The organism is Stutzerimonas decontaminans (assembly GCF_000661915.1).
In the GTDB taxonomy this organism is placed as follows: domain Bacteria; phylum Pseudomonadota; class Gammaproteobacteria; order Pseudomonadales; family Pseudomonadaceae; genus Stutzerimonas; species Stutzerimonas decontaminans.
This window is the reverse complement of record NZ_CP007509.1, coordinates 2,475,858-2,589,530: the sequence shown is the minus strand read 5'-3', so window position 1 is coordinate 2,589,530 and position 113,673 is coordinate 2,475,858. Positions and strand designations below refer to the sequence as shown.

Genomic DNA, 113,673 nt, shown 5'->3' with positions numbered 1-113,673 from the left:
GCCAACGAGGCGACTGTGCTGGGGATTCGCGTGGTGCTGGTGCGTACCGGGTTGGTACTGGCTCGCGATGGTGGTTTTCTGCAACGTCTGTTGCCTGTGTTCAAGCTTGGCCTGGGCGGGCGGCTGGGGAACGGTCGGCAGTGGATGCCCTGGATCCATATCGACGATCAAATCGCCCTGATTGATTTTCTTCTGCGGCAGCCAGCGGCCAGTGGCCCCTACAATGCCTGTGCGCCGACGCCGGTGCGCAATGCCGACTTCACCCGCAGCCTCGCGCACTGCCTGCACCGTCCTGCGCTATTGCCAGTGCCGGCAGCGGTGCTCAAGCCTCTGCTTGGCGAACTCGCCGGGCTGCTGCTTGGCGGCCAGCATGTGTTGCCGCAGCGGTCGCAGGAGGAGGGTTTCAGCTTTCGCTATACCCATCTGGATTCGGCGCTGGCCGACCTTTTGATGCACCCCTGAAGGGGTGCGCCCTGTGTGAAAATAGCGCGCCTGCCGCTTGGAGCCAGGCGCACCTCATTAAGCAGTCAGGAAAGTTGCATGACAGAGCAGGCGTTGTTGTTGGTCAATCTGGGGTCGCCAGCCTCTACGGAAGTGGCGGATGTGCGCCGTTATCTGAACCAGTTCCTGATGGATCCCTATGTGATCGATCTGCCGTGGCCGCTGCGGCGTCTGCTGGTTTCGCTGATTCTGGTCAAGCGCCCCGAACAGTCCGCTCATGCATATGCTTCGATCTGGTGGCCGGAGGGTTCGCCGCTGGTGGTTCTCAGTCGCCGGTTGCAGGAAGCGGTGCGCCCACACTGGACGCAGGGGCCGGTGGAATTGGCGATGCGCTACGGCGAGCCGTCCATCGAAACGACGCTGACCCGCCTGGCCGGGCAGGGCATCACCCAGGTGACTCTGGCGCCGCTCTATCCACAGTTCGCCGACAGCACCACCACCACTGTCATTCAGGAAGCGCGGCGGGTCATTCGCGAACGTGGGTTGAGCCTGCAGCTGTCGATCCTGCAGCCGTTCTACGACCAGCCGGAATACCTCGGAGCGCTGGCGGCCAGCGCCAGGCCTCACCTGGAGCAACCGTTCGACCACCTGCTGCTGAGCTTCCACGGTCTGCCCGAGCGCCACCTGCACAAGACCGACCCGACCGGCTCGCACTGCCTCAAGAGCGCCGACTGCTGCCAGCGGGCCGAGGGAGAAGTGCTCGCCAGTTGCTATCGCGCGCAGTGCATGCGCACCGCCGCGGGTTTCGCGGTGCAGGTGGGGTTGCGTGACGATCAGTGGTCGGTTTCCTTCCAGTCTCGACTGGGTCGGGCCAAGTGGATCGAGCCCTACACCGAAACCCGGTTGGATGAGCTGGCCCAGCAAGGCGTGAAGAAGCTGCTGGTGATGTGCCCGGCATTCGTCTCCGACTGCATCGAGACGCTGGAGGAGATCGGTGATCGCGGGCGCGAACAGTTCATCGAGGCCGGCGGCGAGGATTTGGTGCTGGTGCCTTGCCTGAACACCCATGAGGACTGGGTGCAGGCGCTGGTCAAACTCTGCAGCCGCGCACCACTGGCGATCTGACCACGGTGGGAGCCCGCGCCGAGCGGGCTTCCTCGCTCAGGAGCGGCTGGCTTGTCTCTCGGCGCGGTCGGCCATCACCATCTGCTCGAACGCCCCCAACGCCAGTGGCTTGCCGAACAGGTAGCCCTGAAAACGGTGGCAGCCGTTGGCGAGCAGCATCGCGCGCTGGGCTTCGCTTTCAACGCCCTCGGCAATGACTTCCAGATTCAGCCCCGCTGCCAGGGCGCAGGTTGCTCGGACGATGGTGAGGCTGTTGGTATCCTCGGGCAGGCCACGGACGAAGCTCTGATCGATTTTCAGCTGATCCAGCGGTAGCTGCTGCAGATAGCTCATCGACGAATAGCCGGTGCCGAAATCGTCGATGGAGAAGCGGATACCGTGGTTCTTGAGCTGCGTCATCCGGGCAATCGCTTCGGGCATGTTGTCCAGCAGCAGCGTCTCGGTCAGTTCCAGCTTGAGCCGGGCCGGATTGGCGCCGCTGCTCTCCAACAGTTCGAGCAGGCTACCGACGAAGTTGTCCTCGTATAGCAGGTTTGCGCTGAGGTTCACCGACAGGGTCAGCTGCGCCAGAGCTGGCTGCTCTGCCCACAGCGCCAGCTCGGCGCAAGCCTGTTCGAGTACACGCTGGTCGAGCGCCTGGATCAGGCCAGCGTGCTCCGCCTGGCTGATGAACGCGCCTGGCGCCAGCAGCCCACGTTGCGGATGCAGCCAGCGCACCAGTGCTTCGGCACCGACGATGCCCTGCGACTGCTCCAGCTGTGCCTGATAATGCAGGATGAACTCGCCGTTCTTCAGTCCCTGACGGATCTCGTTTTCAAGGTGCAGGCGTTCCTGCACGGCCTGTTGCATGCGCGGGTCGAAGAAGCGCAACGCGTTCTTGCCCGATACCTTGGCCTCGTACATCGACATGTCGGCGCGCTTCATCAGCTCATCGCTACTGCTGCCGTCTGCGCCGAACAGCACGACGCCGATACTGGCGCTGCTATACAGCCCCAGATCATTCAGTCGATAGGGCTTTCCGAGAGAGTTGAGCAGCTTCATGCCGATATGTTCGGCCTGCGCTGCGGCAAGCTCCGGGGCGTCACCGAGGTTCTCCAGCATGACCACGAATTCGTCGCCACCGAGACGTGCCACCGTGTCGCTGGCGCGCACTTCGTTCTGCAGGCGTTCGGCGGCGATACGCAGTACCTGATCGCCAGTCTGGTGTCCGTGCAGATCATTGATGTTCTTGAAGTTGTCCAGGTCGATGAACATCAAGGCGCCCAGCTGCTCGCTGCGGCAGCTGGCGGCCATGGCCTGTTGCAGACGATCGAGCAACAGTCGGCGGTTCGGCAGGCCGGTCAGGGGGTCGTAGAACGCCAGGTGATGAATGCGCTCCTCGGCCGCCTTGCGATCGGTGATATCGGTGAAGGCCGCGACATAGTGGGTAATCTCGCCGGCGGTGTTGCGCACCGCACTGATGGTCAGCCACTCGGGGAAGATTTCCCCGCTCTTGCGCCGGTTCCAGATCTCGCCTTCCCAAGCCCCGGTTGCCTCGATACCCGCCCACATCGTGCGATAGAAGTCCGGGCCATGCTTGCCCGAGCCGAGCAGGGCAGTGGTGTTGCCAATGGCTTCTTCGGCGCTGAAGCCGCTGATACGGGTGAAGGCGCGATTGACGCGCAGGATGCGGCTTTGCGCGTCGGTGATCAGCATGCCCTGCTGTGATTCGAAGGCGATAGCGGCGATCCGGCGCTCCAGTTCGGTGTTGACCCGTTCAGTGATGTCGCGGCTCAGCCAGACCACGGCACGCTTCTGTCCTTGCGGCTGTTCCAGCGGCAGGGCACGCCCCTCGAATACCTTGCTGCCGCCAAGGGTAGGCATGCTGTACTCGATCAACTGCGGGGTATCGCTGTCGAGGGTTTGTCGGATGAACTCGAGGAAGCGGTGTTCTTCGGCTTGCGGCATCACGTCGTGCAGGTGTCGCCCGAGCAGCAGGCTCGGATCAGCGTAGAGCATGCTGCGATCGGCGCAGATGATGTCGAGATAACAGCCATCTTCGTCGATGACCAGTAGCAGATCGGGTATTGCGTGGGTGATGGCGCGTAGCCGGGCTTCACTCAGGCGCAGTGCACGCTCGACCTGGTCGCGCTTGAGCAGATCATTGAGCAGCAGGCCCAGGGCAACGGTTGCAAGGGGTAAGGCCAGCAGCATCGGCGCCGCGGCGTCTTTCAAGGCCAGGATACGGAGATGACCGGGCATCAGCGCCGTCAGTACCAGCAGTACACCGATGTGCAGCAGCATGCCAAAAGCGAGCAATTGCCAAAAGCCGAGACGTACCAAACCTCGTTGAAGGAGAAAGCGGTAGGTGAGGCCAAGCACGATAGGAAGCAGGATGTTCCCGAGCCCGGGAATTACCCCAACGCCACCAATCCATAAACGGTAGGCCGCTGCCAGCATGCCGGCTGTCCCGGCCACCAAGGGGCCGCCGAACAGACCGGCCATGCTCAGCACCACGGTGCGTGCATCGAGGATGATGCCGCTCTGGCCGACGCTGGTGATCATCATGCCGAAGACGCAGGCACTGCCAAACCAGAGTCCGGCCAACAGTTTTGCAGAGAGCTTTGCGCTGCGGTTCCATTCGCATGTGGTGAAAGCCAGCAGCCAGCACAACGCGAGCAGTATGACTGCGTTTTCTACAACTGAATTTAGAGTCAAGACAGCATCCTAGGGCGTGCTCATGCCCACAGCAGGATTCGGTGTATGGCGGGTGGCCAGTATCCCATATCGCAGCGCGCGAGGGCACCGCACTTAGGTAGGCCTGTGGCAGGCTTGTCGGTTATTCGCGCACCAGGGCGGTGCGCAGCGGACGATCAGTTCGCGATCAGTGTCCGGTGGGAACGCGGCTCAGCCCTGGCTGCGGGCGATCTGCTCCTTGAGGTCGCGTATTTCGGCTTCTAGCGCTTCGACCCGCTGCAGGGCATCGACTTCGGCGGTGACGTTCTTCTGGATACCGATGAAGTAGGTCAGCTGATCGGCCTCGTTGAACACCGGGGTAATGGAAAGCTCGTTCCAGAACGGTGTGCCGTCCTTGCGGTAGTTGCGAATGATCTGGCGGCAGGGCTGGTTGCTCTTCACCGCCTCGCGGATCGCCTGCAGCCCAGCCTGGTCCCGGTCCTCGCCCTGCAGGAAGCGACAGTCGCGGTAGAGGATGTCGTCGACCGCGTAGCCAGTCAGGCGTTCGAAGGCCGGGTTGGCGTAGATCAGGATGTTGTCGTCGCCTTCCTGCTCGGCGACCACGATTCCATCGTTGGAGGCTTCGATAACCAGTTGCAGCAGCTTGGCATTGATCATGTCACGACATCCTGAAGGGGCATGCGGCGCATTCTAGAACAACTTGGCCTGATCAGTGCCTCGCCGTAGTGCTCGAAACATCAGCTCATTCGATGCGCTTGCGGAAAAACAGCGTGACCTGACCCACCTCGACGCCGAACTTGCTCATGAACGAACGGTTGGCCAGGGTGTGTTCGTCGATGAGATACATCCAGTCATCCAGATGCACGTCGTAGACCTTGTCATCCACCGGCAGGCTGAGCACATAGCGCCAGCGCAGCGCGTTGCCGGCCACTTCGCCATGAGCTTCGCCAACCACGTCGGCAGCGGTGCCGCGCCAGTGACCGGGGCGTTCTTCGGTGAGGGTCCAGACACGTTGCTGGGTGGTGCCATCGCTGTAGCGGAAGTGTTCGTCGAGAATCAGCTTGTCGCCATCCAGACTGCCGTCGATCTCGACGTGAAAGCGCTTCACCACCTCACCGGAACGCTTCTGGAACATGCCCCAGGCGTCGACCTTGCCAACGAAGTATTTACGCAGGTCCAGCTGCGGTTCCTCGTTGCGGTAATGCTCGACGTCGACTGCGGTGCAGCTGAGCAGGAGCAGGCAGCACGCCAGTATCAGGACCTTTTTCATGGTTTGGGTTCTCCGCAGGGAAGGGAAGTGAGCAGGCGCGCCGCCACGAGCTTCAGCAGGCAGGGCAGGCCGGCGTAGACCAGTGCGAGGTTCCAGCCGGCCGGTGTGCCCGGTTGGTAGTCGCTTAATGCCAACAGCGGCAAGGCGAGGCCGGCGATGGCCAGCGCCAGCTTGGCGAGAAAGCTCCATAGACCGAAGTAGGCGGCAGTCGAGTCGCGCTCATCCGCAGGAATGATGTCCGCCAGCAAGGCCGGTGGCAGGGCCAGGTCCGCGCCGAGGGCGAGGCCCGACATCACGCAGACGCCGGCATAGGCCCAGGCGGAGCCGGGCTCCAGTAGCACTGCCCAGATGAAGGCGGCGCAACCGGTGAGCATGCCGATCCGCCAGCTACGCCGCTTACCCAGGCGATCGGCCAGGCGCGTCCAGAACGGCAGACCAAGGGCGCCGCTAACGAAATACAGTGCCAGGAACAGTCCGGTCAGTTGCGCCAGTTGCAGCCGGTCGGCAATGAAGAACAGCGCAAGAGTGGCTGGAATCGCTACCGCCACGGCGTTGATGAAATAGACGCCCGCCAACCGCCGAAACGCCGGGTTGCGCAGCGGCAGGCGCCAGCTTCCGGCGGTGGTGCGTGCGATTCGCTGTGGCCTGGGTGCGGCCAGCAAGAGTACAGCGGCGCCGATACACAGCAGTGCGGCGAATGTGGCGGCGAAGGTCGTCAGCGCCGCGGCCATGCCGTACTGCGTCGCCAGTACGCTGGGCAGCACGCTGGCCAGAACCACGCCGAAAAGCCCCGCGCCTTCGCGCCAGGCGGCGACCCGGGTGCGGGTGTGAGGCTGATCGGAGAGGCGTGCACCCCAAGCCAGGTAGGTGATATTGACGAGGCTGTGCAGGGTGTAGGTGAGGGCGAGCAATGCACCGAGCCAGAAGGCAAGGCTGAAACTGCCAAGGCGCACCGGCGGAATCAGCAGCGCCGCCATTGCCAGGCTCAGCAGGATGGCCGAGCCGGCCAGCATGATGGTCCAGCCACGTGGCGAACGGCGGTCGATGAAGCGGCCTAGCCAGGGGTCTTGCACGGTGTCCAGCAAGCGGGCAAGAAACAGCACCGTGCCGGTCAGAGCCAGACCCAGCCCGAGGTCCGCCGCGTAGAAGTTTGGCACCAGCACGTAGATCGGCAGCATGGCCATCGCCAGCGGCAGGCCGAGCACGCCATAGGCTGCCAGCGCCGCGCTCTTCACCGTTCGCCCAGCAGGTTGCGCCGCAGCTTCTGGTCGCGACTGCGCGGGTCGAGCCAGATGGCGAAGAAGGCATCGGCGAAGGCGGGGTCGGCTACTTCATGCTGCAGTCGATCATTCACGTAGAAGCGGCAGCCGCGACCGGGCAGAAAGACACCGGTAATGCGCTCACCCGGCGTGACATCGACGAAGGCCCGCTGCATCTCTGCGCGCCACTGGCGCAGGCGCGGGGAATCGGCCGGCTCGCCGGAGAGCCGCTGGATTTCTTCGAGGCTGGTGCGCACGAAGTCTTCGCGGCTGATGGAACGGTGATACGTCAGTTCCAGCGCGAACGGCGCCTGGGCTTGCAGCGGCGCCTGTTCGCTCCACAGCCGAGCGTCATAGATGCGGAAACCGAAGAAGCGCAGCTCACCTTCACCGACCAGGCGAGCCTGGGGCACGGACTCGCGCCAGTTGGCAGCCGCAAGCATCGGCAGCAGGCATAGCAGGCTGGCGATGATGACGTTTCGGCGGCTGCTCATGGCGGCGCTCAGCGACTGCCGGCGAGCGTGATCGAAACGGAATCGGCAAAACGCAGCGCATGAGGCTTGTCGACTTCCACTTCGGCATAGCTCACCGCAGGATGCGCCATCACCAGATCGAGGATCTCCTGGGTCATGCGCTCGAGCAGGGCAAAGCGGTTCTGCTCCACATGACGAATGATCGCTTTGGTGATGGTGCGATAGTTGAGCGCCTGTCCGATGTCGTTGTCGCGCACCGCTTCCACCGCCGGGTAGAGGATGCTCAGGTTGATCAGCACATCCTGGCGATTGAGGATCTCGTCCTCGTTGATACCTATATAGGTGCGCAGGCGCAGGTCCTTTACTCGGATGCGCGCCATGCCCGGTTCCAGGCGCGGCATCACTGCCCCCTCCCGATCAGCTGAAGGAATTCCATCCGCGTATTGCAGGAGCTGCGGAAGGCGCCAAGCATCACCGAGGTGTTCATCACCGAATTCTGCTTTTCCACACCGCGCATCATCATGCACATGTGCTTGGCTTCGATGACCACCGCAACACCGGCGGCGCCGGTGACTTCCTGAATGGCTTCGGCGATCTGACGGGTCAGGTTTTCCTGGATCTGCAGGCGGCGAGCGTACATGTCGACGATCCGCGCCACCTTGGACAGCCCCAGCACGCGGCCGGTGGGGATATAGGCGACATGCGCCTTGCCGATAAAGGGCAGGATGTGGTGCTCGCACAGCGAGTACAGCTCGATGTCCTTGACGATGACCATCTCGTCATTGTCAGAGGCGAACAGTGCGCCATTGACCACTTCTTCCAGGCTGCGGTTGTAGCCGCCGCACAGGTACTGCATGGCCTTCGCCGCACGCAACGGCGTATCGCGCAGACCCTCGCGCTCCGGGTCTTCGCCTACCCCGGACAGTATTTCGCGGTAATGACCAGGCAAATCGTTCATCTCGGGACCTTTAGTGCGGCTAGCGCTGATGTATTGGAAGGAGCTGAAGACGGTCAGCGACCGTTGTGAGGTAAAGCTATACGAACAATTGATATTGTACAAGTAAATGTAAAGGAATACGCTGCCGGCATCCCGCAGCAGGCGCTACATCCAACGTTTGCAAGCTGCCAGGCCCTGGGGAGGGCTGAACTTGTACAGGTATTGGGACCTTGAACAACAAACTTTCCAAGCTTGGGCTGCGCTTCGCACTGTGCAGAGGCCGGATAGATCGGGTCGAGTTGCATGGCCTGCGCTGCTGTGGCTACAGCGCCTGGGTGGTCGAACGCAACGGTAACCGGCGGCAGTTCAGCGAGGGCCAGCGCACGGTCTGGAGTGATCAGGGCAGCTTGAAGCGAGCGCTGCAGGCCTGCGGTGTGCGTGAGGTCTACTGGCGGCAGCCAGTCAGCCATGACGAAATGATTGGTCGCCCGTCAGCGGTTGAGCCAGAGTGCGGTCTGCGCATGCCGCTGGTTGCCGAAAGCTAGGGTTGCTTGGTCGCCTGGCTGTCGGAGGCGGGCGAGGAGGGCTGCGGCGCGCTGCATTGGGTGGTGCAGCGACTCGCGCCGTCCGGGTGTGGCAGCCAGTCCAGGTGCGGACGTAATACAGCGAACAGCTGGTAGCCGAGCAGCAAGAACGGGCGCAGCGGCCGCCAGCCAAGCGGCGCGGCCCAGCGACCATGCCCGGCCAGGCGCCAGCTCCAGTAGGTGGCATCCACGCCGGTCAGCCAGGCCCCGCTGGCACTGCGCGCGTGCAGGCGACGACGTAACTGCGCTAAATCCCGGCCGAGCCCCGCGGTGGAGAAGTCGGCGGCGCTGATGTCCACCAGCAGCAGCCGTGCAGGATCAGCGCTGCGCTCCAGCCAGTGAACTTCGCGGGCACACAGCGGGCATGAGCGGTCGACGAAGAGCGTCAGCGGGAGGTCAGGAGTCATTTCATCGCATCTCGCGTTTGTACAACGTTTGTAGAGGGTATGCTGCGAAACGCTGGGTTACAATCTCGGCATTCTTTTCCAGCGAGCCGCCTCATGACCGAATCCTCCGGCGCTTCGACCCTGTCCTCGAGTGCGTTCGAGCAGCAGGAGCTTTTCCCCATTCGCGAAGTTGCCCGCCTGACTGGCGTAAACCCGGTCACCTTGCGTGCGTGGGAGCGTCGCTACGGGTTGATCCGCCCGACGCGCACCGACAGCGGCCACCGGCTCTATTCGATGGCTGATGTGGAGGCGGTTCGCAGCATCCTTTCCTGGACCGAGCGCGGCGTGGCGGTTAGCAAGGTAGGCAGCATACTCGCCCGCAGTGCGGCGACTCGCGAAGCCGAGGAGCCGGTCGCGACCGTCAGCGGCGAATGGGGTGAATGGCAGGGGCAGCTGCGCGAAGCGGTGAATGGCTTCGACGAAGTACGCCTGGAGCAGTTGTACGGCCAGGTGTTCTCCACCTATCCGCTGGCCGTGGTGTTTCAGGATGTGCTGTTGCCGGTCTGGCAGGAACTCTTGTTACGCCAGGACGAGTTCGGCGGCACCAGCGAGTGGTTGTTCCTTGATGCCTTCCTGCGCGCACGGGTGCTGCAGCGCCTGCAACTGGCCCGCATGCCAGCCTGCGAGCGGGTACTGCTCGCGGCAATGCCAGGCCAGTGCCGCGAACTGGAACTGCTGGTGGCAGGGCTGATGCTGAGTGGCGACAGTCTCGCCATCAGCGTGCTGCCGATCGGCCAACCGCTGGAAGAACTCGCGCTGGTCTGCGACAAGATGAAGCCTCAGGGGCTGGTACTGTTCTCCAACGTTCCCCATGGCGAGGTGCAGCTGCGTCAGCTCAACAGGCTTTCGCTAGGCCTTGATTGCCCGCTGGCGCTGGCCGGCGAGGCGGCCGAACTCGGGCGTGAAGCCCTGGCCGGTACGCCGATCGCCTGTCTGGGAAGTTCCGGCAAGCTGATGCAGCGCCGTCTGCGGCAGTTTCTCGCCGGTCAGCTGGATACCTGATGCAAACGGCTGTCTGGCAGCGGGAGTGCAATCCATGACGCCGGACAGCGTTGCGTCTGACCTGCTTCCAGTACGCCGGGTGCTGCCCAACGGGCTGCGACTGGGCTATATCCAGCTACCTGTGGGTAGTCAGGCCGCTGCCTTGGTTCGCGTACATGCCGGGGCGCACGACACGCCGTCTGAATATCCGGGACTTGCGCATTTTCTCGAGCATCTGTTGTTTCTCGGCAGCCAGGCCTATGCCGCGACTGACAGCCTGATGCCGTTCGTGCAGGGGCGTGGCGGTCAGCTCAATGCGTCGACCCGTGAGCGCCACACCGATTTCTTCTTTCAGGTAGCGACCGAGACGTTCGGCGAAGGACTCCGGCGCCTGCTCGATATGCTTGCCCGGCCCCTGCTCGACGAAGCAGCGCAGTTGCGCGAGCGCGAGGTTTTGCAAGCGGAGTTCCTCGCCCGAGGGCGGGACCGTGAAACGCTATGCGACGCCGCAATCGGCACGGCACTTAGCGCTGCGCATCCCTTTGCCGCTTTCCATGCGGGCAATCGCGACACCCTGCCTGTAGAGGCCGCTGCGTTCCAGCAGGCACTCAAGGGCTATCACCAGCGCTTCTATCACACCGGGCAGATGGAGCTGCTGGTCGCCGCGCCTTGCAGCATTGAGCAGCTGCTGGAACTGCTGCAATGCAGCGAATGCCAGTTGCCTGTTGCTCCTGCCGTGGCGAGGCCGCTGGCGCCGTTGCGCGCGGACGATGGGGCTGTGTTGCATCTTGAGGTCGATGGTGCGCGGCCATGCCTGAATCTGGCGTTCGCGCTGGATGGGCTGCCGGATCAGGCCTGCGTGGCGCTGGATGTTCTGGGGGCGTGGTTGGCATCGCAGGCCAGCGGCAGCCTTAGTGCGGTATTACGCGAGACCTGCTGGTGCGACGCGCTGGCGTTGCGGGTGCCGTACTGGCATGACGGGCAGGGCGTGGTCGTCATCGAGGCGCAGCTGACCGAGCAGGGCATGGCGGATCGCGCAGAGGTCGTCGCGGCGGTTCGCAGCTGGCTGCAGTTCATGACGTTGCAGGCGCCCTGGGCCGAGTTATGGGACGAGTATGTGCAGATCCGTCAGCGCGGGCTGCTGGGCAAGGAACCCCTGGCGCTGTTGCGCTACTGGATCGACCCGGCAGCCTGGGCGCCGTCGATCGCTACGGATCGGGTCCGGCAAGCACTGCAGGCGCTTGGCACCCAGATCACTGAGGCAAAGCCTATTGTCCTCACCGTGGATGGCGTGGGCGGCAATCAGTGCGCGAGCATCGCCAGCACCCAAACAGGGTTCGCATTGCGACTGGCGCCGGAGCGGTGGCCCGTGGCTGGCGACCGGGCATGGCAGTGGCGACTGGCAGCGCGCAACCGCTGGCTGAGCGCACATGCCCGGCCGCGGGTTGCGCCAGTTGCAGTGCCAGCCTTGTGCTGGTTGGAACATGACGACGATTCGCGCGGGCAGGGCGCGCTTTACCTGCGCTGGCAATTCGCAACGGATCGACCTCCGGCTGGGCTCTGGCATGCGCTCCATGCCGCGCTGCAGGTGCACATCGTTGCCGCTGTCCAGGCGGGTGTCGAACTGCGCTTCGATGACCTGGGTAGCAGCTGGAGCCTCATGCTGTTCGGCTATGCCGAGGCGTTGCCGCTCGTGTTGCAGGACCTGCTCGACGTGCTCAAAGCACCACCAATCGAGGCTTTCGATAACGGTCAGCGCCTGCTCGGCGAGGCGACGGCGCCGGGTGCGAACGAGCTGCTGATACGGCAACTCCTGCGACGCTTGCCGATGTTGGTCGAGCCAGCAGCAGTTGAGGACCATGCCGTGCCGGATCAGCCTGCTCTGGAGCGGGTATGGCAAGGTGCGCCATGGGATGCGTTGGCGGTGGGTCTTCCTGCCCATCTGAGCGGGCCGTTGCAGGACGTGCTGGCGGCAATGCCCGGCCGGAGCGAGCTGCCTGTCGAACGGCAGACGGGACATCCTCTGCGCTATCAGTGGTCTCGCTTCGGCAATCCAGGCGTCGAGACCGCACTGGTGTTGTTCTGTCCGTTACCCGTTCGTAGCGCCGCAGTCGAGGCGGCCTGGCGTCAGCTGGCACGACTGATGGAAGGTAGCTTCTTCCGTCGTCTGCGCAGTGAGCTGCAGCTTGGCTATGCGGTGTTCTGCGGCTTTCGCCAACTCGGTGAACGCAGCGGAATCATCTTTGCGGTGCAGTCGCCTAGCGCGTCGGCCGCCGAGATTCTCGGCCATATGGAAGTCTTTCTCGAATCCTTTGCAGCCAGTCTGGAAACGCCATCAGCCGACCTGTTGCAGGTCCTCTGCGCTGGTGAGTCGGCCAATGGGCTGAGCCGCGATCTTCGTCGGCGCGCCGAGGCTGTCTGGCAGGCACGCCTGGCGGGCTGTGACGCCGAACACCCGGCGGCGGTCGCGGCGGCGATTGCTACTGTCGATGTCGTCGATGTTCGCCTCCAGCTCCGGTCGCTGCGTGCGGCGGAGGGCGGCTGGCATGTCGTCGCCAATGCCGATGCACCGGATGGGCGCTGGCAGCAGCGCTGAGCGATCCAGTTCGACCTGAATGCCGGTCCTTGAGCAGCCCCATGTCGTTCAGCAGGACGGCGGTCGCTGCTTTGGGTGTACGACCTAAGCGCAGCGGCTCAGCCGCACGGATGAAATGCTTTGCATGCAAGACTGCACCCGCGGCGAAAGTACTAGCCTTTCGCCGCCATCGCAGCGTATGTCCGCTTTGATGGGCTTTCGATAATCGCTCCCGTCACGACTGCTTGTCGTCAATACCGCGGAGAGCGCCATGCACAACAACAAGAAAGCCGTATCAACCCTGTTGCCACTGGTCCTGGCCAGTGCCGTCGCCATGACAGTGAGCCAGTCGGCTGTTGCCGAAATCGTGCTTTACGATGAGAACGACACAACCTTCTCCACCGATGGTTACTTCAACACCTTCTACGTCCACAGCGACGTGGAGCGGGACGGCGAGCAGTTCGATCGCAAGCAGTCGCGGGTGAAGATGGGCTTCCTGCCCAACTGGATCGGCTTCAACTTCGGCAAGCAGGTCGGCGACCTCAAGCTGGGTGGTCGCTCGTCGTTCTGGGTCTCGATCAACGACAGCGATACCAATGGCACCGAAACCGGCATCGATGTTCGTCAGTTCTACGCCACCGTTGCCAACGATCAGTGGGGTGAGGTGCTGTTCGGTAAGGACTTTGGCCTGTTCGGTCGCTCCAACATCCTGCTCGATGAACTGCTCAGCGGTTATGGTCAGGTGAGCGACACCCTGGGTCTGGTTGATGGTGGTGGCGTGTCCTTCGGCAACATCGGTACCGGCTATCCGTACCCGTTCCCGACCTCGCAGATCACTTACCGCTCGCCGAAGATGAACGGTCTGCGCATCGCTGCCGGCGTCATGGACCCGGTTGACACTACCAGCGACACCAGCACTGCCCTGGACAAGGCCTACCAGGAAGCGCCGCGCTTCGAAACCGAAATCACCTACGAGTTCGACCTGGGCGGCACCCAGTTCTACACCTGGATCAACGGCATGCAGCAGAGCTCGGACAACACCGACAGCAGCATCGAAAAAGTCGATTCGAAGGGCCTCGGTTATGGCGTACAGGCCAAGATGGGCAACCTGTCGCTGACCGCCTCGGGCTTCCAGGCAGAAGGCATCAACCCGTTCTTCACCAATAACGCCGGCGAGGCACTGCTGCGCGAAGTGGATAGCGACGGCTACCTGCTGCAGGGCTCCTACCGTTTCGGCAAGAACCGTGTAGCGCTGTCCTACGGCAAGACCAAGGATGACGGCAATGGCCTGGGCAGTGCGGCTGATTATGAAACCCGCGGCATCGCGCTGTTCCACAGCATCAATGACAACCTGACGCTGGTTGCCGAGCTGAATCAGTTCGAGATCGAAGGTCGCGATACCCCGACGCTGGATGAGGAAACCCGCACCTTTGCAGTGGGCGCCGCGCTCAGCTTCTAAGTCGCTGGAAACAGGGCGCGGATGGCAGCCGAACCGTAGGTCGCGCCAGCCGTTGCGATGCAGTGGAGCGTACGTTGATCGTCCCCACGCCCTGACTGCAGCGACTACCGCTGCATCCTGAAAGGCTGGTACCCGTGAGGGGCCAGCCTTTTTGCTGTCTGCGCATCCCGAGAGGGATGCTGTCCGCAGCGGAACTGATCGCAGCCAGCGTTGTTTTGTCGCGATGCTACCTAGGCAGGCCTTTACCGGTACTCAAGTAGCATTTTCGTCCCATATGCCCTGCCTAAGAATGGGGTCATCCGATTCAAGTGGTGCGGGGTGCCGTGCGTGACTGATGAACAAGGCGAAGTAATACGCACGGCGATGTCCGACGCCCGGCTACCCGAAACGGTGGCACAAGACCTGGCGCGCCAACTGATGCATCCGCATCTGGGCTTCGTGCTGTTCTTCTGTTCGGCTGAATACGACCTGCCGGCGCTGGGCGATGCGCTGCGTCAATACTTCGGTGGCGTGCGTCTGGTCGGTTGCACCTCGGCGGGCGAGATTACCTCCCAGGGCTACGGTCGCAGCTGCGTGACAGCGGTTGGTTTCGACCATCGCAGCTTCTCCATTGCCTGCGAGCTGATCGACGAGATGGATCGCTTCAGCCTGATCGAGGCGCAGCAGCTGGTCGAACGTCTGGGCAGTGACTGCCGCAGCAACTCGCTGGCGCCGATCAAGGACCACAGCTTTGCGTTGACTCTGCTCGACGGGCTATCCAGTCGCGAGGAGGTGGTGCTCTCGGCACTGAGCGCCGCCTTCGGCAGCATCCCGCATTTCGGTGGCTCAGCCGGCGACGACAACCACCTCAGCGATACCTATGTGTATTACGACGGCCGTTTCTACAGTGGCGCGGCGATCGTGGTGCTGATCAACACTTGGCTGGATTTCGAGGTGTTCACCACCCATCACATCCTGCCGCTGGAAGACAAACTGGTGGTGACCCGCGCCGACAGCAACAGCCGGCGAGTCTACGAGCTGAACGCCGAGCCGGCCGCGGAGGAATATGCCCGGCTGATCGGTGTGCCGGTAAGCGATCTCGATCACCGCTTGTTCGCGGCCCATCCGCTGGCGGTGCGGATCAACGAGCACTACTACGTGCGCTCGATCCAGAAGGTCAACGAGGACATGAGCCTGACCTTCTATTGCGCCGTGGAGAACGGCATCGTGCTCACCGCCATGGAACCCGGCCCGCTGATGCCGAATCTGGAAGCCCTGTTCGAGCGGCTGGAACAGCGCCTCGGGCCGCCGCTGCTGACCATTGGTTGTGACTGCTTCTTGCGCCGGCTGGAAATCGAGGGCAACGACACCAGCGAACAGACTTCGGCTTTTCTCCGACGCCAGCAGGTGATCGGCTTCAACACCTACGGAGAGCAGTTCAATGGCATGCACATCAACCAGACCTTCACCGGTGTCGCCATTGGCCGACCCGGAGGCCGGGCAGGTCGCTGAGCTGCTGGCACGGCAGGCCGAACTCGAGCGAGAGAACCACAAACTCAAACGCATCAACGCTGCCCTGATTGAGCGCGTGGAATCCAGCGGTGCCGGACGGGATGCCTCTTACGCGGCCTTCCAGCATTCGGTGGAATTGGCCGAGCAGGTCCGCGAGCGCACCGATGCCCTGAATCAGGCAATGGCCGAACTCAAGGGCAGCAACCAGCTGCTCAGCGATGCGCGGTTGCGCGCGGAAACCGCGCACCAGCACCTGGTCGACGCCATCGAGAGCATCTCCGACGCTTTCGTGCTGTTCGACCGCGACCAGCGCATCGTCCTCTTCAATCGCCGCTTCAAGTCGCTGTGGACACGCACGCGCGCGCGCATCAACGCCGGCACGCGGCTGGCGGAGGTGCGGCGGCTGGCGGAAAGCACCGGGCTGATCGTCGAGGAACACCGCGGCAAGGGCGACGAGCCGACGGTGTATCGGCTGAACAACGGGCGCTGGGTGCAGGTCAGTGAGCGCCCGACCCGCGAAGGCGGTCTGGTCATCCTCTACACCGACATCACCGAAGTGAAGGTCAGCGAAACCATGCGCCGCGAGCAGGCGCTGGCGCAGAAGTCGCGGCTGCTGCAGCGCGCGGTGGACAACCTGTCCCAGGGCGTCGCCATGGTCAGCGCCGAAGGCGCGCTGGAACTGTGGAATCGGCGCTTTCTTGAACTCTGCGGGCTGGCGCCGATCGAGGCGCATCGGCCGTTCGAGGAGGTCATGGCCGACAGCGAGCTGACCCTGCTCACGCCCAACAGCCGCGATGCCCGCGGCCGGCCGATTCGCGAGCTGGAACAGCGGCTGTTCGACGGGCGAGTGCTGGAAATTCGCACCCACGCGCTGCCCACCGGCGGCTTCGTCAATACTTTCACCGATATCACCGAGCGCTACCGCCATGCCGAGGCGCTGCGCGAGAGCGAGCGCTGGATTCGCCTGATCACCGACCACGTGCCGGCGCTGATTGCCTATGTCTCGGCCGATCTTACCTACGAGTTCACCAACAAGGTCTACGAGGAGTGGTACCGCTGGCCCAGCGACGGCATGCTCGGCCAGTCCCTGCGCGAGGTCCACAGCGGCGAGCATTGGCGGCAACTGGAGCCTTACATCGATCGCGCACTGTCCGGCGAAAGCGTAAGTTTCGAAATGGCCGAGCGCAACCATGCCGGCCAGCAGCGCTACATGCTGCGCTCCTATGTGCCGAACCGGCAGGCCAATGGTGAGGTGGCCGGTATCTTCGTGCTGATCCAGGACATCACCGACCGCCGGCGCACCGCCGAGGCGCTGCATCAGGCCTACCAGAACCTCGAACAGCGCGTGCGAGAGCGCACTGCCGAGTTGACCAGTCTCAACGACCAGCTGTTGCGCGAGATCGACGAGCGCAGTCATGCCGAGGCGCGGCTGCGCGAGGCCAAGCGCGAAGCGGAAGTGGCCAACCTGTCCAAGACCAAGTTCCTCGCGGCGGTCAGCCACGATCTGTTGCAGCCGCTCAACGCTGCACGGTTGTTCACCAGCGCCTTGCTCGAACAGCCGGGCGCGCTCAATGGCGGGTTGATCCGCAATATCAGCAATTCGCTGGAAGACGTAGAAAACCTGCTCGGCACGCTGGTCGATATTTCCAAGCTGGATGCCGGCGTGATCAAGCCGGATATCGCCCCATTTGCCGTCAGCGAGCTGCTGGAAAACCTCGCCATGGAGTTTCGCCAGATCGCCGGGGCCGAGCAGCTGCAGCTGGATTTCATTCCCTGTTCGGCACTGGTGCGCAGCGATATCCAGCTGCTGGCGCGCATCCTGCGCAATCTGCTGACCAATGCCATTCGCTACACGCCCAAGGGGCGCGTGCTGTTGGGCTGCCGCCGGCATCGGCAGAGCCTGTCCATCGAAGTGTGGGATACCGGCGTCGGCATCGCCTCGGACAAGCTCGAGGAGATCTTCCAGGAATTCAAACGCGGGGAGGGCGTACGGCCGAATCAGGATCGCGGGCTGGGCCTAGGCCTCGCCATCGTCGAGAAGATCGCGCGCATCCTCGGTCATCGGATTCGTGTCACTTCGCAACCGGGACGTGGCTCCTGCTTCGCCATCGAGGTGCCGCTGGCCAAGCGCGCGCCCAAGGCACGCCCGGAGCCAAGCACCACGGAACTCGTACTGCAGCGCCTGCAGGGCGCCCGGGTATGGGTGCTGGATAACGATACTGCGATCTGCGCCGGCATGCGCACGTTGCTGGAAGGCTGGGGTTGCAAGGTCATCACGGCGCTGTCCGAGGAAGACCTGGCGCGGCAGGTCGACAACTTCCATGCTGAAGCCGACCTGATGATTGCCGATTACCACCTCGACAACGGCCACACCGGCATCGACGTCGTCGCCACCGTCAACGCGCGACGCGCCAGCCCGTTACCGGCGCTGATGATCACTGCCAACTACAGCAACGAACTCAAGCAGCAGGTGCGCGAGCTCGGGCATATGCTGATGCACAAACCGGTGCGGCCGATGAAGCTGAAAACCGCCATGTGCCACATGCTCGAACATGGCAGCGCCGGGTAACTACGCGATCCCGTACAGACCAGACCACGCAATCGCCCCGAGGTCGGGCGTCCCACAAAGGCACCACGTGCGGCACAAAGCTGTGGGAGGCGCGCCCTCGCGGCGATGCTCTTCAAGCTTCACGCTTGCAGCTTCACGCTCTCCCTCGTCCAAATCCCGCGTCCCGGAAGCCGCTCGCGGTCATGCGGTCGGTGCAGCCCAAGGGCTGGCCCTTTGGGAATGATGCCGTTGCCGTTGATCTGACGGTGGCTGGCGTAGTAGTGGCTCTTGATATGGGTAAAGTCCACCGTTTCGGCGATACCAGGCCACTGGTACAGCTCGCGCAGCCAGTTCGACAGGTTCGGATAGTCCTCGATTCGGCGCAGGTTGCACTTGAAATGGCCGAAGTACACCGCATCGAAGCGCACGGCCGTGGTGAACAGGCGCCAGTCGGCTTCCGTCAGATATTCCCCGGTCAGGTAACGCTGTTTGCCCAGCCGCCGCTCGACCCAATCTAGCTCGCGAAACAGCTCGTCGAATGCCTCTTCATACGCCTCCTGTGTGGTGGCGAAGCCGGCGCGGTATACGCCGTTGTTGATGGCCGGATAGATCCGCGCATTGAGCGCATCTATCTCGCCGCGTAGCGGCTCGGGGTAGAAATCCAGGTGCGAGCCGGTGAGGTCGTCGAAGGCGCTGTTGAGAATGCGGATGATCTCGGAAGATTCATTGTTGACGATGCACTGGCGCTCGCGATCCCACAGCAGCGGTACGGTGACGCGCCCGGAGTAGCCGGAATCATCGCGGGTGTAGCGCTGATGCAGAAACTCCAGATTGTCCAGCGCATCGCCGCTGGAGCCGGTGGCCTTGTCGAACGTCCAGCCATTTTCCGCCATCAGCCAGCTGACTACAGACACGTCGATCAGCTTTTCGAGGCCTTTGAGTTTGCGGTAGATCAGTGTGCGATGCGCCCAGGGACAGGCGAGAGAGACGTAGAGGTGGTAGCGGCCAGCCTCGGCTGGAGATGCCGGCTTGCCACCCGGGCCCGGCGAGCCGTCCCGGGTGATCCAGTTGTGACGCTTGGAATGCTCTCGTTCGAATCTGCCGTCGCGGCTTGCGTACCAGCGGTCATGCCACTGGCCATCTATCAGTAATCCCATTTTGTCCTCCTGTTGCGGATAGGAGGCAGTCTAGGAAGCATGGTTCGATTAATGTGACCGAACGGTGGGTTAATCCTATCGCTTAAATCGATGAGTGGCGTGCCTGCCAGTAGGTTCGAGCCTGGGCGAATGCTGCCTCGCGCTCCATCCCCAAGCCGCGCAAGGCAAGCGCCATGGTGGCGATTACCGCCAGTTCGCCGTAGGCATCTTCATGCGCGCCGCTCCAGACCGCGAACAGCTGTTGCGAGTCGAGCTGTGCGGGCTTCACATGCCGGCGCTCGGACAGTGCTGGCCACTCTTCATCCCAGGGCATTCCGCTGGTGGTGCCGTAGAGGTGGGAAATGTTGTCCGGGTTCATCTCGATCTCGCCGCCTTCGCCCTTGATGACGATGGCGTGGTCGCCGAGCAGGGTGCTGGCCTGGCGATGGGCATCCTGATAGCCGGGGTGGAAGATGCTCTGCAGGCCGCAGTGGGCACCGAGCGGATTGAGCAGGCGGGCCAGCGAATGCACCGGCGAGCGCAGGCCGAGCAGGTTGCGCATGTCGATCATGCGCTGCAGAACGGGCATCCAGGCTCCCAGCGGGATAAACGCGAGGTTGCTCTGGTCCAGCGCAGCGCTGACCTGTTGCCAATTCTCGCAGCGACGAATGCCCAGCAGTTCAAGCTGTTGTTCGGTATAGATGCGCCCAGCGGTGTGGGCGCCGCCGCCATGCAGGAGGATGCGCACGCCATTGTTGGCCAGGCATTTGGCTGCCAAGAGATACCAGGGCAGGTGACGCTTCTTGCCGGCATAGCTCGGCCAGTCGAGATCGACCGCGATAGCCGGCGCGTGCACGCGCTCGCGCACGGCCTCCGTGAAGCCGGCCAGCTCTTCGGCACTTTCTTCCTTGTGCCGCAGCAACATGAGGAAGGCACCGAGCTGAGCGTCCTCCACCTTGCCGTCGAGCAGCATGCCCATCGCCTCGCGGGCTTCTTCACGCGTCAGGTCGCGTGCGCCGCGTTTGCCCTTGCCGAGGATGCGCACATACACGGCAAAGGGATGTTCGGCTGGAGTCTCGAGGCTCATAGGCAATTGCTCGGTTTCGGCAGGCCGGCCAGCTTGGCGGCCAGCTTGGCAGGAGTGCCCTTGAACAGGCGGTTGAGGTGCAGGCTGTTGCCCTTTTCCGCGCCGAGTTTCAGGGCGGCGTACTTGATTAATGGACGCGTCGCCGGCGAGAGCTGGAATTCGGCATAGAAGGCGCGCAGCAGGTGGATGATCTCCCAGTGCTCGGCTTCCAGCTCCAGCTCTTCACGGCGCGCCAGCGCTTCGGCAACGGCCTCGTTCCAGTCGGTCAAATCGACCAGGAAGCCGTCCTTGTCCAGCGCGATCTCGCGCCCATCTACGACCAGACTGCTCATAACCAGCTATTGACCCGTTCGTAACGGCAGGTCAGCTCGACAAAGGCGGCATAGTTCAGCAACTGCACCCGCGCGGGCAGGGCATCGAGTGCACGGGCTTGCACGTCTTCCTCCAGCGCGAACACGGCGACCTGTTCCGGCAGGCGCTCCAGTTCGGCCGCAGGCTGTGTGCCTGCCGTCAGGGCGTAGGTCGCGTCGCCGGTCAGCAGCAGGGCGTCGGAATCGGCCAGAAGCGGCAGACAGCTGGCGAAGCGGCTATCGGCAAAAGGCGTGTGGGAAAGCAGATGCAGGGTTGCCATCAGATCGTGATCACATGGTCATAGCGGTTGATCAGGGCACTCAGGCCAGCGTCATCGAGCACCTCGACGGGCAGCGCCAGAGCGGATTCATTCAGGTTGCGCTCGGCCAGGCTGCGGCGTGCCGCGAACAGCGCATCGACACCAAACAACGGCAGCGCCTGCAGATTCGCGGTCAGGTCTTTCTGCTCGAGCGAAGCAGCCCGCTGTGACGCGACGAGCTGGAACACGCCGTCGTCGAGAAACAGCAGCCCCAACGGCAATTCGAACGCCCCACCAGCCAGCACGATGTCCAGCGCCTCGCGCGCCGAGGGGCCAGACCAGGGCGCCTGGCGGCTGATGATAAGCATGGAACGCGCCATCATTGGCCTCCGAAGCAGACGAGTCGATCAGCCTGTTGCGCCGCTTCATGCAGCTGGCCCAGCCCCGACAGCTCCCAGCCGGCGGCAAGATTCGCAGCGGGCCGCTGGTAGCGCTGCGCTTCGCCGGCATCCAGTACGCCGCGACGCAGGCCGGCGGCAATGCAGACCACGCCGTCCAGCTGGTTGGCGCTGACGAAGCGACTCCACTCGGCAGCCACGTCCAGCTCATCCTGGGCCGCGACTATGTTCGCTGAGGCGCTGTGCACGCCGTCCTGATAGAAGAACAAACGGGTGATCTCGTGGCCGCCGGCCAGTGCAGCTTCGGCGAAGCGCAACGCGCGGCGGGCAGCCGGCGAGTGAGGCGGGGCGAACAGAGCGATTACGAATTTCATCGGGGCACCATTGCAGAACAGCCGACATGATACGCCAGCCACGCAGATGGAGAATCCGTCGTCGTTTATTCCAGGGTTCGTTGGTCGGGCAGGCTTCGCGAATTCCCAGCCCTCGAACGGTGCTGGGTGGCGGCCAGCCGGGCGCGTCAGCATTGCTCGCATCTTTGCCGCTCCGGTAGATTGGCCGGCTTTCGGCCCATTGCCGGGCCTGGCCGTCTGGATATCCCATGTCTATTGCCGACGCATCCGCTTTGCCTGATTCCGTCTACCGTCAGCCTGGCTTCTTGCCGTTTCTGATCAGTCGCGTACTGGCCATGTTCGCCGTGCAGATTCTCGCTGTCGTGGTGGCGTGGCAGGTGTACGACATGACCCGTGATCCGCTGTCGCTGGCTTATGTCGGGCTGGCCCAGTTCATCCCGATGTTTCTGCTGCTGATGCCCGCCGGCGATCTGATCGACCGTTACGATCGCAAGCGCATCCTCGCCCTGAGCTGGGCGCTCGAGGCGATCTGTGCGGCGGCTCTGTTGTGGCTCTCGCTCAGCGACGGGGCGGTGCTCAGCTTCTATATCGTTTTGGTCTTCTACGGCTGCGCCCGTGCCTTTACCGGGCCGGCGTTGTCCAGCCTGCTGCCGCAGATCGTGCCGCGCGAGCGCCTGGCTGCGGCCATCGCCGCCAACAGCATGATCGTGCGCGGCTCTACCATCGCTGGGCCAGTGGTTGGCGGCGGCCTGTATGCGCTGGGCGGTGGCGGGTTGACCTACGCAGCCTGTCTGCTGTTCTTCCTTGCGGCGATCCTGCTATTGCAGCGCGTGCCGGTGCGCTACGGCGAGGCAATGCAGGCGCTGGAATCCACGGCCTGGCAGCGTTTCACCGCGGGCATCCACTTCATCCGCTCGCGGCCGATCATTCTCGGAACCATTTCGCTGGATCTGTTCGCCGTGCTGCTCGGTGGCGTAGTCGCGCTGCTGCCGATCTATGCCCAGGAAGTACTGGAAGTCGGCCCGACCGGCCTCGGTGCATTGCGCAGCGCCATGGCTCTCGGTGAAGTGCTGGTGGGCTTCTACCTGAGCACGCGGCCGTTCAACCGCCACGTCGGCATGACCATGTTCATTGCAGTAGCGGTATTCGGCCTGGCGAACATGGTCTTCGCGCTGTCCAGCCTGTTCTGGCTGTCGTTCGCCGCGCTGTTCGTTGCTGGCGGTGCGGATATGGTCAGCATGTACATCCGTTCATCGCTGATCCAGTTCTCTACGCCGGACGCAATGCGCGGGCGGGTCAATGCGGTGAACATGCTGTTTATTGGCTCGTCCAACGAGCTAGGTGAATTCCGAGCGGGCTTTAGCGCCTCCTGGTTTGGCGCGATGCCGGCAGCGCTGCTGGGTAGCCTCTGTACGCTGGCGGTCACCGGCGGCTGGATGCTCGGCTTCAGGAGCCTGCGCCAGGTGAACCGTTTCGAGGATGCCGCGCCCGAGGCCCAGCCCGCCCGTACTGGCTGAGGCGGACTTGCAACCTGGCGTATCGAACGCCCAAACAAAAACACCCTGCGAAAGCGTGGCCTTCGCAGGGTGTCGGGTGCCCGCCTCAGCGGGCGGGCTTACGCCTGAATCAGTCGTCGCCGCCGAAGATGCCCAGCAGCTGCAGCAGGCTGATGAACAGGTTGTACAGCGAAACGAACAGGCCGATGGTGGCCATGATGTAGTTGCGCTCACCGCCGTGGATGATGGCGCTGGTCTGGAACAGGATGCAGGCCGAGGAGAACAGGACGAAGCCGGCGCTGATCGCCAGTTGCAGCCCGGTGATCTGGAAGAAGAAGCCCGCCAGCATGGCACCGATCAGCACGAAGAAGCCCGCGGTGATGAAACCGCTGAGGAAGCTCATGTCCTTGCGGGTGATCAGCACGTAAGCCGACAGACCGAAGAACACCAGGGCGGTCATCGACAGCGCCGAGCTGATCAGCTCACCGCCGTTGGCCAACCCCAGGTACATGTTGAGGATCGGGCCAAGGGTGTAGCCCATGAAACCGGTCAGGGCGAAGGTGGAAACCAGGCCCCATACCGAATTGCGCAGTTTGGCGGTGAGGAAGAACAGGCCATAGAAGCCGATCAGCACCACGAAGATATTCGGGTAGGCGGCATTGGCCTGCATGGCCATGTAGGCGACCAGCCCGCTGAACGCGAGGGTCATGGCCAGTAGCCCGTAGGTGTTGCGCAGGACCTTGCTGACCTCACGCTGTTCGACCTGCGTGTGGCTAAGCGCGTATTCGTGTTCGTGCATGGCGACACTCCTTGGATGAATTCAAGCCTGAGACGATTTGTCCCGGATCATAGCAGAGGCAAGTTGGATGCCTAGCATCAGTGTTTGACAGTGTATTTCTATCCGGTACTATTGCGCCCGCTTTATCCGGAAGTGTGGCCGAGTGGTTGAAGGCAGCGGTCTTGAAAACCGCCGAAGGGGAGACCTTTCCCAGAGTTCGAATCTCTGCGCTTCCGCCATCTGCAAACCTGAAGGCCCCGTATTCCGGGGCCTTCAGCGTTTCTGGGGTGCGCAAATTGGGCCTGTCTGAGTTCCCGATTCGTTCCCATCGCAAGCGTTCGTAGCCACCGTGGCTGCCTCCATTTTCCAGGCCGTAGGTACCGAAGGGTTCTCTCTCTAGCGGCTGTATCTAGCACTGTTCTGGTGCGCCGTAGCCGCGCGGGCGGTGTAAGCGACAGCACTTCAACCAGAATCGATTACGCCTGTGGCGGAGTTGGCAATTGCCACCAGAGCCTGGGTGCCTACCGCTGCTAGAATCCGCCGCCTGACAGAGGGAGTTGTCATTCATGAAACGCTTCAGGCAACCGGAAGCCTTCGCGATGGTGCAGCAGTACTACGCGCCGCTGCTGTTCAGTGCGCGAATGGATTCGCCATCCACGATACGGGTGATGCTGATAGACGAGGCAGCCGGTGAGTCGTTACTGCTGACCGGCCTACCGTGTCGCATATCTCTTTCCCAGGCCGACATTACCGGCCTGATCAACACCATTGATCTGGATGCCGCTGCGCTTCGGCCTGCGTTGTTGAGCAAGCTCAAGCGCCCGCGCCTATTGGGTTGATCAATCTGTGTTAGCGGCAGGCGCTACCAGCGCCAACAGGCTGCATACCATGCAGGGCGCCTGTTCTCTGAGCGAGAACAGCTTCGGTGACAGCAGCCAGGTGTGGGTGATGCCCATCAGGCTCGAATAGAGCAGCACGGCGAGCGAGCGCGCCGATTCTTCGTTCGCTTGCACCTTTGCGATCATTTCTTCCAGCAATTGCACCATGGTCCGCGTCAGCTTGCGCTCGCGTTTCAGCGTGCTGGCCATCTGCGCGGTGAGCTCAGTCTTGTTCAGCAGGATCTCGAAGGACTGGCGATACCAGCGCTCCTCCAGCAGCAGGCGAAACCATTCCGTGATGAAGTGTTCCAGCGCGGCGCGCGGATCGGCGGCAAGTTCTCGGCTCTGTTCGATCAGCCGCTCCAGTGGCACCTGGGAATAGCCAAGGACTGCTTCGTAGAGTTCGTCCTTGCTCTTGAAATGCCAGTAGATCGGCCCGCGGCTGAAGCCGGCGGCTTCGGCGATCATTGCCAGGGTGGTATTGGAGTAGCCGTTGCGACTGAACAGCTCGAGTGCCGCGGCGATCACCTTGAGGCGGGTCTGTTCGGCGTCTTCTTTGGTACGGCGCATGGGGCTCCTCGAATGCGCAGCGGCCACGCAGCGTGCCGTTTCCGGACGCTGCGTGGCAAGGCTTTACAGCGCGCCGTCGGCGGCCATTTGCATGTAGCTGGTGTCGAAGCGCAGCTTCAGGTTGCCCTGGTCGCCGAGCGTGCCCTTGGGCATGGCAATACCGACGAAGTCCGCCGAGTCGGCACCGTCGCCCAAGAGACCATGATCGAAGGAGAATTTGCGCACGCTGTCCATGGCTTCATGGGCCTGTTCGCCGGAAATGAAGGCGATCGCTTCGGCTGGCTGGAAGAACATATGGGTGCCCTCGAGCTGCGCCTCGTAGCCGGCCTGGTCGGTACCCGATGCAGCTCCCAACTGGGCACGCAGCTCGGCGCCTTCCGGCGTATCGCTGGCCATGATTGCCATCACCTCGTACCAGGCGCCGGTGACGGCCTTGCCGAAGGCCGGATTGTCGGCCAGCGTCTCGCTGTTGACGATCAGCAGGTCCTTGACATGGCCCGGCACGCTGGCCGAGTCGAAGACCTGATGTGCATCCGGTGTGGCGGCGACTTCCTGCAGCAGCGGACTCCAGGTCGCCACGTTGCGCACGTCGGCCGTGCTGAAGGCAGCGACGATGTCGGCGTCCGAGGTGTTGACCACCTTCACGTCCTTCTCCGAAAGACCGACGCTGTCCAGCGCCTTGGCCAGTATGTAGTGCGACACCGACAGTTCGACCAGGTGCACCTGCTGGCCCTTGATCTGCTTGAGGTCGCTGGTGCCTTTCATTACCAGCCCGTCGTTGCCGTTTGAGTAACTGCCGACAATCAGTGCGGTGGTATCGACGCCACCTGCCGCCGGGATGGACAGCGCATCCATGCTGGTGGCGACCACGCCGTCGAACTGACCGGCGCTGTACTGGTTGATGGATTCGACATAGTCGTTGATCTGGCTGATGTTCACCTCGATCCCGTACTTGTCGGCCCACTTCTTCATGATTCCGGACTCGTCGGCGTACTTCCAGGGCATCCAGCCGACGTAGATGGTCCAGGCCAGGTTGAAGGTTTTCTTCTCCTCGGCCTGGGCGAACGGGGAAAGAGCGGCGAGGGCAATGGCCCCGGCGCAGAACAGTTTTTTCATGGTGCCGTGCATGGTGAGACTCCCTGTTCAGAAAAATTTCAGATAGCGCTGGATTTCCCAGTCGGAAACGTGGGTGTGGTAGGCATTCCATTCGTCGCGCTTGAAGTCGACGAAGGCCTGGTACATCGCATCGCCGAACACCTGGCGCGACAGCGGGTCGGCCTCGAAGGCGTCGATGGCTTCGCTGAGGGTGCGCGGTAGGGTTTCGATACCCATCTGCGCCACTTCCTGTTCGCTGTAGTGGTACATGTTCTCGCGGTGCGGCTGGCCCGGATCGAGCTTGTCGCGGATGCCTTCGAGACCGGCGGCGAGGATCATCGCGGCGCCGAGATAAGGGTTGCAGCCGATGTCAGCGGCGCGGCATTCGACTCGCGCGCCCTGGGACGGGATGCGCAGCATATTGGTGCGGTTGTTGTTGCCGTAGCAGCAGAACACCGGGGCCCAGGTCGAGCCGGACATGGCGCCCTTGCGGATCAGCCGCTTGTAGCTGTTGACCGTCGGCGCGATGACGGCGCAGATGGCTTTGGCGTGCTTCAGCACCCCGGCGATGAAGTGATAGGCCAGCGGGGTCACGCCGCAGCCATAGGTGTCTTCGCCATCGACTTCGAAGAGGTTCTTGCCGGTTTCGATGTCGGCCAGCGACATGTTGTAGTGCGCGCCGCTGCCGGTGCGGTTGGCCGAGGGCTTGGGCATGAAGGTGGCAAAGGCGCCGTGCTTGCGGGCGATTTCGTTGGCCATCATGCGGAAGAACACGAAACGGTCGGCCATGCCGAGGGCGTCGGTGTACTTGAAGTCGGTTTCGAACTGGCCGTTGGCGTCCTCGTGGTCGAACGAGTAGACGCCCCAGCCCATCTCGTTCATGGCCTGCACCAGTTCGTCGACGATAGGCAGGTTGTCCATCAGCAGACGCGGGTCGTAGCACGGCTTGGCCATGTCGTCGCGCTCGGAGATCGGCGCGAAGCCGCCATCCGGGGTGTCCTTGAACAGGAAGAATTCGGTCTCGATGCCGAGGTTGAAGGTGTAGCCGAGCTCGGCGGCGGCTTCGGTCTGGCGCTTGAGGATGCCGCGCGAGCAGGCTTCGAACGGTTTGCCATCGAGGTACAGATCGCTGGCGAACCAGGCCAGGTCGCGGTTCCAGCTGCACTGGGTGGCGGTGGCCGGGTCGGGCATGGCAGCCACTTCGTTGTCGCTGATCTCCTGCGGCACGCCATCCAGCGCTGCGCCGGTATAGAGCTCCGAGCCACGCAGCATCTGGCCGAGGTGGGCGAGCGGAACGAACTTGCCTTTGATCACGCCGTGGATGTCGACGTAGCTGGCCATCGCGTATTTCACGCCCTTGTCCTGCAACTGCTGCTTCAGCTCCTCGACGGAGGAGAGGGGAAAGCTGGTCATTGGCTTGTGCTCCTTGGAGTCATGAATGGCGGCCGGGGCCGCTGGCACGATTCCTTCATCCAATATACATGCCAGCGTGTATAGAAACGGGCCGCCGCTGGTTTCGCCTCGTCCCCGTTTCGTAGATGCCGGAGTCGTGTAGATGATTGAAATAAAAAGGGAAAAGAAGTTTTTCGCGCTGGGCGAAATCCGCCTCGAAAGCGGCGAGCGTCTGCGCAACGCGCAGCTTTGCTATCAGGTGGTGGGTACGCCGAACCGCTCGCGGGACAACCTGGTGCTGATTCCGAGCTACTACGGCGGCACACATTGGGGCAGCCTGCCCCTGCTTGGTGCAGATGGGCCCTTGGCGGGTGGCGATTACTGCGTCGTGCTGACCAACCTGTTCGGCGCCGGCTGGTCGACCTCGCCGAGCAACGCCGCACCCGGCCAGGGCGGAGCGGACTTCCCGCGGGTCAGCTTGCTGGACAACGTAAGAGCGCAAAAGGCGCTACTTGACCGGCTGTATGGTGAAGACTGGCAGCTCGCTCTGGTGACCGGCTGGTCCATGGGCGGCATGCAGACACTTTTCTGGGCGATGGCCTATCCCGAGCGGGTGCGCGCCATCCTGCCGTTCTGCTGCACGGCGCACTGCTGGCCGCACAACCGGGTGTTTCTCGAGGGGGTCAAGGCGGCGCTCTGCGCCGACGCCGCCTGGCTGGGTGGTCGCTACAGCGTGCCGCCGGAACGCGGCCTGCGGGCTTTCGGCCGCGCCTATGCCGGCTGGGCCTATTCGCAAGCGTTCTATCGTCACGAGCTGTGGCGCGAGCTGCGCTTCGAGAGCCTCGAGGCGCTGCTCGACTACTGGGAGCAGGATCATCTGGAACAGGACGCCAACGACCTGCTCTGCGTGCTGCATACCTGGCAGTCGGCCGACCCGGCCCGCAGCTTCGGCGATGGCTCGCTGGCCGAAGCGCTGGGGCGCATCCGCGCGCGAGCCATCCTCATGCCCGGCAGCAGCGATCTGTATTTCACCGTCGAGGATGCCCGCCACGAGGCCTCGCTGATTCCCGGTGCCGAACTGCGGGTGCTGGAATCGGACTGGGGTCATTGCGCCGGTGGGCCCGGCCGTAGCGCGGCGGCCATGCAGCAGGTGTTCGCAGCGATGGCCGAGCTACTCGGGCGCTAGCCTTCAGCCGGCCACGGCGCTGAGTTTGGCCAGCTGCTCAAGGTCGGTCTGCATGCCAGAGGTTTCGCGGATGCGGGCGAGGATCTCGCGCTTGAGTTCGGTGAATTCCGGCGCGAGCTTCATGTCCTGATGCCGCTGGGCTGGCAGCGGCACCTCGTAGATGGAATCGATACGCCCGGGACGTGGCGCCATCAGCACAATGCGGCTGCCGAGATAGATGGCTTCCTCGACATCGTGGGTGACGAACAGGATGGTGCTCTTCTCCAGCCTGTGCACGTGACGGATCAGGTCGTGCATGACCTCGCGGGTCTGCGCATCCAGCGCGCCGAACGGTTCGTCCATCAACAGCGTCGCGGGCTTGGGGAGCAGGGCGCGCGCAATGGCAACGCGCTGCTGCATGCCGCCAGAGAGCTGGCTGGGATAGGCATCGGCGAAGCGCGTTAGGCCCATCAGGTTGAGCAGGGCGTCGGCGCGGCCGGCGGCGGACTCCACGTCACCGTCATGGCGCACCGTGTCGCCGATCACCTTTAGCTGGCGGCAGAACTTGATGTTCTGCATCACCGTCAGCCAGGGGTAGAGGCTGTAGTGCTGGAAGACCATGGCGCGGTCGACGCCAGGGCCGTCGATAGGCTTGCCGTCGAGCAGGATTTCGCCGCGGCTCAGCGTTTCCAGCCCCGCGATGATGCGCAGCAGGGTGGATTTGCCGCAGCCCGAGGCGCCGACGAAGGTGACGAACTCGTTGGGCTGGATGTCCAGGTCGATCGACTGCAGCGCCTGCACCTCGCGGCGCTCGCTGACAAAGGTCTTGCCGACCTGGCGTACACGAATCTTGGCATCGGACATGGTCATTTCCTCATCCAGGGAAAGGCGCGGCGGTGCAACCAGCGGAAGGCCTGATCGGTAAGCAGGCCGATCAGGCCGATCAGCAGGATGCCGGCGAAGATCTTGTCGGTGTGCATGTAGCGCTGCGCCTTGAGGATGGCGTAGCCGAGGCCGGAGTTAGCCGCGACCAGTTCGGCCACCACCAGGTAGGTCCAGGCCCAGCCGCAGGTGATGCGCAGGGTGTCGAGCAGCGCCGGTTTGGCCGACGGCAGGATCACCAGCTTGACGATCTCGCCCCGATTGGCGCCCATGGTCTGCGCCGCCTCGATCTGCGCCATGGGCACACGGCGCACATCCTCGGCGACCATCAGCACCATCTGGAAAAAGGTGCCGATGAAGATGATCAGCACCTTGGAGCCTTCGTCGATGCCGACCCAGAGCATCACCAGCGGAATGAATGCCACTGCGGGCATGTAGCGGATGAAATCGGTGAGCGGTTCGAGAAAGGCCTGCACCGGCCGGTAGGTGCCGATGTACAGCCCCAGCGGCAGGGCGATCAGCGCCGAGGCGCCGAAGCCCGCCATGACCCGCCAGACGCTGATGCCGATGTCCCCCAGCAGCCCCTCGCTGGTCCACCAGCGGCCGATGCGTTCGAGCACTGCGCCGGGGCTGGGCATGAACATCGGGTCGGCGAGGCCAAGCGCGGTCCACAGCCACCAGATGATGAAGGGCAGGCTCAGCCCGGCGCCGGTTAGCAGCCAGGCGCTGCGCCGGGATATCTCGCCGCGAATGCGCCAGAAACTGCCTTTGCGCACCACCTGCTCCGCGGCCGGTGCAGCGGGCGCTGGCGGTTGCGTCTGCTGCGCGACGGTGGCCGTGCTGGGAATGCTGAGCTGTGCGGTCATGCGGGAACCTCCTGCATAGCGGTGGGCACATCCAGTTCGACGCGTTGCCAGCCGCCGGCCGCCGGATAGCGACCGAGGGCGGCGAGGTCTGCGGCCGGCAGGCTGGCGGGGTCGGCGAAGTTCCAGTAGCTCGACAGCAGGGCGTCGCCGACGCGGCCGGGCAGCGTCGAGTGGGTGATTTGCCAGGGTGTTGCGCCGTTGCGGTGGCGGCCGAAGGACAGCTCGCAGGCCAGCAACTGTGGCCGCAGCGCGGGGCCGACGGCGGCCAGTTGGTCACGCAGATGGCCTGTGCTGGCCGGCAGCAGAATCGGGCGCTCGGCAGCGAACAGGAAGTAGTCGCCCGCCACCAGCAGGCAGGCCTGGCGAGCTGGCTGCTCCGCCGCACACAGCCAGATGCCCCAGTTGCGCCCCTGTGATTCAGGCAGGCGCTGCCAGATTTCGTGATAGCTGCCGTCCAGCCCGTCTTCCAGCAGCCGGTCCGGGCTCTCGAAGCGCATCAGACCGATATCCGCAGGTCCGCCCGGTGGCTGGAAATCGATCAGCCTGTGCCACTGGCAGATATCGCCGTTGACCTCGGTGATGCCGGCGAAGCCAGCCTGTTCGCTCAGGGCCAGCTGCTGGGCATGGCTGCAGGTTTCCAGCGACGCCGCTGCCGGCAGGGGTTGTGGTCGCGGCAGGCGCAGGTCGGCGTGCAGGCTGGCGGTCTGCAGCCAGTACACCTCGCTGGTTTCGTCGCGCAGGCCAGCCGTGGTGGTCAGCAGGCGCCGGCGCCACACGCCGAGATAGGCATCGGGAACGCTCTTCATGCGTGGTACTCCGGGAAGCGTCTGAGGGTGCGCCAGAAGGCCATGTCGTGATTCGGCCAGATCGCGGCGTCGGTTTCGGCAGCGGTGGCCTTGAGCTTGCGGATACTGGCCAGCGCCAGGTCTTCGCGATCCTGCCAGCAGAGGCCAGGCGCGACTTCGTCGACCAGGTTCTCGCTCAGGTCCGCAGCGTCCCCGGCGAGTATCACCGGCTTGCCGTGGGGCAGTTCGATCAGCAGCGACATGTGGCCGGCGGTGTGCCCGGGTGTATTGATGGCGCGCAATCCGGGCAGCAGCTCGTATTCGTCGCGCTGCGGCTTCCAGTGATGCTCGCCGGCAAAGTCATCGGCGAAATAGGCGTCGTCCGCCTGGGCGCGGGCGGCGGCGAGTTCCGCTTCGTGTACATGCACGTCGCAGCCGCACAACTCGCACAGGCCGCCGGCGTGATCGAAATGCAGATGACTGAGGAAAACCAGGTCGATATCCGCTGGCGTAAGCCCATGCCGGGCGAAGTGGGCGGGTAGCCGCTGCTCCTCGGTCATCTCGGGCGGCCCCATGGGAAATTCCACCGGATCGAACCAGCGTGCCCGCAGTAGCGGATCGCTGAGCTTGGCATAGTCGCAGCCGACGTCGAACAGCACGCGACCCTGTCGGGTTTCGATTAGGAAGGCGAGGATCGGTGCATCGATCAGCGTGCCCTGGCCGCGATTGCGGGTGGAAATCGACTTGTCGTAGCGATGCGTGGCCGTCAGCAGCGGCCAGAGCTTCAGCACATCGGTCATGCGGCACGCTCCAGGCACCGCAGCAGGCTGGCGCCGTCGGTCACGCTGCCGAACAGCCCGCCTTCGACCTCGATCATCGCCAGTGCAGCGGCGTGCAGCTGTGGATCGGATGAGGCACAGGCATCGCTGATGCTCAAGCAGTCGAAGCCCAGATCGATTGCCTGGCGCAGCGTCGAGGACACGCAGACCTCGGTGGTGACGCCGGTCAGGATCAGTTGCTCGATGCCGCGACGGCGCAGGATCAGCTCCAGATCGGTGTGGGCAAAGGCGCTGTAGCCGGGCTTGTCTATCACCGGCTCGCCAACGCGCGGCTGCAGTTCGTCGATCAGGTCGTGACCGAATTCGCCACGCACCAGCAGGCGGCCGAGGGGGCCGGGGCTGCCGATGGGGGCGCCGGTAGCTTCGGCGCGGCGGCGTTTGGGCTCGGGCAGGTCGGAAAGATCCGGACGATGCCCCTCGCGGGTGTGCACGACCAGCATGCCGAGACTGCGAGCGCGATCCAGCAGTGCCTGGATCGCCGGGATCGGTGCGCGCAGGCGGCTGACGTCCATGCCGGCCTGGTCGGCGTAGCCGCCTAGGGCGCAGAAGTCGCGCTGCATGTCGATCACCAGCAGCGCCGTGCGCCCGGGGTGCAGGTTCGTCGTCAGGCTCACAGGGCAAACTCCTTGCACACCGCGGCGGCGATGCCGTCGACAATGTCTTCGGCCAGGCGCTGGCCTTTCGCCGCGCTGGAGCCCTTGGCCGAGGACAGCACGCCGGAAGGCGGCACCCACTCGGTCCGAGTGGGATACATGTCGTAGGGCGGGAAGTCGGCCGGGGCGTCGTCCGGAATCTTCTCCAGCGCCACCAGTTGTGGGTGGAAGTGCAGCATCAGCGAGGTCTCGATCACCGCGGCATGCTCCAGGGCGAAACCGGGGAAGCCGTCGGGGAAGACATCAGTGAGAGTCTGCTCGCGGCAGAAGTCCCAGTGCTCCAGGCGCATCACCTCCAGCCCGGCGTTCGGCCCGAGGTCGCGCAGCGCGAGCTGGATGCCCTCGGCGACGAACCACTGATTCTCGTAATGGCCGAGCACCAGCACCAGCCGGCGCACGCCGTGGCGGTGGAACTCCCGCACGGCGTCGCGCACCAGGGCACTGAGGGTCGCGCCATCCAGGCTCGTGGTGCCGCAGAAGTGCTGGCCGCCGCCGCATTTCGGTTGCGACTTGTAGCCGTATGACAGCGCCGGCGCGACCAGACCGCCGACCCGCGCTGCCACTTCGGCGCTGATGGCGCTGGCCAGTAGCGCGTCGGTGCCCAGCGGCAGGTGGGGGCCATGCTGCTCGGTGGCGCCGCAGGGCAGGAAGACCACGGCGCCTTCGCCGATGCGGCGTTCGTAATCGACCCAGCTCAGTTGATCCATGTGCACGCTCATGCGCAGGTGCTCCTAGTCGCGATGGGAAGGGGACGTTCCGGCCAGCCGGCGATCAGCGCGGCAGTGGTGATCAGGGCGGCGCCGAGCCATTCGTTCGGGCCGATGGCGTGGTTGCCAAACCAGGCGGACGACAGCACCGCGGCGATCAGTTCGAACACCACCAGCACCGCGGCGCGACCAGCCTCCAGATGGGTGAGGCCGTACTGCACGGCAGCCATGCTGATCAGCCAGCCGAGGGCGAGCAGGGCGATCTGCCAGGTCAGGGTGAAGTCCAGCGGTGGCGGCGCCTGGCGTAGCAGTAGGCAGAACAGTCCGCCGAGCAGCGCGCTGCCGATGAAACTGACCAGCGCCTTGCTCGCCAGCGGCACCCGGTCAGCAGCGCGGGTGGCGAGGTTGTTGAGGCTGAAGGCGAGGCCGGCAGAAAGTGCCAGCCAGTCGTTCGCACCTGGCGCATCCAGGGCTTCGCCGCTGATGCCGAGGGTCAGGCCGATGCCGAGCATCGCCAGCCCCAGGGCGAACAGCCGCGTGCCGCTGAAGCGTTCGCCTAGCACCAGCCAGCCGCCGACCATCGCCCACACCGGTGCCAGGTAGAACAGCAGCATCACCCGCACCACGTTACCGTCAGCCAGCGCCGTGACCAGTGCTGCGGTGGCCCAGCCGCCGCACAGGCCCATGGTGAGCACTTGGCGATATTGGCTCGCCCACTGCCGGCGCTGCTGCCAGAGCACCGGTAGCGCCAGCAGGCTGAGCAGCGAATAGGTCAGCAGCACCAGCGGCATGCCGGCCAGGCCGCGGGCGGCGAAGAACTGCAGCGGCAGCCAGCCCAGGCCCCACATGATGGCGCCGCCGATCAGCATGCCCTGCGGCATCAGGCTGTTCATGCGCCCATCCAGGAGCCGCCATTGGGCCCAAGCAGCTGTCCGGTGAAATAGCTCGCCTGTGGCGAAAGCAGGAAGACGATGGCGGCAGCAACTTCCTCCGGCGTGCCCAGGCGCGCCATGGGGATCGCGAGCTCCTTGGCCATCCACTCGTCGCTCATGTGCTCCGGGCTGACCATCGCCGTGGCGATGGGGCCGGGTGCGACGCCGTTGACGCGGATGCCGTCTGCAGCGAATTCGCGCGCCAGCGAGCGGGTCAGGCCGATCACCCCGGCCTTGGCGGTGCAATAGGCGGCGTACTGTTCGCGGCCGAGAAATCCGAGGTCCGAGGCGACATTGACGATGGCGCCGCTGCGCCGCGGCTGCATCTGCGACAGCGCATGGCGACAGCAGCGGTAGACGCCACCCAGGTCGACGCCCAGCACCATGGCCCAGTCCGCCTCGCTGGTCTCGAGAAAGGGCTTTTCCAGGATCACCCCGGCGTTGTTCACCAACAGATCCAGCGGCCCGTGCGCCTCGATGGTCTCGAACATCGCCGCGACCGCGGCCGGGTCGCTGACATCCGCCTCGATGGTCCAGGCGTCGCCGCCATTGGCGGTGATCTGCTCGACCAATTGGTTCGCCAGATCATGCTGGTCGCGATGGTTGATCCAGACCCGCGCGCCCTCGGCTGCGAGTGCGAGTGCGGTGGCGCGGCCGATACCGGTCGCCGCACCAGTGATCAGCGCGGTCTGGCCCGCAAAGAGTTTGCTGGCCATCAGTGCATTACCTCGCCATGGCTGACCGACAGCGCCTGGCCGGTCAGGGCGGCGGCCAGCGGTGAGCCGAGAAACAGGAAGGTGCCGCCCAGATCGGCCGGTGTCAGCAGCTCCGGGATGGCCTGGTTGGCGAGGATCGCCGCCAGCTCGGCGCTGTCGCTGCGGCCGTTGGCGTCCGCCATCACCTGCAGCGAGCGCATGGCCGCATCGGTGCCGATCCAGCCGGGGCAGACTGCGTTCACCCGGATGCGCCGCGGGCCCAGCTCCCAGGCCAGCGAGCGGGTCAGGCCGACCACCGCGTGCTTGCTGGCGACATAGGCGGAAAAGCCCGGCACGCCTTTCAGACCCCAGATCGAGGCCTGATTGATCACGCTGGCGCCGGCGCGTAGGCGCGGCAGCAGCGCGCGGGTCAGACGCTGCATGGAACCGACGTTGTTCTCTAGCAGGGCCGACCAGCGCTGGTCGGCATCGAGACTGCATTCGGTCAATGGTGTGGCGTACTCGACGCCGGCGTTGTTGATCAGCACATCGGCAGTCAGGCCGCGACAGGAGAGGTCATCGGCGTAGCGCTGCACCGCCTGGCGATCACCGAGGTCCAGCGCGGTGCAGTGCAGCGGCGTCTCGCCAGCGAGTTCGTCGGCGAGCCGGGCGAGGGCGTCGGCGTCACGGTCCAGCAGCTCCAGCGTCGCGCCAGCGGCGGCGAAGCTCTTTGCCAGGCCGCGGCCGATGCCCCCGGCGGCGCCGGTGATGATCACGCAGCGGCCGCGGTAATCCAGTGCCTTGTGCATGTCACACCGCCGTCAGGAAGGAGACGCCCACGGCGCCGTAGAAGTTGTCGGCCTTGTGTGGCCCTTCGCTGACCACGCCGTAGTCATCGTCCAGCACGCGGCGCACGCGGTAGCGGTGGAAGCTGCCGAGCAGCTTGCGCATGGGGATGACCTGGTTGTAGGTGCTGCCGTACAGCTCGGCGTGCAGCTGGGGCAGGCGATACCAGGGCGCCACCGGCTTCTCGTGGTGGGCGTTGTGGAAGGAGAAGTTGAGCAGCAGCAGGTTCAGCGCCGGCCAGCGCTCGGAAACCACGTTGCTGTAGGTGTTCTGCTGCTCGTAGCTGCGGTCGCGGCGCTTGTCCTCCGGCAGCTTGCCGCCATCTTCCAGCACGGCGAACGCCTCGTAGGTGTGCTGATAGGCATCGGCGAAACGCAGCACGCTGAGCATGATCATCCAGGCTACGGCGTAGAGCAGCACGGCCTTCAGCGAGAGCGCCGCGAGCCCGGCAAAAAGCAGCGTGCGAACGGCCAGCACCGCGGCGACCTTGCCACGGCGGGCGCGGTGCTTGTCGTTGTCGGTGATAAAGGGCAGGGCGATCACGTAGAAATGCATGATCAGCTCCACCGCCGGCACATAGGCCCATTCCAGCGCCAGTACCAGTTTCTGGAACCACACGGGGCGCGCCTTGAGAAAGGCCTTGCTGTCGAAGGTGATCACGTCGGCGCGGTCGACGTGGTGGCGCATGTGCTTCTTGCGCAGGTCCTGAAACTCGGCGTAGCAGCTGCCGCATAGCCAGCTGCAGACGTTGCCGGCCCATTCGTTGTGCTTGGGCACGCTGAAGATGGCGCCGTGGGCGAATTCGTGGATCAGGTAGGCGGCGATGATCATGCCGTGGGCCAGCAGCAACGTGCCCAGCGCGTTCAACCAGCCGTTGCCGGCGAACAGCAGGGCCATGCCACCGCCGTAGGCAAGCGCGGTATAGAGGATGGCCAGCGTGTTGGGCACGCGGCCATCGGCATAGCGGTACAGGGGTTTGGCAGTCATGGTCTTCTCCAGCACGGGCGGGCAACTGCCCGCCGGGCATCGGCTTACTGGGCGAGCGCTTCGGTGAACTGGGCGTCGTAGGTCTTGCTGAAGTCCGGGATGGTCGGAATCTGCCCGTTGTCCTTGAGCAGCTTGGCGATGATCGCGCCGCTGCCATGGAAGGAATGGGTGTCGTCACCTGGCGTGAAGCTCTTGCCCATCTCGGCGAGCGGTATGTTGTAGGCGCCGGCCATTTGCTCGACGGCTTCTTCGGCGCTGACGCCGAGCACCTCGCCGATGATCTCAGCCGACTCCTCGGGGTGCGCCTGCATGTAGGCCAGGCCGTCGAGATAGCCCTGCATCATTGCCTTGATGGCAGCGGGCTTCTTGGCGATCACCGCCTCGTCGAATACCAGCACGTCGGTGATCAGGCCTGGCGCGTCCTTGGACGAATAGACGACCTTGAACTTGTCGCCCCCGCCCATAGAGAGAATCTGCGAGACGTTGGGCTCGTAGGTCACGCCGACCGGCAGGTTGCCCGAGGCCATGGCGCCGGGAATGCCTTCCGGGGTCATGTTGACGGCGTTGATGTCCTTGTCGCTCATGCCGTTCTGTTGCAGCGCATAGGCGAGCAGGAAGTCCGACGGCGACAGCGGATTGAAGCCAACCTTCTTGCCCTTGAAGTCGGCGACGGACTGAATCGAGGCATCGGCGACGATGGCGTCACCGCCATTGGAAAAGTCGATGGGCATCACCACCCGATGCTTCAAGCCCTTGGCAACCGAGGCCACCACCTGGTCGTAGGTGAGCATGCCGCCGTCCAGGGCGCGGCTGAGCATGGCGGTGGGGATCAGCGCCGGGTCGTTGAAGAACTGCAGGTCCACGTCCAGGCCATGGGGCTTGAACAGGTCTTTCTTGTCGGCGACGTAGAAGGGGCCGTAGCCGGCCCAGACGACAGTGCCGATCTTCAGCTTCTCGGCGGCCTGGCTGGTCAGCGGTGAAAGCAAGGTCGCAACGGCCAAGCCGGCGGCGAGGAGGGTCTTGTTCAGCGAGCGCAGTGTGGACATGGCGTGATTTCCCTACACATTGGAATGACAGGCACGGGATGACATCGCGTCTCCCGGGCTTTTATCCCTCCGTGTAGTCCCGTCCTTGGGACCGGAGAACTCTCGGACCAGCGCCCACTCCCTGTGAGCCGGAACCCTAGTTCTCCTTGAAGTTGCTCCTGATTGTGCCAAGCGTCATGAGTGCCGGTGGCGACTCATCCCGTTCACTGTGGATAGAGCAGGTTGCGTGCCAAATGCCGCCATCTAAGAAAAAGCTCAGTTATTCAACAGCTTGCCTTTTGGGATCGCTGCGAGTCGCTTTGCCGGACGTGAAGTTCATTGCTCCGTAATGGGGAGCCTTGCTCCGCGATAGTGCGGAGCAAGGCTGTGTGGTGGGAGGTCAACGGCGGAGAAAGCACAGCATCCCCAAGGCGCTCCCACAAACGTTGATGCGGGAGTCAGGGGGGCGGGGCGAACGAATCAGGTCGGTACCGGTGCGTCCTCGCGCAGAAGGCCTTCGAGCTTGAGCGCCTGCCAGAACTCGCTGGGGATTCGGGTATTGAAGTACTCCATGTACTGCTTCGGTCGCTCGGGGTTCGCCGTGCCGGGGATGACCGAGGCGACCACCGGGTTGGCCAGGCAGAAATGCAGGGCGGCGGCCCGCAGGTCGACGCCGCAGCGCTCGGCGACGGCCTTGAGCTGCTCCCTGCGCTGGGCGACCTGTGGTGGGATCTGGTCGTACTCATAGTGATCGCCACCAGCCAGGACGCCGGAGTTGAACGGCCCGCCAACGACGACGCCAACGCCGCGTGCCTGGCAGGTCGGAAACAGGGTGTCCAGCGCCTCGTCGTGTTCGAGCAGCGAATAGCGGCCGGCCAACAGGAACACGTTCGGATCGCTCTGCTCCAGCGCCATGCGGCACGGTTCGACCAGATTGACCCCTAAGCCCCAGCCGCGAATCACACCCTCATCGCGCAATTGCGTCAGAGCCTTCGCCGCGCCGTTCATCGCTTGCTGGAAGTACTCCTTCCACTGCGGGCCCCATTGATCCTCGGAAACGTCGTGAATGAACACCACATCGAGGCGATCGACGCCCATGCGTTCCAGGCTGTCCTCGATGGAGCGCCGCGCGCCGTCGGCCGAATAGTCTGGCACACGCTTGTTGGGAAGCTCGTCGACGAAGGGTTTGGCGTTTTCCGGCTGACTGGCCGGCTGCAGCAGGCGCCCGACCTTGGTGCTCAGCACGTATTCATCGCGCGGCTTGCCGCTCAGCAGGCGGCCGAAGCGTTGTTCGGCCAGGCCCGCGCCATAGTGCGGCGATACGTCGTAATAGCGAAAACCGGCGTCCCAGGCGGCCTTGAGGGTGGCGTCGGCGGTTTCTTCGCTGAGTGGGTGGAACATGTTGCCCAGCGGTGCGCCGCCGAGGCCGATGCGTGGCAGGGTGATACGCATGGAATCCTCCTTTGGATGCAGATGGTGCCGACCGAGATCGGCATGGCTCTGCATCGGAGGTCGGCCGGAACGGGGATGTTCCGGCGATGCGACGGAATGGCTATAGCGGTTATTGCAGGGTTGGGTAAGGCGCCGGGACTGCTGGTTGCATAGCACCGCGGCGCCCCGTGTGTTGCCGCCGTTTAGCCGCGGCTTTTCAGATAGGCGCGCCAGCCGCCCAGCTCGGTGATCTCCTCTGCGCCCTGCAGGCCGTAGGGCTCGCAGATGAACCCCGTCTCCCAGCGACCATCGGCCAGCTGCACCTTGCCCAGACCGAGCGGTGCCGGAATGCCGGTGAGAAAGGAGCCGAGCTCTGCACTCGGCAGCTCCCAGACCTCCAGCTCGATGGCCGCCCCGCCTTCGGCCACCCGGACCATGCCGGGGCGGAACGGTGAGCCGCCGGCCAGGGCGTAGAGCTTGTAGTTCGGCGTGCTGCGGGTGGCTTCGAGCAGCCGGCCGCCGCGCTGCCTGAGCTGCCAGTTGAGCGGCAGCCCATCCAGGTGCGCGCCGCAGACCACCACGCGGGCGCGGTCGTTGCGCGCCGGGTTCTGCGGTGCCGGCGTGTCGAGCGCGTTGACGCCGATCAGCTTCAGCTCGGTCTGGCGCTGCAGCGCATCAGCCAGGCTCAACAGGTATTGATCGGTGAACGCCCGGCCGAACAGCGTTATGCCCCAGGGCAGGCTATTGGCCATAACGGCGGCCGGCACCGCGACCGCGGCGTAGTCCAGCATGTTCATGAAGTTGGTGTAGTAGCCCAGGTCCGAGTTGCGCTTGACCGGCTCGGCGTGCAGCTCGGCGAGTGTCACCGGGCGCGGGTAGGCGGGCGTCAGCACGCAATCGACTTCGGCCATGATCCGGTCGCAGATGGCCTTGAGCTGTTGTAGACGGTACTGAGCCTGGAACAGCTGCACGGCGGTAGTGCCGGGTGCCTTCTCCAGCACGGCCTTGATTACCGGCAGCACGGCGCCGGGCTGCCGCTCGATGAGCTCGCCCGCCACGCTGTAGCGTTCGGCCACCCAGGGGCCTTCATAGAGCAAGCGCGCGGCTTCAAGGAAAGGCGTGAAGTCCACCTCCACCGGCTCGCCGCCAATGGCTTTCAGCTGTTCGATGGTGGCGGCGAACAATACCGGGCTTTCCGCGCAGCCGAGGAATTCCAGCTGCGATGGCACGCCGAAGCGAAAGGATTTCACCTGACCAAAAGCCGAGCCGTCATTCCACAGTGGATTGGCGCGGCTGTATTCGTCACGTGGATCGAGCCTGGCGTTCAGCGCGAGCAGCTGGCTGGCTTCGGCGGCGGTGGCGGTGAAGAAGGTCACGCAATCCAGCGTGCGGCAGGCTGGCACCACCCCGGCGGTGGAGATCAGCCCCTTGCTCGCCTTCAGTCCAACCAGGTTGTTCAGCGCCGCCGGCACCCGGCCAGAGCCGGCGGTATCGGTACCCAGGGCGAAGCTCGCCAGCCCCAGCGCCACGGCCAGCGACGAGCCGGCGCTGGAGCCACCAGAGGGGTAGTCCGGGTGCACGGAGTTGCGGCACTCGCCGTAGGGCGAGCGGGTGCCGTTGAGGCCGGTGGCGAACTGGTCGAGGTTGGTCTTACCCAGCGGCACGGCACCGAGGGCGATCAGCTGCTCGACGATGGTGGCGCTGGTTTCCGGTGTATAGGCAAAGGCGGGGCAGGCAGCGGTGGTGGGGATGCCGGCCAGGTCGATGTTGTCCTTGATGGCGAAGGGGATGCCGTAGAGCGGTAGCTCGGCGGGCGTCTTGGTTTCCAGCGCGGCCAGGTAGGGCTCGAGTTCCTCGGCACTCAGCAGGTGGATAAAGGCATTGAATTCGCCGTTCAGCTTGGCAGCCTTGGCGCGCAGGTCGAGGATCAGTTGGCGCGGGGTAGTGATGCCTTCGCGGTAGGCGGCGCTCAGTGTGGCCAGGCGCAGGTCGAATGTCGTGGTCATCTCATGTCCCTCGTAGGGTGGGAAACGGCGAAGCCTTTCCCACCGCGATGTTTGTTGCCGGCCCGGTGGGCCGGTTGGTGGATACGGTTGCTTCGGGCTCACCCCTCCTCGATCACCACCACTCGCTGGCCGGCGCGCACCGGCGAGCCGGGCTGGGCGCGGACCTCTTTCACCACCCCGGCGACGGGTGCGGTGAGCGGAATCTCCATCTTCATGCTCTCGAGGATCACCAGCACGTCGCCGGCCTCGACCCGCGCGCCTTCTGCCACCGACACCTGCCAGAGATTGCCGGCGATATGGCTTTCGATGCCGTGCAGTCCGCTGCCGAGCGGCGCATCTTCGCCGAGGTCGGCAGCGACTTCCTCGCTCTCGAAATGTGCCTGGCCGGACGCGATCCAGCGCTGGCGCTCGGCGTCGAAGGCGGCGCGCTGCTGGCGGCGGAAGGCGTCGATGCCTTCGGCCTCGGCGGCGAGAAAGTCCTGGTAGTCCGACAGGCGAAGCTCGGTCTGCTCGATCTTCAGCGGGTAGCGCCCCAGCGGGAAGTCACGGCGGATCTTCAACAGCTCCTCGGCCGAGACCGGATAGAAGCGGATCTGGTCGAAGAAACGCAGCAGCCACGGCTGGCCGCCGAACGCCGCAACCGCGCGGTAGCGGTTCCACATCTGCAGGGTGCGGCCGACGAACTGGTAGCCACCTGGGCCTTCCATGCCGTAGACGCACATGTAGGCACCCCCAATACCGACCGAGTTTTCGGCCGTCCAGGTGCGCGCCGGGTTGTACTTGGTGGTGACCAGCCGATGCCGTGGGTCCAGCGGAGTGGCCACCGGCGCGCCGAGGTATACGTCACCCAGGCCCATCACCAGGTAGCTGGCCTCGAATACCGTGCGGTACACCTCGTCGAGGTCCGGCAGGTCGTTGATGCGGCGGATGAACTCCAGGTTGCTCGGGCACCAGGGCGCGTCCTTGCGCACCGTGGTCATGTACTTCTCGATTGCAAGCGTGCAGGCCGGGTCGTCCCAGGACAGCGGCAGATGGACGATGCGCGATGGCACCTTGAGATCCTGCGCGGCGCACACCGCGTCCCATTCACCGGCGACGATGTCGAGCAGCGTCTGCAGCGCCAGGGTTTCCGGCTGGTAGTGCACCTGCAGGGAGCGGATGCCGGGAGTGAGGTCGATGACGCCGTCCAACTGCTTGGCCTCCAGTGCCTGCATCAGCGCATGGCCACGGAAGCGCAGCACCAGGTCCAACTCCGGTTGGCCGATTTCCAGCAAGAGGTGGGTGTCGCCGGAGAGGCGCGCCACCAGGCGCGTATCCGCCTCGCCGATATCCAGCACGATGGGCGATTGCAGCGCCACCGGCACGCACGGCACCGGCGCGGCGGCAAGATGGGCGCACTCGATGTTGGCTGCCTGGGCCAGCTTGCGTGCGCTGGCCACGTCCACCGGCACGAAGCGCACCTTGTCGCCGGCCTTGAGCTGGCCGAGCTGCCAGAGGTCGGCTTCGATAATGGTCACCGGGCAGACGAAGCCGCCCAGGCTCGGACCGTCCGGGCCGAGGATCACCGGCATGTCGCCAGTGAAGTCCACCGCGCCGATGGCGTAGGGGTTGTCGTGGATGTTCGACGGGTGCAGACCAGCCTCGCCGCCGCTCTCGCGCACCCACTCGGGCTTGGGTCCGATCAGGCGCACGCCGGTGCGGCTGGAGTTGAAGTGCACTTCCCAGTCGGTGCCGAAGAAGGTCTGGATATAGCCCTCGGTGAAATACTCCGGCGCGCCGTGCGGGCCGTAGATCACCCGCAGCTCGCGGACCGCCGGCAGGGCGCTGCACAGCTCGACGGCCAGCGCGGCGCCGGCAGATGAATCGGTCAGCGGGGCGAGGTGCAGCACGTCGCCGGCACGCAAGGCGCGGCCGCCGTGGCCGCCGAACTGGCCGAGGGTGAAGGTGCTCTTGCTGCCCAAGTAGTCCGGCACCTGCAGACCGCCGCGCACGCACAGATACGACCGCGAGCCGGCGCCGGCGATGGTACCCATGGTCAGCGTACTGCCGGCCTTGATCAGGATCGCCGTATTCATCGGCTGTTCGACGTCATCTAGCTTGAGCGGAATCTGCGCGCCGGTAATTGCCACCACCGCCTCGGTGTTGAAGCGCAGGATCGGCCCGCTCATGGTGATTTCCAGCCCGGCGGCGTCTTCGGCGTTGCCGAGCAGGGCATTGCCCAGACGCAGGGCGCGGCTGTCCATCGGGCCGGACGGCGGCACGCCTACCGCCCAGTAGCCGAGGCGGCCGGGGAAGTCCTGTACGGTGGTCTGGGTGCCGGCGCTGATAACCTCGAAGGTACTGGCCTTGTAGCTGAGCCTCTCCAGGCAGCGGGTCCAGGGGTTGCCGCTGGCGAAGGGCGCATAGCCGAGGATCTGCCGAAGGTAAGTGCGGTTGGTTTCCACGCCGTAGAGCAGGGTGTCGCCCAGCGCGGTATCCAGCGCGACACGGGCGCTCTCCCGATCCGGCGCCCAGGTGATCAGCTTGGCGACCATCGGGTCGAAATAGGGCGGGATCTCGCAACCAGCCTCGACCCAGGTGTCGATACGCAGGGCTTTGCCGTCGCCCTTGGGAAAATCCACGGCGGTGAGCAGGCCGGGGCTGGGCTGGAAATCCCGGCCCGGGTCTTCGGCATACAGGCGCGCCTGGATCGAATGGCCCGACGGCTTCAGCGTTTTCGCCAGCTCCGCCAGCGGGGGCAGGTCGCCGGCGGCCAGCTCGATCATCCAGCGCACCAGATCGACGCCCCAGACCTGCTCGGTGACGCCATGCTCGACCTGCAGGCGGGTGTTCACCTCAAGGAAATAGAACTGCTCGGCCTCGGCGTCGTAAACGAACTCGACCGTGCCGGCGCTGCGGTAATTGACCGCCTTGGCCAGCTTGATCGCCGCTTCGCACAGCGCCTCGGCCATGCCGGTCGGCAGGTTCGGCGCCGGGGTTTCCTCCAGCACCTTCTGGTTGCGCCGTTGCACCGAGCAGTCGCGCACGCCCAGGGCGATCACGTCACCCTGGCCGTCGCCGAACACCTGTACTTCCAGGTGGCGGGCGCGCTCGATGTATTTCTCGATGAACACGCCCGAATCGCTGAAGTTGTTCTGCCCCAGGCGCTTGACCGCGTCGAAGGCATCAGTGAGCTCCGCCGCCGAGCGGCACACGCGCATGCCGATACCGCCACCGCCGGCGGTGCTTTTCAGCATCACCGGGTAGCCGACCTGCTCGGCGGCGCCGAGAGCATCGGTGAGGCTGTCGAGCAGCTCGGTGCCTTCCAGCATCGGCACTGCATGTTGCTTGGCCAGGGCGCGGGCGGTGTGCTTGAGGCCGAACACGCGCAACTGCTTCGGCGTCGGGCCGACGAAGGCGATGCCCGCCGCCTCGCAGGCCTCGGCAAAGGCGGCGTTTTCGGAGAGAAAACCGTAGCCGGGGTGGATGGCTTTCGCGCCGGTTTCCCGGGCGATGCGGAGAATCTTCTCCACCACCAGATAGGTCTGCGCTGCCGGGCCTTCGCCCAGGCTGTGAGCCTCGGCGGCCTGCTGGATATGCAGGCTGGCGGCGTCGGCCTCGGAGTAAACGGCGACGCCATTCACGTCCAGGTCACGTAGCGTACGCAGGATGCGGCAGGCTATGGCGCCGCGGTTGGCGATCAGGAGTTTGTCGAACATCTTCAGTAACCCTCGAAGGGCTGGCGGGCCGTCCCGCCTTTATTCATCTGCGCCACGGCCGTCCGTGGTTGGAGAGGGTTTCTTCGCTGCCGGCAACTCGGGCCGCTGCCCGGCGCGCGCCTGCAGCAGCGGCAGCAAGTGGCGTCGCAACAGCGGTATCAGTCCCACACCAGCACCTCGGCAGGGGTCGGGTTCCAGCCGTTGCAGGGGTTGTTCAGCTGCGGGCAGTTGGAGATCAGCATGATCACGTCCTGCTCGGCCTTGAGCTCCACGTACTTGCCCGGCGCGGAGATGCCGTCGGCGAAGGTCAGGCCGCCTTCGGGCGTCACCGGCACGTTCATGAAGAAGTTGATGTTGGCGCCGATGTCGCGCTTGGTGAGGCGGCCGTCGTTGAGGCTGGCGCGCAGGAAATTGTCGCGGCAGCTGTGCATGTAGCGCTTGTCCAGCGCATAGCGCACCACGTTGCTCTCCTGGGCGCAGGCGCCGCCGAGGGTGTCGTGGCGACCGCAGGTGTCGGCGACGATAGTCAGCAGCGGATTGCCGAGGTTCGAATAGAGCACCGTGCCGGTGGTGAGGTAGACGCGGTTCTGCTTGCGCAGGGTGCGTTGCGGGTCGTAGCGTTCGCGCGGATTCCTCGCGCTGAAGAACAGCGTGTCCACGGCCTGGTTGCCTTCCAGATCGAGCAGGCGCAGGGTCTGGCCGGCCTTCACTTCGAACAGATACGGCTCGCCAGCGGGGATTTCGTGGCGGAACACGGCGGTTTCAGGGTGCAGGTTGCTTGCAACGATCGTCATCTAGGCACTCCTCAGACGTACAGCCGTTCGGTGTTATGGAAGGCGCGGCCGTTCTCCGGCCGCGAGGTGCGGCAGAGAACACTGATGCCGTCGCTGGCGACGCTGTGCCAGCTGAGCTGCACCGGTTTCGGGGTGTAGGTTGGGTTCGGGTCCAGCGGATGCTGCAGCGCAGTGAGGATCACCAGCGTGTCCATCGGTGCGTACAGCTCGACGTAGTCGCCGGGCTGGCTGTTGCCCGGCTGATAGGCGAAAGCGCCGTCGGCATCGACATCCACCCGACTGAACAGGTTGAGCACCATCAAAAGGTCCTGCAGGTTCAGGTCCCACTTGCCCATTTCCACCAGCAGATTGTCCGTGCCGTTGCGGAAAAAGCCGTTGCGCAGTTCTTGGTAGCGTCCCTCGCCGTACTTTTCGGTCACCTCTTCGGCGTTGAGCACGCCGCCGAAGCTGTCGTGCCAGCCGCAGGTGTCCGCGGTGATGGCGGCGAGCACGCGGCCCATGTCCGAGTACAGGCAGTGGCCGGCGGTGAGTTTGGCGGTGTGCTGGCCCTTGAGCGTGTCTGGCAGGTTCAGTCGCTCACTCTTCTCGTGCGCGTTGAGCAGCATCAGGCTGACGTTGGCGCCGCCTTCGAGATCAGTCAGGCGCAGCAGCTGGCCGCGTTTGAGAACGAAGGAGGTGTGGCCGCCGCCGGGAACGGTTTCCTCGTACAGCGTGGGGCGGATCGCGAGTGAAGCACTCATGTCAGGCTCCTTGATAGGCAGTTCGAAGTGGCTCGCTGAGGGCAGCCGGAAGGCCTGTGGACGCGCCGGGTGCGTGGCGGCCCTCGTGCAGCGGAATGTCATAGGTCACCCGCGCGCCATAGGCGCCCGGGGCGTGGGGATCGATGCGCGGCTTGTCGAAGACCAGGATGCGGCTGCCGAGGGTGAAGCCTTCCGACAGGTCGTGGGTGACCATGAACACGGTCAGCCGGGTTTCCTGCCACAGCTCCAGCAGCAGCGCATGCATGTCCTTGCGGATGCCGGGATCGAGCGCGCCGAAGGGTTCGTCAAGCAGCAGCACGCGCGGCTTCATGATCAGCGCCTGGGCGATGGCCAGGCGCTGCTGCATGCCGCCGGATAGCTGCGCCGGGTATTTGTCCAGCGCATGGCCGAGGCCGACCTTGTGCAGCATCTGCGCAGCCTGCTCGCGTGCTTCGCGCTTGTGGCGCCCGAACAGGCGGCCGAGCAGCGGAGTGCGCGGCAGCTCCAGGCCGAGGGCGACGTTGTCCAGCACGGTTAGATGCGGAAACACCGAGTAGCGCTGGAAGACCACGCCACGGCTGGCATCCGGCTCGCTGGCCAGTGGCTTTCCGTCCAGCAGCAGTTCGCCGCGGCTCGGTGTTTCCTGGCCGAGCAGCAGGCGCAGGAAGGTTGACTTGCCGCAGCCGGAGGCGCCGACCAGGGTGCAGAACTCGCCTTCAGCGATGTTCAGATTCAAGCGCTCCAGCACCACTTGGTCGCCGTACTCCTGCCAGACGTTTTTGACTTGGATGAATGGTTTGGAACTGTCCGCGGTGCGATTTTCACGCGCATGGTGCTCAAGATTTGCCAAGGCCTGGCTGGTGGCGGCGACTCCGCTTTGTTTGGCGCTCATGCCTTGGCTCCTTCGTACCAGGGGAATAGCAGCTGCGTCAGGCGCCGCAGGGAGAAATCCATGGCCCAGGCCAGCAGCGTGATCCAGGCGACGTAGGGCAGGATCACGTCCATGGCCATGTAGCGACGCACGAGGAAGATGCGGTAGCCGAGTCCGTCGGTGGAGGCGATGGCCTCAGCAGCGATGAGGAAAAGCCACGCCGAGCCGAGCACCAGACGCAGGCTGATCATCAGGCGCGGCATGAGCTGTGGCAGGACCAGACGCAGGATCAGCGTCCAGGTGTTGGCGCCGAGGGTCTGCGCCTTGATCAGCAGTTCGCGGGGGATCTCGCGGGCGCGTTGTTCCAGATCGCGCGCCAGTATCGGCGTGATGCCGATGACGATCAGCATCACCTTGGACAGCTCGCCCAGCCCGAACACGATGAACAGGATCGGCAGGATCGCCAGCGGCGGCACCATGGACAGTACCGTGAGCAGCGGCGACAGCGGCGCAGCGAACAGCGGCAGCGTACCAGCGGCAACGCCCAGGCAGAGGCCGGCCATCGCAGCGATGGCGAGGCCGGTGCCGAGGCGCTTGAGGCTGGACGCGGTGTCCTGCCAGAACAGGTAGTCACCGGAGCGTTTGTCCGGGGTGAAAGCAAGGCGCTCTACCGCTGCGCTCATCTGGCTGAAGCTGGGCAGCAGTTTGTCGTTAGGGTTGAGTTCCAGGCGCTGGGTCGAGCTGGTCAGGTACAGCGCCAGTAACAGGGCAAAGGGCAGTATGGCCAGGGCGAGCCAGCCAGTGCGGCTCGGCGTGCGATTGATCAGGCGCATAGGCAGGCGCCTCGGGTTGCAGTGGCCTTGAGAATGGGCAGGGCGGTGAACGGCAGAGCCGATTCGAACGGGCACATGGCAAACCCTCCAGTATTTGGGATGGCGCAGGAGCTGCGTGCAATCACGCTGTTCTCCCGGGCTTTTATCCCGCCGTGTAACCTCACTGGAGGTCGCCAACTCTCGGACCAGCCACTCGCAGGCGAGTCGGAACCCTAGTCGGCTATTTCGAATTTTTGCAGCAGCTTGGCCTGCACCATCAGCAAAGCAAGAGCGGTGCCAACGCACGAATGACGGGCGTCAGCGGCTTGTTGTGCTGAGCAGCGGGTGGGGAGGTGCCCCTTGATGGGGCATGAAACTGGATGCTGCCTGTTTTTCGGGCAGGCAAGGCCGCGTTGTGGTGCAACGCGGCGCGGGAAGTGCCTCAGAGCCTGAGCTGGCCGATGGCGCGACTGAGGTCGGTGGAGAGGGCGGCGAGGTCGGCGCTGGTGCTGGCGGAGCTGACGGTCTGCTCCACGGTGCGCTCGGTGACGTCGCGAATGCCGGTAACCGAGCGGTTGAGCTCTTCGGCCACCTGGCTCTGCTGTTCGGCCGCCACAGCGATCTGCGTATTGCTTTCGCGCATCTGCGCGACTGCGCCGGCGATGGCCTCCAGGGCCTGCGCGGCCTCGTGGGCCTCACGTACGCAATCGTCGGCCTTGAGCGAGCTCTCCTGCATGAACTCCACGGCGTCGCGGGTCATCGATTGCAGTCCGGTGATCATCTGGGTGATCTCGTCGGTGGAGTCCTGCACGCGTTTGGCCAGGTTGCGTACCTCGTCGGCCACCACCGCGAAACCGCGACCCTGTTCACCGGCGCGGGCGGCTTCGATCGCAGCGTTGAGCGCCAGCAGGTTGGTCTGCTCGGCGATGCTGTGAATCACGCTGACCACACCGTTGATCTTCTGGCTGTCGGCAGCGAGCTGCTCGATCATCTCGCCGGTCTGCTGCACACCCTGGGACAGGCTGGAAATGGATTTCTCCACCCGCCCGACCACCCGATGGCCGTCGCCTGCGAGGCGATCGGCATTCTGCGACAGGTCGCGGGTTTCGCGGGCATGTTCGGCAATCTGATGCACCGTGGCGCTCATCTCGTTGATCGCCGTGGCTGCCTGGTCGGTTTCGCCCTGCTGGCCGCGCATGCCGCTATGCACATCGTTCATGCTTGAGGCCAGCCGGCTGGCGCCCTGATCCAGGCGCGCGGCGGCCTGGGCGACGGTGCTGACCACACGCTGATAGCCGCCCTGCATGGCGTTGAACGCACCGGCCATCTGGCCGACTTCGTCACGGCTGTCCAGCGGTACGCGGGCCTGCAGGTCGCCGCTGCGCTCGACATGCAGCATGACGTCCTTGAGCGTGTTGAGGTGGCTAAGCAGGAAGCGAATCAGCAGCTGGGAGGCGGCGAGCAGGCCAAGCATCAGTACCGCCACTGCCACGGCGTAGCTGAAAAAGTGTTGGCCCAGCACCTGCATCACGCCCGGCGTGCGCGCCAGTACGGCAAGCGTGGTGCCATCGGCGCGGGTGAGCACCTGCGCGCCTATGACAGGGTTACTGGCGAACAGGCGGTCATGGGCGAGGGCAGTCCAGCCCCTGTCGGCAAGCGGCCGCCCTTCGACCGAGGCGCGCTGGTTCGGCTGGAACAAAACCAGGTCCGGCGCTTGCGGCAGCGCGGCGGAGTCTGGCCAGGCAGCCAGCAGCGACGCGCGTGCCTGCGCGGCTAACTGGGCGTCGGCACTGCGGGCCGTTTGTTCCAGCTGCACGGCATAGAGCACCAGCAACAAGGCGATGACGAAGGTCACCATGTTGAGCGCCCAGAATTTGTACTTGAGCGACAGATCGCGAATCCAAACGGCCATGACTGCTCTTCTTCTATAGGAGGTTGCGGAAGCGCGGCAAAGCGCTCTGCGGCGCGACTAACATTTAACGGCCGCGGGGCGCAGAGCTTGAGCAGTTTTTGTGAATCAGTCGAGGTCAGGGAGGCCGAAGAATGAGCGGGCGCAGCGGGTCGTGTGTTCAGCCAGTTGTTCAGCGCTTTCGCCACGATGCTGAGCAACTTCGCGCAGAACTTCCGGCAAGTAGGCCGGTTCGTTCTGACCACTTTTAGGTTTCGGCCGCAGACTACGGGGCAACAGATACGGAGCGTCGCTCTCCAGCATCAGTCGTCCCTCCGGAATGTCCTTCATCAGCGGGTGCAGGTGTGTGCCGCGGCGCTCGTCGCAGATCCAGCCGGTGATGCCGATATGCAGATCAAGATCGAGATAGGCGTACAGCGCTGCTTTTTCTCCAGTGAAGCAGTGCACCACGGCGGCCTTCAGCTGGTCGCGAAACGGCCGGAGGATAGCGGTCAGGCGTTCGCTGGCGTCGCGTTCGTGAAGGAAAACCGGCAGCTGTAATTCGACCGCCAGCTGCAGCTGCTCTTCCAGCCCACGCTCCTGCTGCGGACGCGGCGAAAAATCGCGGTTGAAGTCCAGGCCGCATTCGCCAACGGCGCGCACTTGCGGCTCGCGCAGCAGGCCGCGCAACTGGCTGACGCTATCGGTCGACCACTGGCTGGCGTCATGCGGATGCACCCCCGCTGTGCTGAAGAGCTGCTGCCCTGACTCATCCAGTTCACGACAGAGCCCGAGCGCAGCTTCGCTTTCTGCGAGGCTGGTTCCGGTAAGCACCATCTGCACCACGCCTGCCATCCTGGCGCGCTCGACCACCGCGGACGGATTGGCGGCGAAGGACTGATGAGTCAGATTGACGCCGATGTCGATCAATTGCATGACAACCTCGAAAACTTAAAAGCCAATTAAATCAATACGATGTGAAGTATAGCTAAACCAGTTCCAGAGCCTGAACTGGCGCAAACGCGCGTCCTGTGAGAGGCTTTGCCACCTTTGCGGGCAGGGAGCACCGCGTTAGCGTTCTCTGCGTCTTTAGAGCGGTGCGTCCTGATGCCAAGATTGCTGCCACTTCTGTGCTGCCTGCTGCTGGCTTTCATGCCGGGGTTGGCGAGCGCGCGCGTGGCTGGGCCCGAGGCCTGGCAATCGACCGACAAGGTACGTGATCTGGCCGAGATTCGCCGCAGTGGCGTATTGCGCGTGTTGGTCAACCAGAGCCGTAATAGCTCCGGTGAGATCAAGGGTGAGGCAATCGGGGTCGAATACGCGCGGCTGCGCGCCTTCGAGCAACACTTGAATCGCGACGCCGCCTCCGGAAGGTCGATCACTCTCAAGATCATTCCCAAAGCCAAAGATCAATTGCTCGGCGCGCTGCAGCGCGGTGAAGGCGATCTGGTCGCGCCCGGTGAGCTGCTGCCTCTGGCTGGCATGAAAGGCGTCAGTCGCAGTCGACCGGTGGTCCGCGACGTGTCGCTGGTGCTGGTCAGTCGTCAAGGTGGACCGCGCTATCAGCGTCTGGAGCAGCTCTCCGGTCGTAGCCTTGCCTTGCCGCCGGGCAGCGCCGCGGGGCCAGCACTGGCAAAACTGAACAAGCAGCTGATGGAGCGCAAGCTGGCGCCCATCGTCGTCGAGTGGGTCGATCCCACGCTGGCGGTCGAGGATGTGCTGGAAATGGTTCAGGCTGGGGTGTACCCCGCGACCGTTGTCGAACAGACCATCGCGCAGCGCTGGGCCAAGGTCATGCCGAAGCTTCGCATCGAGCAAAACCTGAGTCTCGGCGACAAGGCCAGCATGCACTGGTTCGTGCGTAAGGATGCCAGCATGCTGCGCGCCAGCGCCGACCGGTTCCTCAAGGATTTTGCCTTGCCTGCCAATCAGGATGCGGCCTTCGAGCGCGTCTACCGGCGTTTGTACAAGGTTCAATACCCGCTCGATCGAGTCGGCCGACAGCGCCTGGAGAAGGTCCGGCCGACCCTGCAGCGTTATGCCGAACAGATCGAGCTGGACTGGCTGAACCTTGCCGCGCTGGCCTTCAAGGAATCGACGTTGAATCCTGCTGCGAAAGGCGCGGGTGGCGCGACAGGGCTGATGCAGGTGACGCCGGCCACCGCCCGCGCGATGGGTGTTAGCAATATCCACCAGCTGGAAAACAACGTGCAGGCCAGTGCGAAGTACCTGGCGAACATCCGCCGCAACTACTTCGCCAGTCCCCGGCTGAACGAGCGTGAGCGCATGGCGTTCATTCTCGCGGCATACAACCTGGGGCCGCAGCGGGTGCAGAGCATGCGCGCCGAGGCTCGTCGACGCGGCCTGAATCCGGACCAGTGGTTCTTTCAGGTCGAGCGTATCGCCATGGAGACCGTCGGCATGGGTGTGGTGGGCTACGTCAACAGCGTCAACAAGTACTACCTGGCCTACCACCGCGAGCGCTACCTGCTGGAAGCCGACCGCAAGACAGCGGCCAACTAGCGCTCGGCATTACGACCCTGAGAAACCGCGAGCAGACGCAGGCGTTCGCTGGTGTCGAAATGCTGCTCCTCCAGCCGCTCGATCGCGGCTCGGCGCTCGACGTCGTCCAGGCCGCGAGTGGACTCGATGCTCGCGCGTGCCTGCTGATAGGCCGTGACGCGCTGCTGCCATTGCTGGCGCTGCCGGTCGAGCGCATCGAGCCTGTCGGCCGCTGCGCTGCCGACCAGCTGCTGGCGTAGCTGTCGGATTTGCTCAGGTCCGGCGCCGTTTTGTAGAAGGGCGTTGGTCTGCTCGCGCAGCTCGGTCTGCAGCTGAGGTATCAACAGTTCTTGCAGGTCGGCTGGCAGACCGGCGCGCAGCTGATCAATGGCGCGGCCCTTGGCGTCACTGTCCATGCCCTGATCGAAGCGAATCGCCAGGCGCTCCAGGCTGAAACGATCATAGGTTTCATCGAGGGCAAAGAAGGCCTGGTGGACGGCGGGGTCGAGTACCCTGGCGCGCAATGCCTGCACGGCTGTGAGGCGTTGGCGCAATGCCGACACGTCTGCCGCGCGGGCATAAGATGCTTCTAATTCAAGCAGTTGCCGTTTATAGCTCAGGTATTGGTTGAGTATCGACAGCGCCTGTCCTCGAGCCGGCTCCGACAATTCTGTCGAGATGTGGCGGCGCAGACGCTCAATGCTGCTGTTGAGCGACTCCTCACCGAAGGCCGCGAGAAAGTAATCGAAAAGCTGGCGGACCTCAGCGCCGACGATCAGGTTGCCGGCAGCGTCGACACGAAGTTGGCCATCGATCTGGGTGCCCTGGAATGAAGTGGGCAACTTGGCTGAGCTCTGCGGCTGCAGTTCGGGCTTCGGCGTCTGGCTAATAGGCGCGACTGTTGCGTGGGACGATGAGGGCATCACGGAAGGCGGCACAGCAACGAAAGTCGGTTCCGTGGTGGATCGGCTCAGGATGATGGTCAGGCTTAACGCAACGGCCAGCACCAATAGAAGTATGTATCTGCTCATGGGAATGCCCAACGAAGACGGCCGGGATCATCGACCCCGGCCTTGGTACAGGGATTGATCGCGCTATAGGCCCGCGTTCTTCAACCGATTCGCGTGCTGGCGATAGACGCTGACCGGATCGGTTTCGAACAGGCTGGTCAGCCCCATGAACTGATTCACTTCGTCCAGGTGATTCATCCGGTAGTTGTCGCGGATCACCATCCCCAGGTGTGAGCTGCAGCGTCCGACCAGCCCGTCATTGGGTCCGCTGAAGGCCAGCGAACCGGCGCCCATCAGGGCGTCGCTCACGTCCAGCGGATTGGTCAGCGGACTGGTGCCGCTCCAGGAGTAGTAGTGCACGCCGTTGACCTTGTAAGCGCCTTCGCCGCATGCGGTGGTGGGTATGCCCTGGGGGAACTTGGCATTGAAGCGGGCCGCGCCCTCGCTGTTGAGCGATTCCAGTGAACCCAGCGCATCTTGCGGAGCGCTACTTGAGCTGCCGGAAAGGAAATTGATGAATGCGCCCATGGCGTTCACGAGTCCGGCAACAATCGCCTCGCCGGAGGAGCCTTCGGGAATCTTGCGAATCAGATCGGCGACGTCCGAGCCCTTGTGCGGTGCACCGACACTGGTTACCGAGGCGATCAGGTCCGGCCGAACACCGGCAACATAACGAACCGTCGGGCCCCCATGGCTGTGGCCGATCAGATTGACCTTGGGCTTGCCGCTGATCGCGACGATTTCCTCCACCTGGGCCAGCAACTCTTCACCCCGTAGTTCGGAGGTGTTGAGTTGGCTGACTTGGGTGACATAGACCTGAGCACCATCCCGACGCAATGCCTTGGGAATGCCGTACCAATAATCGACGCCGAGCAAGCTGTCGAACCCGAGCATGCCGTGGGCCAGCACGATCGGGTACTTGGTAGCGGTGTAGCCGCTGCCTGATGCAGCGTAAGCCTGACCGGTAAGCGCCAAGGCGCTACCCAGACAGAGGGCGAGCAAGGTTTTGTTCTTGTTCATGGACGCACTCTTCGAATGTGAATCGGGCTGAGGCAGTCCTTTGCCGTTCACCGCGCGGGGCGCGTACTGCATGTCGACAACCGCAGCATTCGTGCCAGAGCAGCGGCTTTACGATGCGGGTGCTCTAGCTGGCGGAATGCATAAAGAGTGATATTGCGATGAGATCAGCCCCCTGGCCAGGCGCCTGTTACCAAGCGAAACGCCGGGATGGGTTGGAAAGTGATAAAGGCAGAAGTTACCGATTTATAGTGGAAATACAGAGCATGATCGATGCAGATCGTGACTCTGTATTCGGGTTCGGACTGCATGGTCACAGATAGTCAATGGCGACCACGTACCAGAGCTTCAAGCCGGTAGGCGTCTGCACCTGAACTTCCGCATCCAGCGTTTTGCCGACTAATGCGCGGGCCAGGGGAGAATCGATGCTGATCAGGCCTTGGCGCAGATCCAGTTCGTCGGGGCCGACGATTCGATAGCGAGCCTCTTCTCCGTCCTCATCTTCCAGCGTCACCCAGGCCCCGAAATATACTTTGTTCGGATCGCTTGGCCGCTCGCCGACCACTTTGAGTTTTTCCAAACGCTTGGTCAGAAAGCGCACGCGGCTGTCGATTTCGCGCAGCATCTTCTTGCCATAGGTGTATTCGGCGTTCTCCGAGCGGTCGCCCTGTGCGGCAGCCTCACTGACCGACTGGGTCACCTGCGGACGTTTGACGTGCCAGAGCTCGTGCAGCTCGGCGCGCAGCCGGGCCTCACCTTCGGGCGTGATCAACGGCGTGCCGGCCGGGCGGGGTGGGCGGTAGCGGCTCATGGACTTCGAGACCTTGCGAAAAGCGCCGATTGTAGCGCTTCAGCTCTCACGCAGTACCGTCAGCGGGCTGGCATTGAGTGCTCGCCGTGTACCGATCAGCCCGGCACCACCCACCAGCAGCGCGCCGATCAGCGGCAATACCAGCAACCAGGGGTGCGGCTGCCAGCGCAGATCGAATGCGTAGTGGTAGAGCAGGGCGCTGACCAGTTCGCAACCGAGCGCGGCTAGCAGGCCGCTGGCTGCGCCCAGCAATCCGAACTCTGCGCGACGCGCGCGTAGCAGCAGTTGTCGCTCCGCACCGAGTGCACGCAACAGCGCGCCTTGGCGGATGCGCTCGTCCAGCGTTGCCTGCAGCCCGGCAAACAGCACGGCCAACCCGGCTGCCAGGACGAATAGCAACACGTACTCCACCGCCAGTGATACCTGCGCAAGGATGCTGCGCAGCTGAGCCAGCAGCGCCTCGACCTGCAGCAGCGTCACTGAGGGGAACGCGCGAGCCAGCTCCACCAGTTCGCGTTCCTTGCCGGGCGGCAGGTGGAAACTGGTCATATAGGTGGCCGGCATCCCCTGCAACGTGTCCGGTTCGAAGATCATGTAGAAGTTGGGCTGGAAACTGTCCCAGTTGACCTCACGCAAGCTGGTGACGCTGGCTTCGCGGGTCAGTCCGCCGATCGTGAACGACAGGCGATCGCCCAGTTTCAGCTGCAGGCTTTCGGCGAGTTCAGCCTCTACGGATACGCCGGGAACGTCCGTCCCTTTCCGCTCGGTCCACCACTGGCCGGCAACCAGGCGGTTGTCCTTCGGCAGATCGGCTGCCCAGGTCAGGCTCAGGTCTCGGCGGATCGCGCGTTCGCCCTGGGATTCCTTGCTGACCAGTTGGCGCACCGGCTCGCCGTTGATGGAAATCAGCCGGCCCGGCACCACCGGATACAGCGGCGCAGCGTGGCTCGAAAGCGCAGTGATACGCTCGGCGAAAGCATCCTTTTCGGCTGGCAGAACATTGAGCACGAAATGGTTGGGTGCGTTGTCGGGCAGCTGATCCTGCCAGGTGTCGAGCAGCTCGCCACGCAGCAGGGCGATCAACGCCATGGCCAGCAGAATCAGGCCGAAGGCCAGGGCTTGTCCGGCTGCTGCCAAGGGATGTCGCAACAGCTGGCCGAGCCCCAGGCGCCAGCTCAATGAGGCGCCCGCCAACAGGCGACGCATTGCCTTGAGCCCAAGCAGAAGCAGGCCGCCCAGCAGCAAAGTGGCGAGCAGGCCGCCGCCGAGCAGCGCCAAGGTGATCTTCAGGTCGAGGCTCAGGCGCCACATGATCAGGCCAAGGGCGAAGATTGCCGTGCCGTACACCAGCCAGGCACTCGGCGGTACCGGCAGCATGTCGCGACGCAGAACCCGTAGTGGTGGCACGCGGCCCAGCGCAGCCAGTGGCGGCAAGGCAAATCCGGCCAGCGCTACCAGACCAGTTGCAATGCCTGCCACCGCCGGCCAGACTCCGCCAGGCGGTATCTCCTGCGCCAGCAGATCGCGCAAAAGGAAGAACAATCCGTGTTGCGCCGCCCAGCCAAGCAAAGCGCCGGCAAGGCTGGCCAGCAGGCCCAGCATGGCGAGCTGCAGTGTATAGAGCAGCAGAGCATCGTTGCGCGACAGCCCTAGACAGCGCAGCAAGGCGCTGGCGTCGAAGCGGCGGCTGGCGAAGCGGGCTGCGGAGAGAGCGACCGCGACCCCGGCCAGCAGAATCGCGGCTAGGCTGGCGAGGTTCAGGTAGCGCTCGGCGCGGCCAAGCGCACCGCCGATCTGTCGGTTGCTGTCGTTGGCCGTTTCGATGCGCTGATGTGCCTGCAGCCCGGCCTGAACCGCTTGCTGGTAGGCGGCCAGCGCGGCCGTTTCGCCTCGCCAGAGTTCACGATAGCGGACGCGGCTGCCGGGCTGCACGACGCCGGTAGCTTCCAGGTCGTTTAGGTGCATCAGCACGCGCGGCGTCAGGCTGTAGAAATCGCCGACTCGATCCGGTTCGTACGTCAGTACGCGGCTAAGGCGCAGCAGCTTGTTGCCGACCTCGATGCTGTCGCCTATCTCCAGATCGAGCGCAGCGAACAGTCGCGCCTCGGCCCAGGCTTCGCCGGGGGCAGGGCCCGGGCCTGGCTGTTCGGCCTCGTAGGGTTGCGCAGCACTGCGCAGTGTGCCCCGCAGTGGATAGCTGCTGCTGGCTGCCTTTACGCTGGCGAGCTGCAGATCCTGGTCGGTGGCGATGACGCTGGAAAACTCGACGACCTGTGCGTGATCGAGGCCCAGCTGCTTGCCGGCGTCTATCTGCTCCGGCGAGGCGTGCGCACTGCCGCTCAGTACCATGTCGGCACCGAGGAATTCGCTGGCGCGCAGCAGCATTGCATCATTCAGGCGCGCACCGAAATAACCGATCGCGGTGCTCGCAGCGACGGCCACCACAAGGGCGAAGAACAGTACCCGCAACTCACCGGCGCGAGCATCACGTAGCAGCTGGCGGTAGGCCAGGGCGAACATCCGAGCCTTCGGCATGCGCGTCATGCGGCTGTCTCGGCAGCAATCTGCCGTCCGCCCTCGAGGCGAATCATTCGATGGCAGCGCTTGGCCAGGCGTTCATCGTGGGTCACCAGCACGAGCGTGGTGCCGCGCTCGCGATTGAGTTCGAAAAGCAACTCGGTGACGTGCGCACCGGTATGGGTGTCGAGGTTGCCGGTCGGCTCATCGGCAAACAGCACGTCTGGCTCGGCGGCGAACGCGCGGGCCAGCGCGACACGTTGCTGCTCACCGCCCGAGAGCTGGCGTGGGTAGTGATGTAGCCGCTCGCCCAGCCCAACCCGGCCCAGCAGTTCGGTTGCACGCTCACGCGCATCGCGCCGGCCGTCCAGCTCCAGTGGCAGCATGACGTTTTCCAGGGCGTTCAGACTGTCCAGCAGCTGGAAAGACTGGAAGACGAAACCGACATGCTCGGCACGTATGCGTGCCCGCTGATCCTCATCAAGTGCCGCCAGCGCGTGGCCTGCCAGATGCACTTCGCCAGAACTCGGCAGATCGAGCCCGGCCAGCAGGCCCAGCAGGGTGGATTTCCCCGAGCCGGAGGTGCCGACGATCGCAAGGCTGTCGCCCTTGGCGAGTTGCAGCGAGAGGTCGGCCAGAATGCTCAGCTCGCCTTCCGCGCTGGGTACCACTTTGTTAAGGTTCCGGGCGTCGAGAATGTTGCCGCTCATGAGGGGATCCGATGCGAAAGTGGCTGAAATGCGGGGTTCTGGCTTTGCTGTGCTGGACTCAGGGAGCCCTGGCCGGAACCGTACTGGTGGTCGGCGATAGTATCAGCGCGGCTTTCGGGCTGGAAACCAGCCAGGGCTGGGTGCATCTGCTGCAGGAACGACTGGTCGAGGAGGGCAAATCGGTACGCGTGGTGAATGCGTCGATCAGCGGCGACACCACGGCTGGCGGGCTTGCGCGGCTCGATCCGTTGCTCGATGAGCATGCGCCTGAGGTGGTGATTCTCGAGCTGGGGGGCAACGATGGCCTGCGCGGTCAGTCGCCGGTGCAATTGAAACAGAATCTTGCCGAGATGATCGACCGCAGTCGGCAAGCCGGCGCTGATGTGTTGCTGCTGGGCATGCGCATGCCTCCCAATCTGGGCCAGCGCTATACACGCGCCTTTGCGGATGCTTTCGACTCGGTCGCGGCCGAGAAGCGCGTTGCCTATGTGCCGTTCCTGCTGGAGGGGGTAGGTGGCGTTTCTGGGATGATGCAGGGCGACGGCGTTCACCCGACAGCGGAAGCGCAGAATCTGCTGCTCGAGACGGTCTGGCCAGCGCTCGAACCCTTGCTTTGAGACGTGTGCGCAGCTACTGTCGCGCCCTCGATTGGAGCCCCAGATGTCGCGCTCAGCCAGGACCCTTTACGCTTATCGAATCATCGTGCCGGACGAGCAGTACGACATGTTCGCCTGCCGCGAAAATCGACTGCACCTGGCGTTGCGGCAGCTCGAGCTGAGCGGTAGCGCAGACCGTACGCTGTGTGGCGGTCTGCTGCCTGCGCAGCCTCGCTGGCGAGAGCTCGAGCGCGCCACGCTGAAGGACCGACAGCTGTGCCCGAATTGCAGGCAATTGCTGGAGGCACGGCGCAAGGGCCTTCCGTCTGCCACCGCTGCCTGGTAGCTCACGTTTCGCCCGGTTCACGTACAATCGCACCATTCCCATCATCCAAATTCTCAAGGATCTCTGAATGCTTTCGCGCGCGTTTGCAGTCGCCTCCTGTTTGTCACTCGCTGCTTTGCTTTCAGCAGGCACCAGCGCGGCGCTCGAGCTGCCGTTACCGCCCGAGGGCGACGACATCGTCGGTCAGATTCAAGTCATCAAAGCCAAGTACGAAGACACCTTCGCGGCCATCGGTGAAGCTCATGATCTTGGCTATCTGGAGCTGGTAGCGGCCAATCCGGGCGTCGATCCCTGGCTGCCAGGCGAGGGCACCGACATCATCTTGCCGACCCGCTTCATACTGCCGCCGGGGCCGCGCGAAGGGATCGTGATCAATATCGCCGAGTACCGGCTGTACTACTATCCGGAAGGCAAGAGCGTCGTGCACACATTTCCGCTCGGCATTGGCCGCGAGGGTTGGGGCTCGCCGGTCGGCAATGCTCGCATTTCTGCCATGACCAGTAACCCCGCCTGGTATCCGCCGCAGTCGATCCGCGACGAGCATGCTGCCGACGGTGATCCGCTGCCGACCGTGGTTCCGCCAGGCCCGGATAACCCGTTGGGCCCGTTCAAGATGACGCTTTCGCTGCCGGGCTACCTTATTCACGGCTCCAACAAGAAGTTCGGCATCGGCATGCGAGTCAGTCATGGTTGCTTCCGCATGCTCAACCACAATGTGCTGGAGCTGGCGAAGATGGTGAAGGTGGGTACGCCGGTGCGTATCGTCGATGAGCCATACAAATTCGGCGTGAGTGAGGGCAAGGTTTATCTCGAAGCTCACGCGCCGCTGGAAGACGGCGAGGAGAAGACGCTTACGCTGATGGACAAGCATGCTGTCGTCATCAACACGTTGCTCAAGCGTGACGAGGCGGCCGGCAAGCTGCATTTGGATTGGGAGATGGTGCGCGAGATCATCGCCGGCGAGGATGGCCTGCCAATCCAGATCGCCGAGCAGCGTACGGAAGTGGCGGTCCATGAGGAGCAGTTGTTCTGACTGCTTTTATGAGTGCATAAAAAAAGCCGACCTTGTAGGTCGGCTTTTTTATTTTCTACAAGCTTACTTGCGGCTGGCACGTTCCAGCATACGCAGAGCACGCTCGTTGGCTTCGTCAGCAGTCTGCTGAGCCTTCTGAGCGGCGGCCAGAGCTTCGTCGGCCTTGCTGTACGCTTCGTCAGCACGAGCCTGGGCGCGAGCAGCGGCGTCTTCGGTCGCGGTCAGGCGAGCTTCGCTTTCTTTGGTCATGCTGTTGCTGCAACCGGTAGCCAGAACTGCGGCCAGAGCCAGAGCAGAGAATTTCAGAACGTTGTTCATCTTGTTCCCCTTAAGGTGGAAATCCATAAAGCAACTTCCGTTATGGAAAGTTTGCGCGCACATACTACCTATAACTTAGCTTAAGTAAACTGAGTGGGCGTATGCGCTACAGCTTTTTTTTCAAACTGCCTTTGCTTTGCCTCTCATCTCGACAAGTTGGATGAAAAACATCCAGTTTAGATCGGGAGTTACACCCTTCATAGTTGCCTGAGTCCTCAGCTGGACGAAAGTTCCTGTACTGGGCGGGCAAATATTGATCAACGCAAGGCTGGTCGAATGGGTTCGAAACAGGTAGAAAAGGCAGCTAAGAATTTGGGCTGCCGAGTTCTCGTCGTAGGCGCAGCCATCCAAGAACAAGAAGACAGGGCAATCCTGCTGAGGAGTCAAGATGAGCGATACGGTGCGCGTGCGCCATGACCTTGCTGGTCACCGCTTCGAAGCCGAGATCGATGGCCATTGCGCTTATCTGGTCTACATGGATCTAGGCAAGCAGACCTTGGACATATACCGGACTTTTGTTCCGGACGCATTGCGCGGTCGAGGCATTGCTGGTGTCCTGGCACAACATGCTCTCGATTACGCCGAGCGCGAGGGTTATCAGGTGATTCCTTCGTGCTCCTACGTCGAACGTTATATCGAGCGCAATCGACCCGTCGCGGGATAGGGCCGAGTCGAATCCAAAAAAAACGCCGGGAGACCGGCGTTTTTTCGTTTCAGCCGCGCTGCCGCTTGGGCAGCACGTCCTTGAGCTTGTCGTGCATGCTCAGTACAGCCTTTTCGGTGGTTTCCCAGTCGATACAGGCGTCGGTGATGGACACGCCGTACTTCAGGTCGCACAGGTCCTTCGGAATCGCCTGGTTACCCCAGCCGAGGTGGCTTTCAACCATTAGCCCGACGATGGAGCTGTTCCCTTCAAGGATCTGGTTGGCGACGTTATCCATCACCAGCGGCTGTAGCGCAGGGTCCTTGTTGGAATTGGCATGGCTGCAGTCGATCATGATGTTCGGGCTGATACCTGCCTTGTTCAGTTCCTGCTCGCACAGTGCGACGCTGACCGAATCGTAGTTGGGCTTGCCATTGCCGCCGCGCAGGACCACGTGGCCGTAATTGTTGCCCTTTGTGGTGACGATGGACACACCGCCAGACTGGTTGATGCCAAGGAAGCGGTGCGGGCTGGAAACCGACTGCAACGCGTTGATCGCGACGGTCAGGCTGCCGTCGGTACCGTTTTTGAAGCCAACCGCCGAGGACAAGCCTGAAGCCATCTCGCGGTGCGTCTGTGATTCCGTGGTGCGGGCGCCAATGGCCGACCAGCTGATCAGGTCCTGCAGATATTGCGGCGAGATGGGATCGAGCGCTTCAGTTGCAGTTGGCAGGCCCATCTCGGCAAGGTCGAGCAGCAGCTTGCGGCCGATGTGCAGGCCATCCTGGATCTTGAACGAGTCATCCATATAGGGATCGTTGATCAAGCCTTTCCAGCCGACGGTGGTGCGTGGCTTCTCGAAATACACCCGCATGATCAGAAAGAGACTGTCCGAGACCTTTTCCGCGAGCACCTTGAGCCGCTCAGCATACTCATGGGCAGCCTTCAGGTCATGGATGGAACATGGACCGATCACGATGAACAGTCGGTGGTCCTTGCCATCGAGAATGTCGCGTACTACCTGGCGCCCATGGGAGACGGTCTGCAATGCCGAGGCGGTAAGCGGGATTTCACGCTTCAGTTGCTCCGGAGTGATCAGGGTCACGTTGGAAGCAACGTTGAGGTCGTCGATTGGTAAATCAGCCATTTGTTACTCGTCAGGAATCACGGGAGCCGTCCGCCAGCGATCCCGGTGCGGCGGAACATAGCCTGAGGGCGCAGCGGGGAAACGGAACCTTAGCGCTAATGGGCGGGCTCGACAACGGGATTGATGGCCTATTGAAGCGATCGGCACACACCGCTCGATCTCGATGGGGGTGCGTACTGTGATGCGCGCTGCTGGACTGCTATCGTTTGTTTTTTCAATCGGTTGGCGCGCAGGATACGGTCATCCGCCAGAACTGGAGTGCTTATGTCAGCAGCAAGCCCACGTATAGGGATCATCGGAACCGGTGCAATCGGAGGTTTCTACGGTCTGATGCTGGCGCGCGCCGGCTTCGATGTGCATTTCCTGCTGCGCAGCGAGTACGAGGCGGTCAGCGAACGGGGGCTACAGGTAAACAGTGCCGTGCACGGCCCGCTGGCGCTCGCGCGACCGCAGATCTATCGCGACCCATCCCTCATGCCTGCATGTGATTGGTTGCTGGTCGGCGCCAAAAGCACCAGCAACGAAGCGCTGGCTCCGACCATCGCCCGGCTAGCTGCGGCTGATTGCAAGGTTGTGGTGTTGCAGAACGGTTTGGGGGTGGAAGACGTGCTTAGAGCGTCTCTGCCGGAAAACGTACATCTCCTGGGCGGGCTGTGCGCTATCTGCGCCCATCGCTCAGCTCCAGGTGTGGTGGAGCATCAGGCGCTCGGCGGGGTGAACCTCGGCTATCACTCGGGGCCCGCAGGCGGCGATGCGCAAGCACAGCTCGCGCTGCTGAATGAAATGGTCGAAATGTTCAGGCAGGCCGGAGTGGACTCTTCGCCCATGCCTAGTCTGGCGCTGGCGCGCTGGATGAAGCTGGTGTGGAACGTGCCGTTCAATGGCCTCTCGGCGTTGCTTGAGGCGGGCACCGAAGCGTTGCTGGGCAACGACGATTCGCGGGCAGAAATAAAGGCAATCATGCACGAAGTCTGCGCTGCGGCGCAGGCGCTGGGCTGCTCGTTGCCCGAGGACTTTCCAGGGAAACTGCTGATGGGTACTTCGCGCATGCCCGATTATCTGCCCAGCATGTATCACGATCGCCTCCAGAACCGACCGATGGAGCTCGAAGCCATTTACGCGGTTCCACTCGCCGCTGCGGCCGAAGTAGGTATTCAGATGCCTAGAACGCAGACGCTGTATCACCTGCTGCGCTTCTTGGAGCAGCGAGCTGCTGACTGAGGCAAAGGTCGAGCTCGCTGTTCGCCGCGCTGCTAAGCTCAATCGGCAATGGCCGGCCCGCCCAGTCGAAGGTCGCACAGCAAAAGCCCAGCGGACGATCTATCATCCGTAGGCGCACCGTTCATGTGGTTATAAGTGTTGTGGCAGGCGCGCCGGTGCCTTTGCCTGAGGGATTTCTATGAAGCTTCAACAACTGCGTTACATCTGGGAAGTGGCGCACCATGACCTCAACGTTTCGGCGACCGCCCAGAGTCTTTTCACCTCCCAGCCGGGGATCAGCAAACAGATTCGCCTGTTAGAGGATGAGCTTGGCGTCGAGGTGTTCGCTCGGAGTGGCAAGCACCTGACCCGTGTGACACCCGCCGGGGAACGTATCATCTCTACGGCCGGCGAAATCCTGCGTAAATGTGAAAGCATCAAGCAGATCGCTCAGGAGTTTTCCAACGAAAAGAAGGGAACCCTGAGCATTGCGACCACCCACACCCAGGCACGTTATGCGTTGCCTCAGGTCATCAGCAGCTTCATCAAACAATACCCCGACGTTTCCCTGCACATGCATCAGGGGACGCCCATGCAGATAGCCGAGATGGCCGCCGACGGCACTGTCGACTTCGCCATTGCCACCGAAGGTCTGGAATTGTTCGGCGATCTGATAATGATGCCCTGCTATCGCTGGAACCGTTGTGTGATCGTGCCTCAAGGCCATCCGCTGGCGAAGCTCGACAAGCTCACGCTCGAGGCGCTCGCCGAGCACCCGATCGTGACCTATGTATTCGGTTTCACCGGCCGCTCCAAACTCGACGAGGCGTTTGGTCATCGCGGACTTTCACCGAAGGTCGTGTTCACGGCCGCCGACGCCGACGTGATCAAGACCTATGTGCGGCTTGGGCTGGGGGTTGGCATCGTTGCGCGCATGGCGGTGGACTCAAAGCTGGACTCCGACCTCGTGGTGCTGGATGCCAGCGAGCTGTTCGAATCCAGCGTGACCAAGATCGGCTTTCGTCGCGGGACCTTTCTGCGCGGCTTCATGTGCGACTTCATCCAGCAATTTGCTCCGCATCTGAACCGGGACATGCTGGAAAAGGCGATTCAGTGCCGCAACAAGGCGGAGCTGGATGAGCTGTTCGACGGCATGGAATTGCCCACCTATTAATCGATGATGGACAGGCCGGGCTCCAGAATCCCGGCCTGCGGCATCGAATCTCCTGCCGGCCGCCGCGCGAGCTGACGCCTTATCAGCTCTTGGCGATCAGATTACCGGCGTGCAAACCGCATTCCTTATGCGTCGCTTCTTCCCACCACCAGCGGCCCTCGCGCTCATGCTGGTTGGGGAGTACCGCGCGTGTGCACGGTTCGCAGCCGATGCTGATGAAGCCGCGCTCGTGCAGGCTGTTGTAGGGGATCTCCAGCATGCGGATATAGCCCCAGACTTCCTCACTGGTCATCTGCGCCAGCGGGTTGAATTTGTACAAGGCATTTTCCGGCGTGGAGAAGGCCGTATCCAGCTCCAGCACCGATACCTGGCTGCGTGTGCCGGGGCTCTGATCGCGACGCTGCCCGGTAGCCCAGGCGCGGACGGTAGCGAGCTTGCGCCGCAGCGGCTCGATCTTGCGAATCCCGCAGCATTCGCCGTGACCGTCGCGGTAGAAACTGAACAGGCCTTTCTCGTTGACGAGAGGCTGCAGCAGTGCCGGGTCCGGCGTCATGATCTCAATGGCGATGCCGTAGTGCTCGCGGACCTGCTCGATGAAACGGTAGGTTTCGCTGTGTAGGCGGCCGGTGTCGAGGGTGAACACCTTGACGTTCTTGTTCAGCTTCCAAGCCATGTCCAGCAGCACCACGTCCTCGGCGCCGCTGAAGGAGATCCACAGGTCGTCGCCGAACAGATCGAAGGCGAGCTTAAGAACGTCTTGCGGCGATTTGTCGGCGTAGGCGGCAGCCAACGCGGTGACGTCAATAGATGGGATCATCAGGCGGCTTCCTTAAGGTTTGCATCGGCGCTTTGGCGCTCTGAGGCGGCGGATGGTAGCAAAAGGCGTTTATGCCGCTAAATAACGTTTAGGTACTCCGGTCAGCCGTTTCGGGTATAAGCCTTGCGTTGCTTCGGTCGCGCGCTGCGGCTAGAGTGCCGCCTTCAATTTTCTGCATTGAGGAGTGGCCCCGTGGAAATAGCCTGTCTCGACCTGGAAGGTGTGCTGGTTCCGGAAATCTGGATTGCCTTTGCCGAGGCCACCGGAATCGAATCGCTCCGGGCGACCACGCGGGACATTCCCGATTACGACGTCCTGATGAAGCAGCGCCTGCGCATTCTCGACGAGCATGGGCTGAAGCTTGCCGACATTCAGCAGGTCATTGCGACGCTGAAGCCGCTGGAAGGTGCGCCGGAATTCGTCGACTGGCTGCGCGAGCGTTTCCAGGTGGTGATTCTGTCCGATACGTTCTACGAGTTCTCCCAGCCGCTGATGCGTCAGCTGGGCTTCCCGACGTTGCTCTGCCACCGCCTCATCACCGACGAAACCGATCGCGTTGTGGACTACCAGCTGCGCCAGAAGGACCCCAAGCGTCAGTCGGTCATCGCGCTGAAAAGCCTGTACTACCGCGTTATCGCTGCTGGTGATTCGTATAACGACACCACCATGCTCAGCGAAGCCCATGCTGGCATCCTGTTCCATGCGCCGGACAATGTCATCGCCGAGTTCCCGCAGTTCCCGGCAGTGCATACCTTCGACGAGCTGAAGCACGAGTTCCTCAAGGCCTCGAACCGCAAGCTGGCGCTTTGAGCCAGTGAGATGAAGCGGCTGGCTTACGCCGGCCGCTTCAATCTGGTAGCTGCTCCAGTGTTTCCAGCAGCAGCTTCACCTTGTCGATCGATTCCTGGTACTCCGCCTGCCAGTCGGAGTCGGCGACGATGCCGCCGCCGCCCCAGCAGCTGGCCTGTCCGTTGCGGATAAGCAGCGTGCGAATAGCGATGGAGCTGTCCATCTCCCCCCTGATATCGATGTAGAGCAGCGAGCCGCAATAGATGGCGCGGCGCGTGGGCTCCAGTTCATCGATGATTTGCATTGCGCGGATCTTCGGCGCCCCGGTGATCGAGCCGCCGGGAAAGCTGCCCGCCAGAAGGTCGAGCGCATCTTGGCCGTCGGCCAGTTCGCCGGTCACGCAGCTCACCAGATGATGCACGTTGGGGTAGCTTTCCAGGGCGAAGAGCTCCGGCACGCGCACGCTGCCGACCCGACAGCTGCGGCCCAGGTCATTGCGCAACAAATCGACGATCATCAGGTTTTCGGCGCGATCCTTGTCGCTGGCGAGCAGCGCTTGCGCTTGCGCCGCATCGCTGCGCTCGTCTTTGCCGCGTGGCCGTGTGCCTTTGATCGGACGGGTTTCCACATGGCCCTGATGCAAACGTAGGAAGCGCTCAGGCGAAAGGCTGGCGATAGCGCCGTCATCCAGAGCCAGGAAGCTGGCATAAGGCGTGGGGCAAGCCTTGCGCAGTGCGCAATAGGCAGTCCAGGGGTCGCCCGAGCAATCGGCACGGAAACGCTGGGTGAAGTTGACCTGATAGCAGTCGCCGGCCTGGATATAGGCCTGGATACGCTCGATGCCGTAGCGATAGGCGTTGACGGTCAGATCGGCAGTGAAACGGCCAAGCAGCTTAAACGGAGCGCTTTCGCCAACGGCAGCCGGATCGAACAGGCTGATCAGGCGGTTGCGTTCGCTATCGGCCGCAGCTGGGTGGAACAGCAACTGGCTGGTCTGTCGCTGGTGGTCCGTGATAAGCGCCCAAGCATAGAGGCCGAAGCGTGCCAGTGGCAGACCGCTGTCATCTTCGGCGTGCTGTGGGAGGGTCTCGAGGCGCGAACCGAAGTCATAGCTCAGAAAGCCGATCAGGCCTCCAGCGAACGGTAGTTCACAGTCGCCAGGCAGTACGGCCTCTCCAAGCTCGCCGAGTGCCTGGCGCAAGCGGTGGAAGAAGTCCCGCCCGGACTCATCCTCGCCGGGCTCGAGCATCCTCACTGGCCATGCACTGAGAATGTCGAAGCGCCCGCGCTCGGCCTTCGGCCTGCCCGAATCGAGCAGGACCGCGCCCGGAGCGTGACGGATGCGTTCGAACCAGTGAGCGGGGTCCGCCTGATAGGGCAGGGCGTGCAGGGTGCAGATGGGCATGGGACAGATCGATAAGAGGGCAGCCCGTGAGGATACGCGGGCTACCCGGTTTGCGTCATTCAGGGGTGAGGCGGGACGTGTCCGAACAGCTCCTGGGAGAACTTGACGCGTTCCTCCGGCGTTTCCTGAATGCCTTTCTCCTTGAGCTCCGCCAGGCGGTTCTCAACGGCATGCGCGCGGTGCGTCAGGCCGCAATCGTTGGCAATCTGGATGTTCAGACCGGGGCGGGCGTTCAGCTCGAGAATCAGTGGGCCCTTGTCCTGATCGAGCACCATGTCGACACCGATATAGCCAAGTCCGCAGAGCTCATAGCAGCCAGCGGCCAGCTTCATGAAGCCGTCCCAGTTTGGCAGCTGCACGCCGTCCACCGCGTTGGTGGTGTCCGGGTGCTTGGTGATCTTGTTGTTCAGCCAGGTACCACGCAGGGTGATGCCGGTGGCCAGATCCACGCCCACGCCGATGGCACCCTGATGGAGGTTGGCCTTGCCGCCCGATTGCCGGGTAGGCAGACGCAGCATGGCCATGATCGGGTAGCCCATCAGCACGATGATGCGAATGTCCGGCACGCCTTCATAGCTGATGCTCTTGAAAATAGGGTCGGGCGTTACACGGTATTCGATCAGTGCGCGGTCGCGGTGACCGCCCAGGGAATAGAGCCCGGTGAGGATGTTGGAGATCTGATGTTCGATCTCCTCGTGCGTGATGATCTTGCCGGAAACGGTCTTGTAACGGCCCTCGAAACGGTCGGCGATCACCAGAATGCCGTCGCCGCCGGCCCCCTGAGCCGGCTTGACGACGAAATCGGTGTGATCCCGGACAATGTCCTTGAGCTTGTCGATGTCCTTCTCGGTCTCGATGATGCCGTACATCTCCGGCACGTGAATGCCGGCTTCGATGGCGCGCTGCTTGGTGATGATCTTGTCATCGACAATTGGGTACAGGCTGCGCTTGTTGTACTTGAGCACGTAATCCGCGTTGCGGCGGTTGATGCCCATGATCCCCTTGGCTTCCAGGGCCTTCCACGTCTTGATCAGACCGAACATGGCTCAATCCTTCAGAAAGGCTTTGAAGCGGAACAGCTCGGTCAGGCGGTAGCCGCGGTAGCGACCCATCGCCAGCATGAAGCCCACCATGATCAGCAGCACGGCCGGGAAGGTGAAGATAAAGTAGGTCAGCTCCCGGATGTTCATCAGCATGAAAGCCAGGCTGGCGGCGATCAGCGTGCCGACCGCCACCTTGAAGGCATGGCCGCCGCCACGTTCTTCCCAGGTGATGGACAGGCGTTCGATGGTCATGGTCAGGATCACCATCGGGAACAGCGATACCGACAGCCCGCGCTCGAGGCCGAGCTTGTGGCTGAGCAGGCTGATTACAGCGATTAGCACCACAACGAATGTCAGCACTACGGACAGGCGCGGCAGCATCTGTAGTTTCAAGTGCTCCAGATAGGAACGCAGGGACAGACCCAGTGCGGTGATCAGCGTGAACAGGATGATGCCGAAGCCAATCTGCGTTTCGCGGAAGGCTAGCGCGATCAGCACCGGGGTAAAGGTGCCGAGTGTCTGCAGACCGCCGAGGTTACGCAGGATCAGAATCACCAGCACGCCGATCGGGATCATGATCATGATCTGGTAGGTCTGCTGGGTCTGCAGCGGCAGGCCGTACAGCGAATACTCCAGGAAGCCCGCCTCGGTGTTCTCGTCGGTAAGTTTGGCCAGGCGGATGGCATTCATCTCGCTGTTGTTGAGCGTGAAGGTGACCTGCGGGTTGCGTCCGCCTTCCAGGCTGATCAGCGGCTCATCGCCGGTCCACCAGACCAGACGATCATTAGGCAGACCCTGCTCGCCGGTACCGGGATTGAAGAACAGCCACTTGTCGCCGTTGAAGCTGCGCAGCCAGAGCTCCGGCGTCTGGGGCTGATCGGCATTCAGGCGGATGGTGTGTACGCGCTCCATCGGCACGTGGGCGATGGACAGCAGCAGCTCGATGACCCGCGCCTTGTTCGGAATGGACGTGTCGCCACCGAGCAGCAGCTTGACGTTATCGTCGTTCGGGTTGTTGACCCGCTTGATGGCCTCGCTGATGAAGGTCTCGACGTCGGCCGAGTGCTGCCGGATCGGCGACAGCAGGGCTTCGGCAGCAATTTTCTCTGCGCCTTCGACCGGGATGCTGTCGCGGAAGATCGGGCCGTTCGCCTTGGTCTGCTCACCGCTGTAGCGCTTGGTCAGAACGAGACGGTAATAGAGGGTCTGGTTGCCGCTGGCGCGGCGTGCGGACCAGGTGACACGACGGTTGCCGTCCACCCGGTTGATGCTGACACCGTAGTTGTTGGAGATGAAGCTCTCGTTGAGGCTGACGAACTCCTGGTTCAGTGGCGGCACGTACATCTGCAGCTTCACTGGCTCGCGCGGGCTGGCCTGGAATTCGACCTTGGCGTCGATATTCCACAGATCATCGGTTTCGTCTTCGGTAACCGGAATGCCCAGTATGAAGATCTGGTAGGCAGTGATCGAAATTCCCAGAGCGACGAGGATGAAGATCAGGACTTTCAGATGCAGAGTGAGAGCGCGCATGGGGTATTACTCGTCAGCGTCAGATTCGTTGAGGCAGCCGGGCTTGCCGGCAATAAAGGTGCGACTTGGGTCTACCAGTGCGCCGAAGCGGGTGAGCGCATCGGAACCGATCAAAAGTGGGTATTGGAAAGCGGTACGGTCGGTGAGGTTCACTTCGATGGTGCGTTTTACCTTGCCCATGCACAGATCAAGCTCGATGACCGGGCGTGCGGTATAGGTTTTTTCCTCTTCCGGATCGAAGTCACCGGCCCGGCGCTTGATCCTGCTGATGCGCGCCAGCGGCCGTTCGATCGGATGCGCGTGAGCGCTATCCACCGCCAGATAGAAACGGACCCATGACTCGCCTTTGCGCTTGAAACGGGTGATGTCACGAGCGCTAAGCGATGCAGTCTGTGCACCGGTGTCGAGCTTTGCTTCCACCTCCAGACCGAAGTCAGGCAGGCCGACATTTTCGTTTAGGCCATAGATCGTCTTGTTTCCAGCCAGGCTGGTGGTGGGCAGGGTCAATACGCAGAGCAGCAGGAAGAAGGCTTTAACTCTCATGGAACCTGTTGTCGTGAGGGGGCGAATGAAATGGCTGGGTGTGCGGGCGCTGACGGGTTAGCCGAGCATCCATGGCGCGAAAGGCTGGCATTCTAGCATGCTGCTTTCAGGGCGCGGCAACGGCAGCAGCCCTGCCGGGTGGGTGGCGAGCGTGGCCTCCCGCGCTTACGACTTTAGTAAAGGTGTCGACAATCTGTCGTGGTGTTCTGTTGACTGGTTGGTGTATCGGGCGTAGTTTCGCACCATCAAAACTTGAATTGTCGACAATCATGCTGGACACCGTTGAGCTTTCACCACCGGCACACCAACTCGATAGCGGCACGCTGGCCGAGCACGTGTTCCGCCTGATACAGGCGGCTATCGTCAAGGGCGAGATCGCGCCGGGAAGCAAGATTTCCGAGCCGGAGCTGGCGCGCACCTATGGCATCAGCCGCGGCCCTTTGCGCGAAGCGATTCACCGCCTGGAAGGGCAGAAGCTGCTGGTCCGCGTGCCGCATGTTGGCGCGCGGGTGGTGTCGCTCAGTCATGCCGAGCTGATCGAGCTCTATGAGATCCGTGAGTCACTGGAAGGCATGGCCTGTCGCCTGGCCGCCGAACGCATGAGCGAGGCGGAAATCGACGACCTGCGCCGGGTTCTGAGCACCCACGAGCGCGATGAGGCGTTCCAGGCCGGTGTCGGCTACTACCAGCAGGAAGGCGACTTCGACTTCCATTACCGGATCATCCAGGGCAGCGGTAACCGCACACTGGCCAAGCTGCTCTGCGACGAGCTCTACCAGCTCGTACGCATGTACCGCATCCAGTTCTCCACCACGCCGAATCGGCCGCACCAGGCCTTCGCCGAACACCATAGGATTCTCGACGCCATCGCCGAACGCGATGGCGAGTTGGCGGAGCTGCTGATGCGCCGCCACATCGCGGCTTCCAAGCGCAATGTCGAGCGCCACTTCAAAGGTGCTCTTGAACAAACACCACACAAAAGGGGTAATGCATGACTCTTCCTTCTGCCGGTCAGCGTTTCCGTGACGCCGTGGCCAGTGAACATCCGCTGCAGGTCGTCGGTGCGATCAACGCCAACCATGCTCTGCTGGCCAAACGCGCTGGCTTCAAGGCCATTTACCTGTCCGGCGGCGGTGTCGCCGCCGGTTCGCTGGGTCTGCCTGACCTCGGCATCACCGGACTCGACGACGTGCTGACCGACGTACGCCGGATCACCGACGTCTGCGACCTGCCGCTGCTGGTGGATGTCGACACCGGCTTCGGCTCCTCGGCCTTCAACGTGGCCCGCACCGTCAAGTCGATGATCAAGTTCGGCGCGGCGGCGATCCATATCGAGGATCAAGTCGGTGCGAAGCGCTGCGGCCATCGCCCGAACAAGGAGATCGTCTCGCAGCAGGAGATGGTCGACCGCATCAAGGCGGCCGTCGATGCGCGTACCGACGACAGCTTCGTGATCATGGCGCGGACCGATGCGCTGGCGGTGGAAGGGCTGAACTCGGCGCTGGATCGTGCGGCCGCCTGCATCGAGGCCGGCGCGGACATGATCTTCCCCGAGGCGATCACCGAGCTGGACATGTACAAGGTCTTCGCCGACCGCGTGAAAGCGCCGATCCTGGCCAACATCACCGAATTCGGCGCCACGCCGCTGTACACCACAGAAGAGCTGGCGAGCGTCGACGTCTCTCTGGTGCTCTATCCGTTGTCGGCGTTCCGCGCCATGAACAAGGCTGCCGAGAACGTTTACACCGCGCTGCGCCGTGATGGCACCCAGGCGAACGTGATCGACACCATGCAGACCCGCATGGAGCTCTACGATCGCATCAACTACCACGCGTTCGAACAGCACCTCGACGCGCTGTTCGCCCAGAAGAAGAGCTGACGAGTAGCGCCCGACCGATTTGCCAGCGGGCGCTTTGCGATCCATTTTTCAACGTGATTTGCGGTATCCAGAACAAATCCAATAAGGAGATAGCAATGGCTGAAGCAAAAGTATTGAGCGGTGCGGGTCTGCGCGGACAGATCGCCGGACAGACTGCCCTGTGTACTGTCGGCAAGACCGGCGCCGGGCTGACCTACCGCGGCTACGACGTGCGCGATCTGGCGGCCGAATGCGATTTCGAGGAAGTGGCCTACCTGCTGTTCTACGGTGAGCTGCCCACCGCTCAGCAACTGGCGGATTACAAGAATCGCCTGAAGACCATGCGCGACCTGCCGCAGGCGCTGAAGGAAGTGCTCGAGCGCATCCCGGCCAGCGCACATCCGATGGACGTCATGCGTACCGGTTCGTCAGTGCTCGGCACGCTGGAGCCGGAGCTGAGCTTCGACCAGCAGCGCGATGTGGCTGAGCGTCTGATGGCGGCGTTCCCGGCGATCATGTGCTACTGGTATCGCTTCACCCACGACGGTGTCCGCATTAATTGCACCAGCGATGAAGACACTCTGGGTGGTCATTTCCTCGCGCTGCTGCACGACAAGAAGCCGAGCGACCTGCACGTCAAGGTGATGAACGTTTCGCTGATCCTCTACGCCGAGCACGAGTTCAACGCTTCGACCTTCACCGCACGGGTCTGCGCCTCGACCCTGTCCGACCTCTATTCCTGCGTGACCGGTGCCATCGGTTCGCTGCGCGGCCCGCTGCATGGCGGCGCCAACGAAGCGGCGATGGACATGATCGAGCAGTGGAAGAGTCCGGAAGAAGCCCGCGAAGCGATCCTTGGCATGCTCGAGCGCAAGGACAAGATCATGGGCTTCGGTCACGCGATCTACAGCGTTTCCGACCCGCGCAACGAGGTGATCAAGGTCTGGGCCAAGAAGCTAGCTGACGAAGTGGGCGATACCGTGCTCTACCCAGTCTCGGTGGCTGTCGACGAAACCATGTGGGAACAGAAGAAGCTTTTCCCCAACGCCGACTTCTACCATGCCTCCGCTTATCACTTCATGGGCATTCCCACCAAGCTGTTCACGCCGATCTTCGTCTGTTCGCGCGTCACCGGCTGGGCGTCCCATGTGTTCGAACAACGCAGCAACAACCGGATCATTCGGCCGAGCGCCGAATACATCGGTCCGGAACAGCGCAAGGTCGTCCCGATCGCCCAGCGTTGATCGGAGCGGGGGGCTTGTCTCACAAGCTCCCCAGACCTCGCCCCACGGAACATTACTGGATTGAGTTCTTCCGGCATGAATACACAACACCGCAAACCTTTGCCAGGCACTGGGCTTGACTACTTCGATACCCGCGAGGCGATCGAAGCCATTCAGCCGGGCGCCTACGACAAGCTGCCCTATACCTCCCGCGTACTGGCCGAACAGCTGGTGCGTCGCTGTGAGCCCGAAGCGCTGACCGATTCGCTGAAGCAGATCATCGAGCGCAAGCGCGACCTCGACTTTCCTTGGTATCCGGCGCGCGTGGTCTGCCATGACATCCTCGGCCAGACCGCGCTGGTTGACCTCGCCGGTCTGCGCGACGCGATCGCGGAGCAAGGCGGCGACCCGGCGAAGGTCAACCCGGTGGTGCCGACGCAGCTGATCGTCGACCATTCGCTGGCGGTGGAATTTGCCGGCTTCGATCCGGATGCCTTCGAGAAGAACCGTGCCGTCGAAGAGCGTCGCAACGAGGACCGCTTCCACTTCATCGAGTGGACCAAGACGGCCTTCAAGAACGTCGACGTGATTCCGGCCGGCAACGGCATCATGCACCAGATCAACCTGGAGAAGATGTCGCCGGTTATCCAGGCTCGCGGTGGCGTGGCCTTCCCAGACACCTGCGTCGGTACCGATTCGCACACCCCGCACGTCGATGCGCTGGGCGTCATCGCCATCGGCGTCGGCGGCCTGGAAGCCGAAACCGTGATGCTCGGTCTGCCGTCGATGATGCGCCTGCCCGACATCGTCGGCGTACGCCTGACCGGCAGGCGTCAGCCTGGCATCACCGCCACCGATATCGTCCTCGCGCTAACCGAGTTCCTGCGCAAGGAACGTGTGGTCGGAGCCTGGGTTGAGTTCTTCGGCGAAGGTGCCGACAGCCTGACCATCGGCGATCGCGCGACCATCTCCAACATGTGTCCGGAATACGGCGCCACCGCTTCGATGTTCTACATCGACCAGCAGACCATCGATTACCTCAAGCTGACCGGCCGCGAGCCGGAGCAGGTCGCGCTGGTCGAGCAGTACGCCAAGGAAACGGGCCTATGGGCGACGGCGCTGGAAGGTGCCGAATACGAGCGCGTGCTCGAATTCGACCTGTCCAGCGTTGTGCGTAACATGGCCGGCCCGAGCAACCCGCACAAGCGCCTGCCGACCTCCGCGCTGCATGAGCGCGGCATCGCCGACGAAGACAAGCTGGCTGCAGCGCGTGCCGAAGAGGCCGAAGGCCTGCTGCCCGATGGTGCAGTGATCATTGCTGCCATCACCAGCTGCACCAACACCTCCAACCCGCGCAACGTGGTGGCCGCCGGCTTGCTGGCGAAGAAGGCCAACGAGCTGGGTCTGGTGCGCAAGCCCTGGGTGAAGACGTCCTTCGCGCCAGGTTCCAAGGTCGCCAAGCTGTATCTGGAAGAGGCCGGCTTGCTGAGCGAGCTGGAAAAGCTCGGCTTTGGCATCGTCGCCTACGCCTGCACCACCTGTAACGGCATGTCCGGTGCGCTGGATCCGGTGATCCAGCAGGAAATCATCGAGCGTGACCTGTACGCCACCGCAGTCCTCTCCGGTAACCGCAACTTCGACGGTCGTATCCATCCGTACGCCAAGCAGGCTTTCCTTGCTTCGCCGCCCCTGGTAGTGGCCTACGCCATCGCCGGTACCGTGCGCTTCGATATCGAACAGGATGTGCTGGGCACCGACAAGAACGGCAACCCGATCACCCTGAAGGACCTCTGGCCGTCCGACGAGGAAATCGACGCCATCGTCGCGTCCTCGGTCAAGCCGGAGCAGTTCAAGCAGATCTACATCCCGATGTTCGATCTGGGCACCATCGAGGAAGCCAAGAGCCCGCTGTACGACTGGCGCCCGATGTCGACCTATATTCGCCGCCCTCCGTATTGGGAAGGCGCGCTGGCCGGCGAGCGTACGCTCAAGGGCATGCGTCCGCTGGCGATCCTGCCGGACAACATCACCACCGATCACCTGTCGCCATCTAACGCGATCCTGCTGGATTCGGCTGCCGGTGAGTACCTGGCGAAGATGGGCCTGCCGGAGGAGGACTTCAACTCCTACGCTACCCACCGCGGCGACCACCTGACCGCGCAGCGGGCGACGTTCGCCAACCCGCAGCTGGTCAACGAGATGGCCGTGGTCGGTGGCAAGGTGCAGAAGGGATCGCTGGCCCGCGTCGAGCCGGAAGGCAAGGTGATGCGCATGTGGGAAGCCATCGAAACCTATATGAACCGCAAGCAGAACCTGATCATCGTGGCCGGTGCCGACTACGGTCAGGGCAGCTCGCGTGACTGGGCGGCCAAGGGCGTGCGCCTGGCCGGTGTCGAGGTGATCGTCGCTGAAGGCTTCGAGCGTATCCATCGCACCAACCTGGTGGGCATGGGCGTGTTGCCGGTCGAGTTCAAGCCGGGCACCACGCGCCTGACCCTTGGCCTGGATGGCACCGAAACCTTCGATATCGAAGGCGAGCTGTCGCCTCGCTGCGACCTGACCTTGGTCATTCACCACAAGAATGGTGAAGAAACCCGTGTTCCGGTCACCTGCCGCCTCGATACCGCGGCGGAAGTCAGCGTGTACCAGGCCGGCGGCGTACTGCAGCGTTTCGCCAAGGACTTCCTCGGTCAGGCGTGACCGTCCGGCCTCGTAGGGTGGATGGCGCTTTTTCCATCCGCCGCATCGACCTCGCGGTAAAGCGCGATCCACCCTACGGACCATTCATTTTTCAGCCAGGAGTCACTCATGGCTCATCAGCCTCAGATCAAGATACCCGCGACCTATATGCGTGGCGGCACCAGCAAGGGCGTGTTCTTCCGCTTGCAAGACCTGCCGGAAAGCTGTCAGGTGCCCGGTGCGGCGCGCGACAAGCTGTTCATGCGCGTGATCGGCAGCCCCGACCCGTACTCGGCGCATATCGACGGCATGGGTGGCGCCACGTCCAGCACCAGCAAGTGCGTGATCCTGTCGAAGAGCACCCGACTTGATCATGACGTCGAGTACCTCTATGGCCAGGTCTCCATCGACAAGCCCTTCGTCGACTGGAGCGGCAACTGCGGCAACCTGTCCACCGGCGCAGGTGCATTCGCGCTGCATGCCGGGCTGGTGGATGCTGAGCGTATTCCGCAGAACGGCACCTGTGTGGTGCGGATCTGGCAGGCCAACATCGGCAAGACCATCATCGCCCACGTACCGGTCACCAATGGCCAAGTGCAGGAAACCGGCGACTTCGAGCTGGACGGAGTGACCTTTCCGGCTGCCGAGATCGTGCTGGAATTCCTCGATCCGTCCGACGACGGAGAGGAGGGCGGTTCGATGTTTCCAACCGGCAACCTGGTCGATGATCTCGATGTTCCCGGCATAGGTATGCTCAAGGCGACCATGATCAGCGCTGGCATCCCGACGGTTTTCGTCAATGCCGAGGACATCGGCTACCAGGGCACCGAACTGCGTGAGGATATCAACGGCAATCCGGATGCTCTGGCTCGTCTGGAGTCGATTCGTGTGGCCGGTGCACTGCGCATGGGCTTGATCAAGACCGCGGACGAGGCACTGACCCGCCAGCACACGCCAAAGGTCGCCTTCGTTTCCAAGCCGAAAAGCTATCGGGCGTCTTCCGGCAAGACCATCGAAGCCGGTGAGGTGGATTTACTCGTGCGGGCTTTATCCATGGGCAAGCTGCACCACGCGATGATGGGCACCTGCGCGGTGGCCATCGGCACCGCGGCGGCAGTGCCCGGTACGCTGGTCAATCTTGCTGCAGGCGGCGGTGAACGACAGGCCGTGCGCTTTGGCCATCCGTCCGGCACGCTGCGCGTCGGTGCCGAGGCGAAGCAGATCGACGACCAGTGGACCGTTACCAAGGCGATCATGAGCCGCAGCGCGCGCGTGCTGATGGAAGGCTGGGTGCGTGTGCCGGGCGACGCATTCTGATGCGCTTCAGCTGCCGGAAAGCGATTTTTTCTGGTTAAAAAACGCAAAAAGTCCGCACCAAGCGGACTTTTTGTTGTCTAGCGAAGCGGCGCTTATTTGAGTCGGCGCTCGACGCCTTTCTCCACCAGGATCTTGGCGGAGATTTCCTCAACCGAGAAATGCGTGGAGTTGATGTAGTTGATGTTCTCGCGGCGGAACAGGCTTTCCACCTCGCGGACTTCGAATTCGCACTGAGCGAAGCTGGCGTAACGGCTGTTGGGCTTGCGCTCGTGACGAATAGCAGCCAGACGGTCGGGGTCGATGGTGAGGCCGAACAGCTTGTCCTTGTATTCCTTGAGAACGCTGGGAAGCTGCAGGCGCTCCATATCATCCTCAGTCAGCGGATAATTGGCGGCGCGAATACCGTACTGCATCGCCATATACAGGCAGGTTGGCGTTTTGCCACAGCGGGAAACGCCGACGAGAATCAGGTCGGCCTTGTCGTAATAGCGGGTGCGGGCGCCATCATCGTTATCGAGGGCGAAGTTGACGGCCTCGATGCGCTCCATGTAGTTGGAGTTGTGGCTGATGGAGTGAGACTTCCCAACGGAATACGAGGAACGTGACATCAGCTCATGTTCCAGCGGAGCAAGGAACGAAGAAAAGATGTCGATCATGAAGCCATTGGATTCGGCCAGAATGTCACGGATTTCCTGGTTTACCAGCGTGTCGAAGATGATCGGCCGGCCACCGTCCTTCTCCGCGGCATTATTGATTTGCTGTACCATGGCACGCGCTTTTTCCGCAGTGTCTATGTACGGGCGGGTCAGCTTCGTGAAGGTTATGTTCTCGAACTGTGCCAGAAGGCTATGGCCCAGAGTTTCCGCGGTGATGCCTGTGCCGTCAGAAATGAAGAAAGCAGTTCGTTTCATGTGCCTTGGGCCTTAAGTCGAGAACGGTTCCCAGCTATAGTAGGCCCTTCGCCGAGCCCGGTTGGCGGGCATTGTTACTTATTTTGCAGGGTCGGGCCACAGTCGTGCGGCCAGGCCCCGGTTGAGTTTCCAACACTAATGTGGAGAGATCACCTTGGTAGAGTACGTAGTTTCCCTCGATAAGCTCGGCAATCATGACGTTGAGCGTGTAGGGGGCAAGAACGCCTCCCTCGGCGAGATGATCAGCAACCTCGCAGGCGCAGGTGTTTCGGTGCCTGGCGGTTTCGCCACTACGGCCCAGGCCTATCGTGATTTCATGGAGCTCAGCGGTCTCAACGAGCAGATCCATGCGCTTCTCGATGCGCTGGACGTGGATGACGTCAACGCCCTCGCCAAAGCCGGCGCGCAGATTCGCGGTTGGGTCATGGAGGCGCAATTCCCGCCGAAGCTGGATGCCGACATTCGCAGTGCATTCGCAGAAATGTCCGGTGGTAACGACCATATGGCGGTCGCGGTTCGCTCCTCGGCCACTGCAGAAGACCTGCCGGACGCTTCCTTCGCTGGTCAGCAGGAAACCTTCCTCAACATCCGTGGCGTGGACAACGTGATCCGCGCGACCAAGGAAGTGTTCGCCTCGCTGTTCAATGACCGTGCCATTGCTTACCGCGTGCATCAGGGCTTTGATCACAAACTGGTCGCCCTGTCTGCCGGTGTGCAGCGCATGGTCCGCTCGGAAACCGGCACCGCCGGCGTCATGTTCACCCTGGATACCGAATCCGGCTTCCGTGACGTGGTGTTCATCACCGGCGCCTACGGGCTGGGTGAAACTGTCGTTCAGGGCGCGGTCAATCCGGATGAATTCTATGTCCACAAGCACACGCTGGAAGCTGGTCGCCCGGCAATCCTGCGCCGCAACCTGGGCAGCAAGGCGATCAAGATGGTCTACGGCGCTGAAGCCAGCGCCGGCAAGTCGGTCAAGACCGTCGATGTCGACCAAGCCGATCGCATGCGCTTCTGCCTGACCGACGAAGAAGTGAGCAATCTGGCCAGGCAGGCCATGACCATCGAGAAGCACTACGGGCGTCCGATGGACATCGAGTGGGCCAAAGATGGCGACGACAACCAGCTGTATATCGTCCAGGCGCGTCCGGAAACCGTGAAGAGCCGCAGCAGCGCCAATGTCATGGAGCGCTATCTGCTGAAGGAAAAAGGCACCGTGCTGGTCGAAGGCCGTGCCATCGGTCAGCGAATCGGCGCAGGTCCGGTCAAGGTCATCCACAACGTCAGCGAAATGGACAAGGTCCAGCCGGGCGATGTGCTGGTTTCCGACATGACCGACCCGGATTGGGAGCCGGTTATGAAGCGCGCCAGCGCGATCGTCACCAACCGTGGCGGGCGTACCTGCCATGCGGCAATCATCGCTCGCGAGCTGGGGATTCCGGCGGTCGTTGGCTGCGGTAACGCCACCGAAATGCTGAAAGATGGTCAGCGCGTCACCGTTTCCTGTGCCGAAGGCGACACTGGCCTAATCTTCGATGGCGAACTGGGCTTCGACATTCGTCAGAACTCCATCGACGCCATGCCGGAGCTGCCGTTCAAGATCATGATGAACGTCGGTAACCCTGATCGTGCCTTTGATTTCGCGCATCTGCCGAACGAAGGTGTCGGCCTGGCCCGTCTCGAGTTCATCATCAACCGCATGATCGGCGTGCATCCCAAGGCACTGCTGAACTTCGACGGCCTGCCTGCAGATGTGAAGAGCAGTGTAGAGAAGCGCATCGCTGGCTACGACGATCCGGTCAACTTCTACGTTGAGAAGCTGGTCGAGGGCGTAAGTACCCTGGCTGCGGCGTTCTGGCCGAAGAAGGTCATCGTGCGCCTTTCGGACTTCAAGTCCAACGAGTACGCCAATCTCATCGGCGGCAAGTTGTACGAGCCGGAAGAAGAGAACCCGATGCTCGGCTTCCGCGGTGCCTCGCGTTATATCAGCGACTCGTTCCGTGATTGCTTCGAGCTCGAATGCCGTGCGATGAAGAAGGTCCGCGACGTCATGGGCCTGACCAACGTCGAGCTGATGGTGCCTTTCGTGCGCACCCTGGGTGAAGCCTCGCAGGTCATTGATCTGCTCGCCAAATACGGCCTCAAGCGCGGCGAGAATGGCCTGCGGGTCATCATGATGTGCGAACTACCATCCAATGCCCTGCTGGCTGATGAGTTCCTGGAGTTCTTCGATGGCTTCTCCATCGGCTCGAACGACATGACTCAGCTGACCCTCGGCCTGGACCGTGACTCCGGCATCATCGCCCACCTGTTCGATGAGCGTAATCCGGCGGTGAAGAAGCTTCTGGCCAACGCCATCCAGGCGTGCAACAAGGCCGGCAAGTACATCGGTATCTGTGGTCAGGGGCCTTCGGACCACCCGGATCTGGCCAAGTGGCTGATGGAGCAGGGCATCGAGAGCGTGTCCCTGAACCCGGACTCGGTCCTGGATACCTGGTTCTTCCTTGCCGATCGCGAAATCTGATCGCTGAAGTAGTAATGAAAACGGGGCGTCAGCCCCGTTTTCATTGGTGCTGATAATGTCCGACCTTGCAATCCCGTTCCGCCTCTGACACCTAGCGGCTAATATGCGCGCCTAGATGGTTGTACGCTGGATGTCGCCGTAATTTCCAAGCAGAAGGAGCTTCCCATGCAATACGTCACGCCTGATCTGTGCGACGCCTATCCGGACCTGGTGCAGGTCGTCGAGCCGCTGTTCAGCAACTTTGGTGGTCGCGACTCCTTCGGTGGAGAAATCGTGACCATCAAGTGTTTCGAGGACAATTCCCTGGTCAAGGATCAGGTCGACATCGACGGAACCGGCAAGGTGTTGGTAGTCGACGGTGGCGGGTCGCTCCGTCGTGCTCTGCTGGGCGACATGCTTGCCGAGAAAGCCGCACGCAATGGCTGGGAAGGCTTGGTCATCTACGGTTGCGTTCGTGACGTTGACGTTCTTGCGCAGACCGAGCTTGGTGTGCAGGCGCTGGCCAGCCACCCAATGAAGACCGACAAGCGCGGCATCGGTGATCTAAATGTTCCGGTGACTTTCTGCGGCGTAACGTTCCGCCCAGGTGAATATGTGTATGCCGATAACAACGGCATCATCGTGTCGCCTGAGCCGCTCTCGATGCCGGAATAACACCGGCGCTGACGAATGTGCGTGCCCTCACTCTAAGCCCGGCGATGCCGGGCTTTTCATGAGCAATGATGGAACGGATAGATGCGGGAAAATGAAAGCGAACAGAGCGGGTTGATTCACGCCTTTGTTCTGAATGGCAGCGGCGGTGCTCGGCAGATTGGCTATGGCGACCTGCATGAGCTCCAGCTTGCGGCTAACGAGAGTATCTGGCTGCACTGGGATCGCAGCCAGCCGCAGGCACAGGACTGGCTGCGCAGGCGAAGTGGCTTGACTGCATTCGCGTGCGATGTGCTGCTCGAAGAAAATACTCGGCCTCGCATGTTGGCGCTGGAGCAGGAGGAACTCCTGTTGTTTTTACGGGGAGTGAATCTGAACCCCGACGCCGAGCCGGAGGATATGGTTTCCGTGCGCGTATTCGCGGATCGGCAGCGCGTCATCTCGCTTCGGCTTCGTCCGCTGCGCTCAACCGAGGTCGTGATTCAATTGCTGTTGGAGGGTAGGGGGCCGAAATCGGCTTCTGAACTGCTGCTCTATCTGGCAGAGGCGATGACCGAGCGGGTGGATGATCTGGTCACACAGTTGGCCGAGCGTATTGATGCCGAGGAAGAGCGGATCGAGGGCGATCCGCAGTCCACCTTGGAGCACGCTTCGATGCTTTGCTTGCGACGGCAGGCCGCAAGCTTGCGGCGCTTTCTGTTGCCGCAACGAGAGCTCTACGGGCAGATGACGCGTACTCACTTCAGCTGGTTTGCCGAGGACGACACCGAATACTGGAATGAACTCAGCAACCGGCTCACCCGGTATCTGGAAGAGCTCGAGATGATACGCGAGCGAGTCAATCTGGTGGTCGAGTCGGAGCACCGTAGGCTCAATCAGCGGATGAACCGCACCATGTACCTGCTTGCTATCATCACCGGCTTTTTCCTGCCGTTGAGCTTTCTGACCGGGCTATTGGGCATAAACGTAGGCGGGATCCCGGGGGCAGAGTTTTCCTATGGTTTTGTCGTCGCCTGTTTGCTCATAGGCAGCGTCGCGCTGTTGCAATGGTGGCTCCTGCGACGGCTGCGTTGGGTGTGAATGTGACTCCTACCCAGCCGTAAGCCGTCTAGACCACATACTTTAGTGAGGTTTGCATGCGCGATCCCTTTGAAGAATCCCTGCGCGACCTGCTCAACAAACCCTCGGTTCATGACGACGATGCTTGCTTGGGCCGTGTGTTGAAAACGGCCAACCGCCAGGTTGGCGCCGGCGACCTGTTTGCGCTGATCGGTCACTGGCTGAAGGCTCTGATGATTGCCGTCAATAGCGGCTCGGGCCATGTCGCTCCGGTTTCTCGCCGAGAAACACCTAACTGTTCGTTCGATAAGGCTGATTGATCATGGAATTCGATCCCTGGACCCAAAGTCTTCTAGCGGCAATGAGTTCGCTCTGGGCATCTGTCGCGGGCTTCATCCCTCGGCTTTTCGGCGCGCTGGTCGTTGTACTGCTCGGCTTCGTTGTAGCCAAACTGCTTGATACGCTGCTATCCAAGGTTCTTGCCAAGATTGGGCTGGATCGCTTGATGGCCGGAACTGGGCTCACCAAACTCCTTAGCCGAGCAGGAATTCGAGTTCCCGTCTCCGCGCTGATCGGCAAGGTGGTGTACTGGTTCGTACTGCTCATTTTCTTGGTATCGGCCGCCGAGTCGCTTGGCCTGGAGCGGGTATCGGCAACGCTGGACATGCTGGCACTCTACGTGCCCAAGGTCTTCGGTGCGGCATTGATCCTGCTCGCCGGCGTCCTCCTGGCGCAATTGCTCAGCGGTCTGGTTCGCGGTGCGGCCGAGGGTGTAGGGCTGGATTACGCCAATGGCCTGGCGCGTATGGCCCAGGGGCTGGTGATCATCATCAGTATCTCGGTTGCGATCGGGCAACTCGAGGTGAAAACCGAGCTCCTCAACTATGTCATCGCCATCGTGCTGATTACCGTTGGCCTGGCGGTTGCGCTTGCGTTTGGCCTCGGTAGCCGCGAGCTGGTATCGCAGATACTGGCCGGCATCTATGTGCGTGAACTCTACGAGGTCGGTCAACGGGTGCGTATGGCGGATATTGAAGGGCAGATCGAGGAGATCGGAACGGTCAAGACGTTGCTGCTGACCGACGACGGCGAGTTGGTTTCCGTCGCTAACAAAGAGCTGCTCGAACAATGTGTTGGCAGCCGCTAGCCTTGCGATTCTGGTAAAATACGTCGCCTTTTTTACGGTTTCCTTAAGCAGGGGCCGTGCCTCCGACTGCCGGCTCGAAGCGTCTTGACTAAAACTTCATCGTCCGTATCGCGCTACGACCCCCGCCAGCTCACCGACGAAGAGCTGGTGCAGCACGCTCATGTCGAACTATTTCATATAACGCGTGCGTATGAAGAGTTGATGCGGCGATATCAGCGCACGCTGTTCAATGTATGTGCGCGTTACTTGGGCAACGAGCGGGACGCGGACGATGTATGTCAGGAGGTAATGCTTAAGGTTTTATATGGCTTGAAAAACTTCGAAGGCAAATCGAAGTTTAAAACATGGCTATATAGCATCACTTATAACGAATGTATTACTCAATATCGCAAGGAGCGTCGAAAAAGACGTCTGCTCGATGCGCTTAGTCTGGACCCGCTAGAGGAGGCTTCAGACGAAAAGGCTCCCAAGATCGAAGAGAAGACGGGACTCGATCGTTGGCTCGTGCATGTGAATCCTATTGATCGCGAGATATTGGTGTTGCGTTTTGTTGCCGAACTCGAGTTCCAAGAAATAGCGGATATCATGCACATGGGTCTAAGCGCAACGAAGATGCGCTACAAACGTGCGCTCGATAAGCTACGCGAAAAATTTTCCGATACAGCTGAAACTTAATCCCGGAAACTTGTCTTATACCTTGCGAACAGCTTGGGCATACAGACAGCCGGTTTCCTTAGATTGTTCTGATTCTAACCACCAGATGGGGATTTACGGATGAAACTTAAAAACACCTTAGGCGTCGTTATCGGTTCGATGGTTGCCGCCACTTCTCTCAGCGCGCTGGCCCAAGGACAGGGTGCCGTAGAGGTGGAAGCGTTCGGTAAGCACTACTTCACCGATAGCTCGCGTGACGTTCAGCGTGACGGTGAGCTCTACGGCGCTGGCGTGAGCTACTTCCTGACCGACGATGTTTCGCTGGGCCTTTCCTATGGCGAGTACCACGACCTGACCTCCAAAGATCCGGTTGGTACCGATGGCAGCCACAAGAACATCAAGGGCAGCCTGACTTCCCTCGATGCCGCTTATCACTTCGGCGCGCCGGGTGTAGGTCTGCGTCCTTACGTCTCCGCTGGTGTCGCTCACCAGAGCATCGGTCAGGCTGACCGTGGTGGTCGCGATCGCAGCACCTTCGCTAATGTTGGTACCGGTCTGAAGTATTACTTCACCGAGAACTTCTTCGCCAAGGCCAGCGTCGACGGCATGTACAACATCGATGCGGACGAAGCCGAGTGGATGGCTGGCGTTGGCGTTGGTCTGAACTTTGGCGGCGGCGCCCGCCAGGTTGCAGCTGTTGAGCCGACTCCAGAGCCGGCCCCGGCTCCGATCGTCGACAACGAGCCGGAACCTGCACCGGAGCTGGTGCGTGTCGAGCTGGACGTGAAATTCGACTTTGATAAGTCGCGCGTTCGTGAAGAGAGCTACAGCGACATCAAGAACCTCGCTGATTTCATGCAGCAGTACCCGCAGACCAGCACCACTGTTGAAGGTCACACCGACTCGGTCGGTACTGACCAGTACAACCAGCGTCTGTCCGAGCGTCGCGCCGAAGCGGTGCGCAACGTTCTGGTCAACGAGTATGGTGTTGAAGGTGGTCGCGTGAATTCCGTAGGTTACGGTGAGTCCCGTCCGGTTGCGGACAACTCCACCGAGGAAGGTCGTCAGATCAACCGTCGCGTTGAGGCTGAAGTAGAAGCTCAGGTTCAGTAACCCGAGCCAGCTGCTCCTGGAAAAGCCCGGCTAGCCCGGGCTTTTCTTTGTCCGGAAAAAAGGATTATGTCTTGTTGGGGGCGGCCTTTCGTTGCTACTGCGGCATTCATATGGGCAGATGCTTTGTCGATGAAGTGTTGGCCTATTGTTGTGACGCGAATAGTGACCGGGCCGGGACTGTTGCTTTTTGTTTTGGCGATTAAGCGGAGGCAGATCTAAAAGAGTTCCACGCATAAAAAACCCCGCCGAAGCGGGGTTTTCTTATTGCCTTACCGCGTCATCAGACTTCAACGACCTTGATCTTGGCCTTTTCCGCAGCGTCACGGAATTCGGCGATCTGGTCGAAGGACAGGTAGCGATAGATATCGGCAGCCATGCTGTCGATGTTCTTCGCGTACTCCATGTATTCCTCGACGGTCGGCAGCTTGCCGATGATGGAAGCTACTGCTGCCAGTTCGGCCGATGCCAGGTAGACGTTGGTGGCGTCGCCAAGGCGGTTCGGGAAGTTACGAGTCGAAGTGGACACGACAGTCGAACCGGTCTGAACGCGAGCTTGGTTACCCATGCACAGGGAGCAGCCCGGCATTTCCATACGCGCGCCAGCCTTCCCGTAGATGCCGTAGTAGCCTTCTTCGGTCAGCTGATGGGCGTCCATCTTGGTCGGCGGAGCCAGCCACAGACGAGTCGGAATGCCACCCTTGACCTTGTCGAGCAGCTTGCCGGCAGCGCGGAAGTGGCCGATGTTGGTCATGCAGGAACCGATGAAGACTTCGTCGATCTTCTCGCCAGCAACGGTGGACAGCAGGCGGGCATCGTCCGGGTCGTTCGGTGCGCAGAGCACGGGCTCTTTCACTTCGGCCAGGTCGATCTCGATCACTGCAGCGTATTCGGCGTCCTTGTCTGCTTCCAGCAGCTTCGGATCGGCGATCCACGCTTCCATCGCCTGAGCGCGGCGCTCCAGGGTGCGGGCATCACCGTAACCCTCGCTGATCATCCAGCGCAGCATGGTGATGTTGGACTTCAGATACTCGGCGATCGAGTCTTCCGGCAGCTTAATGGTGCAGCCGGCAGCCGAACGCTCGGCAGAGGCGTCGGACAGCTCGAATGCCTGTTCTACAGTCAGCTGGTTGAGACCTTCGATCTCGAGAATACGGCCGGAGAAGATGTTCTTCTTGCCCTTCTTCTCGACAGTCAGCAGGCCCTGCTGAATGGCGTAGTAGGGGATGGCATGAACCAGGTCACGCAGGGTGATGCCAGGCTGCATCTGACCCTTGAAGCGCACCAGTACGGATTCCGGCATGTCCAGCGGCATGACGCCAGTGGCGGCAGCGAAGGCGACCAGACCGGAACCGGCCGGGAAGGAGATGCCGATCGGGAAGCGGGTGTGCGAGTCACCACCAGTGCCGACGGTATCCGGCAGCAGCATGCGGTTCAGCCAGCTGTGGATGATGCCGTCGCCCGGACGCAGGGACACGCCGCTGCGGTTCATGATGAAGTCCGGCAGGGTGTGGTGGGTGTTGACGTCGATCGGCTTCGGGTAGGCAGCGGTATGGCAGAACGACTGCATGACCAGATCGGCGGAGAAACCCAGGCAAGCCAGGTCCTTCAGTTCGTCGCGGGTCATCGGGCCAGTGGTGTCCTGGGAGCCGACGGTGGTCATCTTCGGCTCGCAGTAGGTGCCCGGACGTACGCCCTTGCCTTCCGGCAGGCCGCAGGCGCGACCGACCATCTTCTGCGCGAGGGTGAAGCCCTTGCCGCTGTCAGCCGGCGCTTCTGGCTTCTTGAACAGGGTGGATGGTGCCAGACCCAGCTCGGCGCGGGCCTTTTCGGTCAGGCCGCGGCCGATGATCAGCGGGATACGGCCGCCAGCGCGGACTTCGTCCAGCAGGACGTCGGTTTTCAGTTCGAAGGTGGTGATGACTTCGTCGGTGCCGTGCTTGCAGACCTTGCCAGCGTAAGGATAGACATCGATCACGTCGCCCATGGCCAGGTTGCTGCAATCGAATTCGATCGGCAGGGCGCCGGCATCTTCCATGGTGTTGTAGAAGATCGGAGCGATCTTGGTGCCGAAGCAGAAGCCGCCTGCGCGCTTGTTCGGCACGTTCGGGATGTCGTCACCGAAGAACCACAGCACGGAGTTGGTGGCCGACTTGCGCGAGGAACCGGTGCCGACCACGTCGCCGACGTAAGCAACCGGGAAACCCTTGGCCTTCAGTTCTTCCATCTGCTTGATCGGGCCGACCGAGCCCGGTACGTCCGGATTGATTCCGTCGCGGGCCATTTTCAGCATGGCCAGGGCGTGTAGCGGGATGTCGGGGCGCGACCAGGCATCTGGAGCAGGCGACAGGTCGTCGGTGTTGGTTTCGCCAGTGACCTTGAATACGGACAGGGAAACTTTTTCGGCAACTGCCGGGCGGTTGGTGAACCACTCGCCATCGGCCCAGGACTGCATCACTGCCTTGGCATGCTCGTTACCGGCTTTGGCTTTCTCGGCTACGTCGTGGAAGGCGTCGAACATCAGCAGGGTGTGCTTGAGCTGCTCGGCGGCAACTGCGCCCAGTTCGGCGCTGTCCAGCAGCTCAACCAGGGTGGAGATGTTGTAGCCGCCCTGCATGGTGCCCAGCAGCTCGACGGCGCGCTGCTTGCTCAGCAGCGGCGAGGAGGTTTCACCCTTGGCCAGGGCGGACAGGAAGCCGGCCTTGACGTAGGCGGCTTCGTCGACGCCAGCAGGGACGCGGTTGGTGATCAGATCAACGAGGAATTCTTCTTCGCCGGCCGGCGGGTTCTTCAGCAGCTCGACCAGGCCTGCAGTTTGCTCGGCGTTCAGCGGCTGGGGCACGACGCCCTGGGCGGCACGCTCTTCTACGTGTTTGCGATAGGCTTCAAGCACAGTTTTTACCCTCATCATTGGTCCCTTGGGTGTTTCGGGACGCGCATCCGGAAGCTGTTTTCAAAGTTTTACGCCGGGCGGGCGAGGCCGAATGGGCAGGAGAGAGACAAATCTGCGCATCCGGCACGCAGCCGGTTCAACTGTGCTCGTGACGCTTTGAAAACAGCTTCGTATGGAATGTGGCGCCAAAAACGGCGGGCCAATACTACTGGAAACAGGCCTGAAAGTTAAGTCGACCACCGGTAACGCGCAGCGCTGGAGCCTTGGCTGGCGCACCTGGTGCGCAAGGCCACGGCCCGTCTGGGCTGGGCTTGTAGCGATGTGTTGAGTGTCCGCAGTTCTAACGTGGGTGACCATGCTAGGACAAAAGTCTAAGATGCTCGGCCCGTCACCAACCTGCTTCGCTCATGTCCATACAGCGCATCAAAACCCCCTGCATCGGCCTATGTTCTACGGTTTACGGCGATATCGTCTGCCGCGGGTGCAAGCGCTTTCATCACGAGGTGGTCAACTGGAACACCTACGATGAAGAGGAAAAGCGAGCGGTATGGCGGCGTCTGGAAATTCTGTTGGCGCAGGTCATGACTGCCAAGCTTGAGGTGTTCGACGCCCAACTATTGCGCCAGCAGCTTGAGAGCAGACAGGTGCGCTTCGTGGTGGAGCAGTCGCCGTATTGCTGGGCCTACCAGTTGATCGCTCGCGGAGCGCGAGTCATCCAGCAGCTTGAGGCGTATGGGGTTGCATTATTGCCCGAGTTTCGCGATCGACCGCTTCCAGAGCTGCGCGATGCCATCGATCAGGAGTTCTTCCTGCTTTCCGAGGCCCATTACGAGCGGTACATCGCGCCGCGCTTTCTTCTCGAAGGCCTGGATGTCAGAGTTTGAAGCGAAAGCCCGGCGGGACTTTCGCTCATGGGGTCAATGGCGGACCAGATCCTCGAGATGGTCGATGATGTCGTCGGGTTTTAGCACCAACACGTCGCTTTCCAGCGTGTCGAGCACCACTTCAGCGGTATTGCCCATCAGCGCGCCTGAGAAGCCGGTTCGCGCCACGGTGCCTATGACCGTCACCACGGCCTTGAGCTGATGGCAAACCCTTGGGATAAGGGCATCGGCTGGGCCTTCCTCGACATGTAGTTGAGCGTCCGGGATATCGAACTCTTCCTGGAATCGCTTGCAGGCCTCACGGTAGCGCGCCTCGATCGTTTCCTTGAGCTGGAATGCCGGATCTGCAGCAGAGAGCATGGCTGAGGGATGCGCACTGATAACGTGCAACTTGCCATCGGCAAGGCTGGCGATCTCATAGCCATGATTGATGATCGTTGCATGCAGGGTGCGGTGTTCCAGATCGGAATTGCCGACGTCCACCGCGGCCAGAATGTTGCCTCCCGTCCACGGATTCGCGGTTTTCACCATGAGTACCGGGCACGGGCAGTAGCGCAGCAGCTTCCAGTCCTCGGGGGTCAGCAGCGCACGCTTGAGCGGGTTATCCGGTACGTGCTGTTTGACGACCAGTCCGCAGCCTTCTGCCTGCTGCACCGTGATGATCGTTTGGTGAAGACTGTCGTGCCAGGCTTGTTGCGTGCTTACCTGGTGGCCCTCACTTTCGAGTTGTTCGCGCAGCGCTGCCAGGTGTGAGCTGTGATCATGCTTCGCATCACACGTCAGCAGATGCAGGTGGGACTGGCTGACGCTCGAGATCAGGCGTGCGCGTTTCAATGCCAGCTCTTGTGGCTGGTTCGGGTCAATTACCACGAGGATGCAGCGTATGGCTTGCATGATCGGCTCCATTTCCAGATGCGGGTTGGTCAACTATAGACAAGCCTGGGATGTCAGCCGTGATGTACGTCAAGCAAGGCTGGATGCTCCGCGCGGCATTCGTATAATGCCCGCCCGACGCGCGGCGGTGCCACGTCACCACCCGCTTATTTTGTTCCTGAATATGCAGGGTTCGACATGCTTCCTGATCTGAATGATTTCCTCGGTTGTGCCACGCCCGCTGCTTGGGTGGACGCAGCTTTGCAGAATCAGGATGTGATGCTGATTGATCATGGCAACTGTGAGAAGAAGGCGGCGGGCGCGGCGTTCCAGCTGATGTTCCGCTATGTCGACAAACCCGACCTGCAGAACAAGATGTCGCGGCTGGCGCGCGAAGAGTTGCGTCATTTCGAACAGGTGCTGGCAATAGTCCGTCGACGTGAAATTCCGCTGCGCAATGTCGGCTCCTCGCGCTATGCGGCCGGTCTGCGCGAGCTCGTGCGCAATCATGAGCCGTATCGACTGACCGATACGCTAGTGATCGGTGCCTTTATCGAGGCGCGCTCCTGCGAACGCTTCGCCATGCTGGTCCCGTACCTGGATGAAGAGCTGGGTAAGTTCTATCACGGTCTGCTCAAATCCGAGGCGCGGCACTTTCAGGACTATCTGAAGCTGGCGTACGAGTACGGCGACGCTGCCGATGTTGATGCCACGATCATCCGGGTACGTGAGCGTGAGCGCGAGCTCATCGAAAGCCCGGACGCCGAGTTTCGCTTTCACAGTGGTGTGCCGCTAGCGGCTTAGCTTAGATCGAACGGGGCTTGCTGAAAGCCTTTCTCGTCGACTTGTAACGCCCAGCCTTGGCGGTCCCAATCGCCGAGCACGATGCGCCGCGCCGGCTGGCCGTTCACTTCCAGCTCATGCATCGCCGGGCGATGGGTATGCCCGTGAATCAGCGTCTGCACGCCATGCTCGGCGAGTACGCGAGGGATAAGTTCCGGGGTGACATCGATGATGTCCGAAGCCTTCATGCGCGTCTGGGTGCGACTTTCATTGCGCAGCTTGCGCGCCAGTTTTCGGCGAGTGGACAGCGGTAGATTGCGCAGGATGAACAGGCTGAGCGGATTGCGTAGCAAGCGTCGTAGCCGCATGTAGCCTTCGTCGCGCGTGCACAGGCTGTCGCCATGCATCAGTAGGACGCGCTCACCACAGAGCTCGACCACGCTCGGGTCGCCCAGCAACGTGCAGCCTGCTGCGCGGCAGAAGCCTTTGCCCAGCATGAAGTCACGATTGCCATGCATCAGGTAGATGCGCGTGCCGCGCTCGCTCAAGGCGTGTAGGGAGTCGGCGATCGAGCGCTGGAACGGCGTCATTGCGTCGTCGCCGATCCAGACCTCGAAAAAGTCGCCGAGGATGTACAGCGCTTCGGCCTGGCCCGCGCGTGTTTCTAGAAAATGCAGAAACGCCCGGGTAATGTCCGGGCGTTCCTCTTCCAGATGCAGATCCGAGATCAGCAGGATCACTCGCGATTACTCGACGATCTCAGCCTTCTCGATCACCACGTCTTCCACCGGGACGTCCTGATGGCCGGACTTCATGGTGGTCGCAACGGCTTTGATCTTCTCGACCACGTCCATGCCGTCGGTTACTTCACCGAATACGGCATAACCCCAGCCCTGAACGGTCGGCGCGCTATGGTCGAGGAAGTCGTTGTCCTTCACGTTGATGAAGAACTGCGCGGAAGCGGAGTGCGGCTCCATGGTGCGGGCCATGGCCAGGGTGCCGGTCTTGTTCGATAGGCCGTTGTTGGCCTCGTTCTTGATCGGTGCACGGGTGGGCTTCTGCTTCATGCCAGATTCGAAACCGCCACCCTGGATCATGAAGTTGCTGATTACGCGATGGAAGATGGTGCCGTCGTAGTGGCCGCTCTTCACGTATTCCTTGAAGTTGGCAGTGGTTTCCGGAGCTTTGTCTTCGAATAGATTGACGGTGATGACGCCGTAGTTGGTGTGCAGTTTGATCATCGGGATGAGATTCCGTTTTTGATGGGGCGGGGCAGACCGCTGCAAGGGTCGTCGTTACCGACTGTCGTCATCCGCTGATGGCAGTGCCGCCTGGGCGCATTGCTCTGTCAGGGGGTTGACGGGTCCGCTATGATAGGCGCTTTGATTTGGCCGGCCTACCCTGAGCCGCACTCGCTGATCGTTAAGGACATCATGAGCAAGCCCGAGACTCCCGCCGCAAGCAACTTTCTCCGCCCGATCGTTCAGGCTGATCTGGACGCCGGCAAGCACGCCAAGATCGTCACCCGCTTTCCGCCGGAGCCCAATGGTTACCTGCATATCGGGCATGCCAAGTCGATCTGCCTGAACTTTGGCCTGGCGAAGGAGTTCGGTGGCGAGTGCAACCTGCGCTTTGATGACACCAACCCAGCCAAGGAAGACCAGGAATACATCGACGCCATCAAGAGTGACGTCGAGTGGCTGGGCTTTCAGTGGGCGGGCGAAGAGCGCTACGCCTCCAACTATTTCGATCAGTTGCACGAGTGGGCCATCCACCTGATCAAGGCTGGCAAGGCCTATGTCTGCGACCTGACGCCCGAGCAGGCACGCGAATACCGTGGCAGCCTGACCGAGCCCGGCAAGAACAGCCCGTTCCGCGAGCGTTCGGTAGAGGAAAACCTAGATCTGTTCGCGCGCATGAAGGCCGGCGAGTTCCCGGATGGTGCCCGGGCTTTGCGGGCGAAGATCGATATGGCTTCGCCGAACATGAACCTGCGTGATCCGATCCTCTATCGCATTCGTCACGCTCATCATCACCAGACCGGCGACAAGTGGTGCATCTACCCCAGCTATGACTTCACCCATGGTCAGTCGGATGCCATCGAAGGCATCACGCATTCGATCTGCACACTGGAGTTCGAGGATCACCGTCCGCTTTACGAGTGGTTCCTGGCCAACCTGCCGGTGCCGGCGCAGCCGCGTCAGTACGAATTCGCTCGTCTCAATCTGAATTACACCATCACCAGCAAGCGCAAGCTCAAGCAGCTGGTCGATGAGAAGCATGTGAGTGGTTGGGACGACCCGCGGATGTCGACGCTCTCCGGATTCCGGCGCCGCGGCTACACCCCGGCGTCGATCCGTAACTTCTGCGACATGATCGGCGTGAACCGTGCTGGTGGTGTGGTCGACATCGGCATGCTGGAGTTCGCGATTCGTGAGGACCTGGACGCCAACGCAGCGCGTGCGATGTGCGTGCTCAAGCCGCTCAAGGTGGTGATCACCAACTACCCGGAGGGCCAGGTCGAGAACCTCGAACTGCCGTGCCATCCCAAGCAGGATATGGGCGTGCGGGTGCTGCCATTTAGTCGTGAGATCTACATCGATGCGAGCGACTTTGAAGAGGTCCCGCCGGCCGGGTTCAAACGGCTGATTCCGGGCGGCGAAGTGCGTCTACGCGGTAGCTACGTGATTCGTGCCGATGAGGCGATCAAGGACGAGGCTGGCAATGTCACCGAGCTGCGCTGCAGCTATGACGAAAACACCCTGGGAAAAAACCCGGAAGGCCGCAAGGTCAAGGGTGTGATCCATTGGGTTCCGGCAGCCGATAGCGTCGAATGTGAGGTGCGCCTGTACGACCGCCTGTTCCGCTCCGCCAATCCGGAAAAGGACGAGGAGGGCGGTAGCTTCCTCGACAACATCAATCCGGAGTCGCTGGTTGTGCTCAGGGGGTGCCGTGCCGAGCCGTCGCTGGCCAATGCCGAACCTGAAGAGCGGTTCCAGTTCGAGCGCGAAGGCTATTTCTGCGCCGACCTGAAGGACAGCAAGCCGGGTGCTCCCGTGTTCAACCGCACCGTCACGCTACGTGACTCCTGGGGTCAATGATGGTGCTGGCGATCTACAACACCCTGAGCAAGACCAAGGAAGCGTTCCGCCCGCTGGAAGGCAACAAGGTGCGCATGTACGTCTGTGGCATGACGGTCTATGACTTCTGTCACATCGGCCATGCCCGGGTAATGGTCGCGTTCGACGTGGTCACCCGTTGGCTGCGCCATCGCGGCTACGACGTGACCTACGTGCGTAATATCACCGACATCGACGACAAGATCATTCGCCGTGCCAGCGAGAACGGCGAGCCGTTCCAGGCGCTGGTCGAGCGTATGATCGCTGCCATGCACGAGGACGAAACTCGCCTCAACGTACTGCGTCCGGATATCGAACCGCGTGCGACTGACCATATCGCCGGCATGCACACGATGATCCAGGCGCTGATCGACAAGGGCTTCGCCTATGCGCCGGGCAATGGTGATGTCTATTACCGGGTCGGCAAGTTCGTCGGTTATGGGAAGCTGTCGCGGCGCAAGATCGAGGACCTGAAGATCGGTGCGCGCATCGAGGTCGATGAGGCCAAGGAAGATCCGCTGGATTTCGTGCTGTGGAAGGGCGCCAAACCGGGCGAGCCTAGCTGGGATTCGCCATGGGGCGCAGGGCGTCCGGGCTGGCATATCGAGTGCTCGGTGATGTCCACCTGCTGCCTGGGCGAGACGTTCGACATTCATGGTGGCGGTCCGGATCTGGTGTTCCCGCACCACGAAAATGAGATCGCGCAGAGCGAAGCGGCCACCGGCAAGCAGTACGCCAATACCTGGATGCACGCCGGTGCGGTGCGCGTCGACGGCGAGAAGATGTCCAAGAGCCTGGGCAACTTCTTCACCATTCGCCAAGTGCTGGAAAAGTACCATCCGGAGGTGGTGCGCTATCTGCTGGTGTCCAGTCACTACCGCAGCCCGATCAACTACTCGGAAGACAGTCTGCGCGAAGCGAAGAGCGCGCTGGAACGCTTCTACAACGGCCTCAAGGGCTTGCCGAATGTAGCGCCTGCGGGTGGTGACGAGTTCGTTGCTCGCTTCGCTACGGCGATGGATGATGACTTCAACTCGCCTGAAGCCTGCGCAGTGCTGTTCGATATGATCCGTGAGGTCAATCGCCTGCGTGAGTCTGATCCGGCCGCAGCTGCGCAGCTAGCTGCGCGCCTCAAGGAATTGGCTAGCGTATTGGGCGTGCTGCAGCTCGAGGCTGAAGCCTTCCTGCAAGCTGGTGCGGCGGCGAAGGTCGATGCAGCTGAAGTCGAAGCACTGATCGCTGCGCGCCTCACGGCTCGAGCTGAAAAGAACTGGGCCGAATCCGATCGCATCCGCGACCAGCTCACCGCGATGGGTGTGGTGCTGGAGGATGGAAAGGGCGGTACGACCTGGCGTCTGGCTGAATAAGGAGCGACGTAATCAAAAACGGCACCGAAAGGTGCCGTTCTTGTTTCAGCTCTGGGTATCAGCCGTGCAGGTGTTCGGCTGCATGCAACGTATTTTCGAGTAGGCAGGCGCGGGTCATCGGACCCACGCCACCCGGGACAGGGGTGATCCAGGCGGCGCGTTCGCTGGCCGGCCCGAACTCCACATCACCCAGCAGGCGCCCATCGGCCTGGCGGTTGATGCCTACATCGATGACGATCGCGCCGGGCTTGATCCATTCGCCCTTGACCAGCCCGGTGATGCCGGTGGCGACCACGACTAGGTCGGCACGCTGGACGTGCTCGGCCAGGTTGCGGGTAAAACGATGAGTCACGGTCGTGGTGCAACCGGCGAGCAGGAGCTCCAGTGCCATCGGTCGGCCGACGATATTGGAGGCGCCCACGACTACGGCATCCAGGCCGTGCAGGTCGAACCCTGTGCTTTCCAGCAGCGTCATGATCCCCTTCGGGGTGCAAGGACGCAGCAGCGGCATGCGTTGGGCCAGGCGGCCGACGTTGTAGGGGTGGAATCCATCCACGTCCTTGTCGGGGCGGATGCGTTCGAGCAGCTGAGAGGCGTCGAGGTGCTTTGGAAGGGGCAGCTGTACCAGGATGCCGTCGATGGACGCGTCGGCGTTGAGCTGATCGATCAACGCCAGCAAATCTTCCTGGCGGGTATCGCTCGGCAGGTCATGAGCGACCGAGTTGAAGCCTACCTCCTCGCAATCCTTGCGCTTGTGCGCCACGTAAACCTGGGAGGCCGGGTCGCTCCCCACCAGAATTACCGCTAGGCCGGGAGCGCGGAGCCCTTGGGCGCGTCGTTCGGCAACACGACCGGAGATCTGTTGGCGAATGTTGGCAGCAATCGTTTTACCGTCGATCAGTTTTGCGGTCATGACGCTTGGTTAACCATAGGAGAGGACTTGGAAAGGGCGCGTATTCTCGCATGTCGCGGCGATGTGGCAAAGGCGAAGCAGCTACCAGCACCTGTAACTCCTTTATCTAACTGAAATTTTTTTAAATTTGCTGTTGACGACTGTTTGGAGCCTCTATAACATTCGCCCCGCTTGTCGAGCACAGCCTGCTGCTGGGTAAGATGGCTTTCGAAGAAGGTGATTTCTTCAATAGCCGGAGCTTCAAGTCTGCGCTCCGAACAGAATGCAGATAAAGCGCCCGTAGCTCAGCTGGATAGAGCATCCGCCTTCTAAGCGGATGGTCGCAGGTTCGAGTCCTGCCGGGTGCGCCATTACGGACTCTGGCACAAGCAAATGCAATATGGTGGGCGTAGCTCAGTTGGTAGAGCACAGGATTGTGGCTCCTGGTGTCGAGGGTTCGATCCCCTTCGTCCACCCCATATTCCCGAAAACGCCAGGCGCTGCCTGGCGTTTTCGTTTAAGCCCTGCTTGGCGGACGTGGTGAAATTGGTAGACACACCAGATTTAGGTTCTGGCGCCGTAAGGTGTGAGAGTTCGAGTCTCTCCGTCCGCACCATCACATGATTTCGAGACTCTGTAAGAAGAATCGAAAATCGCTGAAAGCCCCGTGATAGGGGCTTTTTTGTGTCTGCTGTTTTGATGCGTGAAACTACCTATCCCGCCGTCGTCTGCGTGCTCATTGGCAGAGTCAGTAGGGTGGCATGGGTTCATCCTCGCTTCCACAGGCGGCTCAGTCGATGCCATGCGGAGCGTTGCAGCTCCGGTGGTTCGGGCCAGTGGGCCTTCTTGCTTTCGCATTGCACGATACCCTTGGTGCCTAGCCTCAGGCGCCAGCGCTGGGCCGATGGAAAGTGCTCGTCGGGATTGGTATGCAACAGCAGCAGGTTATAGTCGTGCTGCTTCTCGATGGGGTGGGCCTGGACTGAAGCTTTGCTGCCATCGCTAGCGGAATCATCGTTTTCGGCCTGGACAAACAGCTTGTTGTGGCTCGCCTGAATCATCGCGCAAAGCTGTTCACAATCCAGCGTGAGCCGCTCCCGAATCTCGTCGTGCTCCAGTGCGGCCTTGTCCAGAGTCAGCAGCACGCGATAGCAGATGATCTGCCGCTCCTCGTTGGTGGCCCATTTGCCAGAGTGTTCCCGAACCACTGGCGGTAGATCGGGCAGCTTGCGGTAGTCGAGCCAGACCCGTTGCTGTGCGAGCAGCTTGCGGGTGTACGGCATCAACAGGCGAATCTTCCAGCGCGGCTTGCCTTTGCGCAGTCTGCGAGTGATGGCGGTGATCATGTCGTCGCGCAGCAGATCACGGACGGCGTAGACCAGCGCTATCCCTAGCAAAAGGGTGAGCGAGAGTTTCTCGCTGGCGTCACGCGCATTGAACAGAAAGTAGGTGAAGAGCGACATGATCAGCATCGTCGACGCCGCCTTGACCAGCTTATAGGTGCCCGCGCCCAACTGCGTAACCTTCGAACGCAACAGTACCGGGTACTCCAGCAGCCGGTGATACAGCGCCATGCGGTTCCATATGCGTGTCGGGGTTCCGTGGAAGTCGCTCAGGTACTCGCGCTCCTTGCGGTATCGGAGTTCCTGGCGCAGGAACTCCGATACCGCTTGCTTGAGCTCTTCGTCGAGGGTCGCATAGCCCGCGAGCGTCATGCTTTCCAGTAGGAATTGCTCGGCATGCCACGAAAAATAGATATCCATCTGGCGGAAGTAGCGCTGCTGGTTGCTCTGCTTCGGGTTGGACCTGCGCAGGCGTTGCGCGAAGTTTTGGCTGAGCCGCAGTGCACGCGCCACAGGCTCTGCCACAGCCTCGGAGGTGAGCATCTGCTGGCGCAACCGTTCCATTGAGGCCTGGTACTGGAAGAACCAGGATCCGTACATGATTTCGTAGTGCGGCGAGAGCAGTACGAAGGATTGGTCAGCCTTGCTGATGCGGTCCTTCGATGGCATGCCAAGCAGCCCGTAACTGTGCGTCAGGGTGGTAAAGAAAAACTGCTCCTCCGACAGGGTCCAGGCCGACAGGTTGCTCTCGTGCGGGGTGAACAGATACAGCTCGATCTTATGCCGTCCAGGTTGCTTCAGCGTGCGGGTCAGCTGCAGGCGGAAATCGCCTTTGCGCTTGAGTGAGAACACGAAACCCCCAATGACAGTAGGACGCGGTGAGAATACCAAGCTTCGCTAGCGGGTTCGCCAGGCTAGTGGGGCTTCTGCTTGAGCGTGAATGCCGTGTCGGCTTTTTCGTGCAGCTGCATTAGCCGCATTCGTAGATGATCCCCCCGGCTGCACACGTTGGAATGCAGGAGCGCGGTGCAATTTGTTGGTGGCATTTCTGAAGGTTGGGCAGGCCCGCCGTGACTTGCTGCGTTCAGTACTCCTGGTTCTGTTAATACCTCGCAACTGCCACAGCTCACAGCAGTAATTGCTGAACCTGGCGCTCAAAAACCGCCCGTTTCAACGCCTGGTTGTAGGTTGCTGTAAATTCATCCTATGATTGAAACATGGGATGAATTTGAGGGTGATGGGTAATGTCCTTGCAGCACACCGTTCGATCTTCGCTTGTAGAGCGGGTAATCGAGCAGATGCGATCGCAGATCAATGCCGGCGAATGGTCGCCGGGTATGCGAATACCTACTGAAAGCCAGCTCAGCAACTCCCTTGGTGTCGGTAGAAATACAGTCCGAGAGGCGGTGCGGGCGCTGGTCCATACCGGGGTGTTGGAGGTTCGCCAGGGGGCCGGGACGTTCGTGCTCTCCAGCCGAGACCCGTCTGGATTGCTCCAGCGCCTCGATCACGCCGCGCTGCATGATCAGCTCGAAGTTCGACGTGCGCTGGAGGTCGAAGCCGCGCGCCTGGCAGCGTCGCGGCGCACGGATGAGGACCTGCGAGCGATACGTGATGCTCTCGGAGCGCGGGGGGCTTGGAGCGATCAGGCCTCACTCGAGGCGTTCGTCGAACGAGATGCCGATTTTCATCTGAGCATCGTTCGCGCCAGCCATAACGTCACGCTGCTTGAGATGTATCAGTTCTTCTGGGAGGGCCTGCAAAACACCATTGCCAAGACGGAAGGTGAACAACAGCTCCCGGAGCCTACCTATGCAGCACATGCGGCCGTCTATGACGCCATAGCTCGGGGTTGCCCCGAGCAGGCTGCCATAGCGGCCAGCGAGCTATTGACGCCGGCGCTAGAAACGCTGGCCAGCACGCTGGAAATTGATTCTCGAAACACGGACACAAGGGAGTAGAACCTTCATGGATCATTCGATCGCGACGTGGGCAATCTTGCTGGTTGCCGCTTTTCTTGGTGGCGGATTGAACGCCATTGCCGGTGGCGGCAGTTTTTTCACGTTTCCGGCACTGGTTTATGCCGGCGTGCCTGCCGTGGCGGCGAATGCTTCAGGGACTCTCGCACTTCTGCCTGGCTATTTTGCAAGCACCTGGGGCTATCGAGAGGACCTGCGTCCGCCCGCAACGCTATCTATGGGTGCGCTCGTAGCCATAAGCCTGGGCGGCGGTGCCGCAGGGGCGGCGCTGCTGCTGACCACGCCCGATGATGTGTTCCGTGCAATCGTTCCCTGGCTACTGCTTGTCGCGACGTTGCTGTTCGCCTTCGGGCCTTGGTTGCTGCGCAGGTTCAAACGCGATTCGGGCGAGGATGAGGCGAATGCAATGGTGCAGGGTTTCACCCTGGCCGTTGTCAGCATCTATGGGGGCTATTTCAATGGCGGTCTGGGCATCGTGCTACTCGCTGCATTCAGTTTGCTTGGCCATCGAGACATCAACTCGATGCAGGGGCTCAAGAATCTGGTTTCCTCCGTACTAACCGCGATCGCAGTGTCTGTATACGCATTCGGCGGTGCGATCCTTTGGCGTGAGGCGCTGATCATGATGTTGGCGGCGACCGTCGGCGGCTATGTCATGGCTCGTGTCGGCCGACGGCTGCCTTCGAGCTTTGTACGCGCGGTTGTGATTGTTACCGGTGTTGTGATGACGGTGCTTTTTTTCCGCGCCTGATACCGGTTTTCTCTGTCAGGGCCGACTTCTCCTTCTCGCCAATCGCTGCGTTCGCTTGAGTTTGATGAGAATTGCTATTTTTAAGCGATGGGTGCATCCACCCTACGGCTTGCGGGCGGGGCGTAGTGCTACGCATAGCCTCCCTGGAGCCGGAGCCCCCCCGCTGCGACGCGGATACCCATCATGCTAGCCTGATGCACCAGCCGGCAGCCCTTCGGCTGGTGCTGTCCGATGACAACGATGGCTACGAAGGCCGCTACGGAATCGAGGAACCGCACCAGGCGGTTCTGAAAGCGGTCCTGCAGCGAATATTGCCGTTGTGCCTGCAGGCCAGCGCCTGCCTGCCACGGATTATTCGGCGCGACCCGCTACGCGCTGCCACTCCGTCCAGACTTGCCGCCTACGGTGTTGCTCGGCTGGATGAAGCGGCTGATGCAGGGGTAGCGGCTATTTCGAACCGTCGATGAGCGACATGGAATCGCCTGTATGAATACTGTATAAATAGACAGTATTCAGAGGTGAGCTCCGTGAGCAGTGCATTCATTTCTTTCCTTAATAAGGCATTTCCTGGCCGAACGCTGATAGCGAGGTTCGCCTGATGGGAACGGTCGCAGCGCTTGAAGTCCTGCTCGACCAGCGTCGCGTATGGCGGGGCCAGCCAGTCGCGCCCGCTGCCGGGGCGCAACCGACAGGCCATGCTCCATTGGATAGGCGCCTGCCTACGGGCGGCTGGCCGCAATCTGCGCTGACCGAGATCCTGATGCCCGCTGCCGGGATAGGAGAGCTGCGTTTGCTATGGCCAACGATCGCCCGTCTTACCGCTGCTGGCCAGCGCGTCGTGCTGGTGGCGCCACCCTTCATTCCCTATCCGGCAGCATGGCTGGCAGCCGGTGTCGTCTTGCAATACCTGGTGATCATCCAGGCGACCGGCAAGGAAGTGTTGTGGGCCGCGGAGCAATGCCTGCGTTCCGGATGTTGTGCAGCCGTGCTGTGCTGGCCGCAGCGTGCGGATGACCGCGGCATGCGCCGCCTGCAGGTGGCGGCCGAAAGCGGTGATAGTTTGGGTTTTGCTCTTCGTGATGCCGGCGAGGCAGTCAATCCGTCACCAGCGGCATTGCGCCTAGTGCTGGATACGCCGCCCGGATCGGTGCGGCTACTCAAATGTCGAGGCGGTGTGGTGCCGCAGACCTCGTTTGCCCTGGCTGAGGGAGCCTGACGGCAATGCGCTGGGCCTGCATTATTCTGCCGCAACTGGCACTCGACGGCGTGCTGCGTGCGCAAGAAGTTGGCGATGCGCCGCTGGCCATGATCACCGGGGGGGCGCAACGACGGTTTTTGCAGGCAGTCAACGCACCGGCACGCCAGCTTGGGCTACGTCCAGGCATGACGCTGACGGCGGCACAGGCCCTGGTGCGAGACTTCATCCGGGTTGAATACGACACTCTAGAAATAGAGCGCTCGGAGCGCTTGCTGGCTGCCTGGGCCTATCGCTTCAGTTCGCATGTCAGCCTGTTCTATCCGCGCACCCTGCTGCTGGAGGTGGAATCCAGCCTCGCACTCTTCGGTCCCTGGCCGCGATTCGAGGCCAGATTGCGTCAGGAACTCACCGATCTGGGCTTCCGCCACCGCATCGTGGTGGCACCAAACCCCGTTGCGGCACGTGTGCTGGCAAATGTTCACGATGGACTGGTGGTCGATGAGCAGGGCCTGCTCGAGACGCTCATGCCGCTTTCGCTGGAGCGACTCGGTTTACCGCGCGATTCGGCCCGAAGCTGCCAGCGCATGGGGATACGCACGTTGCGCCAGTTGCTTGCTCTGCCTCGCTCGGGGCTGGCGAAGCGTTTCCCTGCAGAAGTACTGCTGCAACTTGATCGCCTGCTGGGGCAACAACCTATAGCACTGGATTATTTCCTGCCGCCTGAGCGTTTCGAGCAGCGCCTGGAGTTTAATTTCGATGTCGAGTCGCATCAGGCATTGCTGTTTCCGTTGCGACGGTTGTGCGCGGATTTGGCGGCTTTCCTGCACGGCCGTGATTGTGGTGTGGAGCGCTTCGCGTTGCACATGGAGCATCGTTCAGCTGCGGACACTCGGCTCGACGTGGGGTTGCTGAGCCCGGAGCGCGAGAGCGAGCGGCTTTTCGAACTGGCGCGTGGACGTCTGGAGCGTTTGCAACTGTCGACGGCAACGCAGGCGCTACGGCTGGTGGCCGAAGACCTGCCCGTGTTCGTGCCTGAGCGCCGTGAGCTGTTCGATGATCGCCCGCAACGTAGCCTGGTCTGGCTGCAACTGCGGGAGCGATTGCGAGCTCGCCTTGGTGAGGGGGCGGTTCTGGCAGTGCATGCGCGGGACGATCATCGTCCGGAACATGCCTGGCGATTGGCTACCGAGGATGGCTCGGGCAGTCATGGGTCTGCGGATAAGCGCCCCGGATGGTTGCTGCCACAGGCGAAGCAGCTGAAGGAAAATGAGGTCCGCATTCTGGGCGGTCCAGAGCGCATCGAGTCCGGCTGGTGGGATGCGGACGATATTCGACGTGACTACTTCCTGATCGAAACTCGCACTGGGCAGCTGGGTTGGGCCTATCGAGCGTTCGGGGAGGCAGGCCCTCTGATGCTGCAAGGGTGGTTTGCATGAACCTGCCCGATTACGCGGAGCTGCATTGCCTGTCCAACTTCAGTTTTCAGCGCGGTGCTTCCAGCGCACTGGAGTTGTTCGAACGTGCTCGGCAGCATGGCTACAAGGCGCTGGCCATCACGGATGAGTGCTCGCTGGCGGGGATCGTGCGTGCGTGGCAGGCCGCCAGAGAGACGGGCGTTCCCTTGATCGTCGGCAGCGAGGTAAAGGTCGAGGACGGCCCAAAACTGGTGCTGTTGGTGGAGAACATCGAGGGCTACCAGAATCTGTGTCGCCTCATCACCCTGGCACGTCGGCGTGCGCAAAAAGGGCAGTACCGTTTGCTGCGTGAGGATATCGATCAGTCGGCGCAGGGGCTTCTAGCGCTCTGGCTGCCGTCACTCGATGACAACGAAGTTCATGGTCATTGGCTCAGTGAGCGCTTTGCCGATCGCCTCTGGCTGGCGGTCGAACTGCACTACGGTAGTGATGACGCACGGCGCCTCGCACATTGCCAGGCTTTGGCTCAATCGCTTGGCATCGCCTTGGTGGCAGCCGGCGATGTTCACATGCACGCCCGCGGGCGGCGTGCGCTGCAGGATTGCCTGACAGCCATCCGCCATCATTGCAGCGTTGCCGAAGCCGGGCAGCGACTTTTCCCAAATGGCGAACGTCACCTTCGTTCACGGCATCAACTGGCCGAGCTGTACCCAGCCGCGCTGCTCGATGAAACGCTGAGAATTGCCGAGCGCTGCCGATTCGACCTTGGCCAGCTGCGCTATGAGTATCCCCACGAGCTGGTACCGCCTGGGCAGACCGCTACCCACTGGCTGCGCCAGCTGACAGAGCAGGGTGCGCTTTCTCGCTGGCCCGGAGGCGCTCCCGCGGTCGCCCGTGAGCGGATCGAAAGCGAACTCCAGCTGATCGCCGAGTTGGGTTACGAAAGCTACTTTCTGACCGTGCACGACATCGTCCGCTTTGCGCGCGAACGCGGCATTCTCTGTCAGGGACGCGGGTCTGCTGCCAATTCCACCGTCTGTTACGCACTTGGCATCACCGAGCTGGATCCGTCGCAGCGGCACATGTTGTTCGCCCGTTTTCTATCGAAGGAGCGTAACGAGCCGCCGGATATAGATGTCGATTTCGAGCATGAGCGGCGCGAGGAAGTCATTCAGTACATCTTCCGTCGCTATGGTCGCGAACGTGCGGCATTGACCGCGGTGGTCAGCAGCTATCGGGGAGCTGGAGCTGTGCGAGACGTGGCTAAGGCGCTGGGTTTGCCGCCCGATCAGGTCAGTGCACTGGCTGATTGCTGCGGTCACTATAGCAGCGCGCCGCCAGCGCCCGAGCGCCTTCGCGAGGCGGGTTTCGACCCGGAGAATCCGTTGCTGCGCCGTGTGCTGGTGCTGACCGGCCAGCTGGTGGGCTTTCCCCGTCATCTGTCGCAGCATCCAGGCGGTTTCGTCATTTCCGAGCGGCCGCTGCAGACGCTGGTGCCGGTTGAAAATGCCGCGATGGCAGAACGCACCATCATTCAGTGGGACAAGGATGATCTGGACCTGATGGGGCTGCTCAAGGTCGACGTTCTGGCGCTGGGCATGCTCAGCGCGCTGCGTCGCTGCTTCGATCTAGTCGAGCGATATCGAGGCCAGCGCTGGACGCTGGCCAGCCTGCCACAGGAGGACCCGGCGACCTACGCCATGATCTCGCGCGCCGATACCGTCGGCGTGTTCCAGATCGAGTCCCGTGCGCAGATGGCCATGCTGCCCAGGCTTCGTCCGCAGACCTTCTATGACCTGGTCATTCAGGTGGCCATCGTGCGGCCAGGGCCGATCCAGGGCGATATGGTGCATCCCTATTTGCGTAGGCGTAACGGTGAGGAGCCGGAAACCTATGCGTCCGAGGAGCTTCGTACCGTGCTCGAACGAACGCTGGGTGTTCCGCTGTTTCAGGAGCAGGTCATGGAGCTGGCCATCGTCGCGGCCGACTACACGCCAGGCGAGGCAGACCAGCTGCGTCGCTCCATGGCGGCATGGAAGCGTCACGGTGGGCTCGAGCCGCACCGGCAGCGGCTGACCGAGCGGATGCTTGCCAATGGTTACCAGGCTGAATTCGCCGCGCGTCTGTTCGAGCAGATCAAAGGCTTTGGCAGCTATGGCTTCCCCGAATCCCACGCAGCCAGCTTCGCCTTGCTGACCTATGCCAGTAGCTGGTTGAAGTGTCATGAGTCGGCGGCCTTTGCCTGCGCCCTGATCAACAGCTGGCCGATGGGGTTCTACAGTCCTGACCAGATTCTTCAGGATGCGCGCCGTCACGGCATCGAAATCCGTCCGGTCGATATTCGTTTCAGTGACTGGGAGTGTTCGTTGGAGAGGGGCGAGCAGGGGCACGCGGCCATCCGACTGGGCTTGTGTCTGGTGCGCGGGTTCAAGGACGAAGACGCTCTACGCTTGGTGCGGAGTCGTCAGCAGGCAGCGTTTGCGGATGTTGAGGACGTCTGTCGACGCGCGGCGCTGGATCGTCGGTCGCGCGAGTTGCTGGCTGATGCCGGCGCATTGCGTGGCCTTGCGGGCCATCGCCACCGAGCCCGCTGGGCCATTGCCGGCGTCGAGGAACAGCTGCCTCTGTTCGCCGGACTGGTGGCGCAAGAGTCCGTGGTGACGCTGCCGCTGCCGAGCGTGGCTGAAGATATGCAGAGCGATTACGAGCTGCTGGGCACCACGCTGGGCCCGCATCCACTGCAGTTGTTGCGTGGGACCTTGCGAGCACGGCGCTGCCTGGCTTCAAGGGATCTGGCCGGCGTTGACAGCGGACGTCAGGTGCGTGTGGCAGGGCTGGTGACTGGACGGCAGAAACCGCAAACAGCCAGCGGCGTGATCTTCGTGACGCTGGAGGACGAATTCGGCATGGTCAACGTCGTGGTGTGGCATGAATTGGCCGAGCGGCAGCGGCGGGCGCTCGTCGGCTCACAACTGCTGCAGGTCGAAGGCAAGCTGGAAAGCCAGGACGGGGTCAGACATCTGATAGCCGGGCGCCTGACCGATCTGAGCATGTTGCTGAGCGGCCTAGACATACGCAGTCGTGACTTTCGCTGAATGGCTTGCCTAGCCGCCATTCGGTTCGGCGTGACAGGCAGGGTGACTTATGTCAACCGAGCCACTAGAATGCTTGCCCATTCTGGGGCCGGAACGCCCGGCTTATGTCTGTGCAACGAGGAAAATCCATGCAAGTTTCTGTTGAAAGCACCTCCGCTCTTGAGCGCCGCATGACCATCGGCGTGCCGGTCGAGCGCATCGAGACCGAAGTCAACAAGCGTCTGCAACAGACCGCCAGCCGTGCCAAGATTCCTGGTTTCCGTCCCGGCAAAGTGCCGATGAGCGTGATTCGCCAGCGTTACGAAGAAGCCGCCCGTCAGGAAGCGCTGGGCGACCTGATCCAGTCGACTTTCTATGAAGCCGTCGTTGCAGAGAAGCTGAACCCGGCCGGCGCGCCGTCCGTCGAGCCGAAAGTGTTCGAAAAGGGCAAGGACCTGGAATACGTCGCCACCTTCGAGGTGTTCCCCGAGTTCGAAGTGGCTGGTTTCGAAGCCATCGAGATCGAGCGTCTGCAAGCTGAAGTGGCCGATGCCGACGTCGACAACATGCTGGAAATCCTGCGCAAGCAGAACACCCGTTTCGAAAACGTCGAGCGTGCTGCCGAGAATGGCGACCAGCTGACCATCGACTTCGTCGGCAAGATCGACGGTGAAGCCTTCGCCGGCGGATCGGCCAAGGGCACTCAGCTGGTGCTGGGCTCGGGCCGCATGATCCCGGGCTTCGAAGATGCACTGGTCGGCGCCAAGGCGGGTGAAGAGCGCGTGATCAATCCGACCTTCCCTGAGGATTACCAAAACCTCGATCTGGCCGGCAAAACTGCCGAGTTCACCGTCACCGTGAACGCCGTTGCCGCTCCGCAGCTGCCCGAGCTGAATGACGAGTTCTTCGCCCAGTTCGGCGTGCAGGAAGGTGGTGTCGAAGGCTTCCGCGCCGAGGTGAAGAAGAACATGGAGCGCGAGCTGCGTCAGGCCATCAAGACCAAGGTGAAGAACCAGGTCATGGAAGGGCTGGTAGCTGGCAATCCGATCGAGGTGCCGAAGGCGCTGATCGACAACGAAGTGAACCGTCTGCGTGTCCAGGCTGTTCAGCAGTTCGGTGGCAACATCAAGCCTGATCAGCTGCCCGCTGAGCTCTTCCAGGAGCAGGCCAAGCGCCGCGTCGTCCTCGGTCTGATCGTTGCTGAAGTGGTGAAGCAGAAAGAACTGAAGCCTGATGAAGCCCGTGTGCGTGAGCTGATCGAAGAAATGGCATCTGCCTATCAGGAGCCCGAGCAGGTTGTCGCCTGGTACTACAAGAACGCCGAGCAATTGAACGAAGTCCGTTCGGTTGTGCTCGAAGAGCAAGTTGTAGATACTGTTCTGCAGCAAGCCAAGGTGACTGACAAGTCGGTCTCCTACGAAGAAGCTGTCAAGCCTGCGGAAGCCCCGCAAGCTGCCTGATTTCTTACATTCGAGTGCACAAACATAAGCCAGCCTCGTGCTGGCTTATGTCTTTTAAGGCATGACATAGGGAGTATCGTTGGAACATGTCCCGCAATCCTTTTATGCAAGCTCCGGACATTCAGGCCGCCGGCGGCCTGGTCCCGATGGTGATCGAGCAATCCGCACGCGGTGAGCGCGCCTATGACATCTATTCCCGCCTCCTCAAGGAGCGGGTGATCTTCATGGTAGGCCAGGTCGAAGACTATATGGCCAACCTGATCGTCGCGCAGATGCTCTTCCTCGAGGCCGAAAATCCCGAGAAGGACATTCACCTGTATATCAACTCCCCAGGTGGCTCGGTGACTGCCGGTATGTCGATTTACGACACCATGCAGTTCATCAAGCCGGACGTGTCGACCATCTGTATCGGTCAAGCCTGTTCCATGGGTGCGCTGCTTTTGACAGGTGGAACCGCTGGCAAGCGTTACTGCTTGCCGCATTCGCGGATGATGATTCATCAGCCATTGGGCGGCTTCCAAGGTCAGGCTTCGGATATCGAGATTCACGCACGTGAGATCCTGACCATCCGCGAGCGCCTGAATAAAGTCCTGGCTCACCATACCGGCCAGCCGATGGATGTGATTGCCCGCGACACCGACCGCGACAACTTCATGAGCGGTGACGATGCCGTCAAGTACGGATTGATTGACCAGGTTCTGACCCAGCGTCAACTGGCCGTTTGATCTCCGCAGCCTGCGATATGTGGCTGTGCCGTGGGCTTGAAAAAGCCCACGATTGCCTTCATCTTGTGTTTCAAGCCTTCCCGATTGGATCGATCGAATGACTGACACCCGCAACGGCGAGGACTCCGGCAAACTGCTCTATTGCTCTTTTTGCGGCAAAAGCCAGCATGAAGTACGCAAGTTGATCGCCGGGCCCTCCGTTTTCATCTGCGACGAGTGCGTCGACCTGTGCAATGACATCATCCGCGAGGAGGTGCAGGAAGCGCAGGCTGAGAGCAACGCGCACAAACTGCCTGCGCCCAAGGAGATCAGCGGCATTCTCGACCAGTACGTCATTGGTCAGGAACGCGCGAAGAAGATCCTCGCAGTGGCCGTTTACAACCACTACAAACGGCTGAACCAGCGCGATAAGAAAGAAGAAGTCGAGCTGGGCAAGAGCAATATTCTGCTGATCGGCCCTACCGGCTCCGGCAAGACGCTGCTGGCCGAAACCTTGGCACGCCTGCTCAATGTACCGTTCACCATCGCCGATGCAACCACGCTCACCGAAGCGGGCTATGTGGGCGAAGACGTTGAGAACATCATCCAGAAGCTATTGCAGAAGTGCGATTACGACGTAGAGAAGGCCCAGATGGGCATTGTCTACATCGACGAAATCGACAAGATTTCCCGCAAGTCCGATAACCCGTCGATCACTCGCGATGTATCGGGAGAAGGCGTCCAGCAGGCGCTGCTCAAGTTGATCGAAGGTACTGTCGCTTCCGTTCCGCCGCAGGGCGGTCGCAAGCACCCGCAGCAGGAATTCCTGCAGGTGGATACTCGCAATATCCTGTTCATCTGCGGTGGTGCGTTCGCCGGTCTGGAGAAGGTCATTCAGGGCAGGTCTACACAGGGCGGCATCGGTTTCAACGCCGAGGTGCGCAGCAAGGACCCGGGCAAGAAGATCGGCGAGGCACTACGGGCCGTTGAGCCGGACGACCTGGTCAAATTCGGTCTCATCCCCGAGTTCGTTGGTCGCCTACCGGTGATCGCCACACTTGACGAGCTCGACGAGGCGGCGCTGATCCAGATACTCACCGAGCCAAAAAACGCGCTTACTAAGCAATATGCCAAGTTGTTCGAACTCGAAGGCGTGGACCTGGAGTTCCGTCCGGACGCGCTGAAAGCGGTCGCTTCTCGAGCACTTGAGCGCAAGACTGGCGCGCGCGGTCTGCGTTCGATTCTGGAAGGCGTGCTGCTGGACACCATGTACGAGATTCCCTCACAGAAGGAGGTCAGCAAGGTTGTCATCGATGAAAGCGTGATCGAAGGCACATCCCAGCCTTTGTTGATTTACGAGAACACCGAGCCGCCAGCCAAGGCGGCGCCTGAGGCGTAATCGAACAAAGGGGCCTGCGGGCCCCTTTGCATTTGGTCCGCTGCCTTGTTTTTTGCGGAGCATGCCCCCATCTTTGCTGTCAGGGCATTGCCCATCCGTTTACCGCCGAATGGCCGTCGTAGAGCTGAATTATGAAGACAACCATCGAATTGCCCCTTTTGCCGCTGCGCGATGTGGTGGTTTACCCGCACATGGTGATCCCGCTTTTCGTTGGCCGTGAAAAATCCATCGAAGCGCTCGAATCCGCCATGGCCGGCGATAAGCAGATCCTCTTGCTGGCGCAGAAGAATCCCGCTGATGACGATCCGGCTGAGGACGCGTTGTACCGAGTCGGTACGGTGGCGACCGTGCTGCAGCTTCTCAAGCTGCCTGACGGCACGGTCAAGGTGCTCGTTGAGGGCGAGCAGAGAGGCGTTATCGAGCGCTTCGTCGAGGTCGACGATCACTGCCGCGCCGAGGTCTCGTTGATCGAGGAGGCCGAGGTCGACGCACGCGAATCCGAAGTCTTTACCCGCAGCCTGCTCAGTCAGTTCGAGCAGTATGTCCAGCTCGGCAAGAAGGTTCCGGCGGAGGTCTTGTCCTCGCTGAGTAGCATCGATGAGCCGGCGCGCTTGGTCGATACGATGGCTGCGCACATGGCGCTGAAGATCGAGCAGAAGCAGCAGATTCTCGAAATTACCGATCTCCCTGCGCGGGTCGAACACGTGCTGGCACTGCTCGACGCCGAGATTGACCTGCTTCAGGTAGAAAAGCGCATTCGCGGTCGCGTGAAGAAGCAGATGGAACGCAGCCAGCGCGAGTACTATCTGAATGAGCAGATGAAAGCCATTCAGAAGGAACTCGGCGACATCGATGAAGGCCACAACGAAGTCGACGAGCTGAAGAAGCGCATCGAGAATGCTGGCCTCAGCAAAGACGCCTACGCCAAGGCTCAGGCCGAGCTGAACAAGCTCAAGCAGATGTCGCCGATGTCTGCCGAAGCGACCGTGGTCCGAACCTATATCGATTGGCTGGTGAACGTGCCTTGGAAGGCTGCCAGCAAGGTGCGCTTGGATCTGGCGAAGGCTGAAGAGGTGCTCGACGCGGACCACTATGGTCTGGAAGAGGTCAAGGACCGGATACTTGAGTATCTTGCCGTGCAGAAGCGCGTGAAGAAGCTCAAGGGTCCCGTACTTTGCCTGGTTGGCCCTCCAGGCGTTGGTAAAACCTCGCTAGCCGAGTCCATCGCACGCTCGACCAATCGCAAGTTCGTCCGCATGGCGCTTGGCGGGGTGCGTGACGAAGCCGAGATTCGTGGTCACCGTCGTACCTACATTGGCTCCATGCCCGGCCGGTTGATCCAGAAGATGACCAAGGTCGGTGTCCGCAACCCGTTGTTCCTGCTCGATGAGATCGACAAGATGGGCAGCGACATGCGCGGTGACCCGGCGTCTGCGCTGCTCGAGGTGCTGGACCCGGAGCAGAATCATAACTTCAACGATCACTACCTCGAGGTCGACTATGACCTCTCGGACGTGATGTTTCTCTGCACTGCCAACTCCATGAACATTCCTGCGCCGTTGCTTGACCGCATGGAAGTCATCCGGTTGCCCGGCTACACAGAGGATGAAAAGGTCAATATTGCCACCCGCTACCTGGCGCCCAAGCAGATCGAGGCCAATGGCCTGAAGAAAACCGAGCTGGAGTTTCAGGAAGCGGCAATTCGCGACATCATCCGCTACTACACCCGCGAGGCGGGCGTTCGCAGTCTCGAACGGCAGCTGGCCAAGGTGTGCCGCAAGGTCGTCAAGGAACATGCTGCGGAGAAGCGTTTCCACGTTGTGGTGGATGCGGACTCGCTGGAGCACTTCTTGGGCGTGCGCAAGTTCCGCTATGGCCTTGCTGAGCAGCAGGACCAAGTAGGGCAGGTGACGGGTCTGGCGTGGACCCAGGTCGGTGGTGAGCTGCTCACTATCGAGGCCGCGGTGGTGCCCGGCAAGGGGCGCTTAACCAAGACCGGCTCGCTGGGCGAGGTCATGGGCGAATCGATCACGGCAGCGCTGACGGTGGTCCGCAGCCGTGCGACCAGTCTTGGTATAGCCGCCGACTTTCACGAAAAGCAGGATATTCATATCCACGTTCCCGAAGGCGCGACGCCGAAAGATGGGCCAAGCGCCGGTGTCGGTATGTGCACCGCGCTGGTTTCTGCGCTGACTCAGATTCCGGTGCGCGCAGATGTCGCAATGACCGGCGAAATAACTTTGCGTGGGCAGGTGCTTGCAATTGGCGGATTGAAGGAAAAACTTCTCGCCGCTCATCGTGGTGGGATCAAGACGGTGATCATTCCGGAAGAGAATCAGCGTGATCTGAAAGAGATTCCTGAAAATATTAAGCAGGACCTGCAGATTAAACCGGTGAAGTGGATTGACGAGGTCCTGCAAATTGCGCTGCAATACGCGCCGGAGCCCTTGCCCGATGCGGCTCCCGAGATTGTTGCAAAGGACGACAAGCGCGAGCCTGATTCCAAGGAGCGAATCAGCACGCATTAGTCTGGACGGCCACGTTGACACACTTCAGGTGCCCTTGTTTAATCGGC

Annotated in this window: 101 protein-coding genes, 4 tRNA genes and 2 riboswitches (1 of these 107 cut by a window edge); of the genes, 48 read left to right on the top strand and 57 right to left on the bottom strand. The window is 62.1% G+C overall.

Translation table 11 applies throughout. The features are described 5' to 3' along the window. Positions 1-462 carry the 3' portion of a TIGR01777 family oxidoreductase gene (locus UIB01_RS11925; protein WP_038660599.1) on the top strand. 441 nt of this gene lie to the left of the window's left edge, so 462 of the gene's 903 nt are visible here — the last part of the coding sequence; its start codon lies beyond the left edge, outside the window; its stop codon occupies positions 460-462. Positions 463-540: 78 nt separating this feature from the next. After that, positions 541-1,566 carry a ferrochelatase gene (gene hemH / locus UIB01_RS11920; protein WP_038660596.1) on the top strand — a complete coding sequence of 342 codons (1,026 nt, stop codon included), beginning with the start codon at positions 541-543 and terminating at the stop codon, positions 1,564-1,566. Between the two features lie 36 nt (positions 1,567-1,602). Here hemH and UIB01_RS11915 read toward each other — a convergent pair whose 3' ends face one another. The 7 genes from UIB01_RS11915 to folE form a co-directional block, all read right to left on the bottom strand. Beyond that, positions 1,603-4,263 (bottom strand): EAL domain-containing protein, encoded by a 2,661-nt coding sequence (locus UIB01_RS11915; RefSeq protein WP_038660593.1) that lies wholly within the window; start codon positions 4,261-4,263, stop codon positions 1,603-1,605. Positions 4,264-4,452: 189 nt separating this feature from the next. Continuing rightward, positions 4,453-4,899: a PAS sensor domain-containing protein gene (locus UIB01_RS11910; RefSeq protein ID WP_038660590.1), complete on the bottom strand. Its 447-nt coding sequence runs from the start codon at positions 4,897-4,899 to the stop codon at positions 4,453-4,455. Between the two features lie 85 nt (positions 4,900-4,984). Further along, positions 4,985-5,512, bottom strand: a complete 528-nt coding sequence (locus UIB01_RS11905; protein WP_038660587.1) for a DUF3833 domain-containing protein — start codon at positions 5,510-5,512, stop codon at positions 4,985-4,987. After that, entirely contained in the window at positions 5,509-6,747 is a 1,239-nt protein-coding gene (locus tag UIB01_RS11900; protein WP_038660584.1) for an MFS transporter, read from the bottom strand. Before UIB01_RS11900 ends, UIB01_RS11905 begins: the two co-directional genes overlap by 4 nt. Next, positions 6,744-7,265: a chalcone isomerase family protein gene (locus UIB01_RS11895; protein WP_038660582.1), complete on the bottom strand. Its 522-nt coding sequence runs from the start codon at positions 7,263-7,265 to the stop codon at positions 6,744-6,746. Before UIB01_RS11895 ends, UIB01_RS11900 begins: the two co-directional genes overlap by 4 nt. Positions 7,266-7,273: 8 nt before the next feature. Beyond that, positions 7,274-7,645 carry a dihydroneopterin triphosphate 2'-epimerase gene (folX, locus tag UIB01_RS11890; RefSeq protein WP_038660579.1) on the bottom strand — a complete coding sequence of 124 codons (372 nt, stop codon included), beginning with the start codon at positions 7,643-7,645 and terminating at the stop codon, positions 7,274-7,276. Then, complete coding sequence (gene folE, locus UIB01_RS11885) at positions 7,645-8,202, bottom strand: GTP cyclohydrolase I FolE (protein ID WP_038660577.1); 558 nt, start codon at positions 8,200-8,202, stop codon at positions 7,645-7,647. Before folE ends, folX begins: the two co-directional genes overlap by 1 nt. 209 nt (positions 8,203-8,411) lie before the next feature. On the opposite strand from folE, the gene UIB01_RS11880 reads away from it, so the two are divergent. Continuing rightward, positions 8,412-8,726 (top strand): DUF6482 family protein, encoded by a 315-nt coding sequence (locus UIB01_RS11880; protein ID WP_180983601.1) that lies wholly within the window; start codon positions 8,412-8,414, stop codon positions 8,724-8,726. Here UIB01_RS11880 and UIB01_RS11875 read toward each other — a convergent pair. Next, positions 8,723-9,172, bottom strand: a complete 450-nt coding sequence (locus UIB01_RS11875) for a thiol-disulfide oxidoreductase DCC family protein (RefSeq protein ID WP_038660574.1) — start codon at positions 9,170-9,172, stop codon at positions 8,723-8,725. The two genes, UIB01_RS11880 and UIB01_RS11875, sit on opposite strands and share 4 nt — an antisense overlap. Positions 9,173-9,265: 93 nt before the next feature. On the opposite strand from UIB01_RS11875, the gene UIB01_RS11870 reads away from it, so the two are divergent. The 5 genes from UIB01_RS11870 (at position 9,266) to nahK (ending at position 18,286) form a co-directional block, all read left to right on the top strand. Next, positions 9,266-10,213: a MerR family transcriptional regulator gene (locus UIB01_RS11870; protein ID WP_038660571.1), complete on the top strand. Its 948-nt coding sequence runs from the start codon at positions 9,266-9,268 to the stop codon at positions 10,211-10,213. Positions 10,214-10,247: 34 nt separating this feature from the next. Further along, positions 10,248-12,788 carry a pyrroloquinoline quinone biosynthesis protein PqqF gene (pqqF, locus tag UIB01_RS11865; RefSeq protein WP_038660568.1) on the top strand — a complete coding sequence of 847 codons (2,541 nt, stop codon included), beginning with the start codon at positions 10,248-10,250 and terminating at the stop codon, positions 12,786-12,788. Positions 12,789-13,038: 250 nt separating this feature from the next. Continuing rightward, on the top strand, positions 13,039-14,226 hold the full coding sequence (locus UIB01_RS11860) for a porin (RefSeq protein WP_038660565.1): 1,188 nt from the start codon (positions 13,039-13,041) through the stop codon (positions 14,224-14,226). A 327-nt stretch (positions 14,227-14,553) separates the two neighbouring features. After that, positions 14,554-15,717 (top strand): nitric oxide-sensing protein NosP, encoded by a 1,164-nt coding sequence (gene nosP / locus UIB01_RS11855; RefSeq protein WP_038660562.1) that lies wholly within the window; start codon positions 14,554-14,556, stop codon positions 15,715-15,717. Next, positions 15,686-18,286: a hybrid sensor histidine kinase/response regulator NahK/ErcS' gene (nahK, locus tag UIB01_RS11850; RefSeq protein WP_038660559.1), complete on the top strand. Its 2,601-nt coding sequence runs from the start codon at positions 15,686-15,688 to the stop codon at positions 18,284-18,286. Before nosP ends, nahK begins: the two co-directional genes overlap by 32 nt. A 119-nt stretch (positions 18,287-18,405) precedes the next feature. On the opposite strand, the gene UIB01_RS11845 is transcribed toward nahK, so the two are convergent. The 6 genes from UIB01_RS11845 to tusD form a co-directional block, all read right to left on the bottom strand. Then, a complete protein-coding gene (locus tag UIB01_RS11845) occupies positions 18,406-19,422 on the bottom strand; it encodes a glutathione S-transferase family protein (protein ID WP_038660556.1) in 1,017 nt (338 codons plus the stop codon). Positions 19,423-19,504: 82 nt separating this feature from the next. After that, a complete protein-coding gene (locus UIB01_RS11840) occupies positions 19,505-20,488 on the bottom strand; it encodes a glycosyl transferase family protein (protein ID WP_038660553.1) in 984 nt (327 codons plus the stop codon). After that, the gene (locus tag UIB01_RS11835; protein WP_038660550.1) at positions 20,485-20,820 is read right to left on the bottom strand and encodes a TusE/DsrC/DsvC family sulfur relay protein; all 336 of its coding nucleotides are present in this window, start codon (positions 20,818-20,820) and stop codon (positions 20,485-20,487) included. The genes UIB01_RS11840 and UIB01_RS11835 overlap by 4 nt, the downstream gene beginning before the upstream one ends. After that, entirely contained in the window at positions 20,817-21,119 is a 303-nt protein-coding gene (gene tusB, locus UIB01_RS11830; RefSeq protein WP_038660547.1) for a sulfurtransferase complex subunit TusB, read from the bottom strand. Before tusB ends, UIB01_RS11835 begins: the two co-directional genes overlap by 4 nt. Then, the gene (tusC, locus tag UIB01_RS11825; protein WP_038660545.1) at positions 21,119-21,478 is read right to left on the bottom strand and encodes a sulfurtransferase complex subunit TusC; all 360 of its coding nucleotides are present in this window, start codon (positions 21,476-21,478) and stop codon (positions 21,119-21,121) included. Before tusC ends, tusB begins: the two co-directional genes overlap by 1 nt. Next, complete coding sequence (tusD, locus tag UIB01_RS11820; protein ID WP_038660542.1) at positions 21,478-21,870, bottom strand: sulfurtransferase complex subunit TusD; 393 nt, start codon at positions 21,868-21,870, stop codon at positions 21,478-21,480. The genes tusC and tusD overlap by 1 nt, the downstream gene beginning before the upstream one ends. 227 nt (positions 21,871-22,097) lie before the next feature. Between tusD and UIB01_RS11815 the strand changes: the two genes are divergently transcribed. Continuing rightward, positions 22,098-23,366, top strand: coding sequence for an MFS transporter (locus tag UIB01_RS11815; protein ID WP_038660539.1), 1,269 nt, complete (start codon positions 22,098-22,100; stop codon positions 23,364-23,366). A 109-nt stretch (positions 23,367-23,475) separates the two neighbouring features. Here UIB01_RS11815 and UIB01_RS11810 read toward each other — a convergent pair whose 3' ends face one another. Further along, a complete protein-coding gene (locus UIB01_RS11810) occupies positions 23,476-24,144 on the bottom strand; it encodes a Bax inhibitor-1/YccA family protein (RefSeq protein ID WP_038660536.1) in 669 nt (222 codons plus the stop codon). 128 nt (positions 24,145-24,272) lie between these two features. On the opposite strand from UIB01_RS11810, the gene UIB01_RS11805 reads away from it, so the two are divergent. Both UIB01_RS11805 and UIB01_RS11800 read left to right on the top strand, forming a co-directional pair. Then, positions 24,273-24,362, top strand: a tRNA-Ser gene (locus UIB01_RS11805). Between the two features lie 327 nt (positions 24,363-24,689). Then, positions 24,690-24,962: a DUF1652 domain-containing protein gene (locus tag UIB01_RS11800; protein ID WP_038660533.1), complete on the top strand. Its 273-nt coding sequence runs from the start codon at positions 24,690-24,692 to the stop codon at positions 24,960-24,962. On the opposite strand, the gene UIB01_RS11795 is transcribed toward UIB01_RS11800, so the two are convergent. From UIB01_RS11795 to glnT, 3 genes are all read right to left on the bottom strand, one after another. Continuing rightward, on the bottom strand, positions 24,963-25,571 hold the full coding sequence (locus UIB01_RS11795) for a TetR family transcriptional regulator (protein ID WP_038660530.1): 609 nt from the start codon (positions 25,569-25,571) through the stop codon (positions 24,963-24,965). A gap of 63 nt (positions 25,572-25,634) precedes the next feature. Beyond that, a complete protein-coding gene (locus UIB01_RS11790; protein ID WP_038660527.1) occupies positions 25,635-26,699 on the bottom strand; it encodes a putative urea ABC transporter substrate-binding protein in 1,065 nt (354 codons plus the stop codon). Between the two features lie 15 nt (positions 26,700-26,714). Continuing rightward, entirely contained in the window at positions 26,715-28,079 is a 1,365-nt protein-coding gene (gene glnT / locus UIB01_RS11785) for a type III glutamate--ammonia ligase (RefSeq protein WP_038660524.1), read from the bottom strand. A gap of 142 nt (positions 28,080-28,221) precedes the next feature. Between glnT and UIB01_RS11780 the strand changes: the two genes are divergently transcribed. Continuing rightward, positions 28,222-29,244 (top strand): alpha/beta fold hydrolase, encoded by a 1,023-nt coding sequence (locus UIB01_RS11780; RefSeq protein WP_038660520.1) that lies wholly within the window; start codon positions 28,222-28,224, stop codon positions 29,242-29,244. 3 nt (positions 29,245-29,247) lie between these two features. On the opposite strand, the gene UIB01_RS11775 is transcribed toward UIB01_RS11780, so the two are convergent. From UIB01_RS11775 to UIB01_RS11680, 20 genes are all read right to left on the bottom strand, one after another. Beyond that, on the bottom strand, positions 29,248-30,087 hold the full coding sequence (locus UIB01_RS11775; RefSeq protein WP_180983603.1) for an ABC transporter ATP-binding protein: 840 nt from the start codon (positions 30,085-30,087) through the stop codon (positions 29,248-29,250). A 2-nt stretch (positions 30,088-30,089) separates the two neighbouring features. Continuing rightward, entirely contained in the window at positions 30,090-30,971 is an 882-nt protein-coding gene (locus UIB01_RS11770) for an ABC transporter permease (RefSeq protein WP_038660514.1), read from the bottom strand. Further along, the gene (locus UIB01_RS11765; protein WP_038660511.1) at positions 30,968-31,777 is read right to left on the bottom strand and encodes a hypothetical protein; all 810 of its coding nucleotides are present in this window, start codon (positions 31,775-31,777) and stop codon (positions 30,968-30,970) included. The genes UIB01_RS11770 and UIB01_RS11765 overlap by 4 nt, the downstream gene beginning before the upstream one ends. Continuing rightward, the gene (locus UIB01_RS11760; RefSeq protein WP_038660508.1) at positions 31,774-32,556 is read right to left on the bottom strand and encodes an N-acyl homoserine lactonase family protein; all 783 of its coding nucleotides are present in this window, start codon (positions 32,554-32,556) and stop codon (positions 31,774-31,776) included. The genes UIB01_RS11765 and UIB01_RS11760 overlap by 4 nt, the downstream gene beginning before the upstream one ends. Next, positions 32,553-33,209 carry a cysteine hydrolase family protein gene (locus UIB01_RS11755; protein ID WP_038660506.1) on the bottom strand — a complete coding sequence of 219 codons (657 nt, stop codon included), beginning with the start codon at positions 33,207-33,209 and terminating at the stop codon, positions 32,553-32,555. Before UIB01_RS11755 ends, UIB01_RS11760 begins: the two co-directional genes overlap by 4 nt. Then, positions 33,206-33,967 carry a creatininase gene (locus UIB01_RS11750; protein ID WP_038660503.1) on the bottom strand — a complete coding sequence of 254 codons (762 nt, stop codon included), beginning with the start codon at positions 33,965-33,967 and terminating at the stop codon, positions 33,206-33,208. Before UIB01_RS11750 ends, UIB01_RS11755 begins: the two co-directional genes overlap by 4 nt. Further along, the gene (locus tag UIB01_RS11745; protein ID WP_038660501.1) at positions 33,964-34,848 is read right to left on the bottom strand and encodes a DMT family transporter; all 885 of its coding nucleotides are present in this window, start codon (positions 34,846-34,848) and stop codon (positions 33,964-33,966) included. Before UIB01_RS11745 ends, UIB01_RS11750 begins: the two co-directional genes overlap by 4 nt. Continuing rightward, positions 34,845-35,603 carry an SDR family NAD(P)-dependent oxidoreductase gene (locus UIB01_RS11740; RefSeq protein ID WP_038660498.1) on the bottom strand — a complete coding sequence of 253 codons (759 nt, stop codon included), beginning with the start codon at positions 35,601-35,603 and terminating at the stop codon, positions 34,845-34,847. The genes UIB01_RS11745 and UIB01_RS11740 overlap by 4 nt, the downstream gene beginning before the upstream one ends. Continuing rightward, positions 35,603-36,391 (bottom strand): SDR family NAD(P)-dependent oxidoreductase, encoded by a 789-nt coding sequence (locus tag UIB01_RS11735; protein ID WP_038660495.1) that lies wholly within the window; start codon positions 36,389-36,391, stop codon positions 35,603-35,605. The genes UIB01_RS11740 and UIB01_RS11735 overlap by 1 nt, the downstream gene beginning before the upstream one ends. A gap of 1 nt (position 36,392) precedes the next feature. Next, entirely contained in the window at positions 36,393-37,415 is a 1,023-nt protein-coding gene (locus tag UIB01_RS11730) for a fatty acid desaturase family protein (RefSeq protein ID WP_038660492.1), read from the bottom strand. A 44-nt stretch (positions 37,416-37,459) separates the two neighbouring features. Then, positions 37,460-38,461 carry an ABC transporter substrate-binding protein gene (locus UIB01_RS11725; RefSeq protein WP_038660489.1) on the bottom strand — a complete coding sequence of 334 codons (1,002 nt, stop codon included), beginning with the start codon at positions 38,459-38,461 and terminating at the stop codon, positions 37,460-37,462. Between the two features lie 48 nt (positions 38,462-38,509). Beyond that, a riboswitch (guanidine-I (ykkC/yxkD leader) is annotated at positions 38,510-38,612 on the bottom strand. A 308-nt stretch (positions 38,613-38,920) separates the two neighbouring features. Continuing rightward, positions 38,921-39,892, bottom strand: a complete 972-nt coding sequence (locus UIB01_RS11720) for an aldo/keto reductase (protein WP_038660486.1) — start codon at positions 39,890-39,892, stop codon at positions 38,921-38,923. A gap of 182 nt (positions 39,893-40,074) precedes the next feature. Beyond that, positions 40,075-41,877 (bottom strand): allophanate hydrolase, encoded by a 1,803-nt coding sequence (atzF, locus tag UIB01_RS11715; RefSeq protein ID WP_038660483.1) that lies wholly within the window; start codon positions 41,875-41,877, stop codon positions 40,075-40,077. A gap of 98 nt (positions 41,878-41,975) precedes the next feature. Next, positions 41,976-45,575 carry an urea carboxylase gene (uca, locus tag UIB01_RS11710; RefSeq protein ID WP_038660480.1) on the bottom strand — a complete coding sequence of 1,200 codons (3,600 nt, stop codon included), beginning with the start codon at positions 45,573-45,575 and terminating at the stop codon, positions 41,976-41,978. Positions 45,576-45,733: 158 nt separating this feature from the next. Further along, positions 45,734-46,369 (bottom strand): urea amidolyase associated protein UAAP2, encoded by a 636-nt coding sequence (locus UIB01_RS11705; RefSeq protein ID WP_038660478.1) that lies wholly within the window; start codon positions 46,367-46,369, stop codon positions 45,734-45,736. 11 nt (positions 46,370-46,380) lie between these two features. Beyond that, positions 46,381-47,109 carry an urea amidolyase associated protein UAAP1 gene (locus UIB01_RS11700; protein WP_038660475.1) on the bottom strand — a complete coding sequence of 243 codons (729 nt, stop codon included), beginning with the start codon at positions 47,107-47,109 and terminating at the stop codon, positions 46,381-46,383. A 1-nt stretch (position 47,110) separates the two neighbouring features. After that, entirely contained in the window at positions 47,111-48,001 is an 891-nt protein-coding gene (locus tag UIB01_RS11695) for an ABC transporter ATP-binding protein (protein WP_230585246.1), read from the bottom strand. Then, complete coding sequence (locus tag UIB01_RS11690) at positions 47,998-48,813, bottom strand: ABC transporter permease (protein ID WP_038660472.1); 816 nt, start codon at positions 48,811-48,813, stop codon at positions 47,998-48,000. The genes UIB01_RS11695 and UIB01_RS11690 overlap by 4 nt, the downstream gene beginning before the upstream one ends. A gap of 129 nt (positions 48,814-48,942) precedes the next feature. Continuing rightward, positions 48,943-49,040, bottom strand: a riboswitch (guanidine-I (ykkC/yxkD leader). Positions 49,041-49,234: 194 nt separating this feature from the next. Next, positions 49,235-50,704 (bottom strand): methyl-accepting chemotaxis protein, encoded by a 1,470-nt coding sequence (locus UIB01_RS11685; protein ID WP_038660469.1) that lies wholly within the window; start codon positions 50,702-50,704, stop codon positions 49,235-49,237. 105 nt (positions 50,705-50,809) lie between these two features. Further along, positions 50,810-51,616, bottom strand: a complete 807-nt coding sequence (locus UIB01_RS11680) for a TatD family hydrolase (protein ID WP_038660466.1) — start codon at positions 51,614-51,616, stop codon at positions 50,810-50,812. Between the two features lie 171 nt (positions 51,617-51,787). Between UIB01_RS11680 and UIB01_RS11675 the strand changes: the two genes are divergently transcribed. Next, on the top strand, positions 51,788-53,203 hold the full coding sequence (locus UIB01_RS11675; RefSeq protein ID WP_038660463.1) for an MltF family protein: 1,416 nt from the start codon (positions 51,788-51,790) through the stop codon (positions 53,201-53,203). Here the strand turns inward: UIB01_RS11675 and UIB01_RS11670 are convergent. From UIB01_RS11670 to UIB01_RS11650, 5 genes are all read right to left on the bottom strand, one after another. Next, the gene (locus tag UIB01_RS11670) at positions 53,200-54,213 is read right to left on the bottom strand and encodes a lipase secretion chaperone (RefSeq protein WP_038660461.1); all 1,014 of its coding nucleotides are present in this window, start codon (positions 54,211-54,213) and stop codon (positions 53,200-53,202) included. The two genes, UIB01_RS11675 and UIB01_RS11670, sit on opposite strands and share 4 nt — an antisense overlap. Before the next feature lie 63 nt (positions 54,214-54,276). Continuing rightward, positions 54,277-55,212 carry a triacylglycerol lipase gene (locus tag UIB01_RS11665; protein ID WP_038660458.1) on the bottom strand — a complete coding sequence of 312 codons (936 nt, stop codon included), beginning with the start codon at positions 55,210-55,212 and terminating at the stop codon, positions 54,277-54,279. 310 nt (positions 55,213-55,522) lie between these two features. After that, positions 55,523-56,020 carry a transcription elongation factor GreB gene (gene greB / locus UIB01_RS11660; RefSeq protein ID WP_038660455.1) on the bottom strand — a complete coding sequence of 166 codons (498 nt, stop codon included), beginning with the start codon at positions 56,018-56,020 and terminating at the stop codon, positions 55,523-55,525. A gap of 39 nt (positions 56,021-56,059) precedes the next feature. Beyond that, positions 56,060-58,564, bottom strand: a complete 2,505-nt coding sequence (locus tag UIB01_RS11655; protein WP_038660452.1) for an ABC transporter permease — start codon at positions 58,562-58,564, stop codon at positions 56,060-56,062. Then, positions 58,561-59,247 carry an ABC transporter ATP-binding protein gene (locus tag UIB01_RS11650; protein WP_038660449.1) on the bottom strand — a complete coding sequence of 229 codons (687 nt, stop codon included), beginning with the start codon at positions 59,245-59,247 and terminating at the stop codon, positions 58,561-58,563. The genes UIB01_RS11655 and UIB01_RS11650 overlap by 4 nt, the downstream gene beginning before the upstream one ends. Before the next feature lie 11 nt (positions 59,248-59,258). Between UIB01_RS11650 and UIB01_RS11645 the strand changes: the two genes are divergently transcribed. The 3 genes from UIB01_RS11645 (at position 59,259) to UIB01_RS11635 (ending at position 61,222) form a co-directional block, all read left to right on the top strand. Then, positions 59,259-59,864 carry an arylesterase gene (locus tag UIB01_RS11645; RefSeq protein ID WP_038660446.1) on the top strand — a complete coding sequence of 202 codons (606 nt, stop codon included), beginning with the start codon at positions 59,259-59,261 and terminating at the stop codon, positions 59,862-59,864. Between the two features lie 43 nt (positions 59,865-59,907). Beyond that, a complete protein-coding gene (locus UIB01_RS11640) occupies positions 59,908-60,189 on the top strand; it encodes a hypothetical protein (protein WP_038660443.1) in 282 nt (93 codons plus the stop codon). Between the two features lie 67 nt (positions 60,190-60,256). Further along, positions 60,257-61,222, top strand: a complete 966-nt coding sequence (locus tag UIB01_RS11635; RefSeq protein WP_038660440.1) for a L,D-transpeptidase family protein — start codon at positions 60,257-60,259, stop codon at positions 61,220-61,222. A gap of 63 nt (positions 61,223-61,285) precedes the next feature. Here UIB01_RS11635 and UIB01_RS11630 read toward each other — a convergent pair whose 3' ends face one another. Beyond that, positions 61,286-61,540 carry an Lpp/OprI family alanine-zipper lipoprotein gene (locus UIB01_RS11630; protein WP_003294452.1) on the bottom strand — a complete coding sequence of 85 codons (255 nt, stop codon included), beginning with the start codon at positions 61,538-61,540 and terminating at the stop codon, positions 61,286-61,288. Positions 61,541-61,928: 388 nt separating this feature from the next. Between UIB01_RS11630 and UIB01_RS11620 the strand changes: the two genes are divergently transcribed. Then, positions 61,929-62,204: a GNAT family N-acetyltransferase gene (locus UIB01_RS11620; protein WP_038660435.1), complete on the top strand. Its 276-nt coding sequence runs from the start codon at positions 61,929-61,931 to the stop codon at positions 62,202-62,204. A 49-nt stretch (positions 62,205-62,253) separates the two neighbouring features. Here the strand turns inward: UIB01_RS11620 and UIB01_RS11615 are convergent, their stop codons facing one another. Next, complete coding sequence (locus UIB01_RS11615; protein ID WP_038660432.1) at positions 62,254-63,330, bottom strand: 3-deoxy-7-phosphoheptulonate synthase; 1,077 nt, start codon at positions 63,328-63,330, stop codon at positions 62,254-62,256. 264 nt (positions 63,331-63,594) lie between these two features. Here UIB01_RS11615 and UIB01_RS11610 point away from each other — a divergent pair, with 264 nt between their 5' ends. Beyond that, complete coding sequence (locus tag UIB01_RS11610; RefSeq protein ID WP_038660428.1) at positions 63,595-64,551, top strand: putative 2-dehydropantoate 2-reductase; 957 nt, start codon at positions 63,595-63,597, stop codon at positions 64,549-64,551. Positions 64,552-64,729: 178 nt separating this feature from the next. Next, a complete protein-coding gene (cysB, locus tag UIB01_RS11605) occupies positions 64,730-65,704 on the top strand; it encodes an HTH-type transcriptional regulator CysB (protein WP_038660425.1) in 975 nt (324 codons plus the stop codon). Between the two features lie 82 nt (positions 65,705-65,786). Here cysB and UIB01_RS11600 read toward each other — a convergent pair whose 3' ends face one another. Then, complete coding sequence (locus UIB01_RS11600) at positions 65,787-66,521, bottom strand: phosphoadenylyl-sulfate reductase (RefSeq protein WP_038660421.1); 735 nt, start codon at positions 66,519-66,521, stop codon at positions 65,787-65,789. Between the two features lie 192 nt (positions 66,522-66,713). Here UIB01_RS11600 and thrH point away from each other — a divergent pair, with 192 nt between their 5' ends. Next, complete coding sequence (gene thrH / locus UIB01_RS11595) at positions 66,714-67,331, top strand: bifunctional phosphoserine phosphatase/homoserine phosphotransferase ThrH (RefSeq protein WP_038660418.1); 618 nt, start codon at positions 66,714-66,716, stop codon at positions 67,329-67,331. Positions 67,332-67,368: 37 nt separating this feature from the next. On the opposite strand, the gene pabB is transcribed toward thrH, so the two are convergent. The 4 genes from pabB to rloA are packed head-to-tail and all read right to left on the bottom strand — an operon-like array spanning position 67,369 to position 71,831. Beyond that, a complete protein-coding gene (gene pabB, locus UIB01_RS11590) occupies positions 67,369-68,715 on the bottom strand; it encodes an aminodeoxychorismate synthase component I (RefSeq protein ID WP_038660415.1) in 1,347 nt (448 codons plus the stop codon). 59 nt (positions 68,716-68,774) lie between these two features. Further along, positions 68,775-69,758: an alpha-L-glutamate ligase-like protein gene (locus UIB01_RS11585; protein ID WP_038660412.1), complete on the bottom strand. Its 984-nt coding sequence runs from the start codon at positions 69,756-69,758 to the stop codon at positions 68,775-68,777. Between the two features lie 3 nt (positions 69,759-69,761). Beyond that, on the bottom strand, positions 69,762-71,288 hold the full coding sequence (rloB, locus tag UIB01_RS11580) for an osmotic stress tolerance membrane protein RloB (protein WP_038660409.1): 1,527 nt from the start codon (positions 71,286-71,288) through the stop codon (positions 69,762-69,764). Between the two features lie 6 nt (positions 71,289-71,294). Beyond that, positions 71,295-71,831, bottom strand: coding sequence for a retropepsin-like aspartic peptidase RloA (gene rloA, locus UIB01_RS11575; RefSeq protein ID WP_038660406.1), 537 nt, complete (start codon positions 71,829-71,831; stop codon positions 71,295-71,297). 269 nt (positions 71,832-72,100) lie between these two features. Here rloA and UIB01_RS11570 point away from each other — a divergent pair, with 269 nt between their 5' ends. The 5 genes from UIB01_RS11570 to prpF all read left to right on the top strand — a co-directional run bounded on the left by UIB01_RS11570 (position 72,101) and on the right by prpF (position 78,908). Then, the gene (locus tag UIB01_RS11570) at positions 72,101-72,826 is read left to right on the top strand and encodes a GntR family transcriptional regulator (RefSeq protein WP_038660403.1); all 726 of its coding nucleotides are present in this window, start codon (positions 72,101-72,103) and stop codon (positions 72,824-72,826) included. Beyond that, the gene (prpB, locus tag UIB01_RS11565; protein ID WP_038660400.1) at positions 72,823-73,710 is read left to right on the top strand and encodes a methylisocitrate lyase; all 888 of its coding nucleotides are present in this window, start codon (positions 72,823-72,825) and stop codon (positions 73,708-73,710) included. The genes UIB01_RS11570 and prpB overlap by 4 nt, the downstream gene beginning before the upstream one ends. 95 nt (positions 73,711-73,805) lie before the next feature. Beyond that, complete coding sequence (gene prpC / locus UIB01_RS11560) at positions 73,806-74,933, top strand: bifunctional 2-methylcitrate synthase/citrate synthase (protein ID WP_038660397.1); 1,128 nt, start codon at positions 73,806-73,808, stop codon at positions 74,931-74,933. Positions 74,934-75,008: 75 nt separating this feature from the next. Continuing rightward, the gene (gene acnD / locus UIB01_RS11555; protein WP_038660394.1) at positions 75,009-77,612 is read left to right on the top strand and encodes a Fe/S-dependent 2-methylisocitrate dehydratase AcnD; all 2,604 of its coding nucleotides are present in this window, start codon (positions 75,009-75,011) and stop codon (positions 77,610-77,612) included. Between the two features lie 108 nt (positions 77,613-77,720). Beyond that, positions 77,721-78,908 carry a 2-methylaconitate cis-trans isomerase PrpF gene (gene prpF / locus UIB01_RS11550; protein ID WP_038660391.1) on the top strand — a complete coding sequence of 396 codons (1,188 nt, stop codon included), beginning with the start codon at positions 77,721-77,723 and terminating at the stop codon, positions 78,906-78,908. 92 nt (positions 78,909-79,000) lie between these two features. Here prpF and ppsR read toward each other — a convergent pair whose 3' ends face one another. Then, a complete protein-coding gene (gene ppsR / locus UIB01_RS11545) occupies positions 79,001-79,819 on the bottom strand; it encodes a posphoenolpyruvate synthetase regulatory kinase/phosphorylase PpsR (protein ID WP_003284586.1) in 819 nt (272 codons plus the stop codon). A 154-nt stretch (positions 79,820-79,973) separates the two neighbouring features. On the opposite strand from ppsR, the gene ppsA reads away from it, so the two are divergent. The 7 genes from ppsA (at position 79,974) to UIB01_RS11510 (ending at position 86,967) form a co-directional block, all read left to right on the top strand. Next, entirely contained in the window at positions 79,974-82,343 is a 2,370-nt protein-coding gene (gene ppsA, locus UIB01_RS11540) for a phosphoenolpyruvate synthase (protein WP_038660387.1), read from the top strand. Between the two features lie 165 nt (positions 82,344-82,508). Then, entirely contained in the window at positions 82,509-82,997 is a 489-nt protein-coding gene (gene rraA / locus UIB01_RS11535) for a ribonuclease E activity regulator RraA (RefSeq protein WP_038660384.1), read from the top strand. 81 nt (positions 82,998-83,078) lie between these two features. Beyond that, a complete protein-coding gene (gene cmaX, locus UIB01_RS11530) occupies positions 83,079-84,074 on the top strand; it encodes a divalent cation transporter CmaX (RefSeq protein ID WP_038660381.1) in 996 nt (331 codons plus the stop codon). A gap of 56 nt (positions 84,075-84,130) precedes the next feature. After that, a complete protein-coding gene (locus tag UIB01_RS11525) occupies positions 84,131-84,373 on the top strand; it encodes a hypothetical protein (protein WP_038660378.1) in 243 nt (80 codons plus the stop codon). A gap of 2 nt (positions 84,374-84,375) precedes the next feature. Next, a complete protein-coding gene (locus UIB01_RS11520) occupies positions 84,376-85,200 on the top strand; it encodes a mechanosensitive ion channel family protein (RefSeq protein WP_038660375.1) in 825 nt (274 codons plus the stop codon). An 84-nt stretch (positions 85,201-85,284) separates the two neighbouring features. Further along, complete coding sequence (gene sigX, locus UIB01_RS11515; protein ID WP_038660372.1) at positions 85,285-85,875, top strand: RNA polymerase sigma factor SigX; 591 nt, start codon at positions 85,285-85,287, stop codon at positions 85,873-85,875. Between the two features lie 99 nt (positions 85,876-85,974). Beyond that, positions 85,975-86,967, top strand: coding sequence for an OmpA family protein (locus UIB01_RS11510; RefSeq protein WP_038660369.1), 993 nt, complete (start codon positions 85,975-85,977; stop codon positions 86,965-86,967). A 280-nt stretch (positions 86,968-87,247) separates the two neighbouring features. Here UIB01_RS11510 and acnB read toward each other — a convergent pair whose 3' ends face one another. Further along, on the bottom strand, positions 87,248-89,857 hold the full coding sequence (gene acnB / locus UIB01_RS11505; protein ID WP_038660366.1) for a bifunctional aconitate hydratase 2/2-methylisocitrate dehydratase: 2,610 nt from the start codon (positions 89,855-89,857) through the stop codon (positions 87,248-87,250). 407 nt (positions 89,858-90,264) lie between these two features. Between acnB and UIB01_RS11500 the strand changes: the two genes are divergently transcribed. After that, on the top strand, positions 90,265-90,741 hold the full coding sequence (locus UIB01_RS11500) for a DUF1289 domain-containing protein (protein ID WP_038660363.1): 477 nt from the start codon (positions 90,265-90,267) through the stop codon (positions 90,739-90,741). A 33-nt stretch (positions 90,742-90,774) separates the two neighbouring features. On the opposite strand, the gene uspL is transcribed toward UIB01_RS11500, so the two are convergent. Beyond that, positions 90,775-91,635: a universal stress protein UspL gene (gene uspL, locus UIB01_RS11495; protein ID WP_038665705.1), complete on the bottom strand. Its 861-nt coding sequence runs from the start codon at positions 91,633-91,635 to the stop codon at positions 90,775-90,777. Between the two features lie 177 nt (positions 91,636-91,812). Here uspL and UIB01_RS11490 point away from each other — a divergent pair, with 177 nt between their 5' ends. Beyond that, positions 91,813-92,418 carry a MiaE family protein gene (locus UIB01_RS11490; RefSeq protein ID WP_038660360.1) on the top strand — a complete coding sequence of 202 codons (606 nt, stop codon included), beginning with the start codon at positions 91,813-91,815 and terminating at the stop codon, positions 92,416-92,418. Here the strand turns inward: UIB01_RS11490 and lpxH are convergent. Both lpxH and UIB01_RS11480 read right to left on the bottom strand, forming a co-directional pair. Next, positions 92,415-93,137 carry a UDP-2,3-diacylglucosamine diphosphatase gene (lpxH, locus tag UIB01_RS11485; protein WP_038660357.1) on the bottom strand — a complete coding sequence of 241 codons (723 nt, stop codon included), beginning with the start codon at positions 93,135-93,137 and terminating at the stop codon, positions 92,415-92,417. The genes UIB01_RS11490 and lpxH overlap by 4 nt on opposite strands. A 6-nt stretch (positions 93,138-93,143) precedes the next feature. Continuing rightward, positions 93,144-93,638, bottom strand: coding sequence for a peptidylprolyl isomerase (locus UIB01_RS11480; protein ID WP_023444350.1), 495 nt, complete (start codon positions 93,636-93,638; stop codon positions 93,144-93,146). Positions 93,639-93,830: 192 nt separating this feature from the next. Between UIB01_RS11480 and UIB01_RS11475 the strand changes: the two genes are divergently transcribed. Both UIB01_RS11475 and cysS read left to right on the top strand, forming a co-directional pair. Beyond that, complete coding sequence (locus UIB01_RS11475; protein ID WP_038665702.1) at positions 93,831-95,498, top strand: glutamine--tRNA ligase/YqeY domain fusion protein; 1,668 nt, start codon at positions 93,831-93,833, stop codon at positions 95,496-95,498. Next, positions 95,498-96,883, top strand: a complete 1,386-nt coding sequence (cysS, locus tag UIB01_RS11470) for a cysteine--tRNA ligase (RefSeq protein ID WP_038665699.1) — start codon at positions 95,498-95,500, stop codon at positions 96,881-96,883. The genes UIB01_RS11475 and cysS overlap by 1 nt, the downstream gene beginning before the upstream one ends. A 58-nt stretch (positions 96,884-96,941) precedes the next feature. On the opposite strand, the gene folD is transcribed toward cysS, so the two are convergent. Continuing rightward, entirely contained in the window at positions 96,942-97,796 is an 855-nt protein-coding gene (gene folD / locus UIB01_RS11465) for a bifunctional methylenetetrahydrofolate dehydrogenase/methenyltetrahydrofolate cyclohydrolase FolD (protein WP_038660353.1), read from the bottom strand. Between the two features lie 273 nt (positions 97,797-98,069). Between folD and UIB01_RS11460 the strand changes: the two genes are divergently transcribed. The 3 genes from UIB01_RS11460 (at position 98,070) to UIB01_RS11450 (ending at position 98,391) form a co-directional block, all read left to right on the top strand. After that, a tRNA-Arg gene (locus UIB01_RS11460) sits at positions 98,070-98,146 on the top strand. 32 nt (positions 98,147-98,178) lie between these two features. Further along, positions 98,179-98,254, top strand: a tRNA-His gene (locus tag UIB01_RS11455). Positions 98,255-98,306: 52 nt separating this feature from the next. Next, positions 98,307-98,391 (top strand) — tRNA-Leu (locus UIB01_RS11450). 151 nt (positions 98,392-98,542) lie between these two features. On the opposite strand, the gene UIB01_RS11445 is transcribed toward UIB01_RS11450, so the two are convergent. Next, complete coding sequence (locus tag UIB01_RS11445) at positions 98,543-99,970, bottom strand: hypothetical protein (RefSeq protein WP_038660351.1); 1,428 nt, start codon at positions 99,968-99,970, stop codon at positions 98,543-98,545. Between the two features lie 392 nt (positions 99,971-100,362). On the opposite strand from UIB01_RS11445, the gene UIB01_RS11440 reads away from it, so the two are divergent. From UIB01_RS11440 to lon, 9 genes are all read left to right on the top strand, one after another. Beyond that, on the top strand, positions 100,363-101,079 hold the full coding sequence (locus UIB01_RS11440) for a FadR/GntR family transcriptional regulator (RefSeq protein ID WP_038660348.1): 717 nt from the start codon (positions 100,363-100,365) through the stop codon (positions 101,077-101,079). Positions 101,080-101,086: 7 nt separating this feature from the next. Next, positions 101,087-101,848, top strand: coding sequence for a sulfite exporter TauE/SafE family protein (locus tag UIB01_RS11435; protein WP_038660345.1), 762 nt, complete (start codon positions 101,087-101,089; stop codon positions 101,846-101,848). A gap of 598 nt (positions 101,849-102,446) precedes the next feature. Next, positions 102,447-103,064: a translesion DNA synthesis-associated protein ImuA gene (gene imuA / locus UIB01_RS11425; protein WP_038660340.1), complete on the top strand. Its 618-nt coding sequence runs from the start codon at positions 102,447-102,449 to the stop codon at positions 103,062-103,064. A gap of 5 nt (positions 103,065-103,069) precedes the next feature. Next, positions 103,070-104,482: a Y-family DNA polymerase gene (locus UIB01_RS11420; RefSeq protein WP_038660339.1), complete on the top strand. Its 1,413-nt coding sequence runs from the start codon at positions 103,070-103,072 to the stop codon at positions 104,480-104,482. Continuing rightward, positions 104,479-107,556 carry an error-prone DNA polymerase gene (locus UIB01_RS11415; RefSeq protein WP_038660336.1) on the top strand — a complete coding sequence of 1,026 codons (3,078 nt, stop codon included), beginning with the start codon at positions 104,479-104,481 and terminating at the stop codon, positions 107,554-107,556. The genes UIB01_RS11420 and UIB01_RS11415 overlap by 4 nt, the downstream gene beginning before the upstream one ends. Positions 107,557-107,684: 128 nt before the next feature. Continuing rightward, positions 107,685-108,995 carry a trigger factor gene (gene tig / locus UIB01_RS11410; RefSeq protein ID WP_038660334.1) on the top strand — a complete coding sequence of 437 codons (1,311 nt, stop codon included), beginning with the start codon at positions 107,685-107,687 and terminating at the stop codon, positions 108,993-108,995. An 86-nt stretch (positions 108,996-109,081) separates the two neighbouring features. Further along, a complete protein-coding gene (gene clpP, locus UIB01_RS11405) occupies positions 109,082-109,720 on the top strand; it encodes an ATP-dependent Clp endopeptidase proteolytic subunit ClpP (protein WP_038660331.1) in 639 nt (212 codons plus the stop codon). A gap of 97 nt (positions 109,721-109,817) precedes the next feature. Beyond that, on the top strand, positions 109,818-111,098 hold the full coding sequence (gene clpX, locus UIB01_RS11400) for an ATP-dependent Clp protease ATP-binding subunit ClpX (RefSeq protein WP_038660328.1): 1,281 nt from the start codon (positions 109,818-109,820) through the stop codon (positions 111,096-111,098). Between the two features lie 131 nt (positions 111,099-111,229). Further along, positions 111,230-113,626, top strand: a complete 2,397-nt coding sequence (gene lon / locus UIB01_RS11395; RefSeq protein WP_038660324.1) for an endopeptidase La — start codon at positions 111,230-111,232, stop codon at positions 113,624-113,626. Positions 113,627-113,673 lie beyond the last annotated feature (47 nt).

Bases quoted from the DNA above. Each gene is read 5' to 3' on its own strand.
- hemH (WP_038660596.1), top strand. From the start codon at position 541: ATGACAGAGCAGGCGTTGTTGTTGGTCAATCTGGGGTCGCCAGCCTCT.
- UIB01_RS11910 (WP_038660590.1), bottom strand. From the start codon at position 4,899: ATGATCAATGCCAAGCTGCTGCAACTGGTTATCGAAGCCTCCAACGAT.
- UIB01_RS11905 (WP_038660587.1), bottom strand. From the start codon at position 5,512: ATGAAAAAGGTCCTGATACTGGCGTGCTGCCTGCTCCTGCTCAGCTGC.
- UIB01_RS11895 (WP_038660582.1), bottom strand. From the start codon at position 7,265: ATGAGCAGCCGCCGAAACGTCATCATCGCCAGCCTGCTATGCCTGCTG.
- folX (WP_038660579.1), bottom strand. From the start codon at position 7,645: ATGCCGCGCCTGGAACCGGGCATGGCGCGCATCCGAGTAAAGGACCTG.
- folE (WP_038660577.1), bottom strand. From the start codon at position 8,202: ATGAACGATTTGCCTGGTCATTACCGCGAAATACTGTCCGGGGTAGGC.
- UIB01_RS11875 (WP_038660574.1), bottom strand. From the start codon at position 9,172: ATGACTCCTGACCTCCCGCTGACGCTCTTCGTCGACCGCTCATGCCCG.
- UIB01_RS11870 (WP_038660571.1), top strand. From the start codon at position 9,266: ATGACCGAATCCTCCGGCGCTTCGACCCTGTCCTCGAGTGCGTTCGAG.
- pqqF (WP_038660568.1), top strand. From the start codon at position 10,248: ATGACGCCGGACAGCGTTGCGTCTGACCTGCTTCCAGTACGCCGGGTG.
- UIB01_RS11860 (WP_038660565.1), top strand. From the start codon at position 13,039: ATGCACAACAACAAGAAAGCCGTATCAACCCTGTTGCCACTGGTCCTG.
- UIB01_RS11845 (WP_038660556.1), bottom strand. From the start codon at position 19,422: ATGGGATTACTGATAGATGGCCAGTGGCATGACCGCTGGTACGCAAGC.
- UIB01_RS11840 (WP_038660553.1), bottom strand. From the start codon at position 20,488: ATGAGCCTCGAGACTCCAGCCGAACATCCCTTTGCCGTGTATGTGCGC.
- UIB01_RS11835 (WP_038660550.1), bottom strand. From the start codon at position 20,820: ATGAGCAGTCTGGTCGTAGATGGGCGCGAGATCGCGCTGGACAAGGAC.
- tusB (WP_038660547.1), bottom strand. From the start codon at position 21,119: ATGGCAACCCTGCATCTGCTTTCCCACACGCCTTTTGCCGATAGCCGC.
- tusC (WP_038660545.1), bottom strand. From the start codon at position 21,478: ATGGCGCGTTCCATGCTTATCATCAGCCGCCAGGCGCCCTGGTCTGGC.
- tusD (WP_038660542.1), bottom strand. From the start codon at position 21,870: ATGAAATTCGTAATCGCTCTGTTCGCCCCGCCTCACTCGCCGGCTGCC.
- UIB01_RS11815 (WP_038660539.1), top strand. From the start codon at position 22,098: ATGTCTATTGCCGACGCATCCGCTTTGCCTGATTCCGTCTACCGTCAG.
- UIB01_RS11810 (WP_038660536.1), bottom strand. From the start codon at position 24,144: ATGCACGAACACGAATACGCGCTTAGCCACACGCAGGTCGAACAGCGT.
- UIB01_RS11800 (WP_038660533.1), top strand. From the start codon at position 24,690: ATGAAACGCTTCAGGCAACCGGAAGCCTTCGCGATGGTGCAGCAGTAC.
- UIB01_RS11795 (WP_038660530.1), bottom strand. From the start codon at position 25,571: ATGCGCCGTACCAAAGAAGACGCCGAACAGACCCGCCTCAAGGTGATC.
- UIB01_RS11790 (WP_038660527.1), bottom strand. From the start codon at position 26,699: ATGCACGGCACCATGAAAAAACTGTTCTGCGCCGGGGCCATTGCCCTC.
- glnT (WP_038660524.1), bottom strand. From the start codon at position 28,079: ATGACCAGCTTTCCCCTCTCCTCCGTCGAGGAGCTGAAGCAGCAGTTG.
- UIB01_RS11780 (WP_038660520.1), top strand. From the start codon at position 28,222: ATGATTGAAATAAAAAGGGAAAAGAAGTTTTTCGCGCTGGGCGAAATC.
- UIB01_RS11775 (WP_180983603.1), bottom strand. From the start codon at position 30,087: ATGTCCGATGCCAAGATTCGTGTACGCCAGGTCGGCAAGACCTTTGTC.
- UIB01_RS11770 (WP_038660514.1), bottom strand. From the start codon at position 30,971: ATGACCGCACAGCTCAGCATTCCCAGCACGGCCACCGTCGCGCAGCAG.
- UIB01_RS11765 (WP_038660511.1), bottom strand. From the start codon at position 31,777: ATGAAGAGCGTTCCCGATGCCTATCTCGGCGTGTGGCGCCGGCGCCTG.
- UIB01_RS11760 (WP_038660508.1), bottom strand. From the start codon at position 32,556: ATGACCGATGTGCTGAAGCTCTGGCCGCTGCTGACGGCCACGCATCGC.
- UIB01_RS11750 (WP_038660503.1), bottom strand. From the start codon at position 33,967: ATGAGCGTGCACATGGATCAACTGAGCTGGGTCGATTACGAACGCCGC.
- UIB01_RS11745 (WP_038660501.1), bottom strand. From the start codon at position 34,848: ATGAACAGCCTGATGCCGCAGGGCATGCTGATCGGCGGCGCCATCATG.
- UIB01_RS11740 (WP_038660498.1), bottom strand. From the start codon at position 35,603: ATGGCCAGCAAACTCTTTGCGGGCCAGACCGCGCTGATCACTGGTGCG.
- UIB01_RS11735 (WP_038660495.1), bottom strand. From the start codon at position 36,391: ATGCACAAGGCACTGGATTACCGCGGCCGCTGCGTGATCATCACCGGC.
- UIB01_RS11730 (WP_038660492.1), bottom strand. From the start codon at position 37,415: ATGACTGCCAAACCCCTGTACCGCTATGCCGATGGCCGCGTGCCCAAC.
- UIB01_RS11725 (WP_038660489.1), bottom strand. From the start codon at position 38,461: ATGTCCACACTGCGCTCGCTGAACAAGACCCTCCTCGCCGCCGGCTTG.
- UIB01_RS11720 (WP_038660486.1), bottom strand. From the start codon at position 39,892: ATGCGTATCACCCTGCCACGCATCGGCCTCGGCGGCGCACCGCTGGGC.
- atzF (WP_038660483.1), bottom strand. From the start codon at position 41,877: ATGACCACGACATTCGACCTGCGCCTGGCCACACTGAGCGCCGCCTAC.
- uca (WP_038660480.1), bottom strand. From the start codon at position 45,575: ATGTTCGACAAACTCCTGATCGCCAACCGCGGCGCCATAGCCTGCCGC.
- UIB01_RS11705 (WP_038660478.1), bottom strand. From the start codon at position 46,369: ATGACGATCGTTGCAAGCAACCTGCACCCTGAAACCGCCGTGTTCCGC.
- UIB01_RS11700 (WP_038660475.1), bottom strand. From the start codon at position 47,109: ATGAGTGCTTCACTCGCGATCCGCCCCACGCTGTACGAGGAAACCGTT.
- UIB01_RS11695 (WP_230585246.1), bottom strand. From the start codon at position 48,001: ATGAGCGCCAAACAAAGCGGAGTCGCCGCCACCAGCCAGGCCTTGGCA.
- UIB01_RS11690 (WP_038660472.1), bottom strand. From the start codon at position 48,813: ATGCGCCTGATCAATCGCACGCCGAGCCGCACTGGCTGGCTCGCCCTG.
- UIB01_RS11685 (WP_038660469.1), bottom strand. From the start codon at position 50,704: ATGGCCGTTTGGATTCGCGATCTGTCGCTCAAGTACAAATTCTGGGCG.
- UIB01_RS11680 (WP_038660466.1), bottom strand. From the start codon at position 51,616: ATGCAATTGATCGACATCGGCGTCAATCTGACTCATCAGTCCTTCGCC.
- UIB01_RS11675 (WP_038660463.1), top strand. From the start codon at position 51,788: ATGCCAAGATTGCTGCCACTTCTGTGCTGCCTGCTGCTGGCTTTCATG.
- UIB01_RS11670 (WP_038660461.1), bottom strand. From the start codon at position 54,213: ATGAGCAGATACATACTTCTATTGGTGCTGGCCGTTGCGTTAAGCCTG.
- UIB01_RS11665 (WP_038660458.1), bottom strand. From the start codon at position 55,212: ATGAACAAGAACAAAACCTTGCTCGCCCTCTGTCTGGGTAGCGCCTTG.
- greB (WP_038660455.1), bottom strand. From the start codon at position 56,020: ATGAGCCGCTACCGCCCACCCCGCCCGGCCGGCACGCCGTTGATCACG.
- UIB01_RS11655 (WP_038660452.1), bottom strand. From the start codon at position 58,564: ATGACGCGCATGCCGAAGGCTCGGATGTTCGCCCTGGCCTACCGCCAG.
- UIB01_RS11650 (WP_038660449.1), bottom strand. From the start codon at position 59,247: ATGAGCGGCAACATTCTCGACGCCCGGAACCTTAACAAAGTGGTACCC.
- UIB01_RS11645 (WP_038660446.1), top strand. From the start codon at position 59,259: ATGCGAAAGTGGCTGAAATGCGGGGTTCTGGCTTTGCTGTGCTGGACT.
- UIB01_RS11640 (WP_038660443.1), top strand. From the start codon at position 59,908: ATGTCGCGCTCAGCCAGGACCCTTTACGCTTATCGAATCATCGTGCCG.
- UIB01_RS11635 (WP_038660440.1), top strand. From the start codon at position 60,257: ATGCTTTCGCGCGCGTTTGCAGTCGCCTCCTGTTTGTCACTCGCTGCT.
- UIB01_RS11630 (WP_003294452.1), bottom strand. From the start codon at position 61,540: ATGAACAACGTTCTGAAATTCTCTGCTCTGGCTCTGGCCGCAGTTCTG.
- UIB01_RS11620 (WP_038660435.1), top strand. From the start codon at position 61,929: ATGAGCGATACGGTGCGCGTGCGCCATGACCTTGCTGGTCACCGCTTC.
- UIB01_RS11615 (WP_038660432.1), bottom strand. From the start codon at position 63,330: ATGGCTGATTTACCAATCGACGACCTCAACGTTGCTTCCAACGTGACC.
- UIB01_RS11610 (WP_038660428.1), top strand. From the start codon at position 63,595: ATGTCAGCAGCAAGCCCACGTATAGGGATCATCGGAACCGGTGCAATC.
- cysB (WP_038660425.1), top strand. From the start codon at position 64,730: ATGAAGCTTCAACAACTGCGTTACATCTGGGAAGTGGCGCACCATGAC.
- UIB01_RS11600 (WP_038660421.1), bottom strand. From the start codon at position 66,521: ATGATCCCATCTATTGACGTCACCGCGTTGGCTGCCGCCTACGCCGAC.
- pabB (WP_038660415.1), bottom strand. From the start codon at position 68,715: ATGCCCATCTGCACCCTGCACGCCCTGCCCTATCAGGCGGACCCCGCT.
- UIB01_RS11585 (WP_038660412.1), bottom strand. From the start codon at position 69,758: ATGTTCGGTCTGATCAAGACGTGGAAGGCCCTGGAAGCCAAGGGGATC.
- rloB (WP_038660409.1), bottom strand. From the start codon at position 71,288: ATGCGCGCTCTCACTCTGCATCTGAAAGTCCTGATCTTCATCCTCGTC.
- rloA (WP_038660406.1), bottom strand. From the start codon at position 71,831: ATGAGAGTTAAAGCCTTCTTCCTGCTGCTCTGCGTATTGACCCTGCCC.
- UIB01_RS11570 (WP_038660403.1), top strand. From the start codon at position 72,101: ATGCTGGACACCGTTGAGCTTTCACCACCGGCACACCAACTCGATAGC.
- prpB (WP_038660400.1), top strand. From the start codon at position 72,823: ATGACTCTTCCTTCTGCCGGTCAGCGTTTCCGTGACGCCGTGGCCAGT.
- prpC (WP_038660397.1), top strand. From the start codon at position 73,806: ATGGCTGAAGCAAAAGTATTGAGCGGTGCGGGTCTGCGCGGACAGATC.
- acnD (WP_038660394.1), top strand. From the start codon at position 75,009: ATGAATACACAACACCGCAAACCTTTGCCAGGCACTGGGCTTGACTAC.
- prpF (WP_038660391.1), top strand. From the start codon at position 77,721: ATGGCTCATCAGCCTCAGATCAAGATACCCGCGACCTATATGCGTGGC.
- ppsR (WP_003284586.1), bottom strand. From the start codon at position 79,819: ATGAAACGAACTGCTTTCTTCATTTCTGACGGCACAGGCATCACCGCG.
- rraA (WP_038660384.1), top strand. From the start codon at position 82,509: ATGCAATACGTCACGCCTGATCTGTGCGACGCCTATCCGGACCTGGTG.
- cmaX (WP_038660381.1), top strand. From the start codon at position 83,079: ATGCGGGAAAATGAAAGCGAACAGAGCGGGTTGATTCACGCCTTTGTT.
- UIB01_RS11525 (WP_038660378.1), top strand. From the start codon at position 84,131: ATGCGCGATCCCTTTGAAGAATCCCTGCGCGACCTGCTCAACAAACCC.
- UIB01_RS11520 (WP_038660375.1), top strand. From the start codon at position 84,376: ATGGAATTCGATCCCTGGACCCAAAGTCTTCTAGCGGCAATGAGTTCG.
- UIB01_RS11510 (WP_038660369.1), top strand. From the start codon at position 85,975: ATGAAACTTAAAAACACCTTAGGCGTCGTTATCGGTTCGATGGTTGCC.
- UIB01_RS11500 (WP_038660363.1), top strand. From the start codon at position 90,265: ATGTCCATACAGCGCATCAAAACCCCCTGCATCGGCCTATGTTCTACG.
- uspL (WP_038665705.1), bottom strand. From the start codon at position 91,635: ATGCAAGCCATACGCTGCATCCTCGTGGTAATTGACCCGAACCAGCCA.
- UIB01_RS11490 (WP_038660360.1), top strand. From the start codon at position 91,813: ATGCTTCCTGATCTGAATGATTTCCTCGGTTGTGCCACGCCCGCTGCT.
- UIB01_RS11480 (WP_023444350.1), bottom strand. From the start codon at position 93,638: ATGATCAAACTGCACACCAACTACGGCGTCATCACCGTCAATCTATTC.
- UIB01_RS11475 (WP_038665702.1), top strand. From the start codon at position 93,831: ATGAGCAAGCCCGAGACTCCCGCCGCAAGCAACTTTCTCCGCCCGATC.
- cysS (WP_038665699.1), top strand. From the start codon at position 95,498: ATGGTGCTGGCGATCTACAACACCCTGAGCAAGACCAAGGAAGCGTTC.
- folD (WP_038660353.1), bottom strand. From the start codon at position 97,796: ATGACCGCAAAACTGATCGACGGTAAAACGATTGCTGCCAACATTCGC.
- UIB01_RS11440 (WP_038660348.1), top strand. From the start codon at position 100,363: ATGTCCTTGCAGCACACCGTTCGATCTTCGCTTGTAGAGCGGGTAATC.
- UIB01_RS11435 (WP_038660345.1), top strand. From the start codon at position 101,087: ATGGATCATTCGATCGCGACGTGGGCAATCTTGCTGGTTGCCGCTTTT.
- imuA (WP_038660340.1), top strand. From the start codon at position 102,447: ATGGGAACGGTCGCAGCGCTTGAAGTCCTGCTCGACCAGCGTCGCGTA.
- UIB01_RS11420 (WP_038660339.1), top strand. From the start codon at position 103,070: ATGCGCTGGGCCTGCATTATTCTGCCGCAACTGGCACTCGACGGCGTG.
- UIB01_RS11415 (WP_038660336.1), top strand. From the start codon at position 104,479: ATGAACCTGCCCGATTACGCGGAGCTGCATTGCCTGTCCAACTTCAGT.
- tig (WP_038660334.1), top strand. From the start codon at position 107,685: ATGCAAGTTTCTGTTGAAAGCACCTCCGCTCTTGAGCGCCGCATGACC.
- clpP (WP_038660331.1), top strand. From the start codon at position 109,082: ATGTCCCGCAATCCTTTTATGCAAGCTCCGGACATTCAGGCCGCCGGC.
- clpX (WP_038660328.1), top strand. From the start codon at position 109,818: ATGACTGACACCCGCAACGGCGAGGACTCCGGCAAACTGCTCTATTGC.
- lon (WP_038660324.1), top strand. From the start codon at position 111,230: ATGAAGACAACCATCGAATTGCCCCTTTTGCCGCTGCGCGATGTGGTG.